The organism is Accumulibacter sp., from assembly GCF_029255285.1.
Classification (GTDB): domain Bacteria; phylum Pseudomonadota; class Gammaproteobacteria; order Burkholderiales; family Rhodocyclaceae; genus Accumulibacter.
The window spans coordinates 1-100,316 of record NZ_JAPUVI010000108.1 but is presented as its reverse complement, the minus strand read 5'-3'; the positions used below and the strand labels follow the sequence as shown (position 1 = coordinate 100,316).

At 64.2% G+C, this 100,316-nt stretch carries 88 protein-coding genes, 3 tRNA genes and 1 pseudogene; 41 read left to right on the top strand and 51 right to left on the bottom strand.

The features are described 5' to 3' along the window. The first annotated feature begins 8 nt into the window (after positions 1-8). The 3 genes from pstA to Q1M07_RS17460 all read left to right on the top strand — a co-directional run bounded on the left by pstA (position 9) and on the right by Q1M07_RS17460 (position 2,577). Complete coding sequence (gene pstA / locus Q1M07_RS17470) at positions 9-899, top strand: phosphate ABC transporter permease PstA (protein WP_300456036.1); 891 nt, start codon at positions 9-11, stop codon at positions 897-899. Then, positions 893-1,705: a phosphate ABC transporter ATP-binding protein gene (locus Q1M07_RS17465; RefSeq protein ID WP_300456034.1), complete on the top strand. Its 813-nt coding sequence runs from the start codon at positions 893-895 to the stop codon at positions 1,703-1,705. Before pstA ends, Q1M07_RS17465 begins: the two co-directional genes overlap by 7 nt. Before the next feature lie 65 nt (positions 1,706-1,770). After that, positions 1,771-2,577 carry a phosphate ABC transporter ATP-binding protein gene (locus tag Q1M07_RS17460; protein ID WP_300456030.1) on the top strand — a complete coding sequence of 269 codons (807 nt, stop codon included), beginning with the start codon at positions 1,771-1,773 and terminating at the stop codon, positions 2,575-2,577. A 70-nt stretch (positions 2,578-2,647) separates the two neighbouring features. On the opposite strand, the gene Q1M07_RS17455 is transcribed toward Q1M07_RS17460, so the two are convergent. Further along, positions 2,648-3,253 (bottom strand): CHRD domain-containing protein, encoded by a 606-nt coding sequence (locus Q1M07_RS17455; RefSeq protein WP_300456028.1) that lies wholly within the window; start codon positions 3,251-3,253, stop codon positions 2,648-2,650. 277 nt (positions 3,254-3,530) lie between these two features. On the opposite strand from Q1M07_RS17455, the gene recC reads away from it, so the two are divergent. From recC to Q1M07_RS17430, 5 genes are all read left to right on the top strand, one after another. Continuing rightward, positions 3,531-6,878: an exodeoxyribonuclease V subunit gamma gene (gene recC, locus Q1M07_RS17450; protein ID WP_300456025.1), complete on the top strand. Its 3,348-nt coding sequence runs from the start codon at positions 3,531-3,533 to the stop codon at positions 6,876-6,878. Then, positions 6,875-10,603: an exodeoxyribonuclease V subunit beta gene (recB, locus tag Q1M07_RS17445; protein ID WP_300456022.1), complete on the top strand. Its 3,729-nt coding sequence runs from the start codon at positions 6,875-6,877 to the stop codon at positions 10,601-10,603. The genes recC and recB overlap by 4 nt, the downstream gene beginning before the upstream one ends. Beyond that, positions 10,600-12,462, top strand: coding sequence for an exodeoxyribonuclease V subunit alpha (gene recD, locus Q1M07_RS17440; protein WP_300456020.1), 1,863 nt, complete (start codon positions 10,600-10,602; stop codon positions 12,460-12,462). The genes recB and recD overlap by 4 nt, the downstream gene beginning before the upstream one ends. Before the next feature lie 68 nt (positions 12,463-12,530). Then, a complete protein-coding gene (locus tag Q1M07_RS17435) occupies positions 12,531-12,698 on the top strand; it encodes a hypothetical protein (protein ID WP_300456017.1) in 168 nt (55 codons plus the stop codon). A 422-nt stretch (positions 12,699-13,120) separates the two neighbouring features. Next, positions 13,121-14,575 carry a catalase gene (locus tag Q1M07_RS17430; protein WP_300456014.1) on the top strand — a complete coding sequence of 485 codons (1,455 nt, stop codon included), beginning with the start codon at positions 13,121-13,123 and terminating at the stop codon, positions 14,573-14,575. 58 nt (positions 14,576-14,633) lie between these two features. Here the strand turns inward: Q1M07_RS17430 and Q1M07_RS17425 are convergent, their stop codons facing one another. The 8 genes from Q1M07_RS17425 to Q1M07_RS17390 form a co-directional block, all read right to left on the bottom strand. Then, on the bottom strand, positions 14,634-16,190 hold the full coding sequence (locus Q1M07_RS17425; protein WP_300456011.1) for a hypothetical protein: 1,557 nt from the start codon (positions 16,188-16,190) through the stop codon (positions 14,634-14,636). 49 nt (positions 16,191-16,239) lie between these two features. Then, positions 16,240-17,580, bottom strand: coding sequence for a PEP-CTERM sorting domain-containing protein (locus Q1M07_RS17420; RefSeq protein ID WP_300456008.1), 1,341 nt, complete (start codon positions 17,578-17,580; stop codon positions 16,240-16,242). A 251-nt stretch (positions 17,581-17,831) separates the two neighbouring features. After that, positions 17,832-19,625, bottom strand: a complete 1,794-nt coding sequence (locus Q1M07_RS17415; protein WP_300456006.1) for a GspE/PulE family protein — start codon at positions 19,623-19,625, stop codon at positions 17,832-17,834. Next, positions 19,583-19,951 (bottom strand): hypothetical protein, encoded by a 369-nt coding sequence (locus tag Q1M07_RS17410; RefSeq protein WP_300456003.1) that lies wholly within the window; start codon positions 19,949-19,951, stop codon positions 19,583-19,585. The genes Q1M07_RS17415 and Q1M07_RS17410 overlap by 43 nt, the downstream gene beginning before the upstream one ends. A 144-nt stretch (positions 19,952-20,095) precedes the next feature. Next, complete coding sequence (locus Q1M07_RS17405) at positions 20,096-20,599, bottom strand: DNA-deoxyinosine glycosylase (RefSeq protein ID WP_300456001.1); 504 nt, start codon at positions 20,597-20,599, stop codon at positions 20,096-20,098. Next, a complete protein-coding gene (gene htpG / locus Q1M07_RS17400; protein WP_300455999.1) occupies positions 20,599-22,518 on the bottom strand; it encodes a molecular chaperone HtpG in 1,920 nt (639 codons plus the stop codon). Before htpG ends, Q1M07_RS17405 begins: the two co-directional genes overlap by 1 nt. A 154-nt stretch (positions 22,519-22,672) precedes the next feature. Further along, positions 22,673-23,239: a transcription elongation factor GreB gene (greB, locus tag Q1M07_RS17395; protein ID WP_300455996.1), complete on the bottom strand. Its 567-nt coding sequence runs from the start codon at positions 23,237-23,239 to the stop codon at positions 22,673-22,675. 112 nt (positions 23,240-23,351) lie between these two features. Further along, entirely contained in the window at positions 23,352-23,672 is a 321-nt protein-coding gene (locus tag Q1M07_RS17390) for a hypothetical protein (RefSeq protein WP_300455993.1), read from the bottom strand. A gap of 81 nt (positions 23,673-23,753) precedes the next feature. Between Q1M07_RS17390 and Q1M07_RS17385 the strand changes: the two genes are divergently transcribed. The 4 genes from Q1M07_RS17385 to Q1M07_RS17370 are packed head-to-tail and all read left to right on the top strand — an operon-like array spanning position 23,754 to position 25,891. Further along, a complete protein-coding gene (locus Q1M07_RS17385; RefSeq protein ID WP_300455990.1) occupies positions 23,754-24,452 on the top strand; it encodes an AzlC family ABC transporter permease in 699 nt (232 codons plus the stop codon). After that, the gene (locus tag Q1M07_RS17380) at positions 24,449-24,784 is read left to right on the top strand and encodes an AzlD domain-containing protein (protein ID WP_300455987.1); all 336 of its coding nucleotides are present in this window, start codon (positions 24,449-24,451) and stop codon (positions 24,782-24,784) included. Before Q1M07_RS17385 ends, Q1M07_RS17380 begins: the two co-directional genes overlap by 4 nt. Positions 24,785-24,814: 30 nt before the next feature. Continuing rightward, positions 24,815-25,024, top strand: coding sequence for a DUF465 domain-containing protein (locus Q1M07_RS17375; protein WP_300455983.1), 210 nt, complete (start codon positions 24,815-24,817; stop codon positions 25,022-25,024). A gap of 36 nt (positions 25,025-25,060) precedes the next feature. Continuing rightward, positions 25,061-25,891 carry an alpha/beta hydrolase gene (locus Q1M07_RS17370; protein WP_300455980.1) on the top strand — a complete coding sequence of 277 codons (831 nt, stop codon included), beginning with the start codon at positions 25,061-25,063 and terminating at the stop codon, positions 25,889-25,891. Here Q1M07_RS17370 and Q1M07_RS17365 read toward each other — a convergent pair. The 5 genes from Q1M07_RS17365 to Q1M07_RS17345 form a co-directional block, all read right to left on the bottom strand. Continuing rightward, positions 25,872-26,765, bottom strand: coding sequence for a DMT family transporter (locus Q1M07_RS17365; RefSeq protein ID WP_300455977.1), 894 nt, complete (start codon positions 26,763-26,765; stop codon positions 25,872-25,874). The two genes, Q1M07_RS17370 and Q1M07_RS17365, sit on opposite strands and share 20 nt — an antisense overlap. A 235-nt stretch (positions 26,766-27,000) precedes the next feature. After that, complete coding sequence (locus tag Q1M07_RS17360) at positions 27,001-27,879, bottom strand: endonuclease/exonuclease/phosphatase family protein (protein WP_300455974.1); 879 nt, start codon at positions 27,877-27,879, stop codon at positions 27,001-27,003. Positions 27,880-27,913: 34 nt separating this feature from the next. Next, entirely contained in the window at positions 27,914-29,368 is a 1,455-nt protein-coding gene (locus Q1M07_RS17355; RefSeq protein ID WP_300455971.1) for a hypothetical protein, read from the bottom strand. Next, positions 29,365-29,997 (bottom strand): SRPBCC family protein, encoded by a 633-nt coding sequence (locus Q1M07_RS17350; RefSeq protein ID WP_300455968.1) that lies wholly within the window; start codon positions 29,995-29,997, stop codon positions 29,365-29,367. The genes Q1M07_RS17355 and Q1M07_RS17350 overlap by 4 nt, the downstream gene beginning before the upstream one ends. Positions 29,998-30,005: 8 nt before the next feature. Beyond that, positions 30,006-30,584, bottom strand: coding sequence for a MarR family winged helix-turn-helix transcriptional regulator (locus tag Q1M07_RS17345; protein ID WP_300455965.1), 579 nt, complete (start codon positions 30,582-30,584; stop codon positions 30,006-30,008). A 90-nt stretch (positions 30,585-30,674) separates the two neighbouring features. On the opposite strand from Q1M07_RS17345, the gene Q1M07_RS17340 reads away from it, so the two are divergent. Next, positions 30,675-30,929 carry a thioredoxin family protein gene (locus Q1M07_RS17340; protein WP_300456039.1) on the top strand — a complete coding sequence of 85 codons (255 nt, stop codon included), beginning with the start codon at positions 30,675-30,677 and terminating at the stop codon, positions 30,927-30,929. Between the two features lie 164 nt (positions 30,930-31,093). Next, a complete protein-coding gene (locus Q1M07_RS17335; RefSeq protein ID WP_300455962.1) occupies positions 31,094-31,726 on the top strand; it encodes an MBL fold metallo-hydrolase in 633 nt (210 codons plus the stop codon). A gap of 270 nt (positions 31,727-31,996) precedes the next feature. Here the strand turns inward: Q1M07_RS17335 and lpdA are convergent, their stop codons facing one another. The 10 genes from lpdA to Q1M07_RS17285 all read right to left on the bottom strand — a co-directional run bounded on the left by lpdA (position 31,997) and on the right by Q1M07_RS17285 (position 43,470). Continuing rightward, on the bottom strand, positions 31,997-33,433 hold the full coding sequence (lpdA, locus tag Q1M07_RS17330; protein WP_300455959.1) for a dihydrolipoyl dehydrogenase: 1,437 nt from the start codon (positions 33,431-33,433) through the stop codon (positions 31,997-31,999). Between the two features lie 92 nt (positions 33,434-33,525). Beyond that, positions 33,526-34,770, bottom strand: a complete 1,245-nt coding sequence (gene odhB, locus Q1M07_RS17325) for a 2-oxoglutarate dehydrogenase complex dihydrolipoyllysine-residue succinyltransferase (RefSeq protein WP_300455957.1) — start codon at positions 34,768-34,770, stop codon at positions 33,526-33,528. Positions 34,771-34,782: 12 nt separating this feature from the next. Further along, positions 34,783-37,623, bottom strand: coding sequence for a 2-oxoglutarate dehydrogenase E1 component (locus tag Q1M07_RS17320; protein ID WP_300455954.1), 2,841 nt, complete (start codon positions 37,621-37,623; stop codon positions 34,783-34,785). Between the two features lie 114 nt (positions 37,624-37,737). Then, positions 37,738-39,033: a citrate synthase gene (gene gltA, locus Q1M07_RS17315; protein ID WP_300455951.1), complete on the bottom strand. Its 1,296-nt coding sequence runs from the start codon at positions 39,031-39,033 to the stop codon at positions 37,738-37,740. Between the two features lie 69 nt (positions 39,034-39,102). Next, entirely contained in the window at positions 39,103-39,357 is a 255-nt protein-coding gene (locus tag Q1M07_RS17310) for a succinate dehydrogenase assembly factor 2 (protein WP_300455948.1), read from the bottom strand. Further along, a complete protein-coding gene (locus tag Q1M07_RS17305; protein ID WP_300455945.1) occupies positions 39,357-40,070 on the bottom strand; it encodes a succinate dehydrogenase iron-sulfur subunit in 714 nt (237 codons plus the stop codon). Before Q1M07_RS17305 ends, Q1M07_RS17310 begins: the two co-directional genes overlap by 1 nt. Before the next feature lie 24 nt (positions 40,071-40,094). Beyond that, positions 40,095-41,879: a succinate dehydrogenase flavoprotein subunit gene (sdhA, locus tag Q1M07_RS17300; RefSeq protein ID WP_300455942.1), complete on the bottom strand. Its 1,785-nt coding sequence runs from the start codon at positions 41,877-41,879 to the stop codon at positions 40,095-40,097. Beyond that, on the bottom strand, positions 41,880-42,227 hold the full coding sequence (gene sdhD, locus Q1M07_RS17295) for a succinate dehydrogenase, hydrophobic membrane anchor protein (protein ID WP_300455939.1): 348 nt from the start codon (positions 42,225-42,227) through the stop codon (positions 41,880-41,882). It lies immediately after the preceding gene. After that, positions 42,221-42,613 (bottom strand): succinate dehydrogenase, cytochrome b556 subunit, encoded by a 393-nt coding sequence (sdhC, locus tag Q1M07_RS17290; RefSeq protein ID WP_300455936.1) that lies wholly within the window; start codon positions 42,611-42,613, stop codon positions 42,221-42,223. The genes sdhD and sdhC overlap by 7 nt, the downstream gene beginning before the upstream one ends. Positions 42,614-42,732: 119 nt before the next feature. After that, the gene (locus tag Q1M07_RS17285) at positions 42,733-43,470 is read right to left on the bottom strand and encodes a GntR family transcriptional regulator (protein WP_300455933.1); all 738 of its coding nucleotides are present in this window, start codon (positions 43,468-43,470) and stop codon (positions 42,733-42,735) included. A 216-nt stretch (positions 43,471-43,686) separates the two neighbouring features. Here Q1M07_RS17285 and Q1M07_RS17280 point away from each other — a divergent pair, with 216 nt between their 5' ends. Both Q1M07_RS17280 and Q1M07_RS17275 read left to right on the top strand, forming a co-directional pair. Beyond that, the gene (locus Q1M07_RS17280) at positions 43,687-44,673 is read left to right on the top strand and encodes a malate dehydrogenase (protein WP_300455930.1); all 987 of its coding nucleotides are present in this window, start codon (positions 43,687-43,689) and stop codon (positions 44,671-44,673) included. Positions 44,674-44,890: 217 nt separating this feature from the next. Next, positions 44,891-45,271 (top strand): nucleotide pyrophosphohydrolase, encoded by a 381-nt coding sequence (locus Q1M07_RS17275; protein ID WP_300455927.1) that lies wholly within the window; start codon positions 44,891-44,893, stop codon positions 45,269-45,271. Between the two features lie 32 nt (positions 45,272-45,303). Here Q1M07_RS17275 and rlmJ read toward each other — a convergent pair whose 3' ends face one another. Together rlmJ and Q1M07_RS17265 are read right to left on the bottom strand one after the other, a co-directional pair. Next, positions 45,304-46,146, bottom strand: coding sequence for a 23S rRNA (adenine(2030)-N(6))-methyltransferase RlmJ (rlmJ, locus tag Q1M07_RS17270; protein WP_300455924.1), 843 nt, complete (start codon positions 46,144-46,146; stop codon positions 45,304-45,306). Positions 46,147-46,191: 45 nt separating this feature from the next. After that, positions 46,192-47,439 (bottom strand): nitronate monooxygenase, encoded by a 1,248-nt coding sequence (locus tag Q1M07_RS17265; protein ID WP_300455921.1) that lies wholly within the window; start codon positions 47,437-47,439, stop codon positions 46,192-46,194. Positions 47,440-47,672: 233 nt separating this feature from the next. Between Q1M07_RS17265 and folE the strand changes: the two genes are divergently transcribed. Then, positions 47,673-48,317, top strand: coding sequence for a GTP cyclohydrolase I FolE (folE, locus tag Q1M07_RS17260; protein ID WP_300455917.1), 645 nt, complete (start codon positions 47,673-47,675; stop codon positions 48,315-48,317). Between the two features lie 5 nt (positions 48,318-48,322). Here folE and Q1M07_RS17255 read toward each other — a convergent pair whose 3' ends face one another. From Q1M07_RS17255 to Q1M07_RS17235, 5 genes are all read right to left on the bottom strand, one after another. Then, entirely contained in the window at positions 48,323-49,150 is an 828-nt protein-coding gene (locus Q1M07_RS17255) for a crotonase/enoyl-CoA hydratase family protein (protein ID WP_300455914.1), read from the bottom strand. Between the two features lie 124 nt (positions 49,151-49,274). Continuing rightward, complete coding sequence (locus Q1M07_RS17250) at positions 49,275-50,261, bottom strand: GlxA family transcriptional regulator (RefSeq protein ID WP_300455911.1); 987 nt, start codon at positions 50,259-50,261, stop codon at positions 49,275-49,277. Further along, positions 50,258-51,148, bottom strand: coding sequence for an EamA family transporter (locus Q1M07_RS17245; RefSeq protein WP_300455908.1), 891 nt, complete (start codon positions 51,146-51,148; stop codon positions 50,258-50,260). The genes Q1M07_RS17250 and Q1M07_RS17245 overlap by 4 nt, the downstream gene beginning before the upstream one ends. 4 nt (positions 51,149-51,152) lie before the next feature. After that, positions 51,153-51,428: a DUF1272 domain-containing protein gene (locus Q1M07_RS17240; RefSeq protein WP_300455906.1), complete on the bottom strand. Its 276-nt coding sequence runs from the start codon at positions 51,426-51,428 to the stop codon at positions 51,153-51,155. Beyond that, a complete protein-coding gene (locus tag Q1M07_RS17235) occupies positions 51,421-52,005 on the bottom strand; it encodes an isochorismatase family protein (RefSeq protein ID WP_300455903.1) in 585 nt (194 codons plus the stop codon). Before Q1M07_RS17235 ends, Q1M07_RS17240 begins: the two co-directional genes overlap by 8 nt. 173 nt (positions 52,006-52,178) lie before the next feature. On the opposite strand from Q1M07_RS17235, the gene Q1M07_RS17230 reads away from it, so the two are divergent. Then, positions 52,179-52,958: a PhzF family phenazine biosynthesis protein gene (locus tag Q1M07_RS17230; protein WP_300455900.1), complete on the top strand. Its 780-nt coding sequence runs from the start codon at positions 52,179-52,181 to the stop codon at positions 52,956-52,958. 42 nt (positions 52,959-53,000) lie between these two features. Here the strand turns inward: Q1M07_RS17230 and Q1M07_RS17225 are convergent, their stop codons facing one another. Next, complete coding sequence (locus Q1M07_RS17225; protein WP_300455897.1) at positions 53,001-54,521, bottom strand: helicase HerA-like domain-containing protein; 1,521 nt, start codon at positions 54,519-54,521, stop codon at positions 53,001-53,003. Positions 54,522-54,663: 142 nt separating this feature from the next. Here Q1M07_RS17225 and Q1M07_RS17220 point away from each other — a divergent pair, with 142 nt between their 5' ends. Next, positions 54,664-55,389 (top strand): YebC/PmpR family DNA-binding transcriptional regulator, encoded by a 726-nt coding sequence (locus Q1M07_RS17220; protein ID WP_300455894.1) that lies wholly within the window; start codon positions 54,664-54,666, stop codon positions 55,387-55,389. A gap of 100 nt (positions 55,390-55,489) precedes the next feature. Here the strand turns inward: Q1M07_RS17220 and Q1M07_RS17215 are convergent, their stop codons facing one another. Continuing rightward, the gene (locus Q1M07_RS17215) at positions 55,490-55,690 is read right to left on the bottom strand and encodes a hypothetical protein (protein ID WP_300455891.1); all 201 of its coding nucleotides are present in this window, start codon (positions 55,688-55,690) and stop codon (positions 55,490-55,492) included. A 104-nt stretch (positions 55,691-55,794) separates the two neighbouring features. Continuing rightward, on the bottom strand, positions 55,795-56,118 hold the full coding sequence (locus Q1M07_RS17210; RefSeq protein WP_300455888.1) for an RNA-binding protein: 324 nt from the start codon (positions 56,116-56,118) through the stop codon (positions 55,795-55,797). 317 nt (positions 56,119-56,435) lie between these two features. Between Q1M07_RS17210 and Q1M07_RS17205 the strand changes: the two genes are divergently transcribed. Beyond that, positions 56,436-57,947: a sodium:solute symporter family protein gene (locus Q1M07_RS17205; RefSeq protein ID WP_300455885.1), complete on the top strand. Its 1,512-nt coding sequence runs from the start codon at positions 56,436-56,438 to the stop codon at positions 57,945-57,947. Between the two features lie 412 nt (positions 57,948-58,359). Beyond that, positions 58,360-59,466, top strand: coding sequence for a VanZ family protein (locus Q1M07_RS17200; protein ID WP_300455882.1), 1,107 nt, complete (start codon positions 58,360-58,362; stop codon positions 59,464-59,466). Positions 59,467-59,478: 12 nt separating this feature from the next. Here the strand turns inward: Q1M07_RS17200 and Q1M07_RS17195 are convergent, their stop codons facing one another. Next, a complete protein-coding gene (locus Q1M07_RS17195) occupies positions 59,479-60,495 on the bottom strand; it encodes a J domain-containing protein (RefSeq protein WP_300455879.1) in 1,017 nt (338 codons plus the stop codon). Positions 60,496-60,684: 189 nt separating this feature from the next. Here Q1M07_RS17195 and Q1M07_RS17190 point away from each other — a divergent pair, with 189 nt between their 5' ends. Together Q1M07_RS17190 and Q1M07_RS17185 are read left to right on the top strand one after the other, a co-directional pair. Further along, positions 60,685-60,993: a ferredoxin gene (locus Q1M07_RS17190; protein WP_300455876.1), complete on the top strand. Its 309-nt coding sequence runs from the start codon at positions 60,685-60,687 to the stop codon at positions 60,991-60,993. Then, positions 60,993-61,631, top strand: a complete 639-nt coding sequence (locus Q1M07_RS17185) for an alpha/beta fold hydrolase (protein WP_300455874.1) — start codon at positions 60,993-60,995, stop codon at positions 61,629-61,631. Before Q1M07_RS17190 ends, Q1M07_RS17185 begins: the two co-directional genes overlap by 1 nt. An 82-nt stretch (positions 61,632-61,713) precedes the next feature. Here Q1M07_RS17185 and Q1M07_RS17180 read toward each other — a convergent pair whose 3' ends face one another. Next, positions 61,714-62,916 (bottom strand): amino acid aminotransferase, encoded by a 1,203-nt coding sequence (locus Q1M07_RS17180; RefSeq protein WP_300455871.1) that lies wholly within the window; start codon positions 62,914-62,916, stop codon positions 61,714-61,716. Between the two features lie 180 nt (positions 62,917-63,096). Here Q1M07_RS17180 and uvrB point away from each other — a divergent pair, with 180 nt between their 5' ends. Then, positions 63,097-65,175 (top strand): excinuclease ABC subunit UvrB, encoded by a 2,079-nt coding sequence (uvrB, locus tag Q1M07_RS17175; RefSeq protein WP_300455868.1) that lies wholly within the window; start codon positions 63,097-63,099, stop codon positions 65,173-65,175. A gap of 16 nt (positions 65,176-65,191) precedes the next feature. Here the strand turns inward: uvrB and chrA are convergent, their stop codons facing one another. After that, positions 65,192-66,565 carry a chromate efflux transporter gene (chrA, locus tag Q1M07_RS17170; protein ID WP_300455866.1) on the bottom strand — a complete coding sequence of 458 codons (1,374 nt, stop codon included), beginning with the start codon at positions 66,563-66,565 and terminating at the stop codon, positions 65,192-65,194. A 356-nt stretch (positions 66,566-66,921) separates the two neighbouring features. Between chrA and Q1M07_RS17165 the strand changes: the two genes are divergently transcribed. The 3 genes from Q1M07_RS17165 to Q1M07_RS17155 all read left to right on the top strand — a co-directional run bounded on the left by Q1M07_RS17165 (position 66,922) and on the right by Q1M07_RS17155 (position 67,224). Continuing rightward, positions 66,922-66,998: transfer RNA gene (locus tag Q1M07_RS17165), tRNA-Pro, on the top strand. A gap of 65 nt (positions 66,999-67,063) precedes the next feature. Next, positions 67,064-67,140, top strand: a tRNA-Arg gene (locus Q1M07_RS17160). Positions 67,141-67,148: 8 nt separating this feature from the next. Beyond that, positions 67,149-67,224: transfer RNA gene (locus Q1M07_RS17155), tRNA-His, on the top strand. 64 nt (positions 67,225-67,288) lie between these two features. On the opposite strand, the gene Q1M07_RS17150 is transcribed toward Q1M07_RS17155, so the two are convergent. Continuing rightward, positions 67,289-67,615 carry a hypothetical protein gene (locus tag Q1M07_RS17150; protein ID WP_300455863.1) on the bottom strand — a complete coding sequence of 109 codons (327 nt, stop codon included), beginning with the start codon at positions 67,613-67,615 and terminating at the stop codon, positions 67,289-67,291. A gap of 658 nt (positions 67,616-68,273) precedes the next feature. On the opposite strand from Q1M07_RS17150, the gene Q1M07_RS17145 reads away from it, so the two are divergent. The 6 genes from Q1M07_RS17145 (at position 68,274) to Q1M07_RS17120 (ending at position 75,674) form a co-directional block, all read left to right on the top strand. Then, positions 68,274-68,657 (top strand): hypothetical protein, encoded by a 384-nt coding sequence (locus Q1M07_RS17145; protein WP_300455860.1) that lies wholly within the window; start codon positions 68,274-68,276, stop codon positions 68,655-68,657. Positions 68,658-68,678: 21 nt separating this feature from the next. Continuing rightward, positions 68,679-69,905, top strand: coding sequence for a lytic murein transglycosylase (locus Q1M07_RS17140; RefSeq protein ID WP_300455857.1), 1,227 nt, complete (start codon positions 68,679-68,681; stop codon positions 69,903-69,905). Positions 69,906-70,034: 129 nt separating this feature from the next. After that, positions 70,035-71,348: an HD-GYP domain-containing protein gene (locus Q1M07_RS17135; protein ID WP_300455854.1), complete on the top strand. Its 1,314-nt coding sequence runs from the start codon at positions 70,035-70,037 to the stop codon at positions 71,346-71,348. 68 nt (positions 71,349-71,416) lie between these two features. Continuing rightward, complete coding sequence (locus Q1M07_RS17130; RefSeq protein ID WP_300455851.1) at positions 71,417-72,079, top strand: ABC transporter ATP-binding protein; 663 nt, start codon at positions 71,417-71,419, stop codon at positions 72,077-72,079. Then, the gene (locus tag Q1M07_RS17125) at positions 72,076-74,580 is read left to right on the top strand and encodes an FtsX-like permease family protein (protein WP_300455848.1); all 2,505 of its coding nucleotides are present in this window, start codon (positions 72,076-72,078) and stop codon (positions 74,578-74,580) included. The genes Q1M07_RS17130 and Q1M07_RS17125 overlap by 4 nt, the downstream gene beginning before the upstream one ends. Before the next feature lie 17 nt (positions 74,581-74,597). Further along, positions 74,598-75,674 carry a lipocalin-like domain-containing protein gene (locus Q1M07_RS17120; protein WP_300455845.1) on the top strand — a complete coding sequence of 359 codons (1,077 nt, stop codon included), beginning with the start codon at positions 74,598-74,600 and terminating at the stop codon, positions 75,672-75,674. A gap of 116 nt (positions 75,675-75,790) precedes the next feature. Here the strand turns inward: Q1M07_RS17120 and Q1M07_RS17115 are convergent, their stop codons facing one another. The 5 genes from Q1M07_RS17115 to Q1M07_RS17095 form a co-directional block, all read right to left on the bottom strand. After that, positions 75,791-77,995 (bottom strand): SulP family inorganic anion transporter, encoded by a 2,205-nt coding sequence (locus Q1M07_RS17115; protein WP_300455842.1) that lies wholly within the window; start codon positions 77,993-77,995, stop codon positions 75,791-75,793. 205 nt (positions 77,996-78,200) lie between these two features. Further along, positions 78,201-79,730, bottom strand: a complete 1,530-nt coding sequence (locus tag Q1M07_RS17110) for a mechanosensitive ion channel family protein (RefSeq protein WP_300455839.1) — start codon at positions 79,728-79,730, stop codon at positions 78,201-78,203. A 202-nt stretch (positions 79,731-79,932) separates the two neighbouring features. Beyond that, on the bottom strand, positions 79,933-80,994 hold the full coding sequence (gene moaA, locus Q1M07_RS17105) for a GTP 3',8-cyclase MoaA (protein WP_300455835.1): 1,062 nt from the start codon (positions 80,992-80,994) through the stop codon (positions 79,933-79,935). Positions 80,995-81,151: 157 nt separating this feature from the next. After that, positions 81,152-82,027, bottom strand: a complete 876-nt coding sequence (gene htpX, locus Q1M07_RS17100) for a protease HtpX (protein WP_300455832.1) — start codon at positions 82,025-82,027, stop codon at positions 81,152-81,154. Between the two features lie 90 nt (positions 82,028-82,117). After that, on the bottom strand, positions 82,118-82,510 hold the full coding sequence (locus tag Q1M07_RS17095; RefSeq protein WP_300455829.1) for an HPF/RaiA family ribosome-associated protein: 393 nt from the start codon (positions 82,508-82,510) through the stop codon (positions 82,118-82,120). Between the two features lie 119 nt (positions 82,511-82,629). On the opposite strand from Q1M07_RS17095, the gene nhaR reads away from it, so the two are divergent. Together nhaR and Q1M07_RS17085 are read left to right on the top strand one after the other, a co-directional pair. Continuing rightward, positions 82,630-83,634: a transcriptional activator NhaR gene (gene nhaR, locus Q1M07_RS17090; RefSeq protein ID WP_300455826.1), complete on the top strand. Its 1,005-nt coding sequence runs from the start codon at positions 82,630-82,632 to the stop codon at positions 83,632-83,634. A 227-nt stretch (positions 83,635-83,861) separates the two neighbouring features. Beyond that, positions 83,862-84,752, top strand: coding sequence for a Tim44-like domain-containing protein (locus Q1M07_RS17085; protein WP_300455823.1), 891 nt, complete (start codon positions 83,862-83,864; stop codon positions 84,750-84,752). Positions 84,753-84,802: 50 nt separating this feature from the next. On the opposite strand, the gene Q1M07_RS17080 is transcribed toward Q1M07_RS17085, so the two are convergent. From Q1M07_RS17080 to Q1M07_RS17050, 7 genes are all read right to left on the bottom strand, one after another. Next, positions 84,803-85,405: a DUF3047 domain-containing protein gene (locus tag Q1M07_RS17080; RefSeq protein ID WP_300455820.1), complete on the bottom strand. Its 603-nt coding sequence runs from the start codon at positions 85,403-85,405 to the stop codon at positions 84,803-84,805. A 164-nt stretch (positions 85,406-85,569) separates the two neighbouring features. Beyond that, positions 85,570-86,229: a TIGR04282 family arsenosugar biosynthesis glycosyltransferase gene (locus Q1M07_RS17075; RefSeq protein ID WP_300455817.1), complete on the bottom strand. Its 660-nt coding sequence runs from the start codon at positions 86,227-86,229 to the stop codon at positions 85,570-85,572. Next, positions 86,204-86,914 (bottom strand): TIGR04283 family arsenosugar biosynthesis glycosyltransferase, encoded by a 711-nt coding sequence (locus Q1M07_RS17070; protein WP_300455814.1) that lies wholly within the window; start codon positions 86,912-86,914, stop codon positions 86,204-86,206. Before Q1M07_RS17070 ends, Q1M07_RS17075 begins: the two co-directional genes overlap by 26 nt. A 193-nt stretch (positions 86,915-87,107) precedes the next feature. Next, complete coding sequence (gene purT, locus Q1M07_RS17065) at positions 87,108-88,340, bottom strand: formate-dependent phosphoribosylglycinamide formyltransferase (protein WP_300455811.1); 1,233 nt, start codon at positions 88,338-88,340, stop codon at positions 87,108-87,110. Positions 88,341-88,421: 81 nt separating this feature from the next. Next, entirely contained in the window at positions 88,422-89,420 is a 999-nt protein-coding gene (locus Q1M07_RS17060) for a ParB/Srx family N-terminal domain-containing protein (RefSeq protein ID WP_300455808.1), read from the bottom strand. Between the two features lie 157 nt (positions 89,421-89,577). After that, positions 89,578-90,372, bottom strand: coding sequence for a hypothetical protein (locus Q1M07_RS17055; protein WP_300455805.1), 795 nt, complete (start codon positions 90,370-90,372; stop codon positions 89,578-89,580). Between the two features lie 69 nt (positions 90,373-90,441). Further along, complete coding sequence (locus tag Q1M07_RS17050) at positions 90,442-91,155, bottom strand: alanyl-tRNA editing protein (RefSeq protein WP_300455802.1); 714 nt, start codon at positions 91,153-91,155, stop codon at positions 90,442-90,444. A gap of 270 nt (positions 91,156-91,425) precedes the next feature. On the opposite strand from Q1M07_RS17050, the gene mutS reads away from it, so the two are divergent. The 6 genes from mutS to Q1M07_RS17020 all read left to right on the top strand — a co-directional run bounded on the left by mutS (position 91,426) and on the right by Q1M07_RS17020 (position 99,083). Next, entirely contained in the window at positions 91,426-93,972 is a 2,547-nt protein-coding gene (gene mutS / locus Q1M07_RS17045; protein WP_300455799.1) for a DNA mismatch repair protein MutS, read from the top strand. After that, the gene (locus Q1M07_RS17040) at positions 93,969-94,964 is read left to right on the top strand and encodes a metallophosphoesterase family protein (RefSeq protein ID WP_300455797.1); all 996 of its coding nucleotides are present in this window, start codon (positions 93,969-93,971) and stop codon (positions 94,962-94,964) included. Before mutS ends, Q1M07_RS17040 begins: the two co-directional genes overlap by 4 nt. Positions 94,965-94,994: 30 nt before the next feature. Further along, complete coding sequence (locus tag Q1M07_RS17035) at positions 94,995-96,134, top strand: ABC transporter substrate-binding protein (protein ID WP_300455795.1); 1,140 nt, start codon at positions 94,995-94,997, stop codon at positions 96,132-96,134. A gap of 208 nt (positions 96,135-96,342) precedes the next feature. Continuing rightward, positions 96,343-96,546, top strand: a complete 204-nt coding sequence (locus Q1M07_RS17030; RefSeq protein WP_300455792.1) for a hypothetical protein — start codon at positions 96,343-96,345, stop codon at positions 96,544-96,546. After that, positions 96,543-98,345: an asparagine synthase-related protein gene (locus Q1M07_RS17025; RefSeq protein WP_300455789.1), complete on the top strand. Its 1,803-nt coding sequence runs from the start codon at positions 96,543-96,545 to the stop codon at positions 98,343-98,345. The genes Q1M07_RS17030 and Q1M07_RS17025 overlap by 4 nt, the downstream gene beginning before the upstream one ends. Before the next feature lie 90 nt (positions 98,346-98,435). Beyond that, positions 98,436-99,083, top strand: coding sequence for a class I SAM-dependent methyltransferase (locus Q1M07_RS17020; RefSeq protein ID WP_300455786.1), 648 nt, complete (start codon positions 98,436-98,438; stop codon positions 99,081-99,083). A gap of 28 nt (positions 99,084-99,111) precedes the next feature. On the opposite strand, the pseudogene Q1M07_RS17015 reads toward Q1M07_RS17020, so the two are convergent. After that, a pseudogene (locus tag Q1M07_RS17015) lies at positions 99,112-100,237 on the bottom strand (ISAs1 family transposase). Between the last annotated feature and the right edge of the window lie 79 nt (positions 100,238-100,316).

Sequence of the window (100,316 nt, the reverse complement as noted above, 5' to 3'; positions counted from 1 at the left end):
GGTAAGCCATGGCCACCGCCAATCCAACGATGTTTCAGGCCAGCAACCTGAACCAGCACAACGCTCGTGTGCAACGACGCTACCGCCTGCTCTTCGGGCTGATGACCCTGCTTCTGATCACGCCGGTGCTGCTCATCCTCGGCACCCTGGTGGTGAAGGGCGGCGCCGCGATGTCCTGGGAGTTCCTGCTGACGGCGCCGACAGACGGCATGCGCACCGGCGGCGTCTTTCCGGCGCTGCTCGGGACCATCTGGCTGGTGACCGTCGCGCTGCTCCTGTCGGTGCCGATCGGCATCTTCGCCGCCATCTACCTCAGCGAGTACGCCGGTGACAACTGGTTTACGCGGACGATCAATCTGGCCATCATCAATCTCGCCGGCGTTCCGTCGATCGTCCATGCGCTGTTCGGGCTCGGCGCCTTCGTCCTCTTCTTCAAGTTCGGTACCAGCATTCTTGCCGCCAGCCTGACGCTGGCGGTGATGACCATGCCGGTGGTCATCGTCGCCACGCGCGAGTCGCTGCAGGCGGTGCCGCTGGCCTTCCGCGAGGCTTGCTGGAACATGGGCGCGACGCGCTGGCAGACGATCCGCCGCGTGGTCCTGCCGAACTCGATCACCGGCATCCTCACCGGGGTCATTCTCGAGGTTTCGCGAACGGCCGGCGAAACGGCTCCGATCATGTTCACCGGCGCCGTCTTCTTTACGCCGTTCTTGCCGCAAAGCGTTTTCGATCAGACGATGGCGCTGTCGCTACACTTGTTCGTCGCGGCGACGCAGGTGCCGGGAATCGCCGACGAAGTCCCCTTCGGCGTCGCGTTGGTGCTGATTGGCCTGGTGCTGACCATGAACAGTCTCTCGATCGCTTTCCGCATGTGGCTGAGAGGGAGAAAGAAATGGTGAATCCCGGCGCAGCGGCGGTGGCCAGCGACACCGTGGCACCCATCGACAATTTTCCGAGCAAGCTCGAGATCAAGAACCTGAGCATCCGCTATGGCAACACGACGGCGCTGCGAGGAGTCAGCCTGGCCGTTCGCGAGCATGAGATCTTCGGCATCATCGGCCCGGCCAACGCCGGCAAGACCTCGCTGCTCAAGGCCATCAACCGGATGAATGTCTTCACGCCGGGGATGAAGGTGGACGGGGAGATCCGTTTCAACGGTCGCGATACGAGTCGGCTGAGCAACGTCTATGCCCTGCGCAGCCGCATTGGTGTCGTCTTTCCGCTGCCGGTCGGTCTGCCGATGACGGTATACGACAACGTGGCCCTCTCGCCTCGCCTGCGTGGGATCAACAACAAGGCCGACCTGGACGTCATCGTGCAGCGCTGCCTGACGCGCGCGGCCCTCTGGGACGAGGTCAAGGATCGCCTGAACGCCCTCGGCAGCCTGCTGTCCGGCGGTCAGCAACAACGCCTGACGATCGCCAGAGCGCTTTCGCAAGAGCCGGATCTCCTGATGCTCGACGAGTTCTCGATCGCCGTCGATCCGGTCACCACGATGCGCATCGAGGACGTTCTCAAGGAACTGCGCCAGGAAGTGACCATTCTTCTGGTCACCAACCTGGTGCAGCAAGCGCGCCGTCTGGCCGATCGAACGGCCTTCTTTCTCAACGGCGAATGCGTCGAAGTCGGCATCACCGAAGACCTGTTCACCGGCGAGGTGAAAGACCCGCGCACACGCGACTACGTCGAGGGACGATTCGGTTAGACAAGCGCCCGCGCGGCCGGCCGCCGGCCGTTTCACAGAATGGTCTATCAAGGACACGAACCACGATGAATACCCACCAGACGGCGGCGCTTCTCCAAGCGACACCCGAGTACGCAATCGACAGCCAGCGACTGAACCTGTGGTACGGAACGTTTCAGGCGCTCTACGACGTCGATCTACGCATCCGGCAAGGCCTGATCACTTCGATGATCGGGCCTTCGGGATGCGGCAAGAGCACCTTCCTGCGCAGCGTCAACCGGATCAACGAACGCCTCGGCTACGTCCGCATCGAGGGCAGCATCCACGTCATGGGCGAGAACATCTACGATCCGCAGGTCGAACTGGTGCAGGTACGCAAACAGGTCGGCATGGTCTTTCAGCGCCCAAACCCGCTGCCCATTTCGATCCGCGACAACATCCTCTTCAGCCACCGCTTGCATGCCAAGGGCGGCGGCGACGTACACCAGGGCACTCCCGACGAGATCGTCGAACAGTCGCTGCGCCAGGTGCTGCTGTGGGATCAGGTGAAGGATCGGCTGACGCGCAAGGCGACCGAACTCTCTCTGGAAGAACAGCAAAAGCTCTGCATCGCCCGCCTGCTGCCGGTCAAACCGAAAATGCTTCTGATGGATGAACCGTGTTCGGCGCTCGACCCCAAGGGTACGGAAGCGGTCGAGGAACTGCTCTGGGAACTGCGCGGCCAGTACACGATCCTCATCGTCACGCACAACATGGCCCAGGCGAGGCGGGCCAGCGAGGAATGCGTCTTCATGCTGATGGGCAAAGTCGTCGAACACGCGCGCACCGACGAAATGTTCGTCACGCCGGCACATCGGGAAACCGCGGACTACATCGAGGGTCGCTACGGCTAGCCGACGGGCGCCGCGCGACGCCCGCCGTCCAGGCGGCTGGCCGGCACAAGACCTCCGTGCCGCGGCTAGCTCAAGCGGCGCGGCGCCTGCGCAACGCGGCGAGCCCGGCGAGCCCGGCGCCGAACAGCGCGAAGGAGGCGGGCTCGGGAACCAGGAAACCCCGGATCTCGCCGCCCGGGAAGAGCGAGGTATGGATGTTCAAATACGCTCCACCGCTCACCAATCCGAGGCCCAGCGCCGCTTCGGCACTGGCGGCGGAGCCGCCGTTCGCCGTCACGAAACCCGGCCGATACGAGAGCAGCGAACCGAGATCGAAGGTGCGATCATACTCGCCCGCCAATACACCGCTCGGAAAGCCCGTGAAAGTCGGTGTCTGCGTCGCCACCCCTGCCGTACCCTCGCCCGCCACCGCCGTGCAGCAGTGAATGTGCGACGCCGTCACGGGAGCCAGCAGGCCGCGGAAGCTCACCCGCACCCGTAGCGTATCGGCTTCGTCGTCGAAAGTCACCACCGCCTCGCCGCTCCCCGGCGACGCGTTGGGCGGGGATTCCGCCGCTCCGGTAAGTGTGGCATACAGGGTGATCGGCGCGGCCGACGCCGGCCCGACAGCACCGAGAACCGTCATTGCGACGGCTCCCGCAGCAGCCATGGAAGCGCACATGGATTTCCTGGTCATGGTTTTCTCCGTTCGAATCGGATACGGCTGGATTGGCGCAAAGTCGCCCAGCCAAAAAACAAGCACGATTTGCGCCTGAAAAAACTTGACCATATCGATCAACAATTTGCCGTCTCCGGCCGACCTTTCCCTGCGCCGACTGTAAAATTTTTCGACACATTGGACGAAGTGGGCGCAGCGGCGTCGGCCCACTTCTTTTCGCCGTCGCCCGGCATGGCGGAATCGGCGCCGGCCGATGCGATAATCGCTTGTTTTCGCCAACCCGCGTGCCGGCACCATGCTTCGGCTGACCCTGTCCAACCGCTTCGAAGTCCTGCTCGAACAACTGCTCGCTCATCTGGCGGAAGAAAGCGTCTCGCCGCTCGCCGCGCAGCAGGTGATCGTTCCGAGTACGGCGCTGCGCCGCCGCATCGAGCTGGCCTGCGCCGACCGCCACGGAATCTGCGCCAACATCGACTTCTCCTACCTCGCCGAGTGGCTGTGGCGGCAAATCGGCCAACTGGTCGAAGTCGATGAGGAGTCCCCCTTCGCTCCGCAGCGGCTGATCTGGCGGGTTTTCGAGGTGCTTGGCGAGCGTCGCTTCACCGACGCTCACACGCGCCTGTCGCGCTACCTGCGCGACGCCGACCCGGTGATGCGCCTCGAACTGGCACAGCGCTGCGCGATCCTGATCGAGCACTACAGCACCTACCGTTCAAGGTGGCTGGCCGCCTGGTCGGACGGCCGGCCGGCGGGAATTCCGGGGCTCGACGCCGAGAGCGCCGCCGACGAGCTCTGGCAGGCGGCGCTCTGGCAGCGCATCACCAGCGAACTGGGTCTGCACCGGCAACACCCGGCAACGGCCTTTTTCCAGAGAATCGAACAAGGCGACCGTGGCTCGCCGATGCCAGCCGGGCTACCCGCCGCCGCCAGCGTCTTCTGCCTGCACACGCTGCCACCGCTCTACCTCGACATCCTGCGTCAGTTGTCGCGCTGGATGGACATCCGCGTCTACGCCCTCAACCCCTGCCGCGAGTACTGGTTCGACATCGTCGACCGCAAGCGCCTGAGCTATCTCGCCGCGCGTCATCAGGACGCGCATCATGAGGTGGGCAACGGCTTGCTCGCCGCCTGGGGAAAACAAACGCAGACGGCTATCGAAATGCTCCTGGCCGACGACACCGAGCTCGTCGAGGAAGGCAGCGTCTTCCTGCCGGCCGGCGGAGAGCACCTGCTGGCCAGACTGCAGAATGCGATCCTCGACCTCGAAGAGCTGCCGCCCGGCAGCGTCGAACTCGCCGACGAAGACCGCAGCATCGAGCTACATGTCTGTCATTCGCTGACGCGCGAACTCGAAGTTCTGCATGACCAGTTGCTGGCGATGTTCGCCGACCGCGATCCGCCGGCGCCGGAGCAGATCGTCGTCCTGCTGCCCGACCTGAAATCGGCGGCGCCGCTGATCGAGGCGGTATTCGGAACGGTTCCCGCCTCACGCCGAATCCCTTACACCATCACCGGCTTGCCGCCCGCTCGCGTCAACCCGGTCGCGCGCACCCTGGACGCTTTGCTCGCCCTGTGCGGCAGCCGCTTCACGGCGAGCCGCGTTTTCGACCTGCTCCTACAGCCTCCGGTCGCGGCCAGGTTCGGGCTGCAAGCCGACGACCTGGAGCGCATCCACGGCTGGATGGGCGACGCTGGCATGCGCTGGGGGCTCGACGCCGACAGCCGTCGCCGCCTGAACCTGCCGGTCACCGAGCGGCACAGCTTCGCCGATGGCCTGCACCGGCTGTTTCTCGCCTACGCGCTCGGCGGCGAGCCGACGGCCAGGAATACCGTCGTCGCCGGGCGCATCGCGGCGGGCAATCCGGAAGGCGGCGACGCGGTGACGCTCGGCCGTTGGTGGCGTTTCCTGCGCGCTCTCGAAGCGCTGCGCGAGGACTGGTCGCAAGCGCGCGACGCCAACGCCTGGCAGCGTTCGCTGAGCGAGGCCTTGAGCCGCTTCGTGCGCGCCGATGGCGAGCTGATCGACGATCTGCGCGCCATGCAGGCGACGATCGACGAACTGCACTCGGACATGCGGCGCGGCGGCGCCCGTTCACCGCTCCCGCTGGCCGTGGTGCATAGCGCCTTGAGCGCGCGGCTCGACGACCCGGGACGCGGCGGCGTACCGGGCGGCGGACTGACCTTTTCCTCCCTGAGCAGTCTGCGCGCCCTGCCCTACCGCGTCGTCTGCCTGCTCGGCATGAACGACGGCGCTTTTCCGGGCGCCGACCGGCCGGCCGAGTTCGATTTGATGGCGCGACGGCCGCAAGCCGGTGACCGGCAGCGACGGCTCGACGAACGCAACCTCTTCCTGGACATCCTCCTCGCCGCTCGGCAACGCCTCTACCTGAGCTATAGCGGGCGCAGCAGCCGCGACAACAGCGTCGTCGCACCGTCGGTCCTGCTCGCCGAGCTGATCGACTATCTCGCTATCGCCTGCGCCGACGATCCGGCCAACGCGACGAGTATCGACGCGGCGCGGCGGCGCCTGACCGTCGACCATCCGCTGCAGGCCTTCTCGAGCGAGTATTTCCTGGTCGGCGGCGATCGCCGCCGGCGCAGCTTCAACGCCGAGTACTGCGCCGCGCTGCGGCAGGAAAGCGCCGGCCTGGCCGCCACCTGCCCGGAAGACGATGATGGCGAGGACGGCGAGGCGCTTGAAGACGGCGCCCAAGCGATACGCGACGGCGCCAGGCTTCCCTTCTTCACCGATCCCCTGCCGGCAGCGCCGGCGGAATGGCGGCAAGTCCGCCTCGAAGAACTGCTCAACTTCTTCCGGCAACCCAGCCGCAACCTGCTCACTCGGCGGCTGAACATCGCGCTGGCCGCGGCGGACGACGAACTGCCCGACGACGAGCCCTTCCTCCCCGACTACTCCGGCCGGCAGGCGCTCGCCCGGCGCCTCCTGCCGGTGCTGCTTGCCGGCTGTTCCGACGAGCGGGCGCTGGCCCTGGCGCTGGCCGGCAACGAGTTCCCGAGCGGACCGTTCGGCGAACGGCTGGTCGCCGACGAAGTCGCGCGCCTGCGCGCTTTTGCCGCCGAGTTGGCGCCGCAGCTCGCCGCCACGCCGCTGCCGGCGGTGCACGCCAGCTTCGACTACCTGCTCGACGGCGAGCCGTGGCGGCTTGCCGGATCGCTCGGCGATCTGCGGCGCGCCGGACTCGTGCGCTATCGCTACGACGAATTGCAGCCCGCCGACTACCTGGCCGGCTGGATCGCCCACCTCTTCCTCTGCGCTGCGGCGCCGGCGGCAGCCGACCGGCGGACCGTCTGGTACGCGCGCGACGCCAACTACGGCCTGCGGCCCTGCGACCCGGACAGCGCCCGTGCCCAACTCGGCGAACTGCTTCGCCTTTACCGCCTCGGTCTCTCGGCGCCAATGCATTTTTTCCCCAAGAGCTCCTGGGCCTACGCCACCAAGGGCGCGAGCGCCGCCCGCCAGCGGTGGTCGGGGGCGCGCGACGCGAGCTGGGGCGAAAGCGCCGATCCGGCCTACCGGCTCGCGCTACGTGGCGTCGACGCGCCGCTCGACGAAGACTTCGAGCGTTGCGCGAGCGCCGTTTTCGGCCCGCTGCTCGACCACCTCGAGGAATCGCCCCGATGAACGCCGGCCACGGCGCGGCAACCATGGATCTCGACCTGCTGGCCTGCCCGCTCGACGGCCTGCGCCTGATCGAAGCGTCGGCCGGCACCGGCAAGACCTGGAACATCTGCGGCCTCTACCTGCGCCTGCTGCTCGAAAAGGGCGTCGAAGCACCCGGCATTCTGGTCGTCACCTTCACCAACGCGGCTACCGCCGAGTTGCGCACGCGTATCCGCCGCCGCATCGTCGATGTCCTCGGCTACTTGCAGCGCGGCGCCAGCCAGGCCGGCCCGGCGGCCGACCCATTCGTCGACCGGCTGGTCGCTGCCGCCGAGGAGCGGAGCGGCGTCGATCGCCGCGACTTGCGCCTGCGTCTCGAAGCCGCTTTGCAGACCTTCGACGAAGCCGCGGTGTACACGATTCACGGCTTCTGCCAGCGCGCGCTGTCCGACACACCGTTTGCCGCCGGCCTGCCGTTCCAGCTCGAACTGCTGCCGGACGACAGCGCACTGCGCCTCGAGGCGGTCAACGACTTCTGGCGGCGACACGTGGCGAGCGGAGCGATCGCGCCGGCGCTGGCCGACGCGCTCCTGCGCCAGCGCGACCGGCCGGAAACCTGGGCGCGGCTGCTCGGCCGGCGAATCGCCAGACCCCGCGCGCGGCTCATCTGGCCCGACGACACGCCGGAGGCGAACGAGGCGATCGACCCGTCGCCACTCGTCGACGCCTTCGCAACGGCCCGCCGACTCTGGGGTGACGCCGGCGCCGCAGCGAGCGACGCGTTGCTGGCCGGTCTCGCGGCACTCAACGCCAACTCGTACCGGGCCGAAAGCGTGCACGCCGGCGCCCGCGAGTGGACCGACACTTTTCGGCGCGGCGACGCCCTGGCCCTTCCCGACCCGGAGACGAGCAAGGCGCGCCTGTTCACGGCCCGGTTCATCGCCCAGCGCACGAAAGCGCGCCAGACGCCGCCCAGGCACCCGTTCTTCGCCGCCGCCGACGACCTGCTGGCCCGGCACGCGACGCTGACGAATGCCCTGCGGCTCGCCCGCCTGCACCTCTTGCGCCGCATGCTCGATGAATGCGGCGGCGCCTTGCGCGAAGAGAAGCGGCGGCAACGCGTGCAGTCCTTCGACGACATGCTGCACGGTCTGGACGCCGCGCTGACTTCGGGCGACTACCCCTGGCTCGCCGACTCGCTGCGCCGCCGCTATCCGGTCGCCTTGATCGACGAGTTCCAGGACACGGACCCGCTGCAGTACGCGATCTTCCAACGCATCTACGGCGCCACTGGCGAGCGTCCGGCGGCGCCGCTCTTTCTCGTCGGCGATCCCAAGCAGGCGATCTACAGCTTCCGCAATGCCGATCTGCACACTTACCTCGCCGCCCGGCACGCGGCCGGGACGCCGTACACGCTACGCCACAACCAGCGCTCGACGGCCGAGCTGATTGCCGCCTGCAACGCACTGTTTGCCGCCAACCCGGCGGCCTTCATCCTCGCCGGTCTGAACTACACGCCGGTGACCGCCGGCGACCGGCCACGCCCGCGGCTGGCCGAGCAAGGCGAAACGACGTCGGCGGCCATGCGCGTCTGGCGACTGCCGACTCCCGACGGCGGCTACCTGCCGCGCGCCGAGGCCACTCGCTTGGCGTCGCAGGCCACCGCCGGCGAAGTCGCACGCCTGCTCGCCGCAGCGACCGGCGGCCTGGTGACGCTCGGCGAACGCGCTCTGGCGCCCGCCGACATCGCCATTCTGGTCAGAAGCCACGCGCAGGGGCAGCGCATCCGCGAGGCGCTGCGGCGAGTCGGCGTCGGCAGCGTCGAGCTGTCGCAGAACAGTATTTTCCAGACCCCCGACGCCGAGGAACTCGAACGCATCCTGTTGGCCATCGCCGAAGCGGGCCGCCCGGCGCTGCTCTACGGCGCGCTGTCCACCGAGCTGATGGGCTTCGACGCCAGCGCGCTCGCCGCGCTGGCGGCCGACGAGCGACGCCTCATGGAGAGCATGGCGCGCTTCGGCGCTTATCGCGAGACCTGGTTGCGGCGCGGCTTCGGCGTCATGCTGCGCGCCTGGATCGACGGCGAAGCGGTCGCCCGCCGCCTGCTGGCGCGACGCGACGGCGAACGGCGGCTGACCAACCTGCTCCACCTCGGCGAACTGTTGCAGCAGGCCGACGCCGAGCATCGGGCGCCGGAATCGCTTCTCCGCTGGCTCGCCGGCCGGCGGCGCGAAGCGGTGGCCGACGAGGATTCCCAGTTGCGTCTCGAGTCGGACCGCAACCTGGTGCAGGTCGTCACCATCCACAAGGCGAAGGGACTCGAGTATGCCGTCGTCTTCTGTCCTTTTTTGTGGGATGGCCAGCCGTCGAATTTCGGCCAGGACGAAGGGCGCGACTATCACGACGACGACGGCCGGCCGGTGATCGACTTCCGTCCCGATACCGATACCGCAACCGTGAACGACATCGCGCGACGGCGGCGCGCCGAGAAGGACGCCGAATTCATGCGCCTGCTCTACGTCGCCCTGACGCGGGCGGCGCAGCGCTGCTACCTGGTTGCCGGGTGCTACTCGACGCTGGCCTTCGGCCGAACGTCGACCGCCCAGAGCAGGCGCAGCCTGCTCAACTGGCTGGTCGCCGGCAAGGGCCTGTCGCACGCCGAATGGCTGACCCACCAGCGCCCGGAGGAGGAAATCGAGCAAGCCTGGCGGGCGCTGGCCGAAGCCGCCGGGCCGGCCCTCTCGCTGCGTGACCTGCCAGTCGACAGCCCACCGCCGCTGGCCGGCACCGACCGCTCGCCGGCCAGCCTCGCCGCGCTGCCGGCACCCGCCAGGATCGCCGCCGGCTGGCGGATAGGCAGCTTCAGCAGCCTGCAGCACGGCGCCGACAGCGAGGCGGCGGCGAGCGATCACGACGCTCGCGTGCTCGCCGGACGAGCATCGGCCGAGACCGTCCCGGCAGCCGACCTCGCGCCGGACGACATCCTCCTGTTTCCGCGCGGAGCGGCGGCCGGCGACTGCGTGCACGCGCTGTTCGAGCGCGTCGACTTCAGCCATCCGGCGCACTGGCCGGCAATCATCGACCAGGTGCTGGCCAGCCACCCGCCTTCGCCGGCACGGCCGGACGCCGACGCCGCCCGGCGTGCGGCGTCGATGCTGCACCGACTGCTCGACGATGTGCTGAACACTCGGCTACCGGGCGACGTCGTCCTGGCCACGCTGAGGCCCCGGCAACGCCTGGTCGAACTCGCTTTCCACCTGCCCGCCGCCGGGCTCACGGCAGCGCGGCTCAACGGCTGGTTGGCCGCCCACGGCTACCCGCTGCCGCGGCTCGCTTGCGCGGCGCTCGACGGCTATCTGAAAGGTTTCATCGATCTCGTTTTCGAACACGCCGGCCGCTATCACATCCTCGACTGGAAATCGAACCATCTCGGTTTCAGCGCCGGCGACTACGGTCAACGACGGCTGGCGAGCGCCATGGCCGAACACGGCTATCACTTGCAGCATCTGATCTACAGCGTCGCGCTGCAGCGCTACCTGCGGCGCCGCATCGCCGACTACGACTACGAACGCCATTTCGGCGGCGTGTATTACCTGTTCGTGCGCGGCGTACGCCCCGCCTGGTACGAGGCGACCGCCGGCGGCCAGCGCCTGGCCTGCGGCGTCTATTCGCATCGCCCGTCGAAGGCGACTCTCGACGCCTTCGACGCGCTGCTCGCACCGCCGTCCCCGGGAGTCGCCGCATGAGTTCCCGAGCCGCGACTCTCGTCGACCAGCCGGCCGAGAACGACCTCGCCGACGGCTTCGCCGCCCACTTGTGCCAGTGGGCGGCAGACGCCGGCGCCGCACCGGCCGCGCTGGCCGTACTCGCGGTAGCCGGCCGGCAGCTCAGCCTGGCCACCCAGGGCGGCGACGTCTGCCTGCCGCTGGCCGAACTGGCCGCCTTTTTTCCCGATCGCTCGCCGGCCGAGCTGGCGCAATGCCTGCTGGCCAGCCGGATGGTCGCCGCGAGCGGCGACGGAGAACCCCTGCCCTTGCTCCTCGACGGTGACGGGCGGCTCTACCTGTACCGCTACTTCGCCTACGAACGCCGCCTGGCGGCCAATCTGCGGCGGCGCGCCGGTCGGCGCATCGGCGTGCCGGGCGACGCCTTGCGGCAACAGTTGAACTCGCTGTTCGCCGACAACGCGCAGCGCCTCGGCCCGCGTGCCGACTGGCAGAAACTCGCCGCCGCCCTCGCCTGGCGTGGCCGCCTGACGATCGTCAGCGGCGGCCCGGGAAGCGGCAAGACGACCACCGTCGTCGCCCTGCTGGCCTGCCTTCTGGCCGAAGACGCCGGCCTGCGGGTGGCTCTCGCGGCGCCCACCGGCAAGGCCGCGGCGCGCTTGCTGGAAGCGCTGCGCCGACGGGCGGGCGAGCTGCCGGACGAACTGCAGGCGCGACTGCCGCGCGAGTCCTACACGCTGCACCGGCTGCTCGGCGTCACGCCGGAAGCCGGCCGCTTCCGTCACCATGCCGGCAATCCGCTGCCGCTCGACGTGCTGGTCGTGGACGAGGCGTCGATGCTCGACCTGGCGCTCGCCTGCCGGCTGTGCGAAGCCGTTCCCGACGACGCCCGGCTGATCCTGCTCGGCGACCGGAACCAGTTGTCGGCGGTCGAGGCGGGAGCCGTCTTTGCCGAAATCTCGTCCGACCCGACGCTGACGGCGGACGGCATCGCCGAGTTGGCGTCGCTCACGGCAACGCCGGCCGAGGCCATCCGGCCGCCGGCCGCGATCGCCGCCAGCCCGCTCAGGGACTGCGTCGTCTGGTTCACCGAGAGCCACCGCTTCGCCAGCCACTCCGGAATCGGTCGCCTGGCCGCCGAGATCAATGCCGGTCGCGGCAGCGAAGCCTGCGACTGGCTGGCCGACGGTTCCGACCGATCGCTGCGCTGGCTGGCCGACGACGGCTCCGACCTGGCCCCGGCGACGCGGCAGGCGGTGCTCGACGGTTACGCCCACTACCGCGAAGCCCTGGCGCAACCGTCCGACGATGCCGAGAAGTGGCGGCGCGAAGTGTTTGCCGCTTTCGATCGTTTCCGTGTCCTCTGTGCGCTGCACGACACGGCACGCGGCGTGCAGGCGATCAACGAGCTCGCCGCCCGGCCGCTGCAGCAGGCCTCGGGCGACGTACTCCCGTCGACCGGCCGCTCCCCGTGGTACTTCGGCCGACCGGTGATGGTCCTCAGGAACGACTACCTGCTGCAGCTCTTCAATGGCGACATCGGCATCTGCCTGCCCGACGACGACGGCGAAGCAATGGTCTGGTTCGCCGGAGCGGGAGGCGCCTTGCGGCCGCTGCCGCCGATCCGCGTGCCGGAACACGACACCGCTTTTGCCATGACGGTACACAAGGCGCAGGGCTCGGAATTCGCCTCGGTGCTCCTCCTGCTCCCCGAGCGGAGTCACCGTCTGTTGACGCGCGAGCTGCTTTACACCGGCGTCACACGGGCCGCGCACGAAGTCGGCATCGCCGGCCGCCGCGACGTCCTGATCGACGCCTGCGCCAGGCGCACACGCCGCAACTCGGGCCTGCTCGCCAGGCTCGCTGAAAGCGTGGCGTAGCGCTTTGCCCATCTGCCACGCCACGCCACTGGTGGCATAATGGCCATAGTCATGCACAGGAGAAGACCATGGAAAGCGGATCGCTGGCCAGTATCGACTGGGGCGTCGTGGCGCTGATGGCGCTCATCGCGCTGGGCCTGGCCTGCGGCCTGGTCTTCTTCCTGCGCCAGAACAAGCGGGATCTGAAGAGTCTCGAAGCCGCCATCGAATCCGATCGTCAGGACGAGGAACCCTGAACCGGTCGCCGCCGGCTGATCGATGCCGGTTCGGCGCCCCCCTCAACCGCCGCCCGCCTCGGATGGAGCATGCGGACGGCCCCGGCAGACGCCCGGGCGCTCTGCCGGAAGCACGCACACCGAATCCGCAGACGCGGCTCGGGCCGCCCCGAGACAGCGATCATCCCGGCGAGCAATAGCCAATAGCAATCGAGTTAATATCCATAATCGATTGGACCTATCGATCAAGCGCTCCTAGAATTCACCCATCGGACGCCTGCAAGACCATCCGGCAAACCGATGAACCGATTCACCAAGGAGACAAAGATGATTGTCCGACTGGCGCGGATTCTCGGCGCAGACCGTTTCGCCTGGGAAATCTGCCGCGACCATCTCGCCGCACTGGCTGGCCATCACTCACCCGAACTCGAGGAGAAACACTCATGAACGACAGGAAACTCACCACCGCCGCCGGCGCGCCGGTAGTCGACAACCAGAACACGCTGACCGCCGGCCCGCGCGGCCCGGTGCTGATGCAGGACATCTGGCTGCTCGAGAAACTCGCCCATTTCGACCGCGAAGTGATCCCCGAGCGCCGCATGCACGCCAAAGGATCGGGTGCCTACGGCACGTTCACCGTCACCCGCGACATCAGCCGCTACACGCGCGCCCGCCTCTTCTCGGCGGTCGGCAAGCAGACCGAATTGTTCGCCCGCTTCACCACGGTCGCCGGCGAGCGCGGGGCGGCCGACGCCGAGCGCGACATCCGCGGCTTCGCGGTCAAGTTCTACACCGAAGAAGGCAACTGGGACCTGGTCGGCAACAACACGCCGGTTTTCTTCCTGCGCGACCCGCTCAAGTTCCCGGATCTCAACCACGCCGTGAAGCGCGATCCGCGCAGCAACCTGCGCAGCGCGACCAACAACTGGGATTTCTGGACTGCGCTCCCCGAAGCCCTGCACCAGATCACCATCGTCATGAGCGAGCGCGGCATTCCGGCCAGCTATCGGCACATGCACGGCTTCGGCTCGCATACCTTCAGCTTCATCAACGCCGCCAACGAGCGCCATTGGGTCAAGTTCCACTTCCGCAGCCAGCAGGGAATCCGCAATCTCAGCGACGCGGAAGCCGAAGCGCTGATCGGCAAGGACCGCGAGAGCCATCAGCGTGACCTCTTCGAGAGCATCGAGCAGGGAGACTTCCCGAAATGGACGCTGTTCGTCCAGATCATGCCCGAGCAGGACGCGGCGCGCGTTCCCTACAATCCCTTCGACCTGACCAAGGTCTGGCCGCACAAGGACTACCCGCTGATCGAAGTCGGCGTCATGGAACTGAACCGCAACCCGCAAAACTTCTTCGCCGAAGTCGAGCAGTCGGCGTTCAACCCGGCCGCCGTCGTTCCCGGCATCGGCTTCTCGCCGGACAAGATGCTGCAGGCACGCCTCTTTTCCTACGGTGACGCGCAGCGCTACCGACTCGGCGTCAATCATCACCAGATCCCGGTCAACGCGCCGCGCTGCCCGGTGCACAGCTACCACCGCGACGGCGCCATGCGGGTGGACGGCAATTACGGCGGACGCATCGGCTACCAGCCCAACAGCCGCGGCGAATGGCTGGAGCAGCCCGACTTCCGCGAACCGCCGTTGTCGCTCGACGGGGCGGCCGACCACTGGAACCACCGCGTCGACGAGGACTACTTCTCGCAGGCCGGCGATCTGTTCCGCCTGATGAACCTCGAGCAGCGGCAGGCGCTGTTCGGCAACACGGCGCGCGCCATGGGCGACGCCCCCGAGGAGATCAAGCGCCGCCACATCGCCCATTGCCTGAAAGCCGACCCCGCGTACGGTGCGGGAGTGGCGCTGGCGCTCGGCATCGCGCTCGATCAAGCCGGGACCTGAGCCGACCGGCGCCCACCCGTCGTCGTCGCCGACGGCGGGCGGGCGCCGCCAGCGGCGTTCAGGGTACGGCTTGCGTGACCCGCAGCAGACGCTTGCCGCGCGTCGCCAGGAAATGCGCCCGGCCCTGGCTGTCGATCCGCAGGCGGGCGCCGCCGCGTGTGATCACGGCGTCGAATGGGGGCCCGGCACGACCATTGACGACGGCAAAGTACTCGCCGCCTCGGCGCACGGCGTAAGCCAGAAAGCGGCCGTCGTCGCTGAAGCCCAGCGTATGGTCGAGCAGCGCGTCGTAGGGCCCCTCCTCGCGGCCGTCGATGACGACCACCACCGAATCCTGTCGCTGGGCCGCATAAGCGAAACGCGAGCCGTCGGCATTGAACGACAGGGTGTCGCGCAGAATGTGATCGAAGAGCGGCTGTTCGGAGCGCTCGACGATCACCCGCTCCTGCGTCCCCGTGCGGGCAATCACGGCGTATCGCCCGTTGGCGGCAAAGACCAGCGGTCCGACGACCGACGCGTGACGGGATCGCACCTGGCCATCGACCACTACCGCCGAGCGCTCGCCGTCCTGCGCCAGGTAACCCGCGTGGCGCCCGTCGGGACTGAAGGACAGGCTGCCTTTCTGTATCGCCGCGAAACGCGGCTCCGCGCGGTCAGCGTTGACCAACCACTGCTCGCCCGCCTCGGCGACGCCATAGACCGGTCGCACCGCACGCGGCGGATAGCGCAAGGTATCGGCCAGCAGGCTCGGGTAAGGCGGCGACTCCCGGTCGTTTTCGGCCACCACCCAGCCGCGCTCGGTCAGCGCCCCGTAGGCCAGATGCCTCCCGTCGCCCGAGAAGGCCATCCCGCCGGCCATCAATCCCAGGTAACGCTTCCGCTCGACACCGTCGACGACGACGAAGGCCGCACCATCCGCCTCGGCGCCATAGACCAGTTGTCGGCCATCCGGAGCGAAGCCGAGGCTGCCTTCGACGATCCCCTCGTAGCGCCGTCCCTCGTGCTCGCCATCGACGACGAACAGCCGCTTGCCGTCCGCCGCCAGGTAGGCCAGCCGCGCGCCGTCCGGGCTGAAGCGCAGCGAGTGGCGCAGCACCTCCTGATGGCAACGCGGCGGCGCATCGTCGACCACGACGCAGGGCTGCCCATTCTGGCGGACGACGTAAGCCAGCCGCCGACCGTCGCCGCTCCACACCGGCGAGCCCTGGACGACAGCGTCGAAGTCCGGCTGTCGGAGCCCGTCACGCACGACAAACTGCCGCTCGCCGTCCTGCGCGACGTAGAAGACGTGCCGGCCATCGGGGCTGAGCCGCGGCGTACCGGCGAAAACCGCTTCGTGCGTACCGACGCTGCGGCCGTTGACGACGACGGTGTGGCGCTCGCCGGTTTGCAGAACGTAGGCGAACGTGGCGCCATCGGCACTCGCCACGAAAGACCCAGGCAGCCACTGACTGGCCGGAATCTCACCGAGCAGGTGTTCTTCGCTGCCGGCAAGTCCGTCATCGACCGAACAGCCCACCTGGAGCAGCGCCAGGAGTCCGACGACGAAAAGAAGAGGCGCGACAAGCGTCGGCCGGCGCGCCGGGCGAGCAGCGCCAGCAAGCCGCCGTGGCATGGCTCCGACGAGTCGGCCTGGCACTCGCCGGCGTGTGTAGACGCCCGTCTCAGCCCGCCCGGCGTCGGACGAGCTGGCCGCCGGCGTGGCGCCGCCGCCTGTCGGCCAGCAGCCCGAGAGCGGCCAGGAAGAGCGCCAGCGACGCCGGCTCGGGAACCTGCTCGACGTAGAAATAGAGCATTCGGGCGCTGCTGCCGAACACGACGTCGTTGGTCCAGATCAGTTGGCCGTTCTGGTCGAACTTCAGCGTGTGCGTCCGGTTCGCCGTGTCGCCACTGTTCGTCTGGTCATCGTCGATAATGCGCACCGTGTAGCCGACCGCCTTGCCGTCCTTGTCGACGATGTCGATGATCTGCGACACGAAGGCCGCGTGGCCGCCCAGTGACTCCTCGACCTCCTTGCCGGTGGCTGGATCGATGACCTTCCGCTTGCCCCAGAAAACCGCCAGCTCGACATCAGCGCCGGCCTTCATCAGCTTCTTGACCTCCTCGACGTCACGCACGCGCTTCGTCTTGACGTCGATCTTCTTGCGCTGCGCGTAAGCGTCGGCTCCCTTCTTGAAGTCGTCGGACGGATTGATCGTCGTTCCCTTCTTGCCGGCGCCGACTTCGGTCTTCATGTCCGTCTTCAGGTCGCCATAGATTGTCCCCGCACTATCGGCCAGCGTGATCGCGCCGAGTTCGGCAAGGTACTTCAGCGAGCGCGCCTTGGAAGCCGGCGCGCAACCGTTGAGATCCTCCTGAACGAAGGCGATCTTCTTCTCGTCCACCAGGATGCTGCCTACCGTGCCGACCTTCTCGCCGGCCTTCAGCCCTTCGAAGTTGCGTGCCGCCGGCGGCGCCGCCTGGCCGGTCGACGCCGAAGCCGACGTGTAGGCGTCGGGATCGGACACGCCGCCGAGCAGGACGCTGCGATCGGCGACGCCGTCGAAACGAAGCATCGGTCCGACCGGCTGCGTCGGCAGCACGAAGCTGGTCAGGCTGGCCGAATAGTCCAAGCTGCGAACGTCCTCCGTCCCGCGCGTGATGCCGAGGTCGAACCAGACGCTTTCCGGCAGTCGCCCGTCGAGCTCGGCCGCACTGCTGAAGTAAACGGGCAGGTTCTGCACCGCCCAGTTGTCTGCCGCCGTGCTTGCCGGAAGGCGCGTCACGATATTGACGAAACCGACGAAGCCGCCGGCGAGCGGAACAAACGAACTGGCGTCGCCAGCCGAAAACTGGATGTTCGCCTGTCCCCACTCGGAGTTTTGCGCCGTGTAGCCGCCGCCCTCGGCCGACCAGTCGACCTGGTCGAAAGTGACGCTGAAGGCGTGACAAGGCGACAGCCCCGGCAGCGCCAGCAGCGCCAGGCACAGGCCGAGACGGGCGGCGAAATTTCCTTGCTGACTCATGACAAGCTCCCTAGATTTCAGACGATTCGCTTGACCGCCCAACCCGTAAAGGCGAAAAAAGAGCGGCCGACAACTCCTGGCTGGCCACCGAGGCGACCGTAAACAAGCGCAAGCATGAACCATACCGAAAACTTTTTTTCACATTAAACCAGTTAGTTAAAAGTTACATGCCATGGCCAGAGAAGGGTCGTTGTAAAATTTTCCGACATTCTCCACAGACCGAGTGCGGGACGGCAAAGCCGCGGCGGCGCTCAACTGTGCTCGATCGGCGGTGCGACCTTGAACACTTCGGCCAGCGTCGTCACGCCGGCGGCGACCTTCATCGCGCCCGAAATGCGCAGCGGCTTCATTCCTTCGCGGAAAGCGAGCTCGCGGATCTTGGCGATCTCGCGGTTCTCGCTGATCGCCAGCTTGAGGTCCGGCGAGAGCAGCAGAATTTCGTACAAGCCGATACGTCCGAGGTAGCCGGTCATGCGGCAGTCGAGACAGCCGGCCGGGCGATGAAAACGCGCCGGGCGATTGGCTTTCCAGGGCGCGACCAGTTGATCCCACATCGTTTCCTCGAGCGGGCTGGCGTCGTGCACCTGCTTGCAGTGCGGACAGAGAATGCGCACCAGGCGCTGCGCCATGACGCCGAGCATCGTCGCGCTGAGCAGGTAGGGCGGCACGCCGAGATCGAGCAGGCGCGTCACCGCCGCCGGCGCGTCGTTGGTGTGCAGCGTGGACAGCACCAGGTGGCCGGTGAGCGCCGCCTGAATCGCCACTTCGGCGGTTTCCAGGTCGCGGATTTCGCCGATCATGATGATGTCCGGGTCCTGCCGCATCAGCGCCCGCACGCCCTGCGCGAAGCCGAGATCGATGACGGTCTGCACCTGCATCTGGTTGAACGCCGGTTCGACCATCTCGATCGGGTCCTCGATGGTGCACACGTTGACCGCCGGCGTCGCCAGTTGACGTAGCGTCGAGTAGAGCGTCGTCGTCTTCCCCGAGCCGGTCGGCCCGGTGACCAGGATGATACCGTTCGGTCGCTCGGCCATCGTCTTCCAGCGCGCCTGATCGTCGTCGGTGAAGCCGAGATCGGCGAAACCGCGCACCAGGACTTCGGGGTCGAAGATGCGCATCACCAGCTTTTCGCCGAAGGCGGTGGGCAGCGTGGACAGACGCAGTTCGGCTTCCTGACCGTCGGCCGTCCGCGTCTTGATCCGGCCATCCTGCGGCCGGCGCTTCTCGACCACGTCCATGCGGCCGAGGATCTTGATCCGGCTGACCATCGCCGCCATGACACTCATCGGTATCTGGTAGACCTGATGCAGGACACCGTCGATCCGGAAACGCACGATCCCCAGCTCGCGCCGCGGTTCGATGTGGATGTCGCTGGCGCGCTGCTCGAAGGCGTACTGCCAGAGCCAGTCGACGATGTTGACGATGTGCTGGTCGTTGGCGTCGAACTGGCGATTGCTGCGCCCGAGTTCGACCAGTTGTTCGAACGACGAGAGGTTGCCGCTCGGACCGCCGAGTTGCGCCGCTTTCTTGACCGAGCGCGCGAGGTTATAGAACTCGACCAGATAGCGCGCCACGTCGACCGGGTTGGCCATGACACGGCGAATCTCCTTCTTGACGATCGGCCGGATCTCCTTCTCCCAGTCGCGCAGGAAGGGCTGCGTCGTCGCGACGACGACTTCGCGCGCCGTCACCTGGATCGCCAGGACGCCGAAGCGGGTCGCGTAGGCGCTCGACATGACGTCGGTGACGGCGGTGAAATCGACTTTCAGCGGGTCGATGTGCAGGTAGGCGAGGCCGACACGGGCGGCCAGCCATTCGCCGAGATCGTCGAGGGTCAACGGCCGGTGCGGCTCCTGCCGGGATTTCCACTTCTGATCGGCGATGACCACCAGCGGGTGCGCGTTGAGGCGCTTGAGACGGCTTTCCTTGAGCAGGATCTCGGCGTCCTCGCCGCTCACCAGTTGGTCGTCCACCAGCCAGCCGAGAAGCTCGGGCAGAGTCAGGCGATGTTCGTGCACAGGGTTGACCACGGCTTCGGCCATCGGCGGGCTTTCAGGACGACGAATAGGGCACTATACCGGACATCGCTGACGCGGCTCAATGTCGGCGGCGGTCGGTCCTCGCCACCTGTCACGTCTCGCTTCCGACCAGGAAGCTGGGTAGAGGTAGCGCGCTGGCCGCACATCTCAAGACGCAGACGAATGCCGCGTGCGAACCGGGCGGCGTTGGGCTTTGCAAACGCTTCAGAGATAGCCGGGGCCATGAACAGCCGGGAATGCGGCTCGTACCGCTCGCCGCCGCCTGCCGCCTGGGCGCCGGTAGCGTCGATGCCCACCCGGCCGACATCGACCGCCAGCTTGTCCTTCAAGCGCAGCCGGTACCGCCAGCCCGCCGCGATTAGTTACTCGAACAAGGCCACCGAGGGGTAGAAGCAATCGGCCAAGCACATCGCCGCTACGCCTTCGGGCAACCTGAATCGGTCGCCACCGCGCCGGCCGATCAGGCGCGCCACTCAGTCGACGCGCGACAGCCCGGCGGCGCGCCAGAGCGCCAGCTTGCGCTCGAAGGCCAGGGTGTAGGCCGGGCTGCTCGACGGCAGCACCTGCGTCCGGTAGCCGAGCGACGCGAAATCGGCGGCGAACTTGCCGGCCGTCTGACCGTTGAAGCAGACGCTGACGAGTTGCGGCGCCTCGCCCGGCAGCCGCGAGAAATCGTTCGGTTCGGCCGACTCGATCGCCGAGTCGAGCGCGCCGCGTCGATGACAACAGCGATAGACGTCCCAGACGCCGATCCGGTGATGCAACAGGCGTCGCCGTTTTTCGGCAAATTCGATTTCCGGCAGCGGTTCGCCGAGCAAGGCGCCGAGCAGCCGCCAGAACTGGTTCTGGCGGTGCGCGTAGTAGTGCCCGGCGGCGAGCGAGGCCGGCGAGGGAAAACTTCCGAGAATCAGCGTCGTGATTCCGGCGTCGAGAATCGGCGGCAGGCCGAGAAGTCGCTCTCGCCCGCCGTCGTCCATCAGCGGCCGCTACCCAGCGAGAGCGCCAGCATGAGGTCGTTGATGCGCTTGACGAAACCCGCCGGATCGTCGAGCGATCCGCCTTCGGCCAGCGTCGCCTGCTCGAGCAGCAGATTGGCCCAGTCGTCGAAGCGCGCCTCTTCGTACTTGAGGCGCTGCACCGCCGGGTGCCGCGGGTTGATCTCGAGGATCGGCTTGCTCGCCGGCGCCTGCTGCCCGGCCGCCTTGAGGATGCGCTGCAGGTTGCCGCCGATGTCGTACTCGTCGGCGACGATGCACGACGGCGAGTCGGTCAGGCGATGCGTCACGCGAACGTCCTTGACCTTGTCGCCCAGCGTCTTTTTCACCTTGTCGAGCAGATCCTTGTACTCGTCGGCGGCTTTCTCCGCCTCTTCCTTCTCGGCCGCATCCTCCAGCTTGCCGAGATCGAGCCCGCCCTTGGCCACCGACTGCAGAGGCTTGCCGTCGAACTCGGTGAGGTGGCCGGAGACCCATTCGTCGACGCGGTCGGAGAGCAGCAGGACCTCGATTCCCTTCTTGCGGAAGATTTCCAGGTGCGGGCTGTTCTTGGCGGCGGTGAAGGTCTCGGCGGTAACGTAGTAGATCTTTTCCTGTCCCTCCTTCATGCGTGCCACGTAGTCGGCCAGGGCGACGTTTTCCTCGGCCGTATCGGCGTGCGTCGAGGCGAAACGCAGCAGTTTGGCGATCCGCTCCTTGTTGGCGAAGTCTTCGCCGACACCTTCCTTGAGGACACGGCCGAATTCCTTCCAGAAAGTCGCGTACTTCTCCTTGTCGGCCGCGTCGTCGCTGTCGGCCAGTCCTTCGAGCATGCCGAGAACCTTTTTGACGCAACCGCCGCGAATCGCCTCGATATCGCGCGACTGCTGCAGGATCTCGCGCGAGACATTGAGCGGCAGGTCGTTCGAATCGACGACACCGCGCACGAAGCGCAGGTAGAGCGGCATCAGTTGCTCGGCATCGTCCATGATGAAGACGCGGCGCACATAGAGCTTGATACCGTGGCGCGAGGTGCGGTCGAAGAGGTCGAACGGCGCTTTCGACGGGATGTAGAGCAGTTGCGTGTATTCCTGCTTGCCTTCGACACGGGCATGGACGTGCGCCAGCGGGTCGGTGAAGTCGTGCGCGATATGCTTGTAGAACTCGGTGTACTGTTCGTCGCTGATTTCCGACTTGGGACGGGTCCACAGCGCCGAAGCCTGGTTCACGGTCTCGTCCTGGTCGGTGACGACCTGCTCCTTCTTCTCCTCGTTCCATTCCTCCTTCTTCATCACGATCGGCAGCGTGATGTGGTCGGAGTACTTGCGGATCGTCTGGCGCAGCTTCCAGCTCGACAGGAATTCGTCTTCACCTTCGCGCAAGTGCAGCGTGACCTCGGTGCCGCGCTGCGGGCGCTCGATCATCTCGATCGTGAAATCGCCCTCGCCCGCCGACTCCCAGCGGATCGCCTGGTTGTTTTCGAGGCCGGCGCGCCGCGAGACGACAGTCACCTTGTCCGCGACGATGTACGACGAATAGAAACCGACGCCGAACTGGCCGATCAGGTGCGCGTCCTTGGCCTGATCGCCGGTCAGCGCTGAGAAGAACTCGCGGGTTCCCGACTTGGCGATCGTTCCGAGGTGCTCGATCGCTTCGTCGCGCGACAGGCCGATGCCGTTGTCGCTGACGGTCAGCGTTCTCGCTTCCTTGTCGAAAGCGACCCGGATCTGCAGTTCGCCGTCGTCGCCGTACAGCGCGGCGTTGTTCAGCGCCTCGAAGCGCAGCCGGTCACAGGCGTCGGAGGCGTTGGAGATCAGTTCGCGGAGGAAGATTTCCTTGTTGCTGTACAGCGAGTGGATCATCAGGTTGAGCAGTTGCTTGACTTCTGCCTGAAAACCGAGTGTTTCCTTTTGGGCGCCCATTGAGAACTCCATGCAAAGCGTTGATGAGAAGCGGCGGCGGCAGCGCAAAATCCGCCAACGCGGCGCGCTGCCGACAATGGCGCCTCAGATGGGGTCTTTCGCGGCCATTTCAAGCCCTCTCCGCCGTCGTCCCGAGGCGCCGGGACGACCAGGCTCACGGGTCGAGGCAGCGGTATTCGACGGCCAGCACTTCGACCTGCCGCCAGCCGGCCGGACTCTGGAAACGCACGCTGTCGCCGGCCCGCGACTTGAGCAGCGCGCGCGCCAGCGGCGACACCCAGCTGATGCGTCCGCGCGCCAGGTCGGTTTCGTCTACACCGACGATCTGGTAGGTGCTTTCTCGCCCCTGCTCGTCGCCGATGGTCACCGTCGCGCCGAAGAAAGCCTGCTCGGTACCCTCGCGTCGCGCCGGATCGACGATTTCCGCCAGATCGAGTCGTTTGGTGAGAAAGCGGATGCGCCGATCGATTTCGCGCAGCCGTCGCTTGCCATAGAGATAGTCGGCGTTTTCGGAGCGGTCGCCGTTCGACGCCGCCCACTGGACGACGCCGACGACCTGCGGCCGTTCGACGCGCAACAGATGATCCAGCTCGGACTTGATGCGCGCGTGGCCACCCGGCGTGATGTAGTTGCGTGTCCCCGGCGGCAGCCGGACGGCCGGATCGAGATCGTCGTCCGCATCGTCCTCGCCTGTCGGTTCGCTGGTCAATGCCTCGTTCATCGCCTGTCGATCGGGATAGTTGGCGGCCGGCGGTCGACCGGCGCCGCGCTCTGTCCAAAAAAGAAACGGCGCGGACCCGTCAGCCCACGCCGCACTGCGCCCGGCTGTCCGCCTAATAGCCGATATTGAAGGCCGCCACGTCGATACGCACCGTGTCGCGTCCGAGTGCCAGCGCGGTGTAGCGGGCGAAGCGCATCGCCCAGTCCTTGCCGTCGATGAAGCGCTGCTCACCACCGTAGCGGGCGACATTGAGAATCTTGTCGATGATCAACACCTTGCCCATCGGATTGCTCGGTTCGCATTCGAGATCGGCAAACTCCTTGTCAAACCAGCGGCGCGCTTCTTCGGGAGAACCTGCAGCAAGTTCCGTGTGCGAGAACTTGAACTCGTACTGCCTCTCCCGCCCAAACGAAACGATAATGTGATAAACCATCTGCCTCCTCCCGGCGCTGTCTCAAGGTTAGCTGTCTCAAGGCTACAATTGCACCCTCTATTCTATTCGCAAAAGCGCCCCATGCCGCAAGTCCCGAGCGCGCGCGCCGAGTTTATTGCCGGCCTGCGGGCCTTTGCTCCGATGAGCATGAGCATCATCCCGTTCGGCATGGTTTGCGGTGCCGCCGCGAGCGGCGCGGGAATGACGCCGGCACAGGCACTGGCGATGAGCTGGATGATTTTCGCCGGCTCGGCGCAGATTGCGGCGACCCAGCTTTTCGCCAGCGGCGCGCCGCTGCTCGTCATCCTGGCGACGGCGACCATCATCAACCTGCGCTTCCTGATGTACGGCGCCTCGCTGGCGCAGCATTTCGGCGCCCTCGATCGCCGCCGGCAGGCGCTGATCGCCTATCTGCTGACCGATCAGGCCTACGCACTGACCATCGTGCGCAGCGCACGAGACGCGCCGCGCAAGTTCCTGCATTGTTTCTATTTCGGACTCGGTACCGCCACCTGGCTTTGCTGGCAGAGCGCGTCGATGGTCGGGATCCTGCTCGGCAGCCTCGTTCCGGCAAACTGGTCGCTCGACTTCATTGTGCCGCTGACCTTCATCGCGATGCTCGTGCCGCTGCTCACCGACCGCGCAACGGTGCTGGCAGCGCTCGCCGGCGGCGCCGCATCGGTGCTTCTGGTCCTGCCGTTGAAGCTGAACATGATCGCCGCCGCGCTGATCGGCGTCGCCGTCGGTCTGCTCGCCGAAAAACCGCCGAGCCGGCCGTGAGCGGCGACGACGCGCTTTTCGTCTGGTCGATGATCGTCGGCATCGGCGTCGCCACTTTCCTGATCCGCTTCGTTCCCATCGCCCTGCTCGCCCGTCTCGAACTGCCGGGCTGGCTCAAACGCTCCTTGCGTTTTGTGCCAACGGCCGTGATGGCGGCCATCATCGCGCCGCCGTTGTTTTTTGTCGGTGGCACGCCTACCATAGAACCCGAACTGCCACGCCTCGCCGCCGCCACGCTGGCGGCCTGGGTTGCCTGGCGGTCGCGCAGCACCCTGTTGACCGTTGTACTGGGCATGCTGGCTCTGTGGGGATTGCAATCCCTGCTCGGCTAGCCGGATCACAACCTGTGGATATCGCCAATCATGCTCACCGAAGAACAGATCGCCGACACCCGTGCCACCCTTTACGAGTTGCACATCGAGCACCGCGACCTCGATCAGGTGATCGATCACCTGCTCATCAACCCACCGCCCGACGACCTTCTGATTCGCCGGCTCAAGAAGCGCAAACTGTTGCTCAAGGATCGTATCGCCCACCTCGAGCACTTGCTCGCACCCGATGTCCTGGCCTGATTGTCGGCAACGCATGGCGACAAACCAAGGCAAGCCATGGAATTGACGGTGGCCGGGCAGCGCTGCCACATCGCCTGCGGCGGCCGGAGCTTCGCTCCCTCCACCTCGCGTCTGCCGTTCGTTCTGGTACACGGCGCCGCCAATGACGGCGACGCCTGGCTGACGGTCGCCGGCAGTTTGCGCGCCACGGGCGCCGCCGCTCTGGTACCCGACCTGCCCGGCCACGGCCTCTCGGGCGGACCGGCCTTGCGCAGCATCGAGGCGATCGCCGACTGGCTGCCGTCGCTGCTCGACGCGCTCGGCGTCGAGCAGGCTCTGCTGGTCGGCCACTCGATGGGTTCGCTGGTCACTCTGGAGTGCGCGGCGCGCCACCCACAACGCGTCGGCGGGCTGGCGCTGCTCGGCTCGTCGGTGCCGATGCCGGTGGCCGATACCCTGCTCGGCCGGGCCAGCAACGATCCGGACAGCGTCCTGCGGCTGATGACGGAATACTCGCTGACACCGCGCTTCCAGCTCACCGGCGGCGGCGGGCACGGCATCTGGGGTCCGGGACTGACGCTGGCCATCATGCGCCGCAGCCCGCCCGGCGTGCTGGCGATCGATCTGGCCAATTGCCAGCACTACCAGAACGGCCTGGCCGCCGCGGCCGCGGTGGCCTGCCCGACGCTGTTGCTGGTCGCTCGCCGCGATCGGATGACGCCGCGCCGCAATCTGCCGCCGCTGCAGTCGGCGCTGCGTCAGGTACAGCGGGTCGACATCGACGACTGCGGCCATGCGATGATGAACGAGCAGCCGCAGGCGGTGGTCGAGGAACTCTTGAAGTTTGCGCTGGCGAGCGTGGCTGGACTCAGCCGTCCGGCTTCCTGACCTCGCCGGAGCGCGCCAGCACGATCACGGCAGCGAGAATGATCACGCCGCCGGCGATCTGCCAGCCACCGACCGCCTCGGTGAGAAAAACCGCCGCCAGCACGACGGTCACCACCGGTTCGAGGGTCGACAGGGTCGCTGCGTCAGCCGCGCCGAGGCGCGCCATACCGGCAAAGAAGGTGATCATGGCAACCACGGTCGAAAACAGCGCGATGCCGCCGACCGCCGCCCAGGCCGCCGGCGACCCCGGGAAAGCCGGCCCCCGCCAGAGAACGATCAAGCCGTAGGAGAGCGCCGCCGAGAGCATGATCACCGTCGCCGACGGTATCGCCCCGGCAATCGGCGTGACGCGCTCGCCGACCAGAATGTAGATCGAGTAGATCAGCGCCGCACAAACGCCGAACAGAATGCCGAGTGCGCTGCCCTCGAGACTGCCGCCGACGGCCAGCCCGGTGCCCAGCAACGCGGCCGCGACGGCCAACAGGCGCAGCGCTGACAGCCGCCGGCGCGCCAGGGCGGCAGAGAGCACGGTGACGATCGCCGGATACAGATAGAGCAGCAGCGCCGTCAAACCCGCGGTCGCGTGCTGCAGCGACGCGAAATAGCAGAACGACTGTCCGAGATAGCCCACCCCGCCCATCGCCACCAGGGCAAGCAGGTTGCCGCCGCGCGGCCACGGCATGGCGCGCCATTGCATGACCACGGCCATCGTCCCGCCGGCCAGAGCGAAGCGCAGGAACAGCATGCTGGGCAGGTCGACCCCTTCGGCGTAGGCCAGTTTGGCAAAGATCGGCATGGCACCAAAACCTGCTGCCGAGGCGACGATGCAGACGAAGCCGATGGCGCGTGCACGCGCAAGCGGATCAGGGGTCAAGAAGGAAACTCAATGATGGTGCCGTTGGGGTGCCGGGTCAGAGAAAAACGGCCGCAAGTCCGCCGACCGAAGTGCCGCCGCTACGACGCGGCGCTGACCATCATTATAAAGCGCTTCCGGCCGCCCACCGGGTCGATGATCGACGACGCAACCGTACCCGCCGATCGCCCGCGAGCACTGACCGAAAGGCGGACGCGGTGTAGCGGCTGGGCGCGACGCCGCCTCGAGCCGCCGATCAGGCGGTGGGTGGCGTGCCGTCTGTAGTCGTTGCCCGGAGCTTGCTTCGCGCGCGGCGCGGCGCGGCGCCCAGTTCCAGTTCGGCGATCAGCGGCGCGTGGTCGGAGCAGCGCGCCCAGGCCAGACCCTGCGGCACCTGCATATCGAGCACCGTAAATCCACGCACATAGATGCGGTCAAGCGTCAACCAAGGAGCGAAGCTCGGGAAGGTACGCGAGACACCGGATTGTCCATTACCGGCCGGCCGCCAGGACAGCAGGCGATCGAGCAGACCGCCTTCGGCAGGTGCCGAACTGGCGGCGACGGCAACTTCCTCGACGCCGAGCCGGTCGCGCAACAGGCCATCGACGCGCTGCTGCCAATCGTTGAAATCGCCGGCAATGATCAGCGGTGCGCTGGCCGGCACCTCGCGCTGGACGAATTCGGCGAGGAAGGTCGCCTGACGGACACGGCTGCGCTTGATCAGCCCAAGATGCACACAGATCAGGTGCACCTCTCTACCGCGGCCGCGCCCGAGATGCGTCACCGCGTGCAGCAGGCCACGCTTTTCGAGCGCATGGTCCGAGATGTCGTGATTGGTCGAACCAGTGATGCGGTGCCGCGAAAGGATCGCGTTGCCGTGATGGCCGTGCGGGTAGACCGCGTTCATGCCATAGGCGCGATGGGCGTAAGCGCCGCTGGCCAGAAAGTCGAGCTGCGTGCCGAAGGGGTAGCCAGGGTGATGGGCGAGCCGCTCGTTGCGGTCCTGGACTTCCTGCAGAAAGACGATGTCGGCGTCGATCGCATCGAGCGCCAGGCGAACGTCGTGGATGCGTGGCCGCCCGCGAATGCCGGTGACGCCTTTGTGAATGTTGTAGGTGGCAACCCGGAGCTTCATGGGGAAGTCGGGCGGTTGGCGGCTGGCTGGCGATTCACGGCGGAAGCTGGAAGTAGCGATCGAAAAGCAACGGGTCGTCGAAATGGCGCCGCCCGACAAATGCTGTCGCGTGGCGCCCCCATTGTCGCATCTGGCCGGCACTGGCAATACCCATCGGCCAGAAGAAATAACGCTCGAGGCGCTCACTGCCGGCGATCAACCCATCCGCCCCGAAAGCGCTTCGCCGTCCGCCACCGGGCAGCGGCAGAGAACGCAGTTCATCGTCGTCGCGCAATTCCAGCGCGAGAGACTCATTGCCAGGCGCGGTCTCGATATCCACTCGCTGGAGGTAATGCGACCCGGCGGCGACTTTCAGGACGATGCGTTCATCGGCCGCCGGCGAACGCATCGTCTGCGGCACGAAAAGACCTTCGTCCAGGGTTTCGGGCTGTCGCCGCACCGACAGTCGCTCAGTCGGCAGGAAGAGATGATAACAGCCACAGGGATGGATCGTATCGTAGACCAGCGCACTGCCATCTTCGGCCAAAGTGACACGCCACAGCAGTCCGTCGAGCCGACCGGCGAGGAGGTCGATCGGCGACATCGACGGGCGGGCGGCAAACCAGGTGGTGTAGCTGAGCTGCAGCAGCCAGCGCTCCCCGATGCGGGTGTAGCCGCGGCGCACGTAGAGCACCGGCCGGTCGACGGCAACATCGATCCGCAAGCGTCCCGCTTCCGGTCGCCAGACGAGCGCCCCCGGCCGATCGTCGTCGCTGGCGGTTTCGATCGCCAGGACGGGCGCGTGGCGGGTAAGCAGAGCGGCCAGGTCAGCCGGTGCAACATCCGGCAGACCCAGTTCCGGCGCGCTGCCCGGCGTCGGCAGGGTGGCCGGCGACGGACCGGCGACGTAGCGCCGGCGTCGCCGATCGGCCCATGGATCGGCATCGGAATGGGCAACGAAGTCGGCCAGCGTGCCGTGCTGCCAACGCCGGATTCCGGCCGCAAAGACGTAACGGGTCAGCGGATAGAGACCCAGCACGCGTGCCGTCAACGAGTAGTCGTCGGGCACCTGCGCGGCGTCGCGTAGCACCGGCAGTTGTTGGAGATCGGCTGTCGCCAGTCGGCGCCGGCAATCGTCCAGCGCCTGGCCAGTGGCCGCGTCTTCGTGACCGGCGTTTCGCAACTCGAGGCGCCGCGACGACTCGTCAAGCGCCGCCAACGCGTCCCGCCAGGCCGCTGCCTGGTGCGGCTCGACAGCCGTTTGCGGCGCCAGGGCAGCCAACGTGCGATCGACGCGCAGATAGGGAAAACCCGACACGCGCGGCGTTTGGACGTCGCGCGTGTCAGCCGCCTCAATCAGCGCGTCGCTGTGCCGAAACAAGCGCGCGCAATCGCCGACCGGGTCGTCACGTGGCAGGTACTGGGCAATGGGCAACGCCGCATAGGGATCCATAGCGAGGCAGCCGGCGAGTGCCAGGCAGGTGAGCAGCGGCGACCACCAGCGCCTCACCCGTCGCGCTCTCCGGCCGCCGCCTGGCGCCGCTCGATCTCGCGCAGCATGGCACCGAACTGTTCGTGCATGGTGCGCCGCACGGCATGGATGCCGAACAGGGAACCGATGATCGGCGGCAGCGGCTGCGCCAACGCGAAGCTCGCGTCGTAGTCCAGGCGCACCCCGGGACCCTGCGGCAGAATGATCGGGGTCAGACTGTAGCGACCGGTAAAGCTGCGCAGCGTCGACTCGCCAACCTCCAGCGGCGCCGTTACCAGACGTGCCAGGACATTGGTATAGGGTGTGTGCTGGACGGCCAGGCGAAGCTTGACCGGAAGGTCCAGCACGACCACCGAAAACACGCCAATCTGCTCGATCGTGAGATGGTTGCCGCTGCGCCAAAGAACACGTGCCTGCGTCACGCCGGGGACGAACTCTCGCAAACGCCCATAATCGGTCAAGGTCTCCCAGACGACGCGCTGGTCGGCTGCCACCTGTGCGCTGGCACGTACGACATAAAGTTCGCCGTCGAGCACTACTTCGACCTGCCCTGGGCTCTGCGCAGCAGCGCCATTGGCGAGGCTCAAGGCCAGAAGGGCGGCCAACGGAAGGCACCGACGCGCGCCGCCACGGGACTCGGCCGACATGCGTGGCCTCAGGTGTCTACGGTGATGCCGGCCGCGGTCTGGGGCGCGGTCCATTCGCGACAGATCTTGATCGTCTGCTCGGTGGCCAGGGTTTCGCCCGTCAGTCCGCAGTGCTGCTCACCGTCGGCCGCGAGAAAATGTGCGCAGTACCGGCACTGCCCGAAAGCCTGATTGCCGTTCAAACGCTGCAAAGCATTCAGCACTCCGCGCAGTTCCTTTTCGAAGGTCTGCGGGTCTACCCCGGACGCCGCCAGAACCTGTTCGAGCCGGCACGGCCAACCGGCCTGCAAAACCGCTTCGCCGGCCGCACTCAGACGGAGGTGAACGCGCTTGCCGTGCCGCTCGTCGGCTTTTCTGACGATCAGCCCTTTCCGTTCGAGAACAGCCAGCGTTTGAGAAACGGTCCCGCGGGTGATGCCAAGGTAGTCCGCCACGGCGATCGGGAGGTCACTGTAACGATTGGCCTGCGCCAGATAGCCGAGGACTTGCCGATGCACCGGCAGTAACCCGTGATGTGCCGCGTCGTCGCGCACCAGTTGGTGGATCAGCGCGGCCAGACGTTCGAAGACGAACACGGTCGGAGTCATAACGCTAATGTATCGTCTCGAAGCGTGCCTTGACAAGCCGGTCGGCCAAGCGCTACAGTTCTATATGTATCGACTCGATACATATAGCTCATTTACTCAAAGGAGAACGCCATGAGCCAAGCCATTTTCTTTCATGCCGGTTGCCCGGTCTGTGTCGCTGCCGAGCAGCAGTTTATCGGGGCTCTCGATCCCGCGCGCTACGAGGTCGAAGTGGTCCACCTGGGGCAAGATACGGCACGCGTGGCCGAGGCCGAAAGACTCGGCGTCCAGTCCGTTCCCGCGCTGGTCGTTGACGGTCAGGCCTTTCACATCAACTATGGGGCACCTCTGTCGGCGCTGAAGTGACCCCGCAGCGTCGGGAAAGGCGGCCGCCGCCGGACGCCCCATGATCCGCTGGCCGGCCACCGCGGGGAGGCCGGGATTTGCTCCGACACCCGCGGCGGTGGTCGACGGCGCCGCTCTGTTATACTTCGGGCTCTTCCGAATCGACCCCGGCCGAAACGCAAACCATGAAATACCAGATCATCCCGGTCACACCCTTCGAACAGAACTGCAGCCTGCTGTGGTGCGAACAGAGCCGGCTCGGTGCGGTCGTCGATCCCGGCGGCGACCTGTCGCGCATCCTGCGCGTGGTCGAAGCGAACGGGGTGACATTGGAGAAGATCCTGGTTACCCACGGGCATATCGACCATGCCGGTGCAGTCGCCGACCTGGCTGAACGCCTGTCGCTGCCGATCGAAGGCCCACAGCGCGAGGACAAATTCTGGATCGACGGGATGCCGGCACAGAGCAAGATGTTCGGCTTCGCCAACGTGCGCGCTTTCACTCCCGACCGTTGGCTTGAGCAAGGCGACAAGGTGAGTTTCGGCAAGGTCGAACTGGACGTCCTGCACTGCCCCGGGCATACGCCGGGGCACGTGGTGTTCTTCTACCAGCCGGGGCGCTTGGCGGTCGTCGGCGATGTCCTGTTTCAGGGCTCGATCGGCCGCACCGACTTCCCCAAGGGCGACTTCGACACGCTGATTTCGTCTATCCAGCAACGCCTCTGGCCACTCGGCAGCGATGTCGCCTTCATTCCCGGCCACGGGCCGATGTCGACCTTCGGTGCCGAGCGCCGCAGCAACCCTTTCTGCGGCGACTAGCGTGGCGAAAAGGCGCGCCGTCGGCTGAGATCGGCGCGAGCGGCCATCGACAAGTCACCGGCAAAATGCAAAACCGTCGTCCTTGTCGGGCGCAGCGACGTCCGCTGAAAACCTTTCCCCCGGGTCCAGCGGGCGCCGCCCAGGGGCTGACTGTTTCCAGCCAGAAAGATTGACGGCTCACTCGTCATGCCGCCGCTCTGACGTGAGTCGTCCGCCGGCGTCCGATCCAACTCGAATTCAACAGCCGGCGTCTTGCGGTGGGCTCGCCGCCTAGAAGTGCAGGGGCCGCTTGTCGCAGGCCAGAGCCGCTTCATGGACGACTTCCGAGAGCGTCGGGTGCGCGTGGCAGATACGCGCCAGATCTTCGGAAGCGGCACCGAACTCCATCGCCACCACCCCTTCCGAGATCAGTTCCGAGGCGTTGGCGCCGATGATGTGCAGGCCGAGAATGCGGTCGGTTTCGGCGCAGGCCAGCAGCTTGACGAAGCCGGTCGGGTCGCCCATGCCCAGAGCGCGGCCATTGGCGGCGAAAGGAATCTTGCCAACCTTGTAGGCGACACCGGCTGACTTCAGTTGTTGCTCGGTCTTGCCCACCCAGGCAATCTCGGGACTGGTATAGATCACCCAGGGAATGGTGTCGAAGTTGCAATGACCGGACTGGCCAGCCATCATTTCGGCAACCATCACGCCTTCCTCCATCGCTTTGTGCGCCAGCATCGGCCCGGCCACGACATCGCCGACCGCCCACACGCCAGGCAGGTTGGTCCGGCAATGCGCATCGACCTCGATCTGCCCGCGCTCGTTGAGCTGCAGGCCGACTTTGTCGGCATTCAGGCCATCGGTGTTCGGGATGCGACCGATCGAGACGATCAGACGATCGGCATCGAGCTTCTGCGGGTTGCCGTCCTTGTCGGCGTAGTCGATCGAGACGCCTTTCTGGGAAACTTTGACGTCGCCGATTTCGATACCGGTGATGATCTTCAGTCCCTGCTTGGCGAATACCTTGGCCGCCTCCTTGGCGACATCGACATCGGCCACCGAAAGAAACTCCGGCAGAGCCTCGAGAATCGTCACTTCGGAACCCAGGCGACGCCAGACGCTACCCATTTCGAGACCAATGACGCCGGCACCGATGACGGCAAGTCTTTTCGGTACCGCGTCGATGTCCAGCGCACCGACGTTGTCACAAACGATCTCGTTGTCCACCGGCACACCGGGCAGGTGACGCGCCTTCGAGCCAGTAGCGACAATCACTTGCTTCGCCTCGACAAGTTCCTGGCCGACTCGGAACTGCCACACCTCGCCTTCGCCGGAACTCTTGCGGCCGACGAAGGCGCCGTGCCCGTTGAGCAGGGTGATCTTGTTCTTCTTGAACAGGCTCTTGATGCCGCTGGTCAACTGCTTGACGATGGCGTTCTTGCGGCCGGTCATCCGCGCCACATCGATGATCGGAGCACCGACACAAATCCCCTGTTCGGCAAAATTGTGCCCCACTTCCTCGAAGAGATGCGAGGTGTGCAGCAATGCCTTCGAAGGAATGCAACCGACGTTGAGACAGGTGCCGCCGAGACGCGGTTCGCCTTTGGGGTCGGCGTAAGGGTTCGATTCGCAGCAGGCGACCTGAAACCCGAGTTGCGCCGCCCGGATGGCCGCGACATAGCCACCTGGGCCGGCTCCGACAACGAGAACGTCAAATTGCTTGGACATGATATTTCTTCCCTTTCTGACCGCAGAGACACGCAGACCCGGATCTCTCACGGAACGAATCCTCCACGTCTCCGTGCCTCGGATCCGAGTGGTTAAACGCCGAGCAGGAGGCGGGCCGGATCTTCCAGCGCCTCTTTCATCGTCACCAGGCCGAGTACCGCCTCGCGACCGTCGATGATGCGGTGGTCGTAGGACATTGCCAGGTAGTTGATCGGACGGATGACGATCTGGCCATTTTCGACCACCGGCCGGTCCTTGGTGGCGTGGATGCCGAGAATCGCCGACTGCGGCGGGTTGATGATCGGCGTTGACAACATCGAACCGAAAACGCCGCCGTTCGAGATCGAAAATGTGCCGCCAGTCAGCTCCTCCATCGACAGCTTGCCGTCCTTGGCTTTGGCGCCGAATTCGCCGATCTTCTTCTCGATGTCGGCGATGCTCATCTGGTCGGCATCGCGCAGGATGGGCACGACCAAGCCGCGCGGACTGCCGACGGCAATCCCGATGTCGATGTAGCCGTGATACACGATGTCATTGCCGTCGACCGAAGCGTTGATCACCGGAAACTTCTGCAAGGCAGCCACGGCCGCCTTGACGAAGAAGCCCATGAAACCGAGGCGAACACCGTGCGCCTTCTCGAAGCGTTCGGCGTACTGCTTACGCAGCGCCATGATCGGGCCCATGTTCACTTCGTTGAAAGTGGTCAGGATCGCATTGGTCGCCTGCGACTGCAACAGCCGTTCGGCGACACGGGCGCGCAAGCGTGACATCGGCACACGCTGTTCCGGACGATCGCCCAAGGGCACCGCAACGGCCGGCGCCGGCGCCAGCGCCGGCTGCCCCGCCACCGGCGGCGCGACGACCGGCGCCGCAGCCGCCGGTTTGGCAACCGGCGGCTGTGCCGCCAGCGCATCGGACTTGGTGACCCGGCCACCACGGCCACTGCCGACCACATCGGTGACGGCAACGCCTTTCTCCTCAAGGATCTTGCGCGCCGCCGGCAGGGCAAAAGCGCCGGCCGTGGCGGCCGCTGCCACCACGCCTTCCGCTTTCGCGATGGCCGGCTTGGCCGGCGGCGCGGCGACGGCACCGGCCTGCGCCGCGGTGTCGATGCGCGCGATGACCTCACCCGAGACGACCGTATCACCGTCACCCTTGACGATTTCCACCAGCACACCGGCATCCGGCGCAGGCAGTTCGAGGACGACCTTGTCGGTCTCGATGTCGATCAGGTTTTCATCCCGCGCCACGGCTTGGCCAGCCTGTTTGTGCCACGAGACCAGGGTCGCTTCGGCGACCGATTCGGAAAGCTGTGGAACTTTGACGTCGATGATCATGTTCACTCCGTTCTAGGCTGGTTTGTAGTACTCGATCTCACCGAACGCGGAGTCGATCAGAGCCTTCTGTTGGGCATTGTGCTTGCTGTAATAGCCGACAGCCGGGGAAGCCGACGCCGGCCGCGAGACGAGCAGCAGATGCTGCTTGTCGCTGAGCGAGCGCGAGAGGTGCTGGCGCGAGGCGATCCAGTACCAAGCCCCCTGATTGCGCGGTTCTTCCTGGCACCAGACGACCTCGGTCGCCTTCGGGTACTTCGCCAGCTCTTCCTGGAAAGACTCCTGCGGGAACGGATAGAACTGCTCGAGACGGGCGATCGCAATGTGCGAAACCTTTTTCTCCTGCCGCGCCGCGATCAGTTCGTAGTAGACCTTGCCGGAGCAGAAGATCACACGGGTCACTTTCTTCGCATTGATCGGATCGACTTCGCCGATGACGCGCCGAAACTCGCCTTCGCTCAGTTCTTCCAGCGTCGACGTCGCATCTTTGTGGCGCAGCAACGACTTCGGCGAAAAGACGATCAAGGGCTTGCGTTGATTGCGCACCGCCTGGCGGCGCAGCATGTGGAAGACCTGCGCCGGCGTCGACGGTTGGCAGACCTCCATGTTCATTTCGGCGCACAACTGCATGTAACGCTCGATGCGCGCCGACGAGTGCTCGGGCCCCTGTCCTTCGTAGCCGTGCGGCAGCAGCAGTACCAGTCCGCTGGCGCGACCCCACTTGGCCTCACCCGAGGCAATGAACTGGTCGATGACGACCTGCGCACCGTTGGCGAAATCGCCGAACTGCGCTTCCCAGACGACCAGTTCGTGGGGATTGGCCGAAGTGTAGCCATACTCGAAGGCAAGAACCGCTTCCTCCGACAACACCGAGTCGAAGCACTGGAACCCCCCCTGCCGTTCCTGCAGATGCGCCAGTGGGTAATAGGTTCCCTGGTCCCAATGCTCTCGGTTCTGGTCGTGCAGCGCCGCATGGCGATGGAAGAAAGTGCTGCGACCCACATCCTCACCCGAAACGCGAACCCCGTAGCCGGAAACGAGAAGCGAGGCGTAGGCCAGGTTTTCCGCCATTCCCCAGTCGACCGGGAGCTTGCCCTCACCCATTTGCCGACGATCGTCGATGATCTTTCTGACCCGGCTATGCAGCGTGAAGTTCGGAGGAATCGCCGTCAGCCGCTCGGCCAGACGCTGCAACTCCGCGATCGGCACCTTGGTGTCGCAAGTCTCGATGTAGGTCGGCGAAAGGAAGGGAGTCCAATCGATAGTCATCGGGTGCTTGTAGCCGGCAAGCACCGGGTTATACAGCAGTTCGCCGCGATCGAGATGGGCCCGGTAGTCCGCGATGATCTGGTCCGGCCCATCTACCGAAAGGATGCCCTCGGCAACCAGCTTGTCGGCGTAAAGTTTGCGCGTTCCCGGATGTTGCTGAATCTTCTTGTACATCAGCGGCTGGGTGACCATCGGCTCGTCCTGCTCGTTGTGGCCGAGTTTGCGATAGCAGACAATATCGACCACCACATCCTTCTTGAACGTCCGGCGATAGTCGACAGCGATGCTGGTCACCAGCGCGACCGCTTCCGGGTCGTCGCCATTGACGTGAAAGATCGGCGCTTCGGCCATCTTGAAGATGTCCGTGCAGTACAACGAAGAGCGGTAGTCGCGCGGATCGGAAGTGGTGAAGCCGATCTGGTTATTGACCACGATATGCACGGTCCCGCCGACGCCGTAGCCACGCGTCTGCCCGAAATTGAGTGTTTCCTGGTTGACCCCCTGACCGGCGACTGCTGCATCGCCGTGAATCAGGACAGCCAGCACCTTGTCCTTGCCCTTTTCGCCGCGACGCCGCTGCCGAGAGTAGACCGAGCCGACCACCACCGGGTTGACGATTTCGAGGTGCGAGGGGTTGAAGGCCAGAGTCAGATGGCAAGGCCCGCCCGGCGTGGACACATCGGACGAATAGCCCATGTGATACTTGACGTCGCCGGCCGTCAGATCCTGCGCCTTCTTGCCTTCGAATTCGTCGAACAGCATCGCCGGCTCTTTGCCGAGCGTATTGACCAGAACGTTGAGGCGCCCTCGATGTGCCATGCCGACAACGATCTCGTCGACCCCACCGGCACCGGCAACGCGAATCAGCTCATCCATGGAAACGATCAACGATTCCCCGCCTTCGAGCGAGAAGCGCTTCTGGCCGACATAGCGTGTGTGCAGATAGCGCTCGAGCGTCTCGGCAGCGGTGAGCCGCTCAAGCATCCGCGTGCGTTCTTCAGCGGTGTAGCTCGGCTTTGAATGGATGCGTTCGAGACGGTCCTGGATCCATCGCTTTTCGGCGACCGTGCTGATATACATGTACTCGACGCCAATCGATCCGCAGTAGGTCGCCTTCAGGGCGTCGTAGATCTGGCCAAAGGTGGCGTGATCGGGTGTTCCCTTGAAAGAGCCCGCGTTGAACACGGTATTCAGGTCGGCATCGGTGAGACCGTAGTACGTCGGGTCGAGCTGTGGCACGTCCGGACGCGGTGTGCGCTTCAGCGGGTCGAGGTTGGCCCAGCGATCGCCGATGAAACGGTAGGACGTGATCATCTGCAGAATGCCCACCTGTTTCCTGTCGTCCACCGGCGCCACGGCGGCAGCGCGGTAACCACCCTTCCTCGCCTGTTCGGCAAAGGCGTTGATCACCGGCAGATGCGGCACATCGCGAGCCACGTAACCCGGCAGTTGCGCCAGCTTGTCGAAATAGTCTCGCCATTGTTCGGAAACCGAACCGGGATTGTCGAGATAATTTTCGTACAACTCCTCGACAAAGGGCGCATTGCCACCAAAGAGGAGGGAGTTACCAAAAAGCTGATTCATCATGGCAGTTACCTGTCGTCACGGTCCTGGTTCGAATCAAAGAAAACCCGTAGCCACACAGGGCCACAGAATGAAAAAAGGGCGGCCACCGTCTGCCGCCCTTTTGACTCCGTCCGCCTATCGCTGGTCGACCGGAATCACATCGCGCCTGGCCGCGCCGACATAGAGCTGACGCGGGCGACCAATCTTGTACTCCGGATCGTTGATCATTTCCTCCCACTGCGTCATCCAGCCGACCGTCCGGGCGAGAGCGAAGATGCAGGTAAACATCGAGGTCGGAATACCGAGTGCTTTCTGAACGATGCCTGAATAGAAGTCGACGTTGGGATAAAGCTTCTTCTCGATGAAGTAGTCGTCCTCGAGGGCAATCTTCTCGAGCTCCAGCGCCAGCTTGAATAGACGATCGTTCTCCAGACCGAGTTCCTTGAGAACGTCGTTGCAGACCTGCCGCATCAACTTGGCGCGCGGATCGAAGTTCTTGTAGACGCGATGTCCGAAGCCCATCAGCTTGAAGTCGTCGTCCTTGTCCTTGGCACGGGCAATGTACTTGCCAACGCGCGACACGTCGTGGATTTCTTCGAGCATCTGCAGGCAGGCTTCATTGGCGCCGCCGTGCGCCGGCCCCCACAAGCAAGCGATACCGGCCGAAATGCAGGCATAGGGGTTGGCTCCCGACGATCCCGACAGACGCACGGTCGACGTCGAGGCATTCTGTTCGTGGTCGGCATGCAAGGTGAAGATGGTGTCGAGAGCGTGCACCAGAACGGGATTCGGCTTGTACTCTTCGCACGGCGTGCCGAACATCATGTGCATGAAGTTGGCCGTATAGTCGAGGTCGTTGCGCGGATAGATGAACGGCTCGCCGCGGTGGTATTTGTAGGCCATCGCGACAATGGTCGGCAACTTGGCGACGATGCGGTTGAAGCTGATGTTCTGATGCTCGAGATCGGAAAAGTCCTCGGCTTCATGGTAGAACGCCGACAAGGCACCGACGACGCCGACCAGTACCGCCATGGGGTGCGCATCCCGACGAAAACCCTGATAGAACTTCACGAGTTGTTCGTGGACCATCGTGTGTTCTTTGATGTTTCGCTCGAACTTGGTCTTCTCCGTCGCGCTCGGCAACTCGCCATGCCACAACAGGTAGGCCACCTCGAGAAAGTTGCACTGCTCGGCAAGTTGCTCGATGGGATAGCCGCGATACAGCAACTCGCCCTTGTCGCCGTCGATAAAAGTGACCGTCGATCGGCAGCTGGCGGTAGACAAGTAGCCGGAGTCGTAAGTGAACAGGCCCGTCTTGGCGCCCAGCGTACGGATGTCGATGCAATCATTGCCGTGTGTCGGCGTCATGATTGGAAACTCGACAGGGGCCCGGCCGTCGATGATGAGAGTTGCTTTACGTTCCGTCGTCATTGATATATCCCCGTTCAGGTGTTGAGGTCACAGCTGCCAACAGAAAGCTGCCAGACTATGGGAGCTTCCTTACTTAACTCTTACGTTGCGCAACAGCGCAAGGACTTCGGCCTGGACGGGATCCGGGCATTCTCGGCTGCCATTCACCAGCGGCCACAGCTCAAGATCCTCCATGTCGGCCAGGATCACAAAGGCATCCGCCTGCTCGGGGGTCAGCGCCGGATAGATCCGGTCGAGAAACTCCCCGAGCAGCAGGTCCATTTCCAGCATGGCGCGACGTGTGCAGCGCCAGCGCAGGCGGTTGATCTTTTCCCTTTCCTCCATCAGATCGCACGACGGACCATCAGCTCTTTGATCTTGCCGATTGCCCGGGTCGGGTTGAGGCCCTTCGGACAGACGTCGACGCAATTCATGATCGTGTGGCAGCGGAAAAGCCGGTAAGGATCCTCGAGATCGTCCAGACGTTCATTGGTCGCGGCGTCCCTGGTGTCGGCGATGAAGCGGTAGGCGTTGAGCAGGCCGGCCGGGCCGACGAACTTGTCCGGATTCCACCAGAAGGACGGGCACGAGGTCGAGCAACAGGCACAAAGAATGCACTCGTAGAGACCGTTGAGCTCTTCGCGTTCTTCTGGCGATTGCAGGCGCTCACGGTCGGGCCGAGGCCCCTCGTTGATCAGGTAGGGCTTGATCGAGTGGTACTGCTTGAAGAACTGCGTCATGTCGACGATCAGGTCACGGATCACCGGCAAGCCGGGCAAGGGCCGCAGGACGACCGGCTGCTTCAGATCCTTGATTTCCGTCAGGCAGGCGAGACCGTTCTTGCCGTTGATGTTCATCGCGTCCGAACCGCAGATGCCTTCGCGGCACGAGCGGCGATAGGACAGCGTATCGTCCTTCGCCTTGAGCCGGGTCAGGATGTCCAACAACTTGCGATCGATCGCGAAATCGACCTCGACCGAGATGTCCTGCATATAGGGCGCGTTGTCCTTGTCGGGATCGTAGCGATAAATCTTGAACTGCATGGTACTGGTGGCCATTTTCATTGACTCCTCAACGCACGATCAGTAGGAGCGCGTCTTCAGCGCGATGGTTTCGACGGACAACGGGGTCATGATCACCGGCTTGTAGCTCAAGGCATTGCTAGCGCGATGCCAAAGCGTGTGCTTGTGCCAGTTGACGTCGTCACGCCCATTCGGATTGGCGGCCGTGTCCGGCGCGTCGTCACGCACATGGGCGCCGCGCGACTCCTTGCGCGCCTCAGCGGAAACCATCGTCGCCTTGGCCACCTCGATCAGGTTGTCGAGTTCGAGCGCTTCCACGCGCGCCGTGTTCCAGACCTGAGACTTGTCCTTGATTTCGGTCATGGCAACCGCTTTCTCGATGTCGAGAATCTTCGCCACACCTTCGACCAGCATATCCTTGAAGCGGAAGACGCCACAGTGCTTCTGCATCGTCCGCTGCAACTCAAGACGAGTTTCGTTGACGTTGGCGCCACCAGTCTGCGTGTTGAGTCGGTTCAGTCGCGCCAAGGTAAAATCGGCAAAATTCGCCGGCAGTTCCTTGAGCCCGATCTCACCCGATTTGATGTCGGCAATCACCGAATCGCCGGAGGCTTTGCCGAAAACCAGCAGATCCAGCAGCGAGTTGGTCCCCAGCCGGTTGGCGCCATGCACCGAGGCACAAGCCACTTCGCCAGCCGCATAGAAGCCCTTGATCGGCGTCCCGTCGTCGGAGACGACCTGCCCCTTGTAGTTGGTCGGTACACCGCCCATCTGATAGTGACAAGTCGGCACAACCGGAATCGGCGCCTTGATCGGGTCGATACCGGCAAACTGGATCGATATCTCGCGTATTCCCGGCAGGCGCTTCATGATCGTCGCCGGGTCGAGGTGCGTGATGTCGAGCAGGACGAAATCCTTGTTCGGTCCGCAACCGCGGCCCTCGTTGATCTCGGTGACCATGGCCCGGGAAACGACATCGCGCGACGCCAGATCCTTGGCATTCGGCGCGTAACGCTCCATAAAGCGCTCGTTGGTCGAGTTGCGCAGGATGCCGCCCTCACCACGCACGCCTTCGGTGATCAGAACACCGGCACCGGCAACGCCGGTCGGATGGAACTGCCAGAACTCCATGTCCTCGAGCGGGACACCCGCGCGCGCGGCCATTCCGAGACCGTCGCCGGTATTGATGAAGGCGTTGGTCGAAGAATAAAAGATGCGCCCGGCGCCACCGGTGGCAAAGACGGTCGCTTTGCTGTGAAAAGCGACCACTTCACCGGTTTCCATCTCGAGAGCGATGACCCCGAGCACCTGACCCGAATCGTCGCGCATCAGGTCGAGCGCCATCCACTCGACAAAGAACTGCGTATTGGCACGCACGTTGCGCTGGTACAGCGCGTGCAGCATGGCGTGGCCGGTGCGGTCGGCCGCCGCGCAGGCGCGGCGAACCGGCTTTTCGCCAAAGTTCGACATGTGCCCGCCGAACGGGCGTTGATAGATCTTGCCTTCGTCGGTTCGGTCGAACGGCATGCCGAAATGCTCGAGTTCGACGACCACCTCCGGCGCCTTGCGACACATGTACTCGATGGCATCCTGATCGCCGAGCCAGTCGGAACCCTTGACCGTATCGTACATGTGCCAATGCCAGTGATCGTCCTCGGAGTTGCCGAGCGAAGCCGACACGCCGCCCTGCGCGGCGACGGTGTGCGATCGAGTCGGAAAGACCTTCGAAAGAACCGCTGTTTTCAGGCCGGCTTCCGACAATTGAATCGCTGCCCGCAGACCCGAGCCGCCGGCGCCGACGATCACGGCATCGAACTTACGTACTGGAATGGTTAGCTTGCTCACTTACATTCTCCACAGGATCTGAACCGCCCAGCCGGCGTAGCCGACGAGCACCGCCGCCGTTGCAATCATCATCAGTAGACGCAAGCCATCGGGTTTGACATAGTCCATCCAGATGTCCCGCACGCCAATCCAGGCATGATAGAAGAGGCTGACGAGAAACAGGAAAGTGGCAAACTTCATGAAGCCGTTGGCAAAAATGCCGCGCCAGGCTTCGAAGGAGTCAGGACCGACGGCACCGACGACGACCAGAAAGACGACCGTATAAACCGCCATGATGACGGCGGTCGCACGCTGGATGATCCAGTCCTTGAGGCCGTAATGCGCCCCCACGAGAACACGATTTACCATAGCACTTTGGCTCCGATGATCAGGGTCAGCGCGATGCTGACCACGAAAACGATCTTGCTCGACAAGCGCGCTGCCTCGAGCTCGACGCCCTTGTGCAGGTCAAGCAGCAGATAGCGGATACCGGCACAGAAGTGATGCATGTAGAACCAAATCAGCCCCAGCAGGATGATCTTGGCCAGCGGATGAGCGACCACCGCCTTGGCGCTGGCGAAGGTCTCACCAGAAGTCAGGCTGGCCTGAAGCAGCCATAGCAGAAATGGCAGCAGCAGGAAAATCGCTGCCCCGCTGATCCGGTGGAGGATTGACAGGATACCCGGAAGGGGTAGCCTGATAGTCGGCAAATCCAAGTTCTTTGGACGCCTTTTCTTGATTGCCATCTCTGCCATGAACGTCATCCTTCAAGTGTAATGCGGCCGAATCCGTGCCGCCCGACCCCTGCAAAACCACGTTCGATTATAAACCAATCGAACGCCCCTAACTTGCCTGCGACGCCTCCTCCGGAGTTTCAGCCCAGTTGATTGTGATAATGATAGTTGCGTGTCGCATAGAAGCCGCGGCGCCATTCCACCGGCTTGTTGCCATACGTGAAGGTAACGCGTTCGACGAGCAACAGCGGGCTCCCCTCGGCGATTTGCAGCAGTTCGGCGCTCACCCGGTCAGCCGAGATCGCACGCAACCGCTCGTCGGCGCGGATCATGCGTACGCCATAGCGCGTTTCGAACAGACTGTACAGCGACTCGCCGGACCTCAGAACGTCCAGCGACAAGTCAGGGAAGAGTTCGCTCGGCAGATAGATTTCATCGAACACCACCGGCTCTTCACCCAGCTTCAGCAAGCGGCGAACGATGGTGATCGGCGCACCGGCTTCAAGCCCGAGGGTTCGTGCGACATCGGTACCGGCTTTGGCGCGCCAACATTCCAAAGGAATACTCTGGGAAGGCCGAGGTTCGCCATCGTTCGGGACCAGGCGCAGGAAGCGGAAATAGGAGCCGGGATCCCGGTGCGTCGCGACGAAGGTACCTTTGCCCTGCTGGCGAACCAGCAGATGCTGGGCGGCCATCTCGTCTACCGCCTTGCGTACGGTTCCCTGACTTACACCGAAGCGGCCGGCCAGTTCCGATTCGCTCGGTATCGGGTCACCGGGCCCCCACTCGCCGGATTCCAAGTGGCGCAGGATCAAATCCTTGATCTGCCGATAGAGCGGGCTGAAGGTCGGAGAATGCAATGACGTGGGCCGGTTCATGGAATGTCATTTCAGCACAGTTTCACGCCCGCGTCCATCCCGTTTCACTCAAAAATATCATATATAAGACATAAGTTAGATTTGACACTTTCCGGCTTTCGCTTTTATCATTCTTCCGATTTGCCGTCCCCTCCGAGTACGCATCGCAGGGCAACGCCGATCGAGTTCCATCTTCTTGCTCATCACCAACCACTATCACACGACAGGAGCCGCATCATGTCCAAAGCCCCCATGCGCGTCGCGGTCACCGGCGCTGCCGGTCAAATCGGTTACAGCCTGCTCTTCCGGATCGCCTCCGGAGAAATGCTCGGCCGTGATCAGCCGGTCATCCTTCAGTTGCTCGACCTGCCGCAAGCCCAAAAGGCTTGCCAAGGCGTCATGATGGAACTCGAAGACTGCGCCTTTCCGCTGCTCGCCGGCATGTTCGCCACCGACGATCCTAACCTCGCCTTCAAGGAAGCCGATCTCTGCCTGCTGGTCGGAGCACGTCCACGCGGCCCGGGAATGGAGCGCGCCGACCTGCTGACCGCCAACGGGGCGATCTTTACCGTGCAGGGCAAGGCAATTGCCGAAAACGCCAACGAAGACGTCCGCGTCCTGGTCGTCGGCAACCCCTGCAATACCAACGCCCTGATCGCCGGCTCCGCCGCCCGCAAGGTTGGCCGGACCAATCCGAACAACTACCATGGGATGCTTCGCCTCGACCACAATCGTGCGCTTTCGCAACTCGCGGCCAAGACCGGCCGGCCGGTGGCAAGTTTCAAGCAACTCGTTGTCTGGGGCAACCACTCGCCATCGATGTACGCCGACTACCGTAACTGCACGTCGAATGGCGACAACGTTAAAGCGCTGATCAATGATCCGGTGTGGAACAACGACACTTTCTTGCCGACCGTCGGCAAGCGCGGGGCCGCGATCATCGACGCGCGCGGCCTCTCATCTGCCGCTTCGGCCGCCAATGCGGCGATCGATCATATGCGCGACTGGGTCCTCGGTTCCGAGGAATGGGTCACCATGGGTGTGCCCTCCGACGGTTCTTACGGCATACCCGCCGGCATCGTTTTCGGTTTTCCGTGCGAGTGCAAGGGCGGAGACTTCAAGATCATCCAAGGGATCGAGATCGACGACTATTCGCGCGATAAGATCAACAAGACGCTCAAGGAGTTGACCGACGAGCAGGATGCCGTCAAGCACATGCTTTAGTCGAATCGGCGCTTCCCCCTGCCAAGGCCGCGGCTGGTCCGCGGCTTTTTTCTCCGCGAGCGCCGATTCTCATGCGCTAGAATGCGTTCCTTTCGTCGCCCAAGGCAATCTCGAATTGACTACGTCGTCAATTTCCTTCTGCCCACCGGATGCCCTCAGCCGTGCCTAGCGCCGCGAAGCCGGTAGTGGCCCATCAACGGGCGTCACTTTCGGCACCATGAGCCCGCTGTCGGAACTGACCGCCAAGGTTCTCGAGTTCCGGGACGAGCGCAACTGGGCGCAGTTCCACAGTTTGCGCAACCTGATCGTGTCGCTGAATCTCGAGGCCGGCGAATTGCTCGAATTGACGCAATGGAAGAGCGACACCGAAATGGCGGGGCTGCTTGACCAAGCTGACGCACGCGAAGCGTTACGCGACGAATGTGCCGACGTCCTGATCTATCTGTTGCTGATTGCCGAGCAGGCCGGCATCGACCTCGCAGAAGCTACGCGGTTGAAACTGGCGAAGAATGCCGTCAAGTACCCGGTCGATATCAGCTACGGGTCCAGCCGCAAGTACTCGCAGGCGCCTGCCGCTGAGTGCCGCGACAAAGTCTGAGTCCTTCGACGATTGGACTGCGCGGCTCGGCTTCAGGGTGGCGTCTCGAGCGTGAAGCCTGCGCCCCGATCAACGCGGAGCACGTCAACCAAGCACGGCATCACCTCCTCCAAGGTGGCCCGCAAGGTCCACGGCGGATTGACAACGAACAGCCCGCTGCCGTGCATCCCCAGGCCGTCCCCGGCCGGCGTCCTGACGCGCAATGTAGCGTGCAGCCAATCCTTGGCCGGGAGGCGCTTGAGGCGCGCCGGCAAGTCATGTGCCTCCAGCCTGGTCAACTGGGGATACCACAACAAATAAGTACCACTCGGGAAACGCCGCAGACACTCCTTGAGCGAAACGACGACGCGTTCGTAATCACGCTTCTCCTCGTAGGCCGGATCGATGAGTACCAACGCGCGCCTTGGCGGAGGAGGCAGCAAGGCTTTAAGCGCGGCGAAACCGTCGCTTTGGTGGATGATTACCTGTCGGCCGGCAGCGGCAAAATTCGCTCGCAGGCGGAGTACGTCGCGGCTATGCAACTCGAACAGATGCAAGCGGTCGTTGCTCCGCAGAGTCGCCAACGCCAGGCAGGGTGAACCCGGGTAATTTTGCAGGCGGCCGTCGGGATTACTCCGGCGCACCAAGTCAACATAGTCGACGATCGCTGGCGGCAGCTCGCGGCGTCCCCACAGGCGGCCGATACCTTCCCTGTACTCGCCCAGCTTCAGCGCCTGCACCGAATCCAGCGCGTAATGGCCGGCGCCGGCGTGCGTGTCGATGTAGCAAAAGGCTTTGTCCTTCTGACCCAGGTAGCGCGTGAGCTGAACGAGCACCACATGTTTGAAAACGTCGGCCTGATTGCCGGCATGAAAGGCGTGACGGTAGCTCAGCATCGTTGGCTTTCGTGGCGTACGCGGCCGACAACGGCGGTCAGCGCGTTAGTCCGGTGGCGGCTGGATACGGCCGTCGGTACTGAACTGATAATCGCGAAAGATGTGCTCGGCGCTGAGCAATTGCCAGCTTCCGTCGGACAAGCGACGTGAAGTGTCCTTGAGGCGATACGCGTAGTGACCGCAGGTCCAGCAGTCGAAATTGCGCATCTGGGTACACAGGCAGGTCTTGTCCTTGACCGAAATGCGCTTGACGCCGGGGTTCGCCGCCACCTCTCGGTTGTAGGCGCTGATGTAGGAGCAATTGCCGCTACTATCGAGCAGATAGCCATAGGCCTCGCAATTGGGCCGTATCCCGTCACCGATCGCCGGGCTGCTGCTTAGCATGCGCATCGGGTAACCGGTCGGCGAAATCTGGTTGACCTCGATCTGGTCTTCGGTAGCTTCGAAATAGCGTTGCTTGACGTCTTCCGGCAGACCACACTCGCGCGATACCGTGAAACGGGTGGCCACCTGAACGGCACCCGCTCCTTTTTCGAGAAAGTTTACGGCGTCGCTGCCGGTGAAGATGCCGCCGGCCGGAATCAAGGGAATGGCCAGTTTTTCGGCCTGCAGATAGGCATGGATCTCGGCAAAGATTGTCGCCAAGTCATATTGCGCCCAGTCCATGCCAAAGCCCAGGTGTCCGCCGGCCAGAGGCCCTTCCACCACGACATAGTCGGGCAGCCGGTTGCAGCGCGCCGTCTTGCGCAAAAACAACTGCAGAGCGCGCAAGGAAGAAACGATGATCCCCAGCTTCGCATCGCGAAAGCGCGGATGGTCTTCGATCAGGGCAAACGAGCCGAGATGTAGACCGGCCGCCAGAGTGATGCCATCGATGCCGGCGTCGAGCGCCGCCGACATGCGCACGCGCAGCGTCTCGCGCGGCGCGTTCATGGTCAGCTTTTCCATGCAGTTGACAAAGATCAGGCCATCGCCACGCTTGGCCTCCATGGTCTTGCCGACGTGCATGGCGGTCGCTTCGGCAAGTTGCCCAAGATCAAATCGAACCATCGACTTGTCGGTATTGGCGACGTTGAATTTGTACTGCCTGAGTTTGTCCTTGACGAACTTGGCGTTGAAACGACGATCGGCAACGGTGTTGACCATGGCGTCGGAGATATGCCCGATCCCGCCGAGACGAGCCGCCTCGAGCGCCAGTTCGGCCGTCGAGATATCGACACCCATGCCGCCGATAACGATCGGTACCAGTTGCTTCCTGCCGAACTGCAGACGGAAATCATCAACGCGCTTCATCCATGCCCTTCCCGACCCGAGCCAGCTTCCTCAGCCCACCCGACGGGTGATCACCGCGATCGCCCAAGTGCCGCATTATCGCTCATCACGTGCGTGCATGGCTTGCTGCGCGCAGGGAAATCGCCGCTCGCGAGGCTATCGTGGTAGATCTCGAACGGAATCGCGGCCAGCTCGTCCGCTTAGCCAGCACGTGTATCATGGGGCCTACTGACGACATCAGCGAGAGATTCTCCATGGCCGACTGCAGCCGCCGCCAACCCCCTTCTTCCCCGGCAAACGACGTCGGCATCCCGCGCCAGCATGCTTTCGACCCAGTCGCTTTCGAGCGCGCGATCGGCGATCTGCTCGGCGCCTGTGGAATCGCTGCCGACTCCGTGCATATGGGACGCACCGCGCAACGCGTACGCGAACTCTGGCAACGCCGCCTGCTCGGCGGCTACGAGCTCGACCCGGCGGAGGCGCTCGGCGAAGGATTTGCCGATCACCGCAGCGACATGGTGGTAGTCCGAGGAATTGCCGTGCACGGCGTCTGTCCGCACCATCTGGTTCCGTTCCGCGGTCTGGCTCACGTCGCCTACCTGCCCGGCGGGCGGCTACACGGCTTCGGCCGCATCGCGCGCCTGGTCGACGCCATCGGCCACCGCTTCACTTACCAGGAATGGATGACGCGCGACATCGCCGAAGCGCTGATGCGGCACGGCCGGGCTCGGGGCGCCGCCTGCCTGGTCGAAGCGGAGCAATTGTGCCTGCTGCTCGGCGAAGACCGGCGCGGCGACGAGCGCGTCATCACCCAGGCCTTCAGCGGCGAATTCGGGTGCTCCCCACAGTTGCGGAACGAATTCCTGCGTGCCGTTGCCGGCCAAAACCACGGCGGCTGAGGGGCTCAGTCGGAATACTTTGGCGGGCGCTGCTCGCGCCGCGCCGCCATCGTCTCGTCGAGGTCAGCCGAGAGCAGCATCGCCGCGTTCCAGGTCGCGACATAGTTCAGGCCGTCGGCCACGGAGTGATCGCGGCCATAGTTGAGCATCTCCTTGCTGCCGCGGATGGCCAGAGGCGATTTTGCGGCGATGCGGCGCGCGATCCCTCGTACGCCATCGAGCAAGGCTTCGGGCGTCGCATAGACCTGATTGACGAGCCCGATCTGCTTCGCCTCGACGCCGTCGACCTGGCGGCCGGTGTAGGCCATTTCGCGCGCCACGCCATCCGGAACGAGCCGCGGCAGGCGCTGCAGGGTACCGACATCAGCCGTCATCCCGATGTCGATCTCGCGCACCGAAAACTGGGCGTCGGCTGTCGCATAGCGCATATCGCAGCAGGTCACCAGATCGACCGCACCGCCGATACACGCTCCCTGAATCGCCGCCAACACCGGCTTACGGCAACGTTCCACGGCCGACAGGCAGTCCTGCAGGTCGAGAATCACGCGTCGCAACGCCTCGCGGCTGCGCGCCGGATCGCGGTGCGCAACCGTCCGGGCAACATCCGCCAGCATCGACAGGTCGATCCCGCTACAGAAATTTTTTCCTGCCCCACTGAGAATCGCGACTCGCGCTTCCGGCGTGGCGTCTACCCAATCGAAAGCGCCGCGCAGTTCCTGCCACATCGCCTCGTTGATGGCGTTCGAACGTTCAGGGCGATGCAGGCGAATCTCGGCAATACTCTCGCTCAAATCAAGGGCGATGGTCGTCAGCTTCGGGGTGGCAATACTCACGCGCTCCTCCAGTAGGTATCGGGGTGGCCAGCTGCGCCGGCCTTACCGCCCGGCGTCCGCCGACGGCGCGGGATCAGAACGCAGTGTAATGGAATTGCCCGGCGCTGCGCCGGTGAAACGCACTTCAGAAAGACCCCCGACCACTGTCAGGGCGGCCCGGCCCGGTGGCGGCTCGCCTGAGGCTCGGCGTACCGCCCTCGTAGCGTTGCCAGACGCGCCGGAAGTCTCGCGCCGACGCGAAGCCGGCAAGTTCGGCGACGCGCTCGATCGACAGTTGCCGCTCGGCGAGCAGTTCGCTCGCCCGCGCCACACGCAGCCGCTGCTGATAGCCGACGACGCTGATCCCCGCATGTTCGGCAAACAAGCGCGTAAGATGACGGGAGCTGACATGGGCCTGTATGGCAAGCTCGTCGATCGACCATGAGCGCGCGGGATCCTGCGCGATCGCGTCCTGCGCGCGATGGACGGCCGGGTGCAGGTGGTTGCGGTGGGCCAGCCAAGGCGAGAGCTGCCGATCGTTGCCTCCTCGGCGCTGGTAGACGACCAGCCGACGCGCGACGCGCGCCGCGAGTTCGGCGCCAGCGTGCCGCTCGATCAGATACAGCGCCAAGTCGATGCCGGTGGTGATGCCGGCACTGGTCAGCAACGGCCCGTCCTCGATGAAGACGCGATTCTCCTCGACTTTCGCCGTTGGTGCGGCGATGCGCAATGCCTCGATCAGACTGTGGTGCGTCGTGCACCGCCGGCCGTCAAGCAAACCGGCGGCGGCCAACAGCAGAGCACCCGAGCAGATGCTGGCGAGTCGCGTATCCGGTGGCAAAGCGCTGCGCAGCCAAGCAACGACGGCCTGCGCTTCGGGACGGGCGTAATCCTCAGCCTCACAAGCGTTACCGGTAACGATCACCAGACTCGCGGCAGGTAACCGCGCTGGCAGCGCCGCGAGGCCGGCCAATTCGACGCCAAGCGATGTGCGCAGATTGGGCACCGGGGCACAGGTATGGAGCAAGATGTCGGCCCCCATCTCGCCGGCCATGCGCAGCGCTTCGGCCGGGCCGGCATAATCGAGCAGCAGCACATTGGGGGTGACGACGAACCAGATCGGCAAGGTCACGGCCTGGCCCTCGCCCAGCCAAGTAGACGCGGCGTCAGCAGGTTGACAGCCAGGCCGAGCATCAGCAGCGCCCCACCGGCAAGATGCACCGGCCGCAACGCCTCGTCGAAAGCCAGCCAGCCGGAAACCAGCCCGACGACCGGCACCAGCAGACTGAACGGCGCCACCTGGTTGGCCGGGTAACGCGACAGCAGTCGCGTCCACAAACCGTAGCCGAGCAGCGTTGCCGCCCAGGCGAGATAAGCCACGGCGGCGAAGGAGCGCAGGCTGAAGTTGCTCAGCGCCGCCATTATCGTCGGGCCGCCCTCGATCCACAGCGACAGCACAAGGAAAGGCAGCGGCGGAACGAGACTGGCCCAGACGACAAAAGCGAGTTGATTGATCGGCCCGCAAGCGGCGACCGTACGCGTGACGATATTGCCAGCCGCCCACATCGAAGCCGCGGCGACGGTCAATAGGAAACCGAGCAGCGGCATGGACACACCATGTGTCGAACCGATCAACGTCAGGCCGCCTGCCGCCATGACCAACCCGATGAGCTGACTGGTGCGCCAGCTTTCCTTGAGCCACAGGGCGGCGAAGAGCATCGTGAAAAAGGCCTGCGACTGAAGCACGAGGGAAGCGAGCCCCGAGGGCATGCCGACGTGGATCGCCGAAAACAAGAAAGCGAACTGCCCGACCGAGATCGTCATCCCGTAGGCCAGGTAAAGCCGCCAAGGCACGCTTGGTGCGCGCAGGAAAAAAACCGCCGGGCAAGCGGCTAGCAGGAAGCGTAGCGCGCCGAGCAGCAGCGGCGGCACTTCAGCGACGCCGGCCTTGATCACCACGAAGTTCACGCCCCAGACGACTACCACCAGCAGGGCGAGAGCGAGATCGCGCGGACTCACGCGCTCAAGCCTGCGCCCGGGCCACGGCAGGGACGGGCTGCCCGTCTCCAGCACAGCAATTCCGGACCCGTTGTGTCGACGCCGGGTAGCGCGCCAGCTTGTCCGCCGGACGTATCGGCCGGCGCAGCAACTCGCCGCCGCAGTTGGGACAACGCCCGGCGAGCCGGGTCTCCACACACTCGGCGCAAAACGTGCATTCGAAGGAACAAATCATCGCCGCTGCCGATCCGGGTGGCAGATCGCGATCGCAGCATTCGCAGTTCGGGCGCAGTTCAAGCATCCCCTTCTCCCAGTACGGCGAGGCAATCGTCGACGCCGACGATGCGCGCGAAGCGCCCGGCCAGAACGAGTTCGGTGTACTCCTTGATCTCTGCCGGCGAGTAACTGCGTCCGCTGACCGGATGCGTCATCGCAAAGGTCAGCGTCGCTTCGCTGACGAAATCGACCTGGTAGCCGATGTCGGAGCCGACGCGCGCCGTCGTCTCGCAGCATTGCTCGGTGCGGATGCCGGTAATGATCAGGCGCCCGATGCCACTCCGGCGCAACCACAAGTCCAGGCCGGTATCGGAAAAGGCGTTGTGCGTGTGTTTGATGAAGGTCGCGGCCGGCCCGCCCGGCAGCCAGTCGAGTGCACGCACATGGCCCGACGTCTCGGCAAACGGCCCGGCCTGCCCAACGTGAAATACCTGGACCACCGGCACCCCGCGTTGTCGACAGCCGGCGTCGAGGCGGAGCAAAGCCTCCCGGAAAGCCGGGAGATCGGCTTCCGACCAGAAAGGCATGTGGCGAAACGATTCCTGCACATCGATCACCAGGAGCGCGGCAGGACAAACTTGGACGACACCATTGGCGGACATTTCTGGATCTCCTCGAGTGAACGAACCGCCATCGTAAAGTCTGGCAAAACGGTCGACGAGGGCGCTGCGGGACAATCACGGGACAAAAACCGCCAAAGCGGCAAAGAGCCGTCGCGGAACGTCCGGCGCCGGCGTAAGATACGTCCCTCCTTCACCCGCCACCGGAGAACCGGATGAAACTCAAGCAATATCAGATCGATGCCTTTGCCGAGCGCGCCTTCGAAGGCAACCCGGCAGCGGTTTGCCCGCTTGAACACTGGCTCGAAGACCGGATCATGCAGGCAATCGCCGAGGAGAACAACCTTTCGGAGACCGCCTTTGTGCTTCCGTCGCAAGACGGCTTCGAGCTGCGCTGGTTCACGCCGGTCACGGAGGTCGACCTATGCGGACACGCGACGCTGGCGGCAGCGCACGTCCTGTTCGAAATCCTCGGCCATGCCGGCCCGACGATCGCTTTCACGACGCGTAGCGGTGTACTTTCCGTCGAACGCCATGGGCGCCTCCTGACCATGGACTTCCCCGCCACCCCGGGGCGGAGCTGCGCCATCCCCGGGCAGTTGATCACCGGCCTCGGCCGGCCACCGCTCGAATTGCTGGCCGGTGACGATTACCTGGCCGTATTCGCCAGCGAGGCGGAAGTGCGCGCGATCACGCCGAATCAGGAGTCGCTCGCTCAGATCGACCGGCGCGGCATCATCGTCACGGCACCAGGCAGCGAGGTCGATTTCGTCAGCCGCTTCTTTGCACCGAAGTACGGCATCCCCGAGGATCCGGTGACCGGTTCGGCACACTGTACGCTCGCACCGTACTGGGCAGAAAAGCTCGGCAAGAACACTCTGACCGCTCGGCAGGTCTCGAAACGCGGCGGCAGAATCGACTGCGTGATGCAGGGCGAGCGCGTCCTTCTATCGGGCACGGCCGTAACGGTGATGGAAACCGTGATCACTCTCTGACCAGCGACCAGCGGCGGCAAATCGCGCTGCTATCGCCGGCGGTCAGCGCCGGCGCGAACCACCGCCGAGGATCGAGCCAAGAACACCGCGGATGATCTCCCGGCCAACCTGCGAGCCGATCGCGCGCGCTGCGCTCTTGGCGGCGGTCTCGATGACCGAATCGCCGCCACGCGCCCGCCCACCGCCGGAACCGCCGCCGAACAGGTCACCGAGTCCACTCAACCAGCCGCCACCGGCAGCCGGCGGCTCACCGCCCACCGCCGGAGAACCACCCCCCGGCTGGGCCGCAACGGACGACCCCTTGAGCTTCTCGTAGGCCGATTCGCGATCGAGCATTCGCTCGTAGTGGCCATAGATCGGCGACGCCTTGATCGCCGCCTGCCGCTCCTCGGCAGTCTGCGGGCCGATGCGCGAAGCGGGTGGCAGGATGAAGGCACGCTCGACAACCCCCGGCCTGCCCTGCTCGTCGAGAAAGGAAATCAGCGCCTCGCCGACACCGAGCTCGGTGATCGCCGTCTCGGCGTCGAACTTCGGGTTGGCGCGCAAGGTCTGCGCGGCCGCTCTTACCGCCTTCTGGTCGCGCGGCGTGAACGCGCGCAAGGCATGCTGGACGCGATTGCCGAGCTGTCCGAGAACGGTGTCGGGAATATCAAGCGGATTCTGGGTGACGAAATAGACGCCGACACCCTTGGAGCGGATCAGGCGAACGACCTGCTCGATCTTTTCGAGCAAGGCAGCCGGTGCTTCGTTGAACAGCAAGTGCGCTTCGTCGAAGAAAAACACCAGCTTTGGCTTGTCGAGGTCACCGACTTCCGGCAGCTGCTCGAACAACTCCGAAAGCAGCCACAACAGGAAAGTCGAGTAGAGGCGCGGCAACGCCATCAGTTTGTCACCCGCGAGAATATTGACCACTCCCTGGCCGTTGTCGGTTTGCATCAGGTCGGCGACGTCGAGCATTGGTTCACCGAAAAACACTTCGGCTCCCTGTTCGCCGAGCGTCAGCAAGCCACGCTGGATGGCACCGATCGAAGCAGCCGAAACGTTGCCGTACTCGTTGGTGAAGGTTTTGGCGTTCTCACCGACGTACTGGATCATCGCCCGCAGATCCTTGAGGTCGAGCAACAACAATCCGTTGTCGTCGGCAATCTTGAAGACCAGTTGCAACACGCCTGCCTGTGTGTCGTTGAGATTGAGCAGCCGCGCCAGCAAGACCGGGCCCATGTCCGAAATCGTCGCACGCACCGGATGCCCCTGCACGCCGAAAACGTCCCAGAAGGTCACCGGACACCTCGCCGGCACGAAATCCTCGACGCGAAGCGTTTTCAGACGCGCCTCGAGCTTGGGTGTCAGGCTGCCAACGGCTGCCAGCCCCGAGAGATCGCCTTTGACATCGGCCATGAAGACCGGCACGCCGATTCCGGAAAAACGTTCGGCCAGCAACTGCAGGGTAATCGTCTTGCCGGTGCCGGTGGCACCGGTGATCAGACCATGACGGTTGGCAAGCGCCGGCAACAGCGCCAGTTCGCTATCTTGGTGTCTGGCGATGACCAGTGGAGGAACCATGATCGACTCCGGAAAGTAGGTAGTACGACGAAAGGGAATGGCAGGAAGTGGTAGAATGGCAGGTTCGATTATCGACCATTTGCGAGCGGATTTGTTGCCTTCGGCAGCCCCCGCTCGCGAACCGCATTCAAATGAGGTCAGCATGGCAGGACATTCCAAGTGGGCCAACATCCAGCACCGTAAGGGCCGTCAGGATGAAAAACGCAGCGCATCGTTCTCCAAGATTGCCAAGGAAATCACCGTCTCGGCCAAGATGGGCGGCGGCGACGCGGCCTTCAACCCGCGTCTTCGTCTGGCGATCGACAAGGCCAAGGGCGTCAACATGCCCAAGGACAAGATCGACAACGCGATCAAGAAGGGCACCGGCGAGCTCGAAGGCGTCGACTACATCGAGGTTCGCTATGAGGGTTACGGTATCGGCGGTGCCGCGGTGATCGTCGATTGTCTGACCGACAACAAGACGCGTACCGTTGCCGACGTGCGCCATGCGTTCAACAAATACGGCGGCAACCTCGGTACCGACGGCTGTGTTGCCTTCCAGTTCAAGCATTGCGGCCAACTGCTGTTCGCCCCGGGCACCGACGAGGGCGCACTGATGGACGCGGCGATCGAAGCGGGGGCCGACGATGTTCTGAACAACGAGGATGGTTCGGTCGAAGTCATCACGGCGCCGAACGATTACATGGCGGTCAAGGAAGCACTCGCCGCCGCCGGTTTCCGGGCCGAATACGGCGGCGTGACGATGAAGGCGGAAAACGAGACGCCGCTTGCCGGCGACGAAGCGCAGCGCATGCAGAAGCTGATCGACGCGCTCGAAAGCCTCGACGACGTACAGGAAGTGTATACCAGCGTCATGCTGGACGACTGAGGCTTGCGCCGCGCTCGCCGCTCCTCGCCCCTCTCGACCCTTTTCCGGCGCACCGGCGGGAGCAGTTCGCAAGCCGGTGCGCGGCCCCCGCCGGAGGTGCCTAGCCGGTGCCCGCCACCGTCGCGCCGGGGGTGCCTGTTGCCTCGGCTTGATCGCTCTCCGTCGCCACCGGGGAAGCGTCGACCGCAGTGCCGCCAGGCTGATTTCTGGCAGCGGAATCCCGCTGCCGCTTCTCTTCCTGCTTCTTTTTCTTTTCCAGCTCTCTCTGCCGTTTTTCAAACTGGTAGTTGGGTTTTGCCAAGGTCTGTCCTCTCATTGCCGCAGTCGCGGCGACACTGGTTGGAAGTTGGAAACTATCGGGTCAATCCATCGAACGAGGGCGCTCGCCGTCAAGCAGCGCGGTAATCAGTAGCGCCCCCCGCCCCCTCGGCCACCACCGCCCCCACGCCGGACGCCGCCGAAACCGCCGGCGTTCCGGTTTTCGAGAGGCCGCGCTTCATTGACCGTCAGATTGCGGCCGTCCAGACTCTTGCCGGCCAGCGCCGCGATAGCTGCCTGTGCCTCCTGATCGGAGCCCATCTCGACGAAGCCGAAGCCTTTCGAGCGCCCGGTTTCGCGGTCGGTGATCACCTGCGCCGACGCCACTGTGCCATGTGCGGCAAACATTTTTGCGAGGCCACCCGAATCTACGTTGTAGCCTAGGTTGCCGACGTAAAGCTTCTTGCCCAAGTTGAGTACTCCAGTTTGAGGATTTAAAAGATGACGCGCCGATCAGGATAGCAACGCCGGGCGCCGGAGTCGAATGGTTTTCTCGCGCAGGGGAAATTCTTCTTTCCCGAACCGGTCGGCAAACAAACGCTCGGCGGATCGCCGGCTGCGCCTAGCCCTCCGTACCGTCTCCCGGGCTGACGTCCCGACGCGCTTCACCCGGCGCCGCACGGCATGACATAATGCCCGGCGCGGGCACCGGCAACGGCTCCGGGATCTGGTGATCGCCGCGGGATGTGCCGTGCGAATAGCGGAAATTGTCCACCGAGGATCCTGCGATGTTGATCTGGTTCGTCGTCATCTACCTGCTCGTTTCGATCGCCATCGGTCTCTACGCCGCAACACGCGTACACAACGCCAAGGACTTCGCGGTCGCCGGCCGCCGCCTGCCCCTGCCAGTGGTGACGGCGACCGTCTTCGCGACCTGGTTCGGCGCCGAGGCGGTATTCGGCGTTTCGGCCACTTTCGTCAAGGACGGCCTGCGCGGTGTCGTCGCCGACCCTTTCGGAGCCAGCCTTTGTCTGGTCATTGCGGGGATTTTCTACGGCACCAAGCTGTACCGGCTCAATGTCCTCACCCTCGGGGACTTCTTCCGTCTGCGCTACAACCGAAGCGTCGAGATCCTGACCACGGTGTGCATCGTCGCTTCTTACCTCGGCTGGGTGTCGGCGCAGATCAAGGCGCTCGGCCTGGTGTTCAACGTCGTCACCGATGGCGCCATTCCCGTGGCCGCCGGCATGGTCATCGGCGCGCTGGTCGTACTTACCTACACCAGTTTCGGCGGCATGCTGTCGGTAGCGATCCTAGACTTCGTTCAGATGGGGGTGGTCATGGGCGGCATGCTTTACATCGGCCACCTGGTCTCCGGACTGACTGGCGGGGTCGACGTGGTCGTCAGCCACGCGTCGGCCGCCGGCAAACTCGATTTCTTTCCCAGCGCCGGAACAGCCGAGTGGCTGACCTTCATCGGAGCCTGGGTAACGATGATGCTCGGTTCGGTTCCTCAGCAGGACGTTTTCCAGCGCGTAACGTCGGCCAAAAGCGCAAAGGTCGCCATCTATGCCTCCATCCTCGGCGGCGGACTGTACTTCTGCTTTACCTTCGTACCGATGTTCATTGCCTACTCGGCAACACTGATCAGCCCGGAACAGTTCAATGCGCTGATCGAAACCGACTCGCAACGCGTGCTGCCGACGCTGGTGCTCGAGCACACGCCGGTATTCGCGCAGGCAATCTTCTTCGGCGCCGTCCTCTCGGCGATCATGAGTTGCTCGTCGGCAACGCTGCTGGCGCCGTCGGTCGCGTTTTCGGAGAACGTCGTCCGCGGCTTTTTCCCGAGCGCCGGCGACCGCGCCTTCCTGCGCATGATGCGCCTCACGCTGGTCACCTTCACGGCAATCGTTCTCGCCTTTGCCCTCAACTCCGAAGCGTCAATCTTCAAAATGGTGGAAAACGCTTACAAGGTGACGCTGGCCGGCGCCTTCGTGCCGCTCTTCTTCGGCGCCTACTGGCGGCGCGCCACGACACAGGGAGCGCTGGCGGCAATTTTTGGCGGCCTCTCCTCGTGGCTTCTGATCGAAGCGCTGGTCGCGGAGCCACTGGTACCGCCTCAACTGATCGGCCTGGGCGTCAGCATCGTGGGCATGATTGCCGGTTCCTTGCTACCGCAACGGATAGGCCGGCCAACGCCGCCGCTCGATCAGCACTCCGAAATACACCATCGCGCGGCAGCACGCACGCACCACGCGGAAGCGCTGCATACCCACCACCAGGAACCGGCACGCAAGTAAGCAGCGCGTTTGGTGCGCCACGCGTCGACGGGACGGGCGCGCCAACGGCCCAGAGGCAAGTGTACCGCCAGGCAAGGGGGCAAGCCGGTTCGCCTACCGCCACCCCCAATTTCTTGCGCCACCGCCAAGCTTGGCCCCGACGTGCGCCGGGGAAACAGTGCTGCCTGGCGATCATCCCGCGACGGCCACGATCCGTCGCATCCTATCGGCTGACCGCCTACCACTCGCACCGCAAGCGCTTCTTTGTCGCCAGTCAACCCATCCTGGCCGTTTCGGTGGAGAGGGAGGCATCGGCTAGCTGCCCCACTCGGCAAGGTCACGATCAGGCGTCAGGACTGACCCGACGCGAAAGGCACCGGACTGTCGGGTCGGCGCGCTAGAATTTCACATTCTATCCTTCGGCACCTACCTGATGGAGCAAGCCCGGCCAAGCACGACCGCCTCGGCGCAGACGGCGAGTGACCCTCAGCCGTTACCACGCCCAACACTTCTGCCACTCTACTTGGCCCTCGCTTACGTGGTGTTGATCGGCTACGCGAGTCTCTACCCGTTCGCCAACTGGCGCGATGTGGGCCTTTCGCCATTGTCCTTCCTCGACGCTGGCTGGCCGCGCTACTGGACGGCCTTCGATCTTTCGGTCAACGTCGTCGCCTATGTGCCGCTCGGCTTTCTGCTAACGCTGTCGCTTCGCCGCCTGCCCGGAGGATGGACGGCGGCCATCCTCGCTCTGCTGCTCGGCAGCCTGCTCAGCCTGGGCCTCGAGATGATGCAAACCTGGTTGCCATCGCGCGTGCCGTCGAATGTCGATCTGGCGTGCAATACCGCCGGGACGGCCATCGGCAGCGTGGTCGCGGTTTGGAATGGCAAACGCATCTTCAGACGTATCGGCCAGTTCCAGCAGGAACTGCTGGCCCCGATTCCCGATGCCGACCTCGGCCTAGTTCTCATCGGCTTATGGTTGCTCACCCAGTTATCCCCGGAAACGCTGCTTTTCGGAACCGGCGACCTGCGCGAGGTGCTCGGCCTGACCCCGGCTATACCTTATGCAGCCTCGGCATTTTTTGTCCTCGAGGCCGGCGTCATCGCCTGCAATACGCTCGTCATCGGCCTATTCGCTCGTACGCTGCTGAGCGAGCGAAGCTACCCGCCTGTGGTCATGGTCGGCTTCTTCGTTCTGGCGTTGGCGATCAGAACGCTGGGGGCCGCCATCCTGGTCGCGCCGCAAGAGGCTTTTGCCTGGTTGACGCCCGGCGCCCAGGTCGGCTTGCTGATCGGCGGCGCGCTACTCCTCGTGCTGTTGCTGCTGCCTGCACCTTACCGCATCGCTTTGGCCGGAGTCGCCCTGCTGGCGGGCACCGCACTGGTCAACCTGACGCCGCCCAATCCCTACTCGGAAGCGGCGCTCACCACTTGGCGACAAGGACATTTCCTGAACTTCAACGGCCTGACCCGCTGGGTAGCCAGTTTGTGGCCGTTCGTCGCCCTGCCTTACCTGACGGCACTCGGCCGCCGCCTGTAGCTCATCGCCAGCTCAGGACGACGCTCGGCGCTGTCGCATCTTCTCCTTCCAGGCCGCCAGCGACGGCGCCCGTCGATCCAGATCGCCAGCCAGACGTTGGTCGAGCCACTCGAGCAGCGCCGTTTCCTCGGTCTCGACGCCGAGCGGGAATATCCCTTGCAGGTGGACGACCAGATCACCCGCAGCGCGTCCACGCTGGTCTGGAAATCCTTGTCCGGGCAATCGATACTCGAGCGGAGGTCGGGGACAGGGGTCCAGGTCGAGTACGGCAGAACCGCTGAGGGTCGGCACTTCGACACGACCGCCGCAGAGCAAGCGGAAGACGCTCACTGGCACCTCGCAATGCACATCGCGCTCGCGCAGGACGAATAGCGGGTGCCGCTCCAGCCTGATTTCGAGGAACAAGTCGCCGGCTTTGGCACCCTGGTGGCCGGGCGGCCGCGGGGCCTGCCCGGCGAGGCGCAGACGCTCGCCTTCAACCAACCCCGGCGGCACGGTCACCGAGAGAGTTCGCATTTCTTGATGCCAACCGCTGCCGGCGCAATCCCCGCACGCGGTTTCGCGCAAATAACCGCGCCCTGCACAGACGTCACAGCGACTGGTTCGGCCGCGCTCATGCACTACGCGTCCGCAGCCGCTACAACGCGGGCAAGGAACGAGATGGTCGTGGCGCCGCTTGCCGCCACCAACGCAGCTTGCGCAAAGGACACTGTGCACCAGGTCGACAGTCTTGCGACAGCCTTGTGCCGCCTCCTCCAGCGTCAAGGTCAGCGGCTGCAAGAGGTCTTCCGGAGGACTCGCGTCGTTCGTCTCGTTCGGTTGCGACTGCAACCACTCCGCCAAACGTTGCGGATCGAGGAACAATTGATAGGCCGCATGCACCCGCTTGAACTCTGCCTCGGCGCGGTCCGAGGGATTGCGATCGGGATGCCACTGCATAGCCAACCGACGATACGCCCGCCGGACTTCTTCGGGAGACGCCTCGCGGTGCACGCCGAGAACGCTGAAGGGATCGTCGCAATTGGTCACGGAATGATCACGGCTGATACCAGCACGAAGCGAGGTGTGGATTGATAGAACGAGAGGCCAGCACAGGCAATTTTACTTGATCGCTCCGCGGCCCCGACAAAATATTGCCGGAGCGTCGTCGTACCGCGAGCCGTCCCGGGTTTACAATCGCGTACCGAAGCCCGTCCATCACCAGGAGGATCGTTTCGCATGAGCTACTTCAAGCACCATGTTTTTTTCTGCTGCAACCAACGCGGCGAGGGCGAAACCTGCTGCAACAACGCGGGCGCGACGGCTGCTCAGACGTACGCCAAGGATCGAATTGGCGAACTGCGGCTCAAGGGTGCCGGCAAGGTACGGGTAAACAAAGCCGGCTGCATGGACCGCTGCGACAACGGACCGGTTCTCGTCGTGTACCCCGAGGCGGTCTGGTACAGCTACGTAGACAACGAAGACATCGAGGAAATCATTCAAGAGCACCTGGTGCACGGGCGTCCTGTCGAGCGGCTGCGCATCTGATGAGGCTGCACGCCGAGCACCTACTGATCGACGGACCAGTCGGCAAGATCGATCTGATCGTCGAAAATCCCGGTGCGCCGCGCGGCATCGCGCTGATCGGCCATCCCCACCCGCTGTTCGGCGGCGGCAACACCAACAAGGTGGTGCAAACGCTGGCACGCACTTTCAACCATCTCGACTATGTGGCACTACGTCCAAATTTCCGAGGCATCGGTCTGAGCGAAGGAAAACACGACGACGGCCAGGGCGAGACCGACGATCTGCTGGCCGTGCTAGCCGAGGCCAAGCGCCGTTTCGGCGACCTGCCAGTCGCGTTGGCCGGCTTCTCCTTCGGCGCTTATGTCCAGACACGCGTCGCCGAAGCGCTGCGCGGCGCGGGACATCCGGCGCAGCGCCTGGTTCTTGTAGGCACCGCCTCGGGTTTCGTCGAAGGAGCACGCCGTTACCAGACCAAGGCCGTACCCGGCGATACCATCGTTATCCACGGCTCGGAAGACACCACCGTGCCGCTGGCCAACGTGATCGAGTGGGCCAAACCTCTTGAGCTACCGGTGATTGTCGTCCCCGGGGCCGACCATTTTTTTCACCGTCGTCTTCACGTCATCCGCGAGATCGTCAGCCGCGCCTGGCGACACTGAGCGCCGCCCACACCGCCGGATCCCGCCGCAACCCACAAAATTGTTGCCCACCGCTTTCTAGATGATTGCTCACGCCGTGAGGCTAGAGAACGGAGGCAATCGCCTCGGCCACATAGTCGATGTTGCGCGTGTTCAGAGCTGCAATGCAGATGCGACCGCTACTCACCGCATAAATGCCGAAGTCGTCGCGCAGACGTTCGACCTGGCTGGCGGTCAAACCCGTGTAGGAGAACATGCCGCGCTGCCTGACAATGAACGAGAAATCCGGTCTGCCTCCCTTGCCCCTCAGCTTGTCGGCGAGGTCGAGTCGCATGGTGCGGATGCGCCCGCGCATCTCGCTCAGCTCGCCTTCCCAGAGGCGGCGCAACTCGGCGCTGGACAGGATCGCGGCGACCATTGCCCCGCCGTGCGTGGGTGGACTCGAATAGTTGGTTCTGACGATGCGCTTGATCTGCGACATCACCCGCGCTGATTCGTCCCGGTTGGCGGTCACCACCGACAGCGCCCCAACGCGCTCGCCATAGAGCGAGAAAGATTTGGAAAACGAACTGGCAACCAGGAACTGCAACCCCGACGCCGCAAACAGGTCGAGCGCCAGCGCGTCTTCACGGATGCCGTCGGCGAATCCCTGATAAGCCATGTCGATGAAAGCCACCAACTCGCGAGCCGCGATGGCATCGACAACGGCACGCCACTGCTGCTCATCGAGGTCGGCACCGGTCGGGTTGTGACAGCAGGCATGCAGAACGACGATAGAACGCGCTGGCAAAGAGTTCAAACCCGCCAGCATGGCCTCAAAATTTACGGTACGAGTAGCGGAATCGTAGTAGGGATAAATACTGACCGTAAAACCGGCATACTCGAAGAGCGCACGGTGGTTCTCCCAGCTCGGGTCACTGATGAAAACCTTCGCCTCGGGCAGCAGCCGCTTCAAGTAGTCGGCGCCAACCTTGAGCGCGCCGGTTCCACCCAGCGCCTCGATGGTCAGCACACGCCCCTCTTGAAGCAGAGTGGAGTCTTCGCCAAACAACAGCTTCTGGACAGCCTGATTGTAGCCAGCCTGCCCGTCGATCGGCTGGTAACCGCGCGGAGGCATGGCTTCCAAGCGTAGTCTTTCGGCTCGCCGCACCGCGTCGAGCAAGGGTATCTTGCCGCTATCGTCGAAGTAGACGCCAACCCCGAGGTTAACCTTGGTACTGCGCGGATCGGCATTGAACGACTCGGTAAGGCCGAGAATCGGATCGCGCGGAGCCATTTCTACGGCAGCGAAAACAGAAGTGGTCATACGTGTATCCCAAGTTAGCAGTGAAGCGCGGCGGCCATCCCATGCCCGGCCGGCAGATCAGGCAACCCGCCAGGCAACGACGGGACGGGACAGGCAGGCAACCGCACGCCACCGACCGGTCGCTGCGCTGACTAGCGACTGTAGCCGCGGTCAGGCGAGAAAACAACGTAGAATTCTAGCATGTCAGATCGCTCGCGTTCGCCCGAAAGACCGCCCCCCATCGTTTTCGAGGGCAGTCCGTTTCACCTCGCGCAACCCTTCGAGCCGGCCGGCGATCAACCGGCAGCGATTGCGGCACTGGTCGAGGGGCTGGCCGATGGTCTCTCGTTTCAGACCCTGCTCGGAGTGACGGGCTCGGGGAAAACCTATACGATGGCCAACGTGATCGCTCGCACCGGGCGTCCGGCGTTGGTCCTGGCACCGAACAAGACGCTGGCCGCGCAACTCTACGCCGAGTTTCGGGAGTTCTTTCCCGACAACGCAGTAGAGTACTTCGTCTCCTACTACGACTACTATCAACCCGAAGCGTACGTGCCGGCGCGCGACCTGTACATCGAAAAGGATTCGTCGATCAACGAGCATATCGAGCAAATGCGTCTCTCGGCAACCAAGAGCCTGCTCGAACGACGCGATTGCGTGATCGTCGCCACCGTCTCATGCATTTACGGGATCGGAGATCGCGACGAATACCACAAGATGATCCTCACCATGCGCGTCGGAGACCACGTCGGCCAGCGCGAAATCATCAAGCGCCTGACCGAAATGCAGTACGAACGCAACGAAACCGACTTTCGGCGCGGCACGTTTCGCGTGCGCGGTGACGTCATCGACGTCTTTCCGGCCGAACATGCCGAACAGGCGATCCGCATCTCGCTGTTCGACGACGAGATCGAAGGCCTGCAACTCTTCGATCCCCTGACCGGGCATCTGCAAAACCGACTACTGCGTTTCACCGTCTTCCCCTCGTCGCATTACGTCACGCCACGTCAAACCGTCCTGCGAGCGATCGAAGCGATCAAACGGGAACTCTCCGAGCGTATCGCCTTTTTTCACAGCGAGAATCGACTCGTCGAAGCCCAGCGCATCGAGCAACGTACGCGCTTCGACCTCGAAATGCTCGATCAGCTTGGTTTTTGCAAGGGCATCGAAAACTATTCGCGCCATCTGTCGGGTCGCCAGCCGGGCGCGCCACCGCCGACGCTGATCGACTATCTGCCGGCCGACGCACTGATGTTCATCGACGAATCGCACGTCTCCATCCCGCAGGTCGGCGGCATGTACAAGGGCGATCGCTCGCGCAAGGAAAACCTCGTCAACTATGGGTTCCGTCTGCCGTCGGCGCTCGACAACCGGCCGCTGAAATTCGAAGAATACGAGGCCTTGTTGCGCCAGACGATTTTCGTTTCGGCGACCCCAGCCGAGTACGAAACGGCGCACCAGGCTCAGGTGGTCGAGCAAGTGGTCCGTCCGACCGGCCTGGTCGACCCCTTGCTGATCGTTCGTCCCGCCTCGTCACAAGTCGATGACCTTCTTTCGGAGATCAAGCGCCGCGTCGGCTTGGCCGAGCGCGTCCTGGTCACCACGCTGACCAAACGCATGGCCGAGGATCTCACCGACTACCTCGACGAACACGAAGTACGCGTGCGCTACCTGCATTCCGACATCGACACCGTGGAACGTGTCGAGATCATTCGCGATCTGCGACTGGGCCATTTCGACGTTCTCGTCGGCATCAACCTGTTACGTGAGGGACTCGACATTCCGGAAGTCTCGCTGGTGGCCATCCTCGATGCCGACAAGGAGGGCTTTTTGCGCTCGGAGCGCTCGCTGATCCAGACGATCGGTCGCGCGGCACGCCATCTGCACGGTACCGCGATCCTCTACGGCGACCGGGTCACCGGCTCGATGAGTCGCGCGATTGCCGAAACGGAGAGACGACGACTGAAGCAACTGGCGTTCAATGAAAAGCATGGCATCGTCGCCAAAGGCATCAGCAAGCGCATCACCGACATCATCGACGGTGTCTACGAGGTGGATAACGCGCAGCGCGAGCTCAAAGTAGCGCAGCCACAGGTCAACTACGGTGCGATGACCGAGAAACAGTTGGCCCGCGAACTAAAAAGGCTGGAAAAGGAAATGCTCGAACACGCGAAAAATCTGGAGTTCGAGAAAGCCGCCGCAGCGCGCGATGAACTGTTCCGCATCCGCCAACAGGTGTTTGGCGTCATTTCAGCGGCACCCCATCTGTCCGATTCATAAGCTTGGCTCCTATGCGCTAGCTGCGTCCCGGCAGCAAGGTGGTGACGATCAATCCCAGGACGGCGGAGCACACGATGACCCGGATCACACTCCACTGCCAGCGCCACAGCACAAGCGCCGCACTGACGGCGATCAGCGCGGCCACCCAGTCGACCCCGCCCGAGAAACCGCTGGGCCAGAGCACGTGGTAAGCGAAAAAAGCCGCCAGATTGAGGATGACTCCGACGACTGCCGCCGTGATGGCTGACAACGGCGCGGTGAATGTCAGGTCGTCGTGCGTGCTTTCGACAAGCGGTCCGCCGGCCAGTATGAAGGTGAAAGACGGCAGGAAGGTGAACCAGGTGACCAGCGAGGCCGCCACCGCCCCCGCCAAGAACAGGTTGTCGGGACCAAAAACCGCCTTCGCGTGAGCACCGACGAAGCCAACGAAGGCGACGACCATGATCAGTGGTCCTGGCGTCGTTTCGCCAAGCGCCAACCCGTCGATCATTTGCTTCGCGGTAAGCCAGCCGTAGTCGACGACCGCTCCCTGGAAAACGTAGGGCAGCACCGCGTAAGCGCCTCCGAAGGTGAGCAATGCCGCCTTGGTGAAGAACCAGGCCATTTGCGGCAGGGGATGCTGCCAGCCACAGACAGCCGTCAGGAAGCCCATTGGCAGTAACCAGAGTACGCCGCCGGCAAGTACGACGCGCATCAGCCCGGACCATCGAAAGACGGCATGTGCCGGCGACGGAGTATGGTCGTCGATCAGCGCCTTGCCGTAAGACCGTGCAGGCTTGCCGTGGCCTGCGCGGCTGGTGAATTGGCCGGGCGCCAGTCGACCGGCAACGACGCCGATGACTCCAGCCGCCAAGACGATCGCCGGAAACGGCACCGCAAAAAAGAGTACGGCGATCAACGACGCTGCGGCGAGAGCCCACAGCATCCTGTTCTGCAGGGCCCGCGAACCGATACGGTGAGCCGCCTGGACGACGATCGCCGCGACGGCAGGCTTGACGCCGTAGAACAACCCGGCAACCAGCGGCGTCTCGCCGTAAGTGACATATATCCAGGAAAGGGCGATCAGGATGGACAAGGAAGGTAGTACAAACAGCGCGCCAGCGACGATCCCGCCCAGCGAGCGGTGCAAAAGCCACCCGATGTAGGTCGCCAATTGTTGCGCTTCAGGCCCGGGCAGCAGCATGCAGAAGTTCAGCGCATGCAGAAAGCGCCGCTCCGAAATCCAGCGACGCTTCTCGACCAGCTCCTGATGCATGATCGCGATCTGAGCAGCAGGCCCGCCGAAGCTTACGAAACCCAGCTTTAGCCAGAAAAGAAGAGCCTCGCCAAAGCTGACTGTGGGCGGCGAAACATCGGCCGACTCTTCTGAAGCTGCTTCACATGATTTCATGGGAGTTGTCTCGTTACCAAAAAGAAGAGTACGGGGATGAGCGGAAAGCGGCTCACCAGCGGCTTGACCTACGGCCGTCGCCGGCGAACCGCCCCCGTCCGCAAGAATCACCACCAAGCGCAACAGCCCAGTGGCGCGAACAGTAGCCCCTTACTCCTGTACTCCGGCAAGGATCTGACCACAAAAAGCGCGTCCCCGGTCAACGCCAGGCCATCCGCTTCGGCGCGCAGCACGGCCTAAAGTCCGTCCGGCTTTCGATCTTTCTACAGCACCTTGGTCGACAGACGCCGGGCCGGCCTCGGTCACTTCAAGTCAATTGACCACAGCGGTTCCAGCTTGTAGAATGCGCCACTCCTCGGGGCGTAGCGCAGCCTGGTAGCGCATCTGCTTTGGGAGCAGAGGGTCGTGAGTTCGAATCCCACCGCCCCGACCAGTGGCACCGGAGACAGGAGGCGATCCCGCCCCTTGTGGAAACAAGCTTCGAGAAGTCTCGTATTTGCGCCCGTAGCTCAACCGGATAGAGCACCGGCCTTCTAAGCCGGGGGTCGTGAGTTCGAGTCTCGCCGGGCGCGCCAAACCGGCGGCGGTGTTAGCTCAGTTGGTAGAGCACTGGATTGTGATTCCAGTGGTCACGGGTTCGAATCCCGTACATCGCCCCAACAAACTTGGCGCTTGGCAGAATCTCATGGCTGGCGCCGGAAATCGCAAGTGGAGCGGACTGGGTTAACCTAGGATCCTGACTCGCAGTCGCTCAAAAAATCCAAGACCCATCCACCAGCGCACACCGTCCTGCCGCAAGCGGTCACCTGAATCCGTCAGGACGAGCTTTCGGACCCCGAACTCAGTGGCGCCACTCTCGACGATAAATCCTTTTTGGATTAGATACTTGGCGATCCCTGGAAGGATTTCCTGGCCATCCAGCAACCAGCGGGTTCCATAGCCGTCTTCGTCGCCCAGTAGCATCAGGATCGGCCGGTTCTTTCCCATCAGCCGAAGAACTTCGAGCGTCTGTGCGCGGTGCGGGATCAGATTTGGTGGCGAGGAATTCATAGACGTCCCATGGGAGATCATTCGTCACGTAAAAAACCAACGAAACATCGATGACGAAAACTCCGCGAGATCTCGCCTTCGCATCGCCGTTCCCGCTCTCCAACCCCTTGCGCCAGCGGGCAGGGTAAGACTCCGTAGGCACGGCAGGCCATTCTAACCCTGCCTGATCTGTCATGACTTGGTTCGACGTGCCAAACCTGCATGGGAGGTAGGTCAAGGATAGCGGCCGGAGAATCAGACACTCGGTTTCCGCTTCCGGCATCGAAACCATTAGGGCGGCGGCACCATCGTGCCACCGGCCTCGAACTGAGCGCTTACGGACCGTCACACAAGGAGACAAAGAGCACACAGACCCCGGACCGGCGAGTGAGTAGTATTCTATCTGTCGCCGGGTCGTTCCCCTCCCCTCCCCCCCTACGGAACGTTCCAGCGACTGCACCACCGGCCCGCCAGCCCCCCCTGCGCGGGCCGTTTTTTTGAGCGAGCAGGCTCATCGCATAGACACGGCGGCCTACCCACCGCGCGCGCAAAACTCTTACAATGCTCGGAAGCCGCGCCTGCCGTGACGGCAAAGACAAGGACCTCGATGACATTAGAAAATCCATCCGACTTGGCCGGCGTGCGCCCAGCGGCGGAACCAACTGGCGTCTTGGCCAGAATGACGACAATTGCGGTGACGGCCGCCTTGCTGGTTCTCGGCTTCATGTTCTCCGTGCTGGCGCTTGCCGTCGTGCTGATTGTCGGGCTACTCGCTTTTGCCTACCTGAAATGGAAGACGCGCCATTTACGCGCATCCTTTGGCTTGCGACCACCGATGGATCGGCAACGCGCATCACCCGATCTGCACGGTGACGTGATCGAGGGAGAAGTCATCGCACGTACAGTATACGACACCGCTCGTGGCGCATCGGCGAGCGGCGAAGCGACGAACGACTTTCCGGCGCCCCGCCGTCAACGGCCGCTCGAAAACCCGGGTTGCCGAGCGGCGGCTGGCGATCGTCAGCCGGACGAACCGCTGCCCGGCCAGCCCAAATTCCCGTAACCGTTCCCGGACTTCTCGCCAATGATGCGTCGCCTGCTGAAGAAATGTTATATTGCGTCCCAGTTGGCACTGCTGACCACCATTGCTGCCGCACAACAAACACCGCCGAACGAGCGCTTCAGCTCATGCCTGGCTGCCCTGCGGTCGGACGCGGCCTCACGTGGCGTATCGGCGACAGTCTTCGATCGCCTGACGCGTGGATTGTCGCCGGACCTGAGCGTACTCGAATTCCTCGACTATCAGCCCGAGTTCAGGACACCGATCTGGGACTATCTGGCCGGCCTTGTCGATGACGAGAGGGTCGCCGATGCCTTGGCGATGCGCGAGAAATGGTCGGCGGCGCTGGCGACGGCGGCCGATCGCTACCAAGTCGACTCAGATACCATAGTGGCTGTCTGGGGAGTTGAAAGCAACTTTGGACGCAACTTCGGCAAACGCCCGCTGCTCACCTCGCTCGGCACGCTCGCCTGCTTCGGACGTCGGCAGGCGTATTTCCGCGGCGAGTTCCTGAGCACCCTGAAGATTCTCGACAGCGGCGACATCGCGCCGGAACGTCTGGTCGGGTCGTGGGCCGGCGCCTTCGGCCACACCCAGTTCATGCCCTCCACCTTCCTGCGCCTGGCTGTCGATGGTGATGGCGACGGTAAGCGCGACCTGATCGACAGCGTCCCCGATGCCCTGGCCTCGACCGCCCATTTCCTGCAGCGGGGCGGCTGGAGGAAAGGCGAGCCCTGGGGCTACGAAGTCCTTCTGCCGCCGGGTTTCGACAGCAGCGTCGCCGGCCGCGGCAACAAGCGCCCGCTGGCGCACTGGAGCGCGCGCGGTGTGCGACGCGCCGACGGCCAGGCGATCGGCCCGTCCGACGCCGCTGCCGGGCTTCTGCTACCGGCCGGCGCGCGTGGTCCGGCCTTTCTCGTCTTCCGCAACTTCGACGTCATCTACGGCTACAACGCTGCCGAGAGCTATGCCCTGGCGATCGCTCACCTGGCCGACCGGATCAAGGGCGGCAAACCGTTCGTCACGCCCTGGCCAACGGATGACCCGGGTCTCTCGCGCCGTGAACGCCGGGAACTGCAGTCACTGCTCGCCGCCCGAGGCTACCCGATCGGCGAGATTGACGGCATGATCGGCGCCAACTCGCGACAAGCGATCCAGAGCGAACAGAAACGCCTGGGCCTGGCTGCCAACGGACGCGCCGGACAGAAACTGTTGGTCGCCTTGCGCGCCGACTCCCCGACCGGCAAGTAGCCGGCGAGTTTCGGGGCGGCGATGGGCTGAACGCCCGGCTATCGGCTAGCGATTGCCGGCCGGACTGTCCTATAGTGATGGCTGCCGCACGCCAGACGACCGCCGCCACGCCTTACGGGAGAATTCGCCATGCCTTCATCCCCCGATGCCGTCACGCCGCAAGTCGGTGAGATTTGCATCGACGCATCGCAACTGCGCCCCGGGGTACACGTCCGTTTGCCGATTCCCTGGATCGAGCACCAGTTCATGTTCAACTCTTTCGTCATCGCTGACGACGAGCAGGCACGCTTGATAGCGGCGATGCAATTGCCGCAGATCTTCTGCGACCCGACGCGTTGCCGAATTCCGCCGCTGCCGCGCGAGGCTCTGGCGGCGGCTGAAACCGTGGACGCCGCCGCAAACGCCGCGGAAAAAGCCCGGCTGGCAGCCGTTGCGGCGGCCCGCATGGCCGAGAAACAACAGCGTTCGCGAGTGATGGATCAACTCCGCGAGCGGCTCGAGAAAACGCAGCAGCACTTCGTCGGTGCCGCCAAGGCGGTCGGCGGCGCTATCCGGCACTTCACCGTCAACCCCCGCGAGGCGGTCAAACAGATCGGCAAGGTCAGTGAGGACTCGACAGCGGCGCTGTTGGCCGATCCGGACAGCGCGATCGCCCTGATCGCCGAAAAGGCGCAGGAGGACGGACAGGCGGCACATGCGCTGTCGGTAATGACACTCGCCCTGCTGATCGGCAAACAGGCGCAATTGCCGGAACAGGCTTTGCGGGCGCTCGGCATCGGCGCTCTGTTGCACGACATCGGAAAGACCTCGATCAGTTCATCTATTCTGCGCAACAGTGAACGCAACCGTCACGAGGAAGCGATCTATCAGAACCACTGCCGGGCCGGGCAGGATCTGGCCGCGCGCGCCGGCAACCTCTCACCGCCGATGCTCGACGCCATCCTGTCGCATCACGAGCGCTTCGACGGCAGCGGTTTCCCGGACCGCCTGGCCGGCAACGCCATCCCGTTGGCAGCGCGACTGGTGGCGATCGCCAACCGTTTCGACAATCTGGTCAACCCGATCGACTACCGCTACGCGCTGTCGCCTACCGAGGCCCTGTCTACAATGTGGACGCGCGAGAAAAAATCCTTCGATGCGACGCTGCTGCAACTGTTCGTGCGTGCGATGGGCGTCTACCCGCCGGGATCCATCGTGCAACTCGGTGACGGCCGAGTCGGCGCCGTCGTCGGCTCGGCCCCCCCGGGCAAGCCGCTCAAACCCAAGGTCATGATCTACGCGCCCGAAATACCGCGCCGGCAATCGATCATCGTCGACCTGGCGGACGACGATACGATCGCCATCGAGCGCCCGCTTCGCCTGCACGATCGGCCGGCAGAAGAGCTCGATTACCTGCTGCCGCGCCGCAAAATCAACTGGTCGTACTTGGCGGAGCGCCATTGAATCGAGCCGACTGGACCGCCCGGCGGTTTGACCGGCAGCCACTGCCGCTCGCTGCCGGAGTTTGTCCGGTGCTCACCGTGTCGGGCCTTGGCAAGCAGTACCCCGGCGCCAGTCGACCACTATTCAGCCATCTCGACCTTGGCGTATCGGCCGGCGAAATCGTTGCTCTGCTTGGTGAGTCGGGAACAGGCAAGAGCACCCTGTTGAACTGCATCGCCGGCCTCGAGACGGCGGACAGCGGCTCAGTGGGCATTGGTCCGCAGGGACTCGACATTGTACGGCTCGGCGAAACGGCACGTGCCGCGCTGCGGGCGCGCTGCATCGGTTTCGTCTTTCAGGCTTTTCACGTACTGCCGACGCTAACCGTGGCGCAAAACGTCGCCCTGCCGTTGCTGCTGAGCCAGGTAGCGGCTGACGAGCACGTGGGGCGAACGCAGGCACTGCTCGAGCGTGTCGGTCTGGCCGGCTTCGGCGGGCGCTGGCCGGCTTCACTATCCGGTGGTGAACTGCAGCGCGTCGCCATCGCCCGCGCACTGGTGCACCATCCGGCACTGATTTTGGCCGATGAACCGACCGGCAACCTCGACCCGCGCACCGCCGACGGAATACTTTCTCTGTTCCTCGAAAGGGTTCGCGAGCAGGCAGCCGGCGCCTTGATCGTCACCCATTCACAGCAGGTCGCGCAGTGCTGCGACCGCATCCTGACCTTGACGCCGGACGGCCTCGTGTGACAACTCTTGCCTGGTGGCTGATTCGGGCACAGTTCAGGACACGCGCCGCGGCGACGTGCCTGTCGATGCTGGCGATCGCGCTCGGTGTGGCACTCGGCTACTCGATCCATTTGATCAACGAGGCCGCGCTGGCCGATTTCGGCCGGGCGATGAAGGTCGTGCAGGGCGATCCGGACGCCGTCATCGCCGCGCGCGACAGTAGCGGCGGCGTGCCGCTGGCGACGATCAATGCCATCGCACGCGATCCGGCGGTACTGGCAATCGCGCCGGTAATCGAAACGCGGGTAAGAATCGGCAACACCGGCACACCGCTGCGCCTGATCGGACTCGACGTGTTCAGCGCGGCGGCGGTGCTACCCAGACTGCTGCCGCGGAACGAAGGCATGACAGGCGGCGACATCTTCGGCGGCCGGATTTTCGCCTCACCGGCGCTGCTCGACAGGCTCGGCCAGCGTCCTGGCGCCAGCGTAACCTTGTGGCGCGGCGATCAACGTTGGCAAACGACGATTGCCGGCGATTTGCCCGCCACGGGACCCGATGACTTGCTTCTGGTAGCCGACATTGCCTGGGTGCAGGAGCATTTCGGGCCACCCGACGCGGTCAGCGAGGGGCGTATCCGCTTGGCCCCGGACACCGATCGGGCAAACTGGCGGCGAGATCTCGCCGCGCGCTTGCCGGCCGACCTCCTGCTACGTGCGGCGGAAGACGATCAGGCACGGGTTTCCAACCTGTCGCGCGCCTATCGCGTGAACCTCAATGTGCTGGCTCTGGTCGCCTTGCTAACCGGCGCTTTTCTGGTGTTCGCCACGCAACTGACGGCGGTGGCGCAGCGCTCGACACAGTTTGCCCTGCTCGGCGTCCTCGGCCTATCGCCGCGCATGCGCTTGCTGCAGGTTCTGCTCGAAGGACTGGCGATCGGCGTCCCCGGTGCGCTGGGTGGACTGGCGCTTGGCTACGCGCTGGCGCTGGCACTAACGCAACGGCTGGGCGCTGACCTCGGTGGTGGCTACTTCTCCGGCAGCGCCCCGCCCATCGTCCCGGAAGTTGCGCCGACGCTGGGTTTCCTGACGCTCGGCTGCGCTGCCAGCCTGGCCGGCGCGCTCTACCCAGCCTACCTCAACCGCGTTCAGCCATTGGCGCAAGCGCTGAAAGTCGGTTTTTTGCAGCACCATCGTGCCGGCGTGCCATCACACCGGCGCTGGCGCTTGCCGCTGCTGGCACTGAGCGCATTCCTGATGACCCGACTACCGCCAGCTTTCGATCTCCCGCTGGCCGGCTACGGGTCGATCGCGCTGCTCCTGGTGCTTGGCGTCCGCAGTGCGCCGCTACTCACGCAATGGCTTTTCGGGTGGCTCGCCGCACGGCGGCTTCCTGCCGCGCAGCAGATCGCGGTGCAGAACGTCGCGCAGGCTCCGCTGATGGCGCAAGTCGCGGCTAGCGGGCTGATCGTCAGTTTTGCGCTGACCGCCAGCATGGTGATCATGGTTTCGAGCTTCCGCCTTGCCGTCAACCACTGGCTCGATCACGTCCTGCCGGCGCCACTCTACCTGCGCAGTAAGGCAACCCCCTTGCCGCAGGACTTGCTCGCCGGGTTGGAGCGTGCGGACGCACCGTTCGCCCGGGTCGAACGAATGGCGCAGGCCGCGCTGACCATCGACGCCCGTCGGCCGAACGTGGCGTTGCTGATCCGCGAGCTCGAGCGCAACAACCCGGCAGCGCGACTGCCGTTCACCGGACCGCTCCTCACACCGCCGGAGGACATGGCGGTGGTCTGGGTCAGCGAACCAATGCACGAGATCTACGGCATCGAGCCCGGCCAGAGGCTGCGCCTGCCCTTGATCGGACGCGTCGTCGATGTCTTCGTCGGCGGCATTTGGCGTGACTACTCACGACAGTTTGGCGCCGTGACAATCAGTCGCGACGACTATCTCCGACTCGGCGGCGACTTCCAGCCCAGCGATCTGGCCCTCTGGCCACGGCCAGGCCAGGAATCGGCGGCCAGCGACTGGCTGGCAGGGTGGACCACGGGTTATGGACTCGAACTGACTGACGGCATCGAGATTCGCCACTTGAGTCTGTCGATTTTCGACAAGAGCTTTGCCGTAACCTACGCGCTCGAAGCCGCCGCGACGCTGATCGGCTTGTTCGCCCTGGCGGTAACACTGGCGGCCAGCGTCCGACTGCGTGCACGCGAACTGGCGACGCTCGGCGCGCTGGGTTTCGACCGTCGCATGCTGCGCCGCGCGGTCATCTTCGAAGGCGCATTGATCGCCGCCGTCGGACTGCTGATCGGCGTCGCCTGCGGCATCGCGATCGGCGCCGTTCTGACCCACGTGGTCAACCCGCAGGCCTTCCACTGGCGCATGTCGCTCGCCGTCCCCTGGCTGACCGTCCTTGGCGCCGCCGGGCTGACCTTGCTGGCGGCTGTCGTCGCCAGCGCTTACGCGGCGCACCAGGCCACCCGACTGCCGACCGCGCAGATCCTGGCCGACGTCCAGTAGACTGCGGACCAACGCCGATGCGCCGCCGCACTTTCCTGACTACACCATTACTGTGGCCGACGCTGGCCCTGGCGGCGCCGGCCGACACTTCAGTCGCCTATCCGCCGGTCACTCCCGGACGCCGGCTGGTTTTCCCGCGCGACCATGGGGCGCATCCGGATTTCCGTACCGAATGGTGGTATGTCACGGGCGCGCTCGACACGCCAGAGCGCGATATGGGCTTTCAGTTGACCTTTTTCCGCAGCCGGCCGGGAACGGCCGAGCAGCTATCCTCGCCCATCGCCGCCCGCCAGATCCTGTTCGCCCACGCCGCGCTGACGCTTCCCGGCGATCGGCTGCGACACACGGAGCGTGTCGCTCGCGTCGGGCTCGGAGCCGCATTCTCGATCGACGACTGCGACGTGAGCATCGGCGCCTGGCGTATCAGCCGTCAAGGCAGCGGCGATCGCCAGACGTTCCGTTTGCAGATGCAGAGTCCGCAATTCTCGTACGACTTCACTCTGACACCGTCGCAACCCTTGCTATTGCAGGGCGACAACGGCTACTCGCGGAAAGGCCAGCGGCCGCAATTCGCCAGCTACTACGTCAGTTGGCCGCAATTGACCGTCGACGGGTTCCTGCTGTTCGATGGCCGACGCCAGGCAGCACGGGGGCGAGCGTGGTTCGATCACGAATGGTCTACGGCCGTCCTCAGCGACGGCGCCGTCGGCTGGGACTGGGTCGGCATCAATCTCGCCGACGGCGGCGCGCTGATGGCTTTCCGCCTGCGCGACGCGCAGGCCGGGACGCTCTTCGCGCATGTCGCCTGGCGCAACGCCGCGGGTCGCCTGCGCCAATTCGAAACTGCCGAGATCAGCTTCCAAGTGTTGCGCCATTGGTCGTCAACGCGTAGCGGCGCGAACTACCCGGTGCAGCTCGAAATCCGTTTCGGCGAGCACACAGTACGCACACTCCCGGTCCTCGACGACCAGGAGTTGTCGACCAGCCGGCCAGTGCCGGTGGTCTATTGGGAAGGACTGGTCAGGGTCGAGGGAAGCTTCGCGGGCCGCGGTTACCTGGAAATGACAGGCTACGCCGATCGCTTGTCGATCTAGGAGTAGCCAAACAAGCACCACAGCCGCCGGATGCGACGCGGCCTCGCTAATCGATGCGCGTCACCGTTTGCCGCCTGGCCGGCCCTCGCGGGGAACGATTGCCGGCCGCTTGGCGGTCAGTCCTGCATGGCGAGCAATTCCTTGTCGGCATAGCTCAAGCGCATCGCCAGGACGCGAGCCACCGCCTCGATCAGGTGGAAGGCCAGCCGCCTGTGCTGCTCGCGCAGCATTTCGAAGTCTTCGCGCCGCAAGATGTAAAGTTCGCTGTCCTCGATCGCAATCGCATCGCTGCTGAAATGCGCTGCCCGGGAAACGAAGGACATGCCGCCGAAAAAGTCCCCACGTCCGTAGGTCAGGCGGTGACGGCTGATCTCCTTGCCGGGAACGGGTACGGAGATACGGACGGCGCCCTTGCGAATCAGGAACAGCTGATCGGCTGGGTCGCCCATCGAAAACACCTTGTCGTCCTTCGCCACCGAACGCCGCTGGAGGCATTCGACGAGCGCGATCAGCGCTTCCTCCTTGGCGTCTTTGAAGACATCCAGCTCGTAGATCTCGAGCGGCGGAAGCTCCGCCGCCTGCCGCAGATTCTCACCCAGGATCTGATCTTCAACCCATTCGACCGCGTCGTCGAGCGCCGGAAAGACCTTGACCCGATCGCTTGTCGTGGTCAACTCCATCTGCTCGAAAAGATCCGCGATGTTCCGTCCGTTAGGCAGGGTACGAGTCAAGTCGCTGAAAACCAGGAAAGCCCCTCGTTCGACCAGCGAATCCCTGATTTGGGTCAACAAGTGCACCGCCGTGACATCGACCGACTGGACCCGGCGCATGTCGAGCAAAATGTAGTCGCGTTTGCCAAGCTCCGGTTCGAGGGTGGTGTAGAGCTGGTCCTTGGTGCCGAAGAAAAGGCTGCCCTGCAACTCGACGATGATCGTTCGCTCACCTCGCCTCTCGAGCAGTTCCATCTCCTGCCCGAGGCGAACTCGCTTCGAGAATCGATTGCTGCCATCAACCTTACTGCGAATGATCGTGCTGCCAAGCTGCTCACGAATGAACAGCAGCATGGCCAGAGCGATGCCCACAGCTGAGGCGGCGATCAGGCTGTAGGCAAGCGCCACGGCAACCACGACGACGATCACGACGAAGTCCAGCATCGTCCACGGCGATTGCAGCAGATGCAGGCTGTGGTTGTCGATCATCCGGATGCCGACGACGATCAGGATACCGGCCAGGGCAGCGACCGGTATCCAGGCGATGAAGGCGCCCAAGGCGAGAAACGCAATCAAGGACAACACCCCTTCGACGACTCCGGAAACGCGGGTCTGACCACCGCTCGCCAGATTGACCAGCGTCGCCCCCATCTGCCCGGCGCCGGGCATGCCGCCAGCGCAGGCCGAGGCAACGTTGCCGAGCCCCTGGGCGACCAGCTCACGGTTGGAATCATGTCGACTGCGCGTCAGGGCGTCGAGCACGACGGCCGTTTTGAGCGTGTCGATAGACAACAGCACGGCCAGGGTAAGTGCCGTGCCCATCAGGCTGCCAATCTGGCTCAGCTTGAGTTCGCCGATGTCCCGCCAGCGGCCGGTGATTGCCTCGAACATGCTCGACGCCGAACCACCGAGCGGCCCGATGATCAGCTTGTTGCCTTCGAGAACGAGCATCGACGGATCGACAAAGTTGGCCAGCCCGAAATAGGTCAGCACTCCCGCCAGCAAGCCAAGGATGGCTGCCGGAATGGCGCGTGTGACGAGCGGCGCACCGAGCATGACGGCAGCCGTCACGACGCCGATCAGGGCGCTCTCCCATTGCCACGTTTCAGGCGAAATCAGCGTCCGCCACAGCGACTGACCGCCGAAGACTCCCAGCAGCTTCGGAATCTGGCTGCCGATGATGATCAGGCCAACACCGGTAAGGTAGCCGCTCACCACCGGAAAAGGGATGTACTTGATCAGGCTGCCAATCCCCATGAAGCCAAGAAGCAACTGAATCAAGCCGGCGACCAGACCAAGCGCGGTGAGCATCAGCACGATGAACACCGGATCGACGTCGTGCTGCACGAGTTCGATGGCAAAAGCCGACAGTACCGCCGCGGCGGGCGCGCAAGGCGCGGTGATGAGTCGGTTGGTACCGCCGAAACTGGGCGCCACCAGCCCCAGTGCCGTCGCCCCGAGAATCCCCGCCAGCGCGCCAAGACCGGCGTAGGCGGGACCTATGGAAGCATAGATGGTGACGCCGAAAGCAATTGCCGAAGGTAGCGCGACCAGCATCGCCGCAAGCCCTCCCCAGAAATCACCGACCAGCTTGTCGTTCTTGAATCGCATCGATAGTTCCACGGCTCGGGCCCTCCATACTGGTTGCTGCGGTCAAAAAGAACTTCCTTGTTTGTCTAACCCTCCCTCTGGTTCTCAGCAAACGACGATTTCCGAGTACGGTACTCGGAAATCGTTCATGTTAACACGAGCTTTCTTTTCCCGTCACCCTACGGACAGCCGACGAACCGACTTGCACGATGAACGCCGTTTTCTTTCAAAGGCCCAGGAACTCGCGGATTTTGTCCAGCATCCCGCTTTTCGGCGGCGCCGGAGGACTGGCCGAGGCATCGATGAACTGGCGGGTGAAACTGTGCATTTCGACCTCCCGACGCCAGAGAATGTGGGCAATCGCCTCGGCGATTTCCGGTCGCGAACGGACGACCTCCTCGACCGTCGCCTGGTCGAGCCGGTAGCACACCACGTCGGTCTTGGCGATGACCGTGTCGCGACGTGGCTCGCCGGTCATCACGCCGCGCTCGCCGAAGGTACTGCCGGCGTGGATCATGCGGAAGTGCTGACGCGGGTGGCCCGGAAAGTCAATCAACACTTCTGCTTCGCCGGATGCCAGCAGATAGAGCCAATGCGCCGTCTCGCCCTGCTCGAAGATGATCGCTCCCCGGGCGAACGGCGCGTATACCATGCGCTCGCTGATCGTTCGCAGTTCGTCTTCCCGCAAGCCAGCAAACAACTCCAGTTTGCGCAGGTCGACAATACGCTTCTCGATCTCGCGCTGCCGAAGCGACTCCCGATAGGCCTCGTTCTCCTTGGTGACGTGCACCGACTGCTCGGGCACCGCCAACTGCATCCCCGCCCTTTGCAGCGCAGCGAAAACATGTACGCGGACCGCCGAGTCGGTCGGGTCGTCGGGTTGTGGATCGATCATCCAGTAGCGCAGGGCGTAGCGCGCGTACCCCGGCCCGAACTCCATCAGCACACAAGACGGGGCAGGTTCGCGCGCGACGTTCGGTATTTCCGCCGTGCTGATCACCTTCTCGACCTTCTGGATGACCAGCGTCGGTGACGAGTCATAAGTGACGTTGAACCAGATCCAGCGCCGCCACGGCCACTCGGGCTTGCTGTCACGACCGAAGAGCGTAAAGCGCCCGCGCATCAACTGGCTGTTGGGAACGATCACGAGCTCTCCGTTACGTGTCCGGATCGTCGTCTGCCGCCAGCGGATCTGGATCACCCGGCCGGTGAGGTCGTCGAGCTTGACCCAGTCGCCAGTCTGCAGCGAATTGTCGAGTTGCAGGGCAACGCCGCCGAGAACGTTGCCGAGCGTGTCCTGCATCGCGAACGCAAGGACGGCGGTGATGAGCGCCGACGTGGTCAGCAGGCTGGACGGATCGAGGCCGATGAGGTGCAGTCGCGCAATGATAAATGCGACATAAATGCCGAGCAGCACGATGTCCTCGGCGATGCGCGCGACGTCAATGCCGACGCGTGGCAGCGCAATCCGGAAGACGACATGGCCGATCAGGCGGAATAACGCGAAACCCGAACAGATGACGAAAGTTTCATGGATGATCACCGCCAGACGGGAGTAATCGAAGGCCTCGAAGAGCGCACCGGCGAACTGGCCCGCCAGGCAGACGGCGAAGAAAACGGCCGTCCGGCCGACCCGGCGGCGCTCGCTGGGCAGTAGCTGCCACGAGATCAAGGCGAATGCCACGAACACCGCGATGACGTACTTGGTCTCCGGCAACCAGAAATAGGCGACCGTCTTGCTGATCAGTCCGTCCATCGCGTCTCCCGTGTCGATTCAGGCCAGGCCCGCAAAGCGGCCATGGTCGAAATGGCCGACGGCGGAGCAAACACCAAGTCGGCAAGAGCCGTCGCAAGCCGTCCTGGTCGAGCCCGCAGCCGTTTGCCCGGGAGCGCAGGCGACCGCGCCGAACGAACGACCGTGTGGGCGCGCGACGCGCGAGGGCTGATTCGTTTGGCGATCAACCGCCCGTCATCGACATGAAGCGCAGCACCTGCGGTGCGTCCATCTGGTGGCGAAAGTCATGGCGACGAGCCTTGAAGGCCATGGCCCGAACGATTGCCGCACGCAGCGGCGCGTCGTCTGTCGGGTGAGCACGCAGTAGCGGCAACAAGTGACTGACATGCGCGTCACCCAGGCACGGGTACAACTCGCCGCGAGCCGTGATGCGCACCCGGTTGCAGGTATCGCAGAAGTTATGACTGTGTGGCGAGATGAAGCCAACCCGCGTCGAGCTGCCCGGAATCCGCCAATAGCGGGCCGGTCCTCCGCTCGTCTCGAGCGACGGCAACAGCACGAAACGAGTCCGCAGTCGGTCGAGCGCCTCGTCGCTGCCGAAGTAGCTCGACCGTCGCGACTGCCCGATGTCGCCGAGCGGCATCTCCTCGATGAAGGCGATGTCGACCGCCCGGTCCATGGCAAACTGGACGAGATCGATCAACTCGTCGTCGTTGCCGCCACGCATCATCACGGTGTTGAGTTTCAGCCGCTCGAAACCGGCCGCCTGTGCGGCATCGAGTCCACGCAATACCCTGGAAAGGTCGCCAACGCGAGTGATCTTCCGAAAGCGGTCGGCACGCAGCGTATCGAGGCTGATGTTTAATCGCCTGACCCCAGCGCGACGCAGAAGAGGCGCAAAGCGTTCGAGCTGCGAACCATTGGTGGTGACGACCAGTTCCTGCAACCCCGGCAGGCCGGCGATCCGTTCGAGTAGCCAGATCACGTTTTGGCGGACGAGTGGCTCACCGCCGGTCACTCGCACCTTGGTCACGCCGAAGTCGACGAAAGCCGACGTCAGGCGGAGACATTCCTCAAGTGTCAAGACCTGGGCGCGCGGCAGGAAGCGCATCTCCTCGACCATGCAGTAGTTACAGCGCAGGTCGCAGCGATCAGTGATCGACAGACGGAGGTAGCTGACGTGTCGTCCATAGCTGTCGACCAGTGTCTCTCCGCCAGAACGGCCGAACGAATCTGGCGGCGTCAGCTCGTCAACGGTTGTCGGCGTCAAGGACTCATGGCTCATAGGAGAAACACCAAGGCTGGCCGGGGGCGAAACGTAAATGAGGAGCGCTGCGCGCCGGATTATAACGGACTTTGCCCAGCCACAATCGCGCTCGCTCGCCGCCCACGGGAAGCCGCCGACCTGGCCAGACACAAGCCGGCCAGGTCGGCGTGCGCCGCTACCGCTGCTGCAAAGCCTCGATCCGCTCGGTGATCGGCGGGTGGCTCGAAAACAGCGCCATCCAGCCCGGGCGCCCGTTGATGCCCGCCGTGGCGACGTTCTGCGGCAAGTCGCCGGCTTCCATGCCGCCGAGGCGGCGCAACGCCGCCATCATCGGTCGCGGCGTCCCCATCAGCTTTGCCGCGCCGGCGTCGGCGCGAAACTCGCGCGCCCGCGAGAAGTACATGACAATGATGCTGGCGAGAATGCCGAAAACGATGTCACAGATCACTACGGTAACGGTGTAGCCAATGCCCGGCCCCGACTGCTCTTCACCACCCTTGCGCAACGCCGAGTCGACGAACCAGCCGACGACGCGCGCCAGGAAAATGACGAAGGTGTTCACCACACCCTGTATCAGCGTCAGTGTCACCATGTCGCCGTTGGCGATATGCGCCACCTCGTGCGCGATCACCGCCTCCGCCTCCTCGCGCGTCATGGTCTGCAGAAGTCCGGTAGACACGGCCACCAAAGAACTTTTCCGGCTCGCGCCCGTGGCGAAAGCGTTCGGCTCGCCATCGTAGATCGCGACTTCGGGCATTGGCAAACCAGCTTTGTCGGCGAAGCGACGAACAGTGTCGACCAGCCAGAACTCGGTCGAATTGGCTGGCGTTTCGATGACCTGGGCGCCAGTACTCCACTTGGCGATGGTCTTGGACATCCAAAGCGAGATGAAGGATCCGCCGAAGCCCATGATCAGCGCAAAAAACAACAGCTTGCCAAGATCGAGGCCGCTACTGGCAAAAAACCTGTTGGCGCCGGTAAGCGTGCTGACGATTCCGAGCACGAGCACGATGGCGAGGTTGGTGCCGATGAGCAGCATGATACGTTTCATAGTTCTATCCTCGTGAAAAAATCCCGACTCGGTCGTCCGACATTTTCGATCGAATTCGGCGACCGATGCGGGCCGAAAAAAACGTAGAGCTCAGTTTACCGGAAGATCACGCGTCGCTTCTCCAGCAAGTTGCGCATCGCCCCTGGCAGGTGGTGCCGGAAGCGGGCTCAACTGGCGGTGTTCGCGCTGGCGCGCGACACGTCGCGCCAGCGTTCGTCCGGCCCGGTCGACGGCGCGATCGATCGCCACATAGAGGTCGGCTTCGGTATCGTCGATCGCCACATCGGGAGCCCCGGGGATCACCACACGGATACGACAGCGCTTGTCCTCGCCACCACGTGGCCCGTTGATGTCCGAGAGACTGACGGATATCCGCCCGACGTGATACTGCGCCCAGTCGAGGGCGAAACGCAAACGCCTCTCGACATGCTCGCGCAATCCGATGCTGAGCTCGAAACCTCTGGCCTGAATGACGATCTGCATACTGGTTCTCCTCGCGAGTCTGAGTTTGATGGAAGACGCAGTCTAGGACACGAAAAAACATCCGACAAATCGAATAAAATACCTGTACAGTTCCAATTTCTCGAATATGCTCCCAGTTCATGGCAGCCCTCAACTACAAGCATCTGCGCTACTTCTGGATGGTCGCCAAGTCCGGCTCGATCGCCCGCGCCTGCGACCAGCTTCACCTCACCCCACAAGCCATCAGCGGCCAGTTGCGTGAACTCGAAGACACGCTCGGCGTCGAGTTGTTCCGCCGTGTGGGCCGCGGCTTGGAACTCACCGATGCCGGCCGGCGTATCCTCAGTTACGCTGAAGAAATATTCTCGCTCGGTGACGAACTGCTCGAAGTCGCGCGCGACCAGACGACCAGGAAGAGTCTTCCGTTCACCGTCGGCATTGCCGATTCGGTTCCCAAATCGGTCGCTCATCGCCTGGTCGAACCGGCACTGTACCTGCCCGAAGCGGTCCGCCTGATCTGCCGCGAGGGCCGCCTCACGGGCCTGCTCGGCGACCTGGCTGTGCATCGCCTTGACATGGTGATCGCCGACCGGCCGATGCCCCCTAACCTGAACGTACGCGGTTACAGCCATCTGCTCGGCGAAAGCGATCTGACGGTATTCGGCGCACCGGCGCTGGCAGCGACGCTGAGCGGCGGCTTCCCGGCACTGCTCCAGGGCGCCCCCTTCCTGTTGCCCGGAGACGATGTGGCAATCCGCTCGCGACTCGAACATTATTTCGAGGCTCGACGCGTGCACCCCCGCATTGTCGGCGAATTCGATGACAGCGCCTTGCTTAAATCCTTCGGGCAGGCTGGCGCCGGGCTGTTCGTTGCGCCGACGGCGATCGCCGCACACGTCATCGATCAGTACCGCGTGCGCGCCGTCGGCCGCATCGATTCACTCAGCGAGCAGATCTTTGCGATCACCACCGAGCGTCGCCTGAGTCACCCGGCCATCGTGGCCATCATCCAGGTGGCACGCAAGGAAGTCTTCGCGGACGCGACACGCGCCACAAGCGGTGCCGGCGACAACGGACCGGCGTCGCCCTCCTCCCGCGCGTCGCGCTCGCGCGCAGCATCCCGGTCAGCCGCCGGGACGACCTGAAGCGGACGACTTCGGCAGCGTACGACGGCGGACTCGCCAAGCGCTTCGCGCAGACCACCGACTTCTTCGCCGCCTGCTCGAAGCAAACGGCAAACAGCGCACGCCCGCCAACGAGCCGCCAAACTGTTCGTTTTTCTGGAAGTGTAGCTTAAAATTATTCTGCTTTCTTATAGCAATCGAGGAGTCTATGCTCTGCCCCTCAATTCTTTCACTCAAAGGAGACAGGCATGAAAACCTTATCGTGGCTGGTAGCCGTCCTGGCTTTCGGCCTGACAATGACGATCGGCGACGCGGAGGCCGCCAGCAAGCGCTTAGGCGCAGGCAAGTCCTCGGGAATGCAGCGCGAAGCGGTCAGCGCGGACAAGACTCCGGCGGCGACAAGCATGGCGCCAAGCGCCGCCAAAGCGCCTTCCGCCGCGGCAGCGCAACCCCAGCGTTCTTGGATGGGTCCGCTGGCCGGACTCGCCGCTGGCCTCGGGCTGGCCGCGCTGGCGTCGTACCTGGGATTCGGTGAGGAACTCGCATCGATGCTGATGATCGGCCTCTTGATAATGGTCGCAATGGTCGTCATCGGCCTCATCATGCGCCGGCGTGCGGCCGCTCGACAACCGGCCCTCGCCGGCGCCAACGGCTTGCAATATGCGCCTCTCGACGCCGGAGCGACGGGTTTGCCACGCAACGCGACCGAACTGTCGGTGCCTGCCGCGACCGGCGCCAGTGAGCCGGCCGGCGCCCCGCGCCACATTCCGGCCGACTTCGATGTCGCCGGCTTCGTGCGCAACGCCAAAGTCAGTTTCATCCGGCTGCAAGCGGCCAACGACGCCGGCAACCTCGACGACATCCGCGAATTCACGACGCCCGAGATGTTCGCCGAGATCAGAATGACGATTGCCGAACGCGGCGACGCAACGCAGGAAACCGATGTCGTCAGCATCGACGCCGAAGTCCTCGATGTCGCCGAAGAGGGAGACCGTTACATCGTCAGCGTGCGCTTCAGCGGCCTGATACGCGAGGACAAGACCGCGCCCGCGGAGCCGGTCGACGAGATCTGGCACCTCGTCAAACCGCGCAGCGGAACGGGCGGCTGGGTTCTCGCCGGCATTCAGCAGAACGCGTGATAGCCCGTTGCTGGCGCGGACCGGCGCCAGCAACGGAATCTGCTCCGAGACTAGCGACGCGCCTCGAAAGACAGATCACCAAAGCGGGCTTCGACCTTGCCGCCCGTATTGTCAGTATCGGCGGCAAGCGCCACACCCGAGACCGGTGGCACCGGCTCGCCGAATGCGGCCCGGAAATCGGCGGCAAGGTCACGAACGACTTCCCGCCATTGCCCGGCGCGTGTGTTTCCCGACTCGACGACGACCATCCGCAAGCGATCGGTATAGGAATTCCAGCCGCTCTCGCCGGCCGCCTGCGTCGTTCCCCAGACGTAACACAGCGCCGCAGCGGGCAAGTCCGCGCCGTGCACAAGCCGGGCAGCAGAAATCCTCAGCCGGTCGCCGAGACTCAGCCGCTCGGCTGGCAGATCAAAGAGTACATAGACACGGGCGGCGTAATCGTCACCGTCTTTGCGCCGCAGATCGGAACCGGCGACGGCTTGCGAAACCCGCCAACGCCATCTGAGCAAGGGCAACGCCGTTACTTCGACTCGTACCGGAAGAGCCAGACTGGACGCCGAACGGTCGGATGTGACGCGCAGCACCGTCACGCCTTCGTCAGCCACCAGATCGAAGCTGTTCGCCCGCTCGACCGCGGGCAAGGTCTGATGCACCCAGCCCGCCGGCCAACGCTTTCCCGGCGGGACGGCCGAGAAACGCGGCAGGTCAAGGCGCTGTAGGCCTGCGCCCTCGACGGTTCCATAAGCCGGCCGTGGGCTTGCCAAGCCAAGGAGCGGTACAGTCGCCAGCGCCAGCGACAGTCGTCGGCGCCCTGCATTCAACTCTGCCACGCGTCGAAACCCTCCAGCGTGGCCAATCGTTCCAGATCGACCGGCCGGTCGACGTCCCAAAGGACCGGTAACTCGACCCAGCTCAAGCCCGATTCTACGAGGCGTTGCCGCGTCTGCACCATGACTCGGTCGCTACCCCAGTCGATGTTCTCGAACAGCCTGGGCTGCGGAAGATTCAGCCCGACGAGGACATAGCCGCCATCCTCGGCGGGAATCAACACCGCATCGTGCTTTCCACCTCCCCGCTCGCCGAGCAAGGCGCCGGCGGCGGCGACCAGATGCGTCGCCTGTAGCGCCGGACAATCGGCACCGATCAACAGCAACGGTCCGGCCGACGTCGCAAAGGCAGCCGCCATGCGCGCACCGAGATCATCTCCCGACTGGCTGTGCAGCGCGACGCCGACGCGGCGCTGCAGCGCGCGAAAGAAGCGATGACTGCCATCCGGTGCGCCCCACAGAGCCACGCCGCCGATGTCCGCCGTACAGGCGGTAGCCAGCGCATGGCGCGTCAACAGGCGTTGCAGACGCGCCGCCCGCACGGCGCCCAGCCGCGGGATGAGGCGCGTCTTGACAGCGCCTACCGCTGGAGCCCGGGCAAAAACGGCAACGCCAACGGCTTTCTCAGCGCCGGCCGGGAACGTAGCCATAGCGTATCGCCAGTTGCCGCGGGTCGACTCCACAGTAATAGCTCGCCCGCAACCGCCACATCAGAAAGACGGTGCGCCATACGCCGTGCGTCTGCCAACGTCGCCCCGAAGTAACGACACGTTCGCGCAGGCAGGCCGGCCGGGCGATACGCTTGAGCCGGCTCGACAAGGCGATGTCCTCCATCAAGGGAAGCTCCGGATAGCCGCCGACGCTCTCGAAGACATCGCGGCAAACGAAAATCGCCTGGTCGCCCGTGGCGATCCCGGTCAAGCGCGAGCGCCAGTTCATCATCCTTTCAACAACCCGGAGCAGCGGATGAGGCGCGTCGATACGAACATCGAAGCGCCCCCAGGACACACCATTATCAACCGCCTGCTGGATCAGATTGTCGGCTTCCGGTGGCAAGGTCGTATCCGCATGCAAGAAGAGCAGGATCCGTCCCCGGCTAGCACGCGCACCAGCGTTCATCTGCGTCGCTCGGCCACGCGCCGACTCGATCAGTTGGTCAACGGCAGGCCGCGCGAGCTCTGCCGTAGCGTCGCAGCTCCCGCCGTCGACCAACACCACTTCCGCTCCACGCACCCTGAAAGCTTGCACGGCCTGCAACTGGGCGACGACTGTCGAGGCTTCGTTGAGTACCGGGACGATCAGCGAAAGAGATGGCGGATCAGTGGTGATTTCCATTGGCGATAGGAAGCTGGGCTCCCGTCCAGCCGGGTATTCGGCAAGGGTTTTCCGGGAGCGCCCACGTTGGCCGGCATCACGCTGACAATGAGCCTGCTGCCTGCCAGTTGCGAGGGTGGTACTGAAGGATAATATGGCTGGCACGTGAGCACGTACCAGGTAAGCGAGGCACGGAAAGCCATGCCAAGGTTTTCTATCCGCAACCCGAGCCACACGACACATCAACGCGCGTGGACATCGGTCTGACCAGACTCGCCGCCCGCCGGGCCCGCTGCAACGCTTGCGACACATCGTCGCCATTGGCCACGGCAACGCCCATGCGACGCTTTCGGAACGACTCGGGCTTGCCGAACAGACGCAGGTCGCTTCGCGGAACGGCGAGAGCTTCCGCAATGCCAGTAAAGGCAATACCGCTTTCCTCCAGTTCGCCGTAGATCACGGCCGAAGCCCCCGGCTCACGCAGGCTGGTGTCACACGGCAGGCCGAGGATGGCACGAGCGTGCAGTTCGAACTCGGAGCTGCGCTGCGAGCACAGAGTGACGAGCCCGGTATCGTGCGGTCGCGGGCTGACTTCGGAAAACCAGACCTGCTCGCCCTTGACGAACAGCTCGACACCGAAGATACCCCGTCCACCGAGTTGGTCGGTCACGGCGGCCGCGATACGACGCGCCTTCTCGAGCGCCAACGACGCCATCGACTGCGGCTGCCAGGATTCGACGTAGTCGCCGTCGACCTGGCGGTGACCGATGGGTTCGCAGAACAAGGTCCGCACAGCGCCGCTTTCATCGCGCGCACGTACGGTGAGCAGAGTGATTTCGTAGTCGAAGTCGATCATTCCTTCGACGATGACGTGGCCCTGCCTGACGCGCCCCCCGCTGACCGCGTGCTGCCAAGCCGCTGGCAGATCGAGCGCGCCACGCAGCACCGACTGCCCTTTGCCGGAAGACGACATCACCGGTTTGACGATACACGGGTAACCGATGCCATCGTCGATCGCCGCCTGCAGTTCGCACAGGGAATCGGCAAAACGGTAGGGCGAGGTGGGCAGACCGAGTTGCTCGGCCGCCAAGCGGCGGATGCCTTCACGGTTCATCGTGAGTTGCGCCGCGCGGGCTGTCGGGATGACCTCGGCGAGTCCTTCGGCTTGGATATCGACCAGGGTATCGGTGGCGATGGCCTCGATTTCCGGCACGATGAGCTGCGGCCGTACCTTTTCGATCAGCGCGCGCAGCGCCACACCGTCGGTCATGTCGATCACATGGCCACGATGCGCCACCTGATGGCCCGGGGCGTTGGCGTAGCGATCGACGGCGATCACCTCGACGCCCAGGCGCTGCAGCGCAATGATTACTTCCTTGCCGAGCTCACCGGCACCGAGGAGCATGACGCGCAGCGCACCTAGAGACAGCGGCGTACCGATTCTCATGATGGTTTCCCTGGCCCGAACGTAGGCAACAGACCAGGGAATCTAGGCGCAAAGCACGGTGGCGTCAAGCGCGCCTGCCGACTAATCACAGGGGGGCACCACGCCAGATTGAGGCTTAGGATTGTATCCCGCCCCCCGACCGACGAAGGCCTTCGCTTCCGGTTCCGCCGCCGCCTTCATCGCCGCAGGCAGCACGTTGGCCAGCTTTTCGCGCTGGGCGTCGAGGCACTCCTGATTCAGCGGCATCTGTTGTGGACAGGAGGCACCAGCCGCGACGACTGCCTGCACTTCCGGTACCGTGGCCTCGTAGGCGGCCCACTTGAACTCCACGAAGTAGGCGTTCGCACACTCGACATCCGACAAGCGCGCGGAGCAAGTCCCTTCGGCATCCTCATCGGTCACCCCGGGCGGATTGCACTTGACGTAGCCGCAGCTACCCCTTATCCAAGCGGAAAGCGTTCGCAACGGATCGTCCTGCAATTTGCTGATCTTGGGCGGCAAATCCTTCGGCGAAATCTGCTGTCCTTGCGGATTCTTCAACCAGGTCAGGTTGTCCTTTTCCATGTTCTTCCAGAACTCGTCCTCCTTCATGTTGGACCAGTCCTTGAGCAGGTAGGCGTAGAGTTTCTTCTGTTTGTCGGCGATGTCGGCATTGAGAACCGCAGTCGACAGATGGTGATGGTCGGTCAGATAGAACTTGCCACCCGGACCGCGCACCAGCGGCACCCAGCGATTGTCTTCGAGCAGATAGTCCTCCAACTTGCCGGCCTTGGCCTTGGCGGTAATCTTGCCCGACTTGCACGCCGCCGCACCCATGCCGACAGCGGATTGTGTCGGATGGAGATCCTTGATGTCGATCCAGCAGCCTTTCTTCTTCTTCTCCTTGAAAGTGACGATCTTGGCCGGCGCGCCATCCGAGGCGCCGCTTTCTTCGTCGTAGTCGACCAGCTTGACGACCTTGGTGTTCTTGCCGCACTCGGGAATCCGCGTCTCCCAGTCGCCCTTGCCACCGCCAGCGGTCGCGGTTATCGCCAGGCCGCTCATCAGCAGCCCCGAAAGCATTATGGTGATCGTTCGCATGCCTCTCCTCCTTGCTTACCAAGATAGAAAACACGAGAGAAAACGACAGACGGCGAGTCGGTCGTTCCACCGTATCCCGGCCGGAGTATCCACAGTGCCGGCGAAGCAGTCAATCGAAGCTTTCTATGGCCATTGGCGGCGAACGACGAAGCACCGCTCAGCGATCGAGCAGTCGCAAGGACTCGGCCCCTTTGCCGGGAGACGTTTTCTCCAGTTCGAGAACGGGTGGTGGTGTCGCCCTTTCCGGGCGCGGCGGCAATGGCACCGGAATGGGCATCGGCCGCTGGTGCGGCGGGCGATGGAAGCGCCCGACATAGCGCAACTGGAAAACCACCGGGACGGCGCGCGCGAGCACCGTTCCCTGACGATCGACGACCGCCGCGTCGAGCTGGTAGCGCTGATTCGGGGACGGCAGCGTATCGCCCCAGAATTCGGGCGGAATCATGAACTCGCTGGCCGTGAACCGCTCGCCGACCGGCCGGCCGTTGACCCTGACCAGGATCGCATGCCCCTCACCCAACTGGAGGGGCGGCTCGACGGCGACGCGCACTTCGAAAATCGCACTGTTCGCGGCGACGCTGCCACCGTCTTCCGGAAAGACGATCGCGAAACTTCGATAGGCAGGCGATGCGGGCAACGGTCCGGCCGTTTCGCCTGACGGCTGCCCGTGTGGCGGAGCGCCCTTGACCACCGGTGTGGGGGCGATCACATTGAGCGGCGGCAAGCTGATCGGTTTGGCACCCGGCGGTGCCTGATCGGAGTACACCGGACTACCGCCGGACCCACGGGTGACAAACACGTCCTGCGCCAGAACCGCCGACGCCATCAGCGACAGCGCTCCGAGTGCCACCGACGCCAGCAGCGGGCGCCAGTTTCCCGCCGTCCGATCGGGCGGCGAGGAGCGCCGCCCATGGTCGCGGCACAGCGCGCTTCGGTTGTCCAGCCAGCTCATGCGCAAAGTATCGAACAGCGCGGCTGTCCTGGCAAGGAACAACTCGCCGGCTTCGCCGCGTGGTCCGCTTCACTCGGCGAGGGCAATTTCGACACGCCGGTTGCGCCTGCCTTCGTTGCGGATGCGAGTCACGCGGATGGCGCCGATTTCGCCGATGTTCCCGACGTGAGTACCGCCGCAGGGTTGCAGGTCGATACCGGCGATGCGCAACAGGCGTACCCGTCCGGAGCCGCGCGGCGGCTGCACGCTCATGGTCTTCACCAGGTCGGGCCTGGCATCCAGTTCATCGTCGGTAATCCACACGGTCTCCGTTTCGACCTGGCGGCTGATCAAGGCGTTCACCTCGCTCTCGATCCGTTGACCATCGAGCAGGCTCATGTCGATGTCGAAATCGAGACGCGCCTTGTCGGGAGCGATGTGGCCACCGGTGACCGGTGCCGCCACCACGCAGGACATGACGTGCAGCGCGGTATGCAGACGCATCAGACGATAGCGGCGCGGCCAGTCGATTTCCAGCGTCAAGGTCTCGCCGGCTTCGGGTAGCGCGGCGCCGTCAGCCGTATAGTGCAATACCGCGTCGCGAGCCAGATCCTTGCGGGTGTCAACGATGGCAATGCGCTCGCCGTTGGAGCGCACCAGGACGCCGACGTCACCGAGTTGCCCACCGCCCAGCGGATAGAAAATCGTGCGGTCGAGCTCGATGGCGTTCGGGTACACCATGACTACTTGCCCGTCGGCCGTACGCCGGTACGCGTCGTCACGGAACATCAATTCTGTAGTCATGGAAATCTCCTTGGCAAGTTGGGCCGCCCCTACCGGCCCAGGTAGAATCGGACCGCACGTGGAGCCGAAGCGCGATGGCCGGGCAACACGGGAAAGGGCGTGCCATTCTGCCACAAGCCGTCGCCACCGCGGCGTCCGTCGGCAGCACTCGACAAGCCTGGCAACATTTCCCTTCCTGGGCTAAGCTCCCACTTCGCCATCGCTTCTCGCATCTGAAATATGCCGACAAATCAACATGTAGCGACGTCCTCTGAAGCCGACCACACGCCCATGATGCGGCAGTACCGGCGCCTCAAGGCACAGCATCCGGATCTCCTGCTGTTCTACCGGATGGGCGATTTCTACGAGCTCTTCTTCGACGACGCAGAAAAGGCTTCCCGCCTCCTCGGCATCACGCTGACGACGCGCGGACAGTCGGCCGGACAGCCGATCAAGATGGCCGGCGTGCCCTACCACGCGGTCGAACAGTATCTGGCCAAACTCGTCAAGCTTGGCGAGTCGGTGGTGATCTGCGAACAGATCGGCGAACCGACCGGCAACAAGGGACCGGTCGAGCGCGCGGTCGCCCGTATCGTCACCCCCGGCACACTGACCGACGCGGCACTGCTCGACGAAAAGCGCGATACCCTGCTGCTCGCCCTGCAGACGACCAAAGCGCTCGCCGGCCTGGCCTGGATCAATCTGGCGAGCGGCGACTTCCGGGTCTGCGAAGTCGCAGCGGGACAACTCGCCGCCACTCTCGAGCGCATTCGTCCGGCCGAAATCGTCGTACCGGAGCGCTTGGCTCTGAACTTCGCGCCGGAAGCGGCACTCACGCGCCAGCCCGACTGGCACTTCGACGCCGAGGCGGCCGGTCGCGAACTGTGTTCGCATTTCGCCACCCGCTCGCTCGCCGGTTTCGGCGCCGACGGCTTGCAGCCGGCGATCGCCGCGGCTGGCGCCTTGCTGCGCTACGCGCAGGCGACGCAGGCACGCACCCTGCCCCACTTGCAGGCGCTGGTCGTCGAACGCGATGCCACTTTCCTCGGCCTCGACACGGCGACTCGCCGCAACCTCGAACTTACCGAAACGCTGCGCGGCCAGCCCGCGCCGACACTCTGCAGCCTGCTCGACAATTGCGTCACGGCAATGGGTTCGCGGCTGCTGCGCCACGCGCTTCATCACCCTTGGCGCGACCCGGCCATCCCGAGCGCTCGCCACGCAGCAATCGCCATGCTGCTCGACGACGGAGGCCCCACTCTGCGCGCGCTGCGGCAGTCGCTGCGCGGCTTCGCTGACGTCGAACGAATTGCCGGCCGCATCGCACTTTTCTCGGCCCGCCCGCGCGACCTCGCCAGCCTGCGCGACAGCCTGCACCGCCTGGCCGAACTGCGCGCGCCACTGGCCACCAATGCGGCACCCTTGCTCGCCGAGTTGCATGGACAGTTGGCTACACCCGTGGCCGCACTCGATCTCCTGCAGCGCGCCATCCTGCCCGAACCGGCGGCACTGCTGCGCGACGGCGGTGTCATCGCCGACGCTTTCGACGCCGAGCTGGACGAACTGCGGGCGCTGAACGACAACTGTGGCGCCTTTCTGCTCGCCATCGAAGCGCGCGAAAGAGAACGCACCGGGATCGCCAATCTGAAGGTCGAGTACAACCGCGTGCACGGCTTCTACATCGAAGTGACGAACGCTCAGGCGACAAAGGTGCCCGAAGACTATCGCCGCCGGCAGACGCTGAAGAATGCCGAACGTTATCTCACACCCGAGCTCAAGGCTTTCGAGGACAAGGCCCTGTCGGCGCAGGAACGCGCCCTGGCGCGCGAAAAAAGGCTTTACGAAGACGTGCTGACCCATCTGCAGAGCGACCTGTCGATCCTGCAGCGTGTCGCGCAAGGCGTCGCGCTGCTGGATCTGCTGTCCGCTTTCGCCGAGTCGGCGCGGCTGCACAACTATTGTCGCCCGTGGTTTTCGCCGGCTCCCGGACTGACCATCGAGGGAGGCCGGCATCCGGTCGTCGAAGCGCAACTGGCCGCCGGCGAGACCTTTATCGCGAACGACACCCGCCTCACCGACGAGCGCCGGCTGTTGCTGATCACCGGCCCCAACATGGGCGGCAAATCGACCTACATGCGTCAGACCGCGCTCATCGCACTGCTCGCCCACATCGGCAGCTATGTGCCGGCGACACGTGCCGTCATCGGCCCGCTCGACCAGATATTCACCCGCATCGGGGCGGCGGATGACCTGGCAGCCGGACGTTCGACATTCATGGTCGAGATGACGGAGTCGGCGGCCATCCTGCACCACGCCAGCGAACGCAGTCTGGTTCTCATGGACGAAGTCGGGCGCGGTACGTCGACCTTCGACGGAATGGCGCTCGCTTTTGCGATCTGTCGCCACCTGCTCGAAAAGAACCGCTGCCTGACGCTGTTCGCTACGCACTACTTCGAACTGACGCTGCTCGCCAACGAGTACGCCAGCCTGGCCAACGTTCACCTCGACGCCATCGAGCACGGCCAGCGCATCGTCTTCCTGCACGCGGTCGAGGAAGGCCCGGCCAACCAGAGCTACGGGATTCAGGTGGCGGCGCTGGCCGGAATTCCATCGTCGGTGCTCAAGGCGGCGCGCCGGCAGTTGCGGGAGTTCGAACAGCGTGCTTCGATCAACCCATTGCAACCCGATCTCTTCGCGACGGCGCTGGCCGACGCCGCCGAGCGGCACGAGCAGCGTCCGCATCCGGTGGTCGACCGCCTGACGGCCATCGACCCCGACCAGCTCACGCCACGCGCCGCGCTCGATGCCCTCTACGAACTCAAGGCCTTGCTCGCATGACTGGCCGCCGCGGACAGTCGCCCGCCGGCTTGCTGGCCGCTGCCGTCCTGTTGCTCGCCGGGCCGGTGGTGGCCGAGTCCTGGCGCTTCGCCGTCATCGGTGACACACCCTACAGTTCGTCGGAACTGTACGAACTGCCACGAATGCTGGACAACATCGCTGCGCAACACGTGGACCTGATCGTCCATGCCGGCGATTTCAAGGGCAGCCGGGAACCCTGCACCGACGAAGTCTTTCTCGCTCGCCGGACGCTGCTCGACGCCTCGCGGCGGCCACTGATCTACGTCCCTGGCGACAACGAATGGACCGACTGTCGTCACCTGCCGGCTGGTCATTTCGATCCCCTCGAACGTTTGCAGAAGCTGCGCGAACTGTTCTTCGCCGAGCCACGTTCGCTCGGCAGGCACACGTGGCCAGTCGAAAATCAGCCGGGAGACTACCCCGAGCACCTGCGCTGGCGACTGGGCCCCGTACTCTTCGTATCGCTCAACGTCCCCGGCCCGAACAACAACTTCGGCCTGGGAACGCAACCCAGCGAGGAGTTCTCGGCGCGAAACCCGCGGCTGATAGAATGGCTGAGTCAGGGGTTCGCCACGGCACGGCACGAGGAAGCAGCCGGCATCGTTATCGTGATGCAAGCCAACCCGGATCCGAAGCGCCATTCCGCCGGCCTCGCACACCCTGGCTACCGGCCACTGCTCGACGCCCTGCGCCGGGAGACGCTCGCCTTTCCCGGCCAAGTGCTGCTGGTGCACGGCGACACCCATTGGCAGCGCATCGACCATCCGCTACGCCATCCGGATACCCATCGGCCAATCGACAACTTCACGCGTCTGGAGAGCTTCGGCTTTCCGCTGATGGGATGGGTCAAAGTGATCATCGATACCGATCATCCGCAACTCTTCCGCTTCGAGGTCTACCCACAGGGCACGCTTCGACGACGCTCGTCAGCGGAAGCCAATCGACACGAGGAACAACAAGCCGTAGACTGAGCAGGATTGACGCTGTCCGGAGGCTCGACCATGAAGCTCATCTCCTTGCTAGGCCAAGCCGTGGCCGTGCTGCTGTTGGGTCTGGGAGCAGCGATCGCCGGCAACGGCGAAATCGTCATCGGCCAGGTCGCCGCGTTCAGCGGTCCCCTGGCGCCGACCGGCAACCACATGCGAGCTGGCGCGCAACTGCATTTCGACGCCGTCAACGCGAGCGGCGGCGTGCACGGGGTGACGATTCGCCTGGTCGCCAAGGACGACGGCTACAAGAGCGAGGAGACTGTCCGTCTCGCCCGCAGCCTGCTGAAGGAATCGCAACCGCTGGCCTTCATCGGCTTTGTCGGCACCGGCAACGTCGAAGCGATGCTCGACCAGAAGGTGCTCGGCGAAGCCGGCATTCCGCTGATCGCCGTCCGCAGCGGCGCGTCGTCGCTGGTCCGCTCGGGCGATCCGTATCTCTTCATGACCCGCGCGAGTTATGCCGAGGAGGTCGAAAAGATCGTCGAGCAATACGCGACGACCGGATTCAAACGCTTTGCCATCCTGTTTCAGAACGATGCCTTCGGGCTCGATGCCCTGGCCAGCACGGAACGCGCGATTACCAAGGCCAGCGGCTCGCTGGTCGCCAAAGGCTCCTACGAGAAGAACACGACCGATGTCGCAGCGGCCGTCAAGAGCATCGCCGCCGCCAAGCCGCAGGCGGTGATCATGCTGGCCAATACGGCGGCCAGCGCCGAGTTCCTCAAGCAATCGCGCGCGGCGGGGAATCTGGCGCAGTACGTCGCGCTGTCGGTGACCGACGCGGCACAGGTCGTTAAACGGCTGGGTGCCGACCAGGCCGAGGGGCTGGTGCTGACCCAGGTGGTTCCCGACCCGAACAGTCGCGCCGTCCCCTTGATCCGCGAAGTCCAGGACAACTTTGCCAAGTTCGCACCGCGCGATGTGACGCTCAACCACACCTTCGTCGAAGGCTATCTGGGTGCCAAGGTGCTCACCGAAGCGCTGCGCCGGGCCGGCCCGAATCCCACGCGCAAGAAGCTCCGCGACGCGCTCGAAGCGCTGGGTTCTTACGATACCGGCGGCGTGGTCGTCAGCTTCTCGGCCAGGCAGCATGTCGGTTCGCACTTCGTCGACATCACCATCCTGAACCGCAGCGGAAAGCTGCTGCGCTAGCGCCACCGGCAGCCTCATCGATCCCGATGACGCAAGCGGCGTCCACCGGAGTCCCCCGACCGTCGGAACCGATTGCCGACAACCGACGCCTGCCGGCAGCGGCTCGGCGGCAGGCGCCATGGATGGCGGCGTCTGATGCCATACGCTACAATCGCGCACTCAGAATTTTCCATCAACGCGTGCTCGGCGGGGATACTCCCGGAGAGCCGTGCCGGTCGCCGGCCGGCAGCAGATGCTGACGATCCTGAACGCCGTAGTCGACTCGGGCGTCCCCTGGCCGGCAACGCCTGGCCAGAACTCGAGAACGCTTGCCGGGCAGCCCAAGGCAGGTCGCTGCAAACTGGCCAGGGGCGTCGCAGGTCGTCAACCCGACATTCACCTTTACCCCACGGCGCTGGCCGACAACGAATGAGAGACAGACTTTCTGGCCGGCTCGACCTGACCGACCTCCTCGGCCCCGACCCGGCGCCAACCCTGCCGGAATCGCTCGCGCTACGCGGCGACGACGTCGCGCGCGACGCTGACGTCGTTTGTGCGGTGCGTGGCACGCCCCAGGTTGACCGGCCGGTCGCCGGATCGTCGCCACCACGGGGCGCCGCCGCCGACATTCTGCAAGCCTGGCGCGAGCACGGCACCAAGCTCACGGCCCGCCTCAGTGGCGGTTACGCCTTGGCAATCGTAGATGCGCCGCGCCAATGCGTCTTCCTGGCCGTTGACCGCTTCGCCATCCAGACGCTGTGCTATCACGCCGACCAGAACACGCTGGCCTTTTCCGATCGCGCTGACTGCGTTCAGGGATACACGGACGAACTCGACGCACAGGCCATCTTCGACTACCTCTATTTCCACATGATCCCGGCGCCGCGCACGGTTTTCCGCCAGGTATGCCGACTGCCGGCGGCGCACGGTCTGCTTGTCGACCGGCAAGGAATACGGGTGCTTCGGCACTGGCCGCTGCAGTTCGACGAGCAGCGCCGGCCGTCGTTTGACGACGCGCGACGCGACTTCCGCCAACTGATTCGCGACAGCGTTGCGGCGGAAACCGCGGGTCAGCCGCGTGTCGGTGCCTTCCTCTCCGGCGGCACCGACAGTTCCACGGTCGCCGGTATGCTCTGCGAGGTCGCCGGCAAGCCGGCACCTGCCTACTCGATCGGTTTCGACGCGGCAGGCTACGACGAAATGGAGTATGCCCGCCTGGCCGCCCGGCACTTCGGCTGCGAGCACCACGAGTACTACGTGACGCCGGAAGACCTGCTCGCCAGCATCCCGGCCGTCGCCCAGCATCATGATCAGCCCTTCGGCAACTCGTCCGCTCTGCCCGCCTACTACTGCGCCAAGCTTGCGCGCGCCGACGGCTGCACCAAAATGCTTGCCGGCGACGGCGGCGACGAACTGTTCGGCGGCAACTCGCGCTACGCCATGCAGCGCGTTTTCGAGTTCTACCACTCGGTACCGGCCGGCCTGCGGCGCCTGATTGAGCCGATGTGCGGCGACGACAGTCTACTGCGACGGATTCCCGGACTCCGGCAGGCGACCGGCTATGTCCGTCACTCGCGGGTGCCGATGCCGGACCGCCTGCAGAGCTTCAATCTTCTGATGCAACTCGGCCCGGGCCAGGTGCTGGCGACCGAGTTTCTTGCCCGCGTCGATCAGGAAGGACCATCGAAACACATGCGGACCACCTGGGACGAGTGCCAGGCGAAGAGCCTGATCAACCGCATGCTCGCCTACGACTGGCGCTACACGCTGGCCGACAGCGACTTGCCGAAAGTGCGCGGCGCGACTCAGATGGCTGGCATCGAACTGGGGTATCCGTTGCTGGCCGATCGGCTGACCGATTTTTCGATGCGCCTGCCGGCCGACTGGAAGCTCCGCCGTTTCAAACTACGCTGGTTCTTCAAGGAAGCCCTGCGCGGTTTCCTGCCCGACGAAATCATCACCAAGAAAAAGAAGGGCTTCGGACTGCCATTCGGTGTCTGGGCAACTGGCCACCCGGCACTGCGCGGGCTGGCCGAGGATTCGTTGCGCAGTCTCGCTACGCGGGAAATCGTACGTCCCGATTTTCTGCAGCGGCTGATCCGCGACCACCTTCCGAACAGCCCCGGATACTACGGCGAAATGGTGTGGATCCTGATGATGCTCGAGCAATGGCTGCGTGGCCACGATTCTCCAGCCCCGGAAAGCACTGCCGGATCGGCTGGCAAGCCGTGAAGGGTTGACACGGCAGCGCAGGCGCTCGCTAGGCGGCGGGCCAGCCGGACGGAGATGCCGTACCGTTGAACGAACTGGGAATTGACTTCGATGGCAGACAGACCGACTCAGGTTAACGCCGACTCGTACCGCCGCCGGTACATGAGCTTGCCGCGCATGATCACGCACTGGCACCAGGCCAGCGAGGTCGCGGAGGCCACCCGGCCGGGCGGCAAGGTACTGGAAATCGGGCCGGGAGCCGGTCACACCACCTGGCTCATGAGACAGTGGGGACTGGATGTCACGACACTCGATTTCGACGAGTCGGTAAAGCCGGACATCATCGGCGACGTGACGGCCATACCGTGCAAGGACAAGGCCTACGACTGCGTTCTCGCAGCGGAAGTCCTCGAGCACATCCCCTTTCCCGAGTTTGCCAAGGCGCTCGCCGAACTGGGGCGGATTTGTCGCGGCACGGTGATCGTTACCTTGCCGGCCCCGTTTGTCGGCGGTTCCGCTTTGCTCAATTTCTCGGGGCTGAACGCCAGAGGTTTTTTCCTCGGCCTGCCCTATTGGATCGCCCACAAGTTCGACGGCCAGCACTACTGGGAACTGGGCAAGCGCGGCTACGGCATCCGACGAATCCGCCGGGTGATTCAGGAGCAAGGATTCCGTATCGCCAAGGAGTTTCGCCCGGCTCCTTCGCTGTTCTGCTATTTTTTTGTACTGTCCGCCACCGGCACGGATGACGGCCGCTAGGGAAGCGCAGGGTCTCGCCACTCGGATGTCATCGCCACGTAAGTCCGAGGATCCTTGCCCGGATGTTGTCATCCCAAGCGGCGCGTTTGCGCTTCATGCGCAAGCTACAGTTGGTCTGGTCGGTCGTGTCGAGACGGAGCAAGTTGAGAACGATCTTCTTCAGGAGGGAGCAATTCTGTGAGGCGTTGTCCTTGCGCACGGTGCTGGTATCCTCGCCGAAGCTGACGTCGAGAACCCAGTGAAGCCGGTTCTCGATACCCCAATGCGCCCGAACCGCTGTCGCGAGTTGTTCGGCGCTCAACTCACGAGAACTGACGTAGTAGCGCCGGTCCAGGTCGGACTCCTTGTCGCCCACCTGGCGAAGGGAGTCGACAAGACCGATCGTCTGGCACTTGGGCCAATCGCCCAGATTGACGACGCCTGCCGCGGGCTGCGCCGAAGCAATCTGGCCGGACGATTCGACCATGGGACGTGAGCACCTGCCGGTGCCGGTCAACCACCTCCGATCGAGACTGGTCGATGAATTCCGTCTTGATGGCGCCCAACAGGGTCGGTTGATTGTCTTTGACCGCCAAGAGGTAGTCGCCACCCTGGTCGGTGACCTGACGGGCAAAACTCCTCTGGCATCCCATCGCGTCGATGCTGACCAGCAAGCCATGAATATAAAGCGCTTTCAGGAGTTCGAGGATGGCGGTGATCTCATTGCTCTTGCTGGCCACCTTTTCCTGGCCGAGAACAACGCCCAGTTCCGTCGCGAAGGCGCTAACCAGATGAATCGCACTCTCGCCGCCACTGCCCGACCCGCGCACCGTTTTGCCGTCGACCGCCACGACGCCTCTCAGGGCGCCCACCACTCCAGTCACCCAGCGCCGGAACGCGGCCTCAAATTGTTTCGGATCCAGTGCCTGGAAGAGGCGCAGGAAGGTCTTCTCCGAGGGAACACCATTCCTGAGTACCAGAAGTTCACGCAGCCACGCCTCCTCCGTGCGGCCCCACTCCGCCATGTCTTCGATGGCGTCGCCGTCGGAGAGCACCGCGGAAATGGCGATCACAAGAATCTCCAGGAAATCATGCCGCGTCCCGTTACTCGGCTTCCGCGGATCGGTCATTTCACCCAAACAACGTACCAAGCTTGCCCCCTTCGTCTTGGTCATCCCTTACGCCCAAACGACGAGAGCAGACCCGATTTCCTGCGGGCTCACCAAGACCATGGCATAAGACCATGAATGTTAA

What these genes read in the sequence shown, in the direction of transcription:
- sdhC (WP_300455936.1), bottom strand. Translation starts at nt 42,613, where the DNA reads ATGGCAGAGATGGCAATCAAGAAAAGGCGTCCAAAGAACTTGGATTTG.
- Q1M07_RS17150 (WP_300455863.1), bottom strand. Translation starts at nt 67,615, where the DNA reads ATGAATTCCTCGCCACCAAATCTGATCCCGCACCGCGCACAGACGCTC.
- Q1M07_RS17390 (WP_300455993.1), bottom strand. Translation starts at nt 23,672, where the DNA reads ATGGTTTATCACATTATCGTTTCGTTTGGGCGGGAGAGGCAGTACGAG.
- Q1M07_RS17040 (WP_300455797.1), top strand. Translation starts at nt 93,969, where the DNA reads ATGACTGGCCGCCGCGGACAGTCGCCCGCCGGCTTGCTGGCCGCTGCC.
- nhaR (WP_300455826.1), top strand. Translation starts at nt 82,630, where the DNA reads ATGGCAGCCCTCAACTACAAGCATCTGCGCTACTTCTGGATGGTCGCC.
- Q1M07_RS17375 (WP_300455983.1), top strand. Translation starts at nt 24,815, where the DNA reads ATGCTCACCGAAGAACAGATCGCCGACACCCGTGCCACCCTTTACGAG.
- Q1M07_RS17360 (WP_300455974.1), bottom strand. Translation starts at nt 27,879, where the DNA reads ATGAAGCTCCGGGTTGCCACCTACAACATTCACAAAGGCGTCACCGGC.
- Q1M07_RS17120 (WP_300455845.1), top strand. Translation starts at nt 74,598, where the DNA reads ATGCGCCGCCGCACTTTCCTGACTACACCATTACTGTGGCCGACGCTG.
- Q1M07_RS17305 (WP_300455945.1), bottom strand. Translation starts at nt 40,070, where the DNA reads ATGGCCACCAGTACCATGCAGTTCAAGATTTATCGCTACGATCCCGAC.
- folE (WP_300455917.1), top strand. Translation starts at nt 47,673, where the DNA reads ATGGCCGACTGCAGCCGCCGCCAACCCCCTTCTTCCCCGGCAAACGAC.
- Q1M07_RS17230 (WP_300455900.1), top strand. Translation starts at nt 52,179, where the DNA reads ATGAAACTCAAGCAATATCAGATCGATGCCTTTGCCGAGCGCGCCTTC.
- Q1M07_RS17415 (WP_300456006.1), bottom strand. Translation starts at nt 19,625, where the DNA reads ATGGCCGAAGCCGTGGTCAACCCTGTGCACGAACATCGCCTGACTCTG.
- htpG (WP_300455999.1), bottom strand. Translation starts at nt 22,518, where the DNA reads ATGGGCGCCCAAAAGGAAACACTCGGTTTTCAGGCAGAAGTCAAGCAA.
- Q1M07_RS17265 (WP_300455921.1), bottom strand. Translation starts at nt 47,439, where the DNA reads ATGAAGCGCGTTGATGATTTCCGTCTGCAGTTCGGCAGGAAGCAACTG.
- gltA (WP_300455951.1), bottom strand. Translation starts at nt 39,033, where the DNA reads ATGACGACGGAACGTAAAGCAACTCTCATCATCGACGGCCGGGCCCCT.
- rlmJ (WP_300455924.1), bottom strand. Translation starts at nt 46,146, where the DNA reads ATGCTGAGCTACCGTCACGCCTTTCATGCCGGCAATCAGGCCGACGTT.
- Q1M07_RS17370 (WP_300455980.1), top strand. Translation starts at nt 25,061, where the DNA reads ATGGAATTGACGGTGGCCGGGCAGCGCTGCCACATCGCCTGCGGCGGC.
- Q1M07_RS17180 (WP_300455871.1), bottom strand. Translation starts at nt 62,916, where the DNA reads ATGACCACTTCTGTTTTCGCTGCCGTAGAAATGGCTCCGCGCGATCCG.
- Q1M07_RS17465 (WP_300456034.1), top strand. Translation starts at nt 893, where the DNA reads ATGGTGAATCCCGGCGCAGCGGCGGTGGCCAGCGACACCGTGGCACCC.
- Q1M07_RS17185 (WP_300455874.1), top strand. Translation starts at nt 60,993, where the DNA reads ATGAGGCTGCACGCCGAGCACCTACTGATCGACGGACCAGTCGGCAAG.
- Q1M07_RS17205 (WP_300455885.1), top strand. Translation starts at nt 56,436, where the DNA reads ATGTTGATCTGGTTCGTCGTCATCTACCTGCTCGTTTCGATCGCCATC.
- Q1M07_RS17285 (WP_300455933.1), bottom strand. Translation starts at nt 43,470, where the DNA reads ATGAACCGGCCCACGTCATTGCATTCTCCGACCTTCAGCCCGCTCTAT.
- Q1M07_RS17095 (WP_300455829.1), bottom strand. Translation starts at nt 82,510, where the DNA reads ATGCAGATCGTCATTCAGGCCAGAGGTTTCGAGCTCAGCATCGGATTG.
- Q1M07_RS17385 (WP_300455990.1), top strand. Translation starts at nt 23,754, where the DNA reads ATGCCGCAAGTCCCGAGCGCGCGCGCCGAGTTTATTGCCGGCCTGCGG.
- pstA (WP_300456036.1), top strand. Translation starts at nt 9, where the DNA reads ATGGCCACCGCCAATCCAACGATGTTTCAGGCCAGCAACCTGAACCAG.
- chrA (WP_300455866.1), bottom strand. Translation starts at nt 66,565, where the DNA reads ATGAAATCATGTGAAGCAGCTTCAGAAGAGTCGGCCGATGTTTCGCCG.
- greB (WP_300455996.1), bottom strand. Translation starts at nt 23,239, where the DNA reads ATGAACGAGGCATTGACCAGCGAACCGACAGGCGAGGACGATGCGGAC.
- Q1M07_RS17350 (WP_300455968.1), bottom strand. Translation starts at nt 29,997, where the DNA reads ATGTCGGCCGAGTCCCGTGGCGGCGCGCGTCGGTGCCTTCCGTTGGCC.
- recD (WP_300456020.1), top strand. Translation starts at nt 10,600, where the DNA reads ATGAGTTCCCGAGCCGCGACTCTCGTCGACCAGCCGGCCGAGAACGAC.
- Q1M07_RS17085 (WP_300455823.1), top strand. Translation starts at nt 83,862, where the DNA reads ATGAAAACCTTATCGTGGCTGGTAGCCGTCCTGGCTTTCGGCCTGACA.
- Q1M07_RS17460 (WP_300456030.1), top strand. Translation starts at nt 1,771, where the DNA reads ATGAATACCCACCAGACGGCGGCGCTTCTCCAAGCGACACCCGAGTAC.
- Q1M07_RS17345 (WP_300455965.1), bottom strand. Translation starts at nt 30,584, where the DNA reads ATGACTCCGACCGTGTTCGTCTTCGAACGTCTGGCCGCGCTGATCCAC.
- Q1M07_RS17135 (WP_300455854.1), top strand. Translation starts at nt 70,035, where the DNA reads ATGCCTTCATCCCCCGATGCCGTCACGCCGCAAGTCGGTGAGATTTGC.
- purT (WP_300455811.1), bottom strand. Translation starts at nt 88,340, where the DNA reads ATGAGAATCGGTACGCCGCTGTCTCTAGGTGCGCTGCGCGTCATGCTC.
- Q1M07_RS17320 (WP_300455954.1), bottom strand. Translation starts at nt 37,623, where the DNA reads ATGATGAATCAGCTTTTTGGTAACTCCCTCCTCTTTGGTGGCAATGCG.
- Q1M07_RS17225 (WP_300455897.1), bottom strand. Translation starts at nt 54,521, where the DNA reads ATGGTTCCTCCACTGGTCATCGCCAGACACCAAGATAGCGAACTGGCG.
- Q1M07_RS17425 (WP_300456011.1), bottom strand. Translation starts at nt 16,190, where the DNA reads ATGCCACGGCGGCTTGCTGGCGCTGCTCGCCCGGCGCGCCGGCCGACG.
- Q1M07_RS17060 (WP_300455808.1), bottom strand. Translation starts at nt 89,420, where the DNA reads ATGCGAACGATCACCATAATGCTTTCGGGGCTGCTGATGAGCGGCCTG.
- sdhD (WP_300455939.1), bottom strand. Translation starts at nt 42,227, where the DNA reads ATGGTAAATCGTGTTCTCGTGGGGGCGCATTACGGCCTCAAGGACTGG.
- odhB (WP_300455957.1), bottom strand. Translation starts at nt 34,770, where the DNA reads ATGATCATCGACGTCAAAGTTCCACAGCTTTCCGAATCGGTCGCCGAA.
- Q1M07_RS17455 (WP_300456028.1), bottom strand. Translation starts at nt 3,253, where the DNA reads ATGACCAGGAAATCCATGTGCGCTTCCATGGCTGCTGCGGGAGCCGTC.
- Q1M07_RS17280 (WP_300455930.1), top strand. Translation starts at nt 43,687, where the DNA reads ATGTCCAAAGCCCCCATGCGCGTCGCGGTCACCGGCGCTGCCGGTCAA.
- Q1M07_RS17235 (WP_300455903.1), bottom strand. Translation starts at nt 52,005, where the DNA reads ATGTCCGCCAATGGTGTCGTCCAAGTTTGTCCTGCCGCGCTCCTGGTG.
- Q1M07_RS17055 (WP_300455805.1), bottom strand. Translation starts at nt 90,372, where the DNA reads ATGAGCTGGCTGGACAACCGAAGCGCGCTGTGCCGCGACCATGGGCGG.
- Q1M07_RS17240 (WP_300455906.1), bottom strand. Translation starts at nt 51,428, where the DNA reads ATGCTTGAACTGCGCCCGAACTGCGAATGCTGCGATCGCGATCTGCCA.
- uvrB (WP_300455868.1), top strand. Translation starts at nt 63,097, where the DNA reads ATGTCAGATCGCTCGCGTTCGCCCGAAAGACCGCCCCCCATCGTTTTC.
- Q1M07_RS17310 (WP_300455948.1), bottom strand. Translation starts at nt 39,357, where the DNA reads ATGGAGGAAAGGGAAAAGATCAACCGCCTGCGCTGGCGCTGCACACGT.
- Q1M07_RS17335 (WP_300455962.1), top strand. Translation starts at nt 31,094, where the DNA reads ATGAAATACCAGATCATCCCGGTCACACCCTTCGAACAGAACTGCAGC.
- Q1M07_RS17075 (WP_300455817.1), bottom strand. Translation starts at nt 86,229, where the DNA reads ATGGCTACGTTCCCGGCCGGCGCTGAGAAAGCCGTTGGCGTTGCCGTT.
- Q1M07_RS17050 (WP_300455802.1), bottom strand. Translation starts at nt 91,155, where the DNA reads ATGACTACAGAATTGATGTTCCGTGACGACGCGTACCGGCGTACGGCC.
- Q1M07_RS17115 (WP_300455842.1), bottom strand. Translation starts at nt 77,995, where the DNA reads ATGCGATTCAAGAACGACAAGCTGGTCGGTGATTTCTGGGGAGGGCTT.
- Q1M07_RS17200 (WP_300455882.1), top strand. Translation starts at nt 58,360, where the DNA reads ATGGAGCAAGCCCGGCCAAGCACGACCGCCTCGGCGCAGACGGCGAGT.
- Q1M07_RS17035 (WP_300455795.1), top strand. Translation starts at nt 94,995, where the DNA reads ATGAAGCTCATCTCCTTGCTAGGCCAAGCCGTGGCCGTGCTGCTGTTG.
- Q1M07_RS17275 (WP_300455927.1), top strand. Translation starts at nt 44,891, where the DNA reads ATGAGCCCGCTGTCGGAACTGACCGCCAAGGTTCTCGAGTTCCGGGAC.
- Q1M07_RS17145 (WP_300455860.1), top strand. Translation starts at nt 68,274, where the DNA reads ATGACGACAATTGCGGTGACGGCCGCCTTGCTGGTTCTCGGCTTCATG.
- Q1M07_RS17110 (WP_300455839.1), bottom strand. Translation starts at nt 79,730, where the DNA reads ATGGACGGACTGATCAGCAAGACGGTCGCCTATTTCTGGTTGCCGGAG.
- recC (WP_300456025.1), top strand. Translation starts at nt 3,531, where the DNA reads ATGCTTCGGCTGACCCTGTCCAACCGCTTCGAAGTCCTGCTCGAACAA.
- mutS (WP_300455799.1), top strand. Translation starts at nt 91,426, where the DNA reads ATGATGCGGCAGTACCGGCGCCTCAAGGCACAGCATCCGGATCTCCTG.
- Q1M07_RS17420 (WP_300456008.1), bottom strand. Translation starts at nt 17,580, where the DNA reads ATGAGTCAGCAAGGAAATTTCGCCGCCCGTCTCGGCCTGTGCCTGGCG.
- Q1M07_RS17435 (WP_300456017.1), top strand. Translation starts at nt 12,531, where the DNA reads ATGGAAAGCGGATCGCTGGCCAGTATCGACTGGGGCGTCGTGGCGCTG.
- Q1M07_RS17140 (WP_300455857.1), top strand. Translation starts at nt 68,679, where the DNA reads ATGATGCGTCGCCTGCTGAAGAAATGTTATATTGCGTCCCAGTTGGCA.
- Q1M07_RS17405 (WP_300456001.1), bottom strand. Translation starts at nt 20,599, where the DNA reads ATGGACGACGGCGGGCGAGAGCGACTTCTCGGCCTGCCGCCGATTCTC.
- Q1M07_RS17020 (WP_300455786.1), top strand. Translation starts at nt 98,436, where the DNA reads ATGGCAGACAGACCGACTCAGGTTAACGCCGACTCGTACCGCCGCCGG.
- Q1M07_RS17190 (WP_300455876.1), top strand. Translation starts at nt 60,685, where the DNA reads ATGAGCTACTTCAAGCACCATGTTTTTTTCTGCTGCAACCAACGCGGC.
- Q1M07_RS17220 (WP_300455894.1), top strand. Translation starts at nt 54,664, where the DNA reads ATGGCAGGACATTCCAAGTGGGCCAACATCCAGCACCGTAAGGGCCGT.
- lpdA (WP_300455959.1), bottom strand. Translation starts at nt 33,433, where the DNA reads ATGTCCAAGCAATTTGACGTTCTCGTTGTCGGAGCCGGCCCAGGTGGC.
- htpX (WP_300455832.1), bottom strand. Translation starts at nt 82,027, where the DNA reads ATGAAACGTATCATGCTGCTCATCGGCACCAACCTCGCCATCGTGCTC.
- Q1M07_RS17430 (WP_300456014.1), top strand. Translation starts at nt 13,121, where the DNA reads ATGAACGACAGGAAACTCACCACCGCCGCCGGCGCGCCGGTAGTCGAC.
- moaA (WP_300455835.1), bottom strand. Translation starts at nt 80,994, where the DNA reads ATGAGCCATGAGTCCTTGACGCCGACAACCGTTGACGAGCTGACGCCG.
- recB (WP_300456022.1), top strand. Translation starts at nt 6,875, where the DNA reads ATGAACGCCGGCCACGGCGCGGCAACCATGGATCTCGACCTGCTGGCC.
- Q1M07_RS17070 (WP_300455814.1), bottom strand. Translation starts at nt 86,914, where the DNA reads ATGGAAATCACCACTGATCCGCCATCTCTTTCGCTGATCGTCCCGGTA.
- Q1M07_RS17025 (WP_300455789.1), top strand. Translation starts at nt 96,543, where the DNA reads ATGAGAGACAGACTTTCTGGCCGGCTCGACCTGACCGACCTCCTCGGC.